The 83,563-nt window shown below is 67.6% G+C and carries 71 protein-coding genes, 1 tRNA gene and 1 other RNA gene; 46 read left to right on the forward strand and 27 right to left on the reverse strand.

The features are described 5' to 3' along the window. The first annotated feature begins 322 nt into the window (after positions 1-322). The 4 genes from ACODRV_RS14805 (at position 323) to aguB (ending at position 5,500) form a co-directional block, all read left to right on the forward strand. On the forward strand, positions 323-2,866 hold the full coding sequence (locus tag ACODRV_RS14805) for a TonB-dependent receptor (protein WP_141627888.1): 2,544 nt from the start codon (positions 323-325) through the stop codon (positions 2,864-2,866). A 308-nt stretch (positions 2,867-3,174) separates the two neighbouring features. Beyond that, complete coding sequence (locus ACODRV_RS14810) at positions 3,175-4,176, forward strand: agmatine deiminase family protein (protein WP_488908820.1); 1,002 nt, start codon at positions 3,175-3,177, stop codon at positions 4,174-4,176. Between the two features lie 30 nt (positions 4,177-4,206). Next, positions 4,207-4,581, forward strand: coding sequence for a four helix bundle protein (locus ACODRV_RS14815; RefSeq protein ID WP_488908821.1), 375 nt, complete (start codon positions 4,207-4,209; stop codon positions 4,579-4,581). A gap of 46 nt (positions 4,582-4,627) precedes the next feature. Beyond that, on the forward strand, positions 4,628-5,500 hold the full coding sequence (gene aguB, locus ACODRV_RS14820) for an N-carbamoylputrescine amidase (RefSeq protein ID WP_488908822.1): 873 nt from the start codon (positions 4,628-4,630) through the stop codon (positions 5,498-5,500). Between the two features lie 7 nt (positions 5,501-5,507). Here aguB and ACODRV_RS14825 read toward each other — a convergent pair whose 3' ends face one another. The 5 genes from ACODRV_RS14825 to ACODRV_RS14845 all read right to left on the reverse strand — a co-directional run bounded on the left by ACODRV_RS14825 (position 5,508) and on the right by ACODRV_RS14845 (position 9,793). Continuing rightward, entirely contained in the window at positions 5,508-6,308 is an 801-nt protein-coding gene (locus tag ACODRV_RS14825) for a phosphatase PAP2 family protein (RefSeq protein ID WP_488908823.1), read from the reverse strand. Further along, positions 6,293-6,784, reverse strand: coding sequence for a hypothetical protein (locus tag ACODRV_RS14830; RefSeq protein WP_488908824.1), 492 nt, complete (start codon positions 6,782-6,784; stop codon positions 6,293-6,295). Before ACODRV_RS14830 ends, ACODRV_RS14825 begins: the two co-directional genes overlap by 16 nt. Before the next feature lie 107 nt (positions 6,785-6,891). Then, positions 6,892-7,137: a ribonuclease gene (locus ACODRV_RS14835; protein ID WP_488908825.1), complete on the reverse strand. Its 246-nt coding sequence runs from the start codon at positions 7,135-7,137 to the stop codon at positions 6,892-6,894. Positions 7,138-7,351: 214 nt separating this feature from the next. Beyond that, on the reverse strand, positions 7,352-8,404 hold the full coding sequence (locus ACODRV_RS14840; RefSeq protein ID WP_141627881.1) for a 1,9-bis(guanidino)-5-aza-nonane synthase: 1,053 nt from the start codon (positions 8,402-8,404) through the stop codon (positions 7,352-7,354). A 123-nt stretch (positions 8,405-8,527) separates the two neighbouring features. Next, on the reverse strand, positions 8,528-9,793 hold the full coding sequence (locus tag ACODRV_RS14845) for a type III PLP-dependent enzyme (RefSeq protein WP_488908826.1): 1,266 nt from the start codon (positions 9,791-9,793) through the stop codon (positions 8,528-8,530). A gap of 270 nt (positions 9,794-10,063) precedes the next feature. On the opposite strand from ACODRV_RS14845, the gene ACODRV_RS14850 reads away from it, so the two are divergent. From ACODRV_RS14850 to phnE, 4 genes are all read left to right on the forward strand, one after another. Further along, positions 10,064-12,847 carry a M16 family metallopeptidase gene (locus tag ACODRV_RS14850; RefSeq protein ID WP_488908827.1) on the forward strand — a complete coding sequence of 928 codons (2,784 nt, stop codon included), beginning with the start codon at positions 10,064-10,066 and terminating at the stop codon, positions 12,845-12,847. A gap of 138 nt (positions 12,848-12,985) precedes the next feature. Next, positions 12,986-13,780, forward strand: a complete 795-nt coding sequence (gene phnC / locus ACODRV_RS14855) for a phosphonate ABC transporter ATP-binding protein (RefSeq protein ID WP_141627878.1) — start codon at positions 12,986-12,988, stop codon at positions 13,778-13,780. Further along, positions 13,777-14,796 (forward strand): phosphate/phosphite/phosphonate ABC transporter substrate-binding protein, encoded by a 1,020-nt coding sequence (gene phnD / locus ACODRV_RS14860; protein WP_488908828.1) that lies wholly within the window; start codon positions 13,777-13,779, stop codon positions 14,794-14,796. The genes phnC and phnD overlap by 4 nt, the downstream gene beginning before the upstream one ends. Before the next feature lie 56 nt (positions 14,797-14,852). Next, positions 14,853-16,691 (forward strand): phosphonate ABC transporter, permease protein PhnE, encoded by a 1,839-nt coding sequence (phnE, locus tag ACODRV_RS14865; protein WP_370450975.1) that lies wholly within the window; start codon positions 14,853-14,855, stop codon positions 16,689-16,691. Between the two features lie 143 nt (positions 16,692-16,834). Here the strand turns inward: phnE and thrS are convergent, their stop codons facing one another. Genes thrS through ACODRV_RS14890 form a run of 5 tightly spaced genes read right to left on the reverse strand, consistent with a single transcriptional unit; the run spans position 16,835 to position 21,164 of the window. Next, on the reverse strand, positions 16,835-18,763 hold the full coding sequence (gene thrS, locus ACODRV_RS14870) for a threonine--tRNA ligase (RefSeq protein WP_488908829.1): 1,929 nt from the start codon (positions 18,761-18,763) through the stop codon (positions 16,835-16,837). Further along, positions 18,763-19,020, reverse strand: coding sequence for a membrane protein insertion efficiency factor YidD (yidD, locus tag ACODRV_RS14875; RefSeq protein ID WP_141627875.1), 258 nt, complete (start codon positions 19,018-19,020; stop codon positions 18,763-18,765). Before yidD ends, thrS begins: the two co-directional genes overlap by 1 nt. 46 nt (positions 19,021-19,066) lie before the next feature. Further along, positions 19,067-19,537: an iron-sulfur cluster assembly scaffold protein gene (locus ACODRV_RS14880; RefSeq protein WP_141627874.1), complete on the reverse strand. Its 471-nt coding sequence runs from the start codon at positions 19,535-19,537 to the stop codon at positions 19,067-19,069. A gap of 43 nt (positions 19,538-19,580) precedes the next feature. Next, a complete protein-coding gene (locus ACODRV_RS14885) occupies positions 19,581-20,243 on the reverse strand; it encodes an HAD-IA family hydrolase (protein ID WP_488908830.1) in 663 nt (220 codons plus the stop codon). Between the two features lie 51 nt (positions 20,244-20,294). Next, positions 20,295-21,164, reverse strand: a complete 870-nt coding sequence (locus tag ACODRV_RS14890) for a tetratricopeptide repeat protein (RefSeq protein ID WP_488908831.1) — start codon at positions 21,162-21,164, stop codon at positions 20,295-20,297. 75 nt (positions 21,165-21,239) lie between these two features. Between ACODRV_RS14890 and ACODRV_RS14895 the strand changes: the two genes are divergently transcribed. Beyond that, positions 21,240-22,616, forward strand: a complete 1,377-nt coding sequence (locus tag ACODRV_RS14895) for a leucyl aminopeptidase family protein (protein ID WP_488908832.1) — start codon at positions 21,240-21,242, stop codon at positions 22,614-22,616. Between the two features lie 174 nt (positions 22,617-22,790). Then, positions 22,791-23,564: a C40 family peptidase gene (locus ACODRV_RS14900; protein ID WP_240811667.1), complete on the forward strand. Its 774-nt coding sequence runs from the start codon at positions 22,791-22,793 to the stop codon at positions 23,562-23,564. Between the two features lie 82 nt (positions 23,565-23,646). Here ACODRV_RS14900 and ACODRV_RS14905 read toward each other — a convergent pair whose 3' ends face one another. Continuing rightward, entirely contained in the window at positions 23,647-24,363 is a 717-nt protein-coding gene (locus ACODRV_RS14905; protein ID WP_141627871.1) for a c-type cytochrome, read from the reverse strand. A gap of 150 nt (positions 24,364-24,513) precedes the next feature. Here ACODRV_RS14905 and ACODRV_RS14910 point away from each other — a divergent pair, with 150 nt between their 5' ends. After that, positions 24,514-25,245, forward strand: coding sequence for a 3-deoxy-manno-octulosonate cytidylyltransferase (locus tag ACODRV_RS14910; RefSeq protein WP_141627870.1), 732 nt, complete (start codon positions 24,514-24,516; stop codon positions 25,243-25,245). A 3-nt stretch (positions 25,246-25,248) separates the two neighbouring features. On the opposite strand, the gene ACODRV_RS14915 is transcribed toward ACODRV_RS14910, so the two are convergent. Further along, positions 25,249-25,611: a four helix bundle protein gene (locus tag ACODRV_RS14915; RefSeq protein WP_141627869.1), complete on the reverse strand. Its 363-nt coding sequence runs from the start codon at positions 25,609-25,611 to the stop codon at positions 25,249-25,251. A gap of 101 nt (positions 25,612-25,712) precedes the next feature. After that, positions 25,713-26,645 (reverse strand): NAD(+) diphosphatase, encoded by a 933-nt coding sequence (gene nudC / locus ACODRV_RS14920; RefSeq protein WP_141627868.1) that lies wholly within the window; start codon positions 26,643-26,645, stop codon positions 25,713-25,715. 58 nt (positions 26,646-26,703) lie between these two features. Between nudC and ffs the strand changes: the two genes are divergently transcribed. Together ffs and ACODRV_RS14930 are read left to right on the forward strand one after the other, a co-directional pair. Beyond that, an RNA gene (ffs, locus tag ACODRV_RS14925) (signal recognition particle sRNA small type) lies at positions 26,704-26,797 on the forward strand. Between the two features lie 179 nt (positions 26,798-26,976). After that, positions 26,977-28,845: a DNA polymerase III subunit gamma/tau gene (locus ACODRV_RS14930; RefSeq protein ID WP_141627867.1), complete on the forward strand. Its 1,869-nt coding sequence runs from the start codon at positions 26,977-26,979 to the stop codon at positions 28,843-28,845. A 76-nt stretch (positions 28,846-28,921) separates the two neighbouring features. Here the strand turns inward: ACODRV_RS14930 and ACODRV_RS14935 are convergent, their stop codons facing one another. Next, on the reverse strand, positions 28,922-29,536 hold the full coding sequence (locus ACODRV_RS14935) for a malonic semialdehyde reductase (protein ID WP_488908833.1): 615 nt from the start codon (positions 29,534-29,536) through the stop codon (positions 28,922-28,924). A 163-nt stretch (positions 29,537-29,699) separates the two neighbouring features. On the opposite strand from ACODRV_RS14935, the gene ACODRV_RS14940 reads away from it, so the two are divergent. The 20 genes from ACODRV_RS14940 to ACODRV_RS15035 all read left to right on the forward strand — a co-directional run bounded on the left by ACODRV_RS14940 (position 29,700) and on the right by ACODRV_RS15035 (position 54,710). After that, a complete protein-coding gene (locus ACODRV_RS14940) occupies positions 29,700-30,029 on the forward strand; it encodes a YbaB/EbfC family nucleoid-associated protein (protein WP_141627865.1) in 330 nt (109 codons plus the stop codon). Beyond that, the gene (locus tag ACODRV_RS14945; RefSeq protein WP_141627864.1) at positions 30,029-30,403 is read left to right on the forward strand and encodes a CPCC family cysteine-rich protein; all 375 of its coding nucleotides are present in this window, start codon (positions 30,029-30,031) and stop codon (positions 30,401-30,403) included. The genes ACODRV_RS14940 and ACODRV_RS14945 overlap by 1 nt, the downstream gene beginning before the upstream one ends. Next, complete coding sequence (gene recR, locus ACODRV_RS14950; RefSeq protein ID WP_488908834.1) at positions 30,403-31,005, forward strand: recombination mediator RecR; 603 nt, start codon at positions 30,403-30,405, stop codon at positions 31,003-31,005. The genes ACODRV_RS14945 and recR overlap by 1 nt, the downstream gene beginning before the upstream one ends. A 97-nt stretch (positions 31,006-31,102) precedes the next feature. Beyond that, positions 31,103-31,327 (forward strand): hypothetical protein, encoded by a 225-nt coding sequence (locus ACODRV_RS14955; RefSeq protein WP_141627862.1) that lies wholly within the window; start codon positions 31,103-31,105, stop codon positions 31,325-31,327. Next, positions 31,324-32,367: an SPFH domain-containing protein gene (locus tag ACODRV_RS14960; protein ID WP_488908835.1), complete on the forward strand. Its 1,044-nt coding sequence runs from the start codon at positions 31,324-31,326 to the stop codon at positions 32,365-32,367. The genes ACODRV_RS14955 and ACODRV_RS14960 overlap by 4 nt, the downstream gene beginning before the upstream one ends. 268 nt (positions 32,368-32,635) lie before the next feature. Continuing rightward, positions 32,636-33,904, forward strand: a complete 1,269-nt coding sequence (locus ACODRV_RS14965; protein WP_488908836.1) for a DNA recombination protein RmuC — start codon at positions 32,636-32,638, stop codon at positions 33,902-33,904. An 89-nt stretch (positions 33,905-33,993) separates the two neighbouring features. Continuing rightward, positions 33,994-34,437, forward strand: a complete 444-nt coding sequence (locus ACODRV_RS14970) for a hypothetical protein (RefSeq protein WP_488908837.1) — start codon at positions 33,994-33,996, stop codon at positions 34,435-34,437. Positions 34,438-34,447: 10 nt separating this feature from the next. Then, positions 34,448-34,636, forward strand: a complete 189-nt coding sequence (locus ACODRV_RS14975) for a helix-turn-helix transcriptional regulator (RefSeq protein WP_141627858.1) — start codon at positions 34,448-34,450, stop codon at positions 34,634-34,636. Between the two features lie 9 nt (positions 34,637-34,645). Further along, positions 34,646-35,299, forward strand: coding sequence for a hypothetical protein (locus tag ACODRV_RS14980; RefSeq protein WP_488908838.1), 654 nt, complete (start codon positions 34,646-34,648; stop codon positions 35,297-35,299). Between the two features lie 55 nt (positions 35,300-35,354). After that, positions 35,355-36,332 carry a TraB/GumN family protein gene (locus tag ACODRV_RS14985; RefSeq protein WP_141627856.1) on the forward strand — a complete coding sequence of 326 codons (978 nt, stop codon included), beginning with the start codon at positions 35,355-35,357 and terminating at the stop codon, positions 36,330-36,332. Positions 36,333-36,468: 136 nt separating this feature from the next. Beyond that, positions 36,469-39,405, forward strand: coding sequence for a LodA/GoxA family CTQ-dependent oxidase (locus ACODRV_RS14990; RefSeq protein ID WP_488908839.1), 2,937 nt, complete (start codon positions 36,469-36,471; stop codon positions 39,403-39,405). Positions 39,406-39,424: 19 nt separating this feature from the next. After that, positions 39,425-40,495, forward strand: a complete 1,071-nt coding sequence (locus ACODRV_RS14995) for a tryptophan 7-halogenase (RefSeq protein WP_205750778.1) — start codon at positions 39,425-39,427, stop codon at positions 40,493-40,495. Positions 40,496-41,984: 1,489 nt separating this feature from the next. Then, positions 41,985-44,861 (forward strand): TonB-dependent receptor, encoded by a 2,877-nt coding sequence (locus ACODRV_RS15000; protein WP_488908840.1) that lies wholly within the window; start codon positions 41,985-41,987, stop codon positions 44,859-44,861. Between the two features lie 58 nt (positions 44,862-44,919). Next, positions 44,920-45,657 carry a FadR/GntR family transcriptional regulator gene (locus ACODRV_RS15005; RefSeq protein WP_141627852.1) on the forward strand — a complete coding sequence of 246 codons (738 nt, stop codon included), beginning with the start codon at positions 44,920-44,922 and terminating at the stop codon, positions 45,655-45,657. A gap of 149 nt (positions 45,658-45,806) precedes the next feature. Beyond that, the gene (locus ACODRV_RS15010; protein WP_488908841.1) at positions 45,807-48,014 is read left to right on the forward strand and encodes a polysaccharide lyase 6 family protein; all 2,208 of its coding nucleotides are present in this window, start codon (positions 45,807-45,809) and stop codon (positions 48,012-48,014) included. Continuing rightward, on the forward strand, positions 48,014-50,230 hold the full coding sequence (locus ACODRV_RS15015) for an alginate lyase family protein (RefSeq protein ID WP_488908842.1): 2,217 nt from the start codon (positions 48,014-48,016) through the stop codon (positions 50,228-50,230). The genes ACODRV_RS15010 and ACODRV_RS15015 overlap by 1 nt, the downstream gene beginning before the upstream one ends. A 47-nt stretch (positions 50,231-50,277) precedes the next feature. Next, a complete protein-coding gene (locus tag ACODRV_RS15020; protein ID WP_141627849.1) occupies positions 50,278-51,588 on the forward strand; it encodes an MFS transporter in 1,311 nt (436 codons plus the stop codon). Between the two features lie 41 nt (positions 51,589-51,629). Continuing rightward, the gene (locus tag ACODRV_RS15025) at positions 51,630-52,382 is read left to right on the forward strand and encodes an SDR family NAD(P)-dependent oxidoreductase (protein ID WP_141627848.1); all 753 of its coding nucleotides are present in this window, start codon (positions 51,630-51,632) and stop codon (positions 52,380-52,382) included. Between the two features lie 46 nt (positions 52,383-52,428). Beyond that, the gene (locus ACODRV_RS15030) at positions 52,429-53,601 is read left to right on the forward strand and encodes an SGNH/GDSL hydrolase family protein (protein ID WP_488908843.1); all 1,173 of its coding nucleotides are present in this window, start codon (positions 52,429-52,431) and stop codon (positions 53,599-53,601) included. Next, entirely contained in the window at positions 53,598-54,710 is a 1,113-nt protein-coding gene (locus ACODRV_RS15035; protein WP_488908844.1) for a sugar kinase, read from the forward strand. The genes ACODRV_RS15030 and ACODRV_RS15035 overlap by 4 nt, the downstream gene beginning before the upstream one ends. A gap of 408 nt (positions 54,711-55,118) precedes the next feature. Here the strand turns inward: ACODRV_RS15035 and ACODRV_RS15040 are convergent, their stop codons facing one another. Together ACODRV_RS15040 and ACODRV_RS15045 are read right to left on the reverse strand one after the other, a co-directional pair. After that, positions 55,119-56,276, reverse strand: coding sequence for a serine hydrolase domain-containing protein (locus tag ACODRV_RS15040; protein WP_488908845.1), 1,158 nt, complete (start codon positions 56,274-56,276; stop codon positions 55,119-55,121). A 67-nt stretch (positions 56,277-56,343) separates the two neighbouring features. After that, on the reverse strand, positions 56,344-57,447 hold the full coding sequence (locus tag ACODRV_RS15045; RefSeq protein ID WP_488908846.1) for a serine hydrolase domain-containing protein: 1,104 nt from the start codon (positions 57,445-57,447) through the stop codon (positions 56,344-56,346). A 130-nt stretch (positions 57,448-57,577) separates the two neighbouring features. On the opposite strand from ACODRV_RS15045, the gene ACODRV_RS15050 reads away from it, so the two are divergent. Next, complete coding sequence (locus ACODRV_RS15050; RefSeq protein ID WP_488908847.1) at positions 57,578-59,014, forward strand: LytR/AlgR family response regulator transcription factor; 1,437 nt, start codon at positions 57,578-57,580, stop codon at positions 59,012-59,014. 340 nt (positions 59,015-59,354) lie between these two features. On the opposite strand, the gene ACODRV_RS15055 is transcribed toward ACODRV_RS15050, so the two are convergent. Continuing rightward, positions 59,355-59,972, reverse strand: a complete 618-nt coding sequence (locus ACODRV_RS15055) for a carboxymuconolactone decarboxylase family protein (RefSeq protein WP_488908848.1) — start codon at positions 59,970-59,972, stop codon at positions 59,355-59,357. A gap of 107 nt (positions 59,973-60,079) precedes the next feature. On the opposite strand from ACODRV_RS15055, the gene ACODRV_RS15060 reads away from it, so the two are divergent. Next, positions 60,080-60,382 carry a winged helix-turn-helix transcriptional regulator gene (locus ACODRV_RS15060; RefSeq protein ID WP_141627841.1) on the forward strand — a complete coding sequence of 101 codons (303 nt, stop codon included), beginning with the start codon at positions 60,080-60,082 and terminating at the stop codon, positions 60,380-60,382. 262 nt (positions 60,383-60,644) lie between these two features. Here ACODRV_RS15060 and ACODRV_RS15065 read toward each other — a convergent pair whose 3' ends face one another. Together ACODRV_RS15065 and ACODRV_RS15070 are read right to left on the reverse strand one after the other, a co-directional pair. Next, a complete protein-coding gene (locus tag ACODRV_RS15065; protein WP_488908849.1) occupies positions 60,645-60,959 on the reverse strand; it encodes a hypothetical protein in 315 nt (104 codons plus the stop codon). Positions 60,960-61,206: 247 nt separating this feature from the next. Then, positions 61,207-63,867 (reverse strand): protein kinase domain-containing protein, encoded by a 2,661-nt coding sequence (locus ACODRV_RS15070; protein WP_488908850.1) that lies wholly within the window; start codon positions 63,865-63,867, stop codon positions 61,207-61,209. Positions 63,868-64,119: 252 nt separating this feature from the next. Between ACODRV_RS15070 and ACODRV_RS15075 the strand changes: the two genes are divergently transcribed. The 5 genes from ACODRV_RS15075 to ACODRV_RS15095 all read left to right on the forward strand — a co-directional run bounded on the left by ACODRV_RS15075 (position 64,120) and on the right by ACODRV_RS15095 (position 67,709). Further along, complete coding sequence (locus ACODRV_RS15075; RefSeq protein WP_141627838.1) at positions 64,120-64,431, forward strand: YccF domain-containing protein; 312 nt, start codon at positions 64,120-64,122, stop codon at positions 64,429-64,431. Between the two features lie 24 nt (positions 64,432-64,455). Beyond that, positions 64,456-65,376 (forward strand): hypothetical protein, encoded by a 921-nt coding sequence (locus ACODRV_RS15080; RefSeq protein ID WP_141627837.1) that lies wholly within the window; start codon positions 64,456-64,458, stop codon positions 65,374-65,376. Continuing rightward, the gene (locus ACODRV_RS15085) at positions 65,376-66,392 is read left to right on the forward strand and encodes an FG-GAP repeat protein (RefSeq protein WP_488908851.1); all 1,017 of its coding nucleotides are present in this window, start codon (positions 65,376-65,378) and stop codon (positions 66,390-66,392) included. Before ACODRV_RS15080 ends, ACODRV_RS15085 begins: the two co-directional genes overlap by 1 nt. Next, positions 66,389-67,390, forward strand: a complete 1,002-nt coding sequence (locus tag ACODRV_RS15090; protein WP_488908852.1) for a hypothetical protein — start codon at positions 66,389-66,391, stop codon at positions 67,388-67,390. Before ACODRV_RS15085 ends, ACODRV_RS15090 begins: the two co-directional genes overlap by 4 nt. A gap of 88 nt (positions 67,391-67,478) precedes the next feature. Then, the gene (locus ACODRV_RS15095) at positions 67,479-67,709 is read left to right on the forward strand and encodes a hypothetical protein (RefSeq protein ID WP_488908853.1); all 231 of its coding nucleotides are present in this window, start codon (positions 67,479-67,481) and stop codon (positions 67,707-67,709) included. Positions 67,710-67,997: 288 nt separating this feature from the next. On the opposite strand, the gene ACODRV_RS15100 is transcribed toward ACODRV_RS15095, so the two are convergent. The 4 genes from ACODRV_RS15100 to ACODRV_RS15115 all read right to left on the reverse strand — a co-directional run bounded on the left by ACODRV_RS15100 (position 67,998) and on the right by ACODRV_RS15115 (position 72,409). Then, positions 67,998-68,071 (reverse strand) — tRNA-Gly (locus tag ACODRV_RS15100). 137 nt (positions 68,072-68,208) lie between these two features. Then, positions 68,209-70,386, reverse strand: coding sequence for a 3-hydroxyacyl-CoA dehydrogenase NAD-binding domain-containing protein (locus tag ACODRV_RS15105; RefSeq protein WP_488908854.1), 2,178 nt, complete (start codon positions 70,384-70,386; stop codon positions 68,209-68,211). A gap of 17 nt (positions 70,387-70,403) precedes the next feature. Next, positions 70,404-71,609, reverse strand: coding sequence for an acetyl-CoA C-acetyltransferase (locus ACODRV_RS15110; RefSeq protein ID WP_141627833.1), 1,206 nt, complete (start codon positions 71,607-71,609; stop codon positions 70,404-70,406). Between the two features lie 422 nt (positions 71,610-72,031). Further along, on the reverse strand, positions 72,032-72,409 hold the full coding sequence (locus ACODRV_RS15115) for a VOC family protein (RefSeq protein WP_488908855.1): 378 nt from the start codon (positions 72,407-72,409) through the stop codon (positions 72,032-72,034). Between the two features lie 172 nt (positions 72,410-72,581). Here ACODRV_RS15115 and ACODRV_RS15120 point away from each other — a divergent pair, with 172 nt between their 5' ends. After that, positions 72,582-73,145 carry a hemerythrin domain-containing protein gene (locus tag ACODRV_RS15120; protein ID WP_141627831.1) on the forward strand — a complete coding sequence of 188 codons (564 nt, stop codon included), beginning with the start codon at positions 72,582-72,584 and terminating at the stop codon, positions 73,143-73,145. 57 nt (positions 73,146-73,202) lie between these two features. Continuing rightward, on the forward strand, positions 73,203-73,784 hold the full coding sequence (locus ACODRV_RS15125; protein ID WP_488908856.1) for a CAP domain-containing protein: 582 nt from the start codon (positions 73,203-73,205) through the stop codon (positions 73,782-73,784). Positions 73,785-73,895: 111 nt separating this feature from the next. Here the strand turns inward: ACODRV_RS15125 and ACODRV_RS15130 are convergent, their stop codons facing one another. Further along, positions 73,896-74,921 (reverse strand): KpsF/GutQ family sugar-phosphate isomerase, encoded by a 1,026-nt coding sequence (locus ACODRV_RS15130; protein ID WP_488908857.1) that lies wholly within the window; start codon positions 74,919-74,921, stop codon positions 73,896-73,898. Positions 74,922-75,039: 118 nt separating this feature from the next. On the opposite strand from ACODRV_RS15130, the gene otsB reads away from it, so the two are divergent. The 3 genes from otsB to otsA are packed head-to-tail and all read left to right on the forward strand — an operon-like array spanning position 75,040 to position 79,086. After that, positions 75,040-75,828, forward strand: coding sequence for a trehalose-phosphatase (gene otsB / locus ACODRV_RS15135; protein ID WP_488908858.1), 789 nt, complete (start codon positions 75,040-75,042; stop codon positions 75,826-75,828). Beyond that, the gene (locus ACODRV_RS15140) at positions 75,825-77,612 is read left to right on the forward strand and encodes a glycoside hydrolase family 15 protein (protein ID WP_488908859.1); all 1,788 of its coding nucleotides are present in this window, start codon (positions 75,825-75,827) and stop codon (positions 77,610-77,612) included. The genes otsB and ACODRV_RS15140 overlap by 4 nt, the downstream gene beginning before the upstream one ends. 55 nt (positions 77,613-77,667) lie before the next feature. After that, positions 77,668-79,086 carry an alpha,alpha-trehalose-phosphate synthase (UDP-forming) gene (otsA, locus tag ACODRV_RS15145; RefSeq protein WP_488908860.1) on the forward strand — a complete coding sequence of 473 codons (1,419 nt, stop codon included), beginning with the start codon at positions 77,668-77,670 and terminating at the stop codon, positions 79,084-79,086. 12 nt (positions 79,087-79,098) lie between these two features. Here the strand turns inward: otsA and ACODRV_RS15150 are convergent, their stop codons facing one another. Beyond that, positions 79,099-79,701, reverse strand: a complete 603-nt coding sequence (locus ACODRV_RS15150; protein ID WP_488908861.1) for a glutathione S-transferase family protein — start codon at positions 79,699-79,701, stop codon at positions 79,099-79,101. A gap of 249 nt (positions 79,702-79,950) precedes the next feature. Between ACODRV_RS15150 and ACODRV_RS15155 the strand changes: the two genes are divergently transcribed. Then, entirely contained in the window at positions 79,951-80,682 is a 732-nt protein-coding gene (locus ACODRV_RS15155) for a helix-turn-helix transcriptional regulator (protein WP_488908862.1), read from the forward strand. Between the two features lie 174 nt (positions 80,683-80,856). On the opposite strand, the gene ACODRV_RS15160 is transcribed toward ACODRV_RS15155, so the two are convergent. Next, the gene (locus ACODRV_RS15160) at positions 80,857-82,062 is read right to left on the reverse strand and encodes an acetyl-CoA C-acyltransferase (RefSeq protein WP_488908863.1); all 1,206 of its coding nucleotides are present in this window, start codon (positions 82,060-82,062) and stop codon (positions 80,857-80,859) included. Positions 82,063-82,348: 286 nt separating this feature from the next. Then, positions 82,349-83,254, reverse strand: coding sequence for an SDR family NAD(P)-dependent oxidoreductase (locus tag ACODRV_RS15165; RefSeq protein WP_488908864.1), 906 nt, complete (start codon positions 83,252-83,254; stop codon positions 82,349-82,351). Positions 83,255-83,563 lie beyond the last annotated feature (309 nt).

Below are 83,563 nucleotides of genomic sequence, written 5' to 3' on the forward strand. Positions count from 1 at the left end.
CAAGGCAGCACTACAGAGCCGCCGGTCCTCGAAAGAGGGCCGGCGGTTTTGCATTTCCGCGCTGAAATCTTCCGGGCCTCAATCCTGCCCCGGTGGGGGGCGCACAGTCTCTTCGTGGACACAGTCCGGGTACGGATCGGATTTCATCCACAATTGTGCGCCGCAACAAAGGTGTGTCTCCCCGGCCACCCCCGCGCCTTGTCATATCACTGTCACATCAGTGTCGTCCCACTTTCCGACGTCGCGCCTAAGGGGGGCGTGATTTCGTCCGGCCCTCGCCGGCCGGCGGGCATTTCGCCCAACTCATCGGGGATAGATGACTATGACGAACCGCAAACGCGCGTTCTGGGCGACCACCGCCCTCTTCAGCGGCCTGCTTCTCGCCGGCGCCGCCTCGGCTCAATCGACCGGTACGGAAGCGACCGAAGCGACCACCCTCGGCGAAGTCGTCGTCACGGGCGCGCGCGGCCAGCGCAACATCGACGGTCTGGCCGTCGCTGAAACCGTCGCCAAGACGCGCAACACGGTCACCCAAGAGTTCATCTCGACCCAGACCCCGGGTCAAACCATCCTGCAGACCCTGAACGTCACTCCGGGCCTCAGCTTCACCAACACCGATCCGTATGGCTCGTCGGGCGGCAACATCCGCCTGCGCGGCTTCGACGGCGCCCGCGTGTCGCTGACCTTCGACGGCATTCCGCTGAACGACACCGGCAACTACTCGTCGTACACCAACCAGCAGCTGGACCCGGAACTGATCGAGCGCGCCTCGGTCAACACCGGTTCGACCGACGTCGACAGCCCGACCGCCGCGGCCACCGGCGGCACCATCAACTACCAGACCCTGCGCCCGACCGCCGACATGGGCGGCTGGCTCCAGACCTCGTTCGGCGACTTCGACTACCGTCGCTTCATGGGCCTGTTCAACACCGGCGAGTTCGGCCCGTGGGGCACCTCGGCCTGGTTCGCCGTCTCGCGTCAGGACTACGACAAGTTCAAGGGCCGCGGCAGCCTGCAAAAGACCCAGTTCAACGCGCGCATCTATCAGCCGCTGGGCGACAACGGCGACTTCCTGTCGCTGGCCGGTCACTGGAACGAGAACCGCAACAACAACTACCTCGGGCCGAACCTCGGCACCGCTGACGGTTCCATCCTGCCGCAAGTCGAAACCGACCCGCGCGGTTGGGATGTCGACTTCAACGACACCTACCTGCCGTACCCGGTCGTCGGCGCCAACGCCGCCAGCTACACCGGCCGCAACGGCGTCGCCGACGTCGATCCGTCGGGCAACAGCAACTTCTACGGCCTGCGCATCAACCCGTCGAACACGGGCAACATCCGCGGTCAGTCGCGCTTCACCCTGATGGACGGCCTTGTCCTGACGGTTGACCCGTCGTTCCAGTACACCCTGGCCAACGGCGGCACCGGCCAGACGGTTCTGTCGGAAACCGACCGCCTGCTGCGTGGCGTCAACGCCGCCGCCGCCGGCTTCGACCTGAACGGCGACGGCGACACCCTGGACAGCGTCCGCGTCCACGCCACCAACAACACCAACACGCACCGCTACGGCCTGAACAGCTCGCTGATCTGGGACCTGAACGACGATCACCGCCTGCGCTTCGCCTATGCGCTGGACTTCGGTCGTCACCGTCAGACCGGCCAGTACGGCCGCATCAACCGTTCGAACCCGCAGAACCCGCGCTTCGTCGACTGGTTCGCCGGCCGTAACGACGAGAACAACCGCATCATCAACCGTGACGGCTACGAACTGCGTACCCGTGACCGTCTGTCGATCGCGGAACTGAACCAGTTCTCGCTGGAATACCGCGGCCAGTTCCTGGACGACGCCCTGACCATCAACGTCGGCGTCCGCGCCCCGTTCTTCCGTCGTGAGCTGAACCAGTACTGCTACTCGCAGAACGCCTCGTCGAACGTCCTGTGCACCACCGAAGTGCCGAACGCCCCGCTGGCCAACGGTAACGTGACCTTCGCCGGTCGCGGCACCACCCAGTACGTCGCTCCGTACCAACGTGAAGTGAAGTTCGACGACATCCTGCCGAACCTGGGCGCCAGCTTCCGCTTCGGCGAAGGCCACTCGGTGTACGTTTCGTACGCTGAAACCCTGTCGGCTCCGCGTACGGACAGCCTGTACATCGTCGCCCGTCAGGCCGACGGTTCGCTGGCCGCCCCGGGCGTTCAACCCGAGAAGGGCCAGAACTTCGACGTCGGCTACCGCTACAGCTCGTCGACCCTGGTCGGCACGGCGTCGGTCTTCGCCAACAACGAAGACAACCGCATCGTCAACACCTTCGACGAAGACCTCGGCACCTTCGTGGACCGCAACGTCGGTTCGGTTGAGCGTTGGGGCGTTGAAGGTTCGCTGGGCTGGTCGCCGATCGAGGCCCTGAGCCTCTACGCTTCGGCCACCTACATGCAGACCGAGCTGCAGGACGACTACATCTACAGCTACACCGGCACGACCCCGAACATCCTGCCCACCAAGGGCAAGGAACTGGTGGAAACGCCGGAATGGATGTTCGCGGCTCGCGTGAACTACGAGTTCACCAACTGGCTCGAAGCCGGCCTGCAGGCCAAGTACACCGGCGAGCGTTGGGTCACCGACGTCAACGACATGAAGGTTGACGCCTTCACCACCGTCGACGCCAACGTCCGCATCGATCTGGCGCCCTTCGGCTACGAAGGCACCTTCGTCCAGATCAACGCCGACAACGTCTTCGACGAGAACTACTACGCCAACCTCGGCACCCGCGCTTCGGCGACCCCGGGCACCCTGGGTTACAGCCAGCCCTTCGCTTCGGTCGGCGCTCCGCGCACGATCTCGGCGACCCTGCGGGTGGCCTTCTAAGTCCGGACTTCGGTCTGAACTGAAAAAGATCGGGGGCGGTCCGGAAACGGGCCGCCCTCTTTCTTTGTTGGAAGGGCGCTATCGCTCGGCTCGCGGAGCCTCGCTGCCTGAGCGCGGCTTTCCCGCTTGGGTAGGCGAGAATTCGACGACGGTTTTTCGGTGATTTCGACGACGTCGAAGAACGATTCCGACGATTGCGACGACGAAGTTCGGCGCGTCATTCGACCTCCCGCGTTGAAGTCGGGGTCCGGGGTGTCTATCTGGCGCGGCTGGCCCGCCTTCGCCGCTGACAAGGATTGCTTTCAACCATGACCACGCCTGTTCCCGCCGAATGGTCGCCGCACCGCGCGATGTGGGTCGGCTGGCCCAGCCATGGCGAGCTGTGGGAGGACAATCTCGAACCGGCGCAGGCCGAGGTCGAGGCGCTGGTCCGCGCCCTGGCCGGTCCGGGCCGCGAGCAGGTCAAGCTGATGGTCGGCAAGGCCGAGGCGCTGGACGCGGCTCGCGACCGCTTCGCCGATGTGGGTGCTGTCGAGGTCATCGACGGCCGCTTCGGCGACATCTGGCTGCGGGACACCGGCCCGATCTTCGGCGCCGGCTCGACCCGCGCCGCCGCCTTCCGTTTTAACGGCTGGGGCGGCAAGTACGATCTCGAACATGACGACACGGTCGCCACCCAGATCGGCGAAGCCTCGGGCGTGCCGCTGGATCGCAACGACTTCATCCTGGAAGGCGGCGCGCTGGACCACGACGGGGAGGGGACCATCCTGACCACCCGCCAGTGCCTGCTGAACGCCAACCGCAACACCGGCTGGACCGAGGCGACGGCCGAAGCCGAACTGGCCGGGGCGCTGGGCGCCCGCAAGGTGCTGTGGCTGGGGGACGGTCTGTTCAACGATCACACCGACGGTCACGTCGACAACCTGGCCCGCTTCGTCGCGCCCGGCGTGGTGGCCTATCCCGTCGCCTGGGGCCGGGGCGATCCCAATGACGATGTTTACGCCGCCGTCGCCCGCGCCCTGTCGGAGATGACCGACGCCGAGGGTCGCAAGATCCGCCTCCTGCCCCTTCCGTCGCCGGGCTTCGTCGGCGACGAGGATGAAAGGCCCATCCCCGCCAGCCACATGAATTTCCTCATCGCCAACGGCGCGGTCATCGTCCCGACCTACGGTGATGATCGTGCGGCCAAGCTCGCCTGTGAGGGATTGGCCACCATCTATCCGGACCGCGAAATCATTCCTCTGTCGTCGATCGCCATCCTCACCGGCGGCGGCTCGTTCCATTGTATCTCGCAGCAAGAGCCAGCGTGAGGCGGGGTGAAAAGTGCTAGTGAGCAAGGAGTGAGCAACGAACCTCCCCGCAGCCACCGTGACCTAAAAGTCTGGCAGATATCGCTGGACCTGACGGAAACGCTTTACCGACTGACTACGGACTGGCCGAAACATGAGCAGTACGGACTTGTCAGCCAGGTCAGGCGGGCAGCGGTTTCCGTTCCAGCGAACATTGCTGAGGGAGCCGGGCGTCGAACGCAGGGAGAGTTCAGGCATTTTGTCGGGATTGCCCGCGGCTCTCTGGCTGAACTTGAAACCTTGCTGATCGTGGCCCGTAGGCTCGATTATGTGGACGAGCCCACGTACCGGGCCATTTTCAACGACCTGCTTGAACTGGGCAGGATGGCGACCGGACTTCTCCGATCTCTTGAGGAGCGGCGATGATCGCTCACTTCTCGCTCACTAGCACTCTTCACCAAAGGGCCGTCCAATGACCCGAACAGTCACCGTCGCCGCCATTCAGACCTCCTACGGTTCCGAGGATCTGCAAGCCAACATCGACAAGACCGTCGGTTTCATCCGCGAGGCAGCCGCCGAGGGCGCGCAGGTGATCCTGCCGTCCGAGCTGTTCCAGGGGCCGTACTTCTGCGTCTCGCAGGAGGAAAAGTGGTTCGGCGCGGCCTATCCGTGGCGTGAGCACCCTGCTGTGGTCCAGCTTCAGCCGCTGGCCAAGGAACTGGGCGTGGTCATTCCCGTCTCGATCTACGAGCGCGAGGGGCCGCACTACTTCAACTCGCTGGTGATGATCGACGCCGACGGGACGCTGATGGGCGTCTATCGCAAGAGCCACATCCCGGACGGCCCCGGCTATCAGGAGAAGTATTACTTCCGGCCCGGCGATACCGGTTTCAAGGTCTGGGACACGAAGTTCGGCCGCATCGGCGTCGGCATCTGCTGGGACCAGTGGTACCCGGAGACCGCCCGCGCGATGATGCTGCAGGGCGCCGAAATCCTGATGTACCCGACCGCCATCGGCACCGAGCCGCATGACGACACGCTCGATACGGCGGCGCCGTGGCAGCGCGCCATGCAGGGCCACGCCGTCTCCAACGTCGTGCCGGTCGTCGGCGCCAACCGGATCGGCCATGAGCAGGTGACCGAGGCGGGCCAGACCTTCTACGGCCACTCCTTCATCGCCAACCATCGCGGTGATCTGGTCGAGAGCTTCGGCGCCACGGACGAGGGCGTGCTGGTGCACACCTTCGATCTGGACTTCCTGGATCGGCACCGCGCCGCCTGGGGCTTCTTCCGCGACCGTCGCACCGATCTGTACGGCGCACTGGCGACCGGGCGTCCGGCCTGAACCGGGGCTAGTTGAGCGGCGGGGGCAGGCGTTCGCGCAGCGCCCACTGCTCGGCGGCGCAGGAGGGGTTGGTCAACCCCTCCGCACGGGCCGCAGCGACCTCCGCACGGGCGGCCTCCAGATCCTCGGCGAAGCCGGGCTCTGTCGATGCGCGGGCATAGAGGGCGCGGCCGATCCGTTCGCCGTCCGCGACGTCGCTTTGCCAGTTCATCCGGCAGACCTTGCGGCTCAGGCCGATGACCCGGCCCATGCCGCGCAGCCGGATTTCCTGATCGGGCGCGAGGTCCGCGAACATCTCGCTGTAGGCCGCTCCCGCGACCGCCGCTGCGGCGGGCCAGGACGGGCTGTCGCGCATCTCATCCGTGATCCGCTGGCAGGGCTGAAGGGACGGGTCCACGCCGATGGGGCGAGGGCGCGGATAGGCGGTGGCCAACCGCCGGGTGACGCTGTCCGTATCCACCAGCAGCCGGTTCATCAGCCGGGTCAGGGCAGGGCGCGGGTGCTGGTTCAGGCGCGTGCCGAGGATACAGTCGAAATGCTGGGCGGCCTCGGGCGCGCGCATCTCCGCCTGTGAGATGGCCAGCCACCAGCGATCCGAGCCGGGACCGCGTCCGGGCGGTCCCTCGACCCATTCCAGGGTCTGGGGCGAGGGCGTGAACTCGCCCGCAAAAGCTTGCAAGTCCGCATCGTCCAGATAGCCCGCCGACGGCAGGCCCACGGGGGCGGCCCGCGTCATGGTGTTTGTGCAGGCGCCGGTCAGCAGGATCAGCGCTGAAAGGGCGCTGACCCGGATCAGCCGCCGGTCCACGACAGCAGAACGTCGGTCGGGCCGCCGTCGACCGGGGTGGCGACGACGTTCAGCAGCTTGTCGCCGCCGTCGCCGGCGGAGTAGCCGCGCGCGCCGTCGCTGTTCAGGCTGTTGATCGGCTTCAGACCCGCGGCGTCGGCGCGCTGACGATAGAATTCGACGACCTGATCGGGGGTGGCGTCGGTCGAGAACGACAGGATGCCGCCGGGACCCGCGGGGCTCATGCCCGGGGTGGCGTCGCCCTTGGGCTCGCCGCCCGGATAGATCACGGCGTACTCGGGAGCGCCCGCTGCGGCCGGGGCAGGCGTTCCGGCGGGCGGCGGGGTCGTCGAAGGACCGGCGGCCGCGTCGGCCTCGCTCATGCCTCCGGCAGGGGTGGCGTCCACCGGGGTGGCAGCCTTGTCCTCAACCTTCTCACCGCAACCGGCCATGACGATGGCCGCCGAAAACGCGGCGGCCCAAAGCATGCGCTTCATCCCGTACCTGTCCTTGAGACTGAATTTTCTGGCTCTACCGTGGCCCAGACCTGCGGCGGCGGCAAGGCGGTACGGGGCCGTTTCGACGACCGATAGTGGCGAAGATGTCAGCCTTTGTCGCCATCCGCGCTGCCCTGCCGGGCCAATCCGGCGTTGACTTCGTCCTGATCGGGGTCGTTGTCGGAGCCCGTCGCCGCGCCGCCCTGCAGCGAGCCGGCGCGGGTGTCCGAGCCCATGTCCGAACCGCTCAGCGCCTCGATCAGGGCGTCCGGCGTCCGGCCCAGATCGGGCTTCTCGCCCATGCCATCGGCTTCAAGGGCATCCTGGGTCTGCGGCAGTGGCTGTTTGGGCATGACGGGCTCCTTCGCTGGACATAGCGGGCGAGGAGGAGGGCGGTTCCCGCAAATGGAAAGAGGGGGCCGGATCGCTCCGGCCCCCTCCTCATTTTGGTGCGCCAACGCTCGCGACGCGGTCGCTTGCTGCTTGAGCGCGCGAAGCGCCAGGCCGCGTCGGGTCGCGAAGGCGGAGCCTTTTAACCGCGGCCCACAAGACAGCGGCGAAGCCGTCTTACTTGCCGAACAGCTTGGCCCAGCGGCGCTTGTCGCGGTTCTTCCAAGTCCCGCGGTGATAGGCGTCCGAGCCGATCAGCGGCACGACCGTGGTGGCCTCGGCGAAGACCATCTGCTCGTGCGTGGTCTGGACCTTGCCCCACGAGGCGGCTTCCTTGAGCGTCGAGGACGAGCAGGCGCCGTCACGCACGTCGGCGACGGTGATCTGCACGGCATAGCGGTGCATCTCGGCCTCGATGCCGAGGATTTCGGCGCAGACGACGGTGTCCTGGGCGAAGTTCTTCGGCACGCCGCCGCCGACCATGAACAGGCCGGTGACGCCTGCGGCGATCTTGATGTCGGTCAGTTCGCGGAAGTCGGCGACCGCATCGATCATCAGGTAGGGCTTGCCCTCGGCCATCCGCTCCTTCTGGTGCTTCACCAGACCGAAGCCGGCCGAGGAGTCGACGAAAGCCGGGCAGAAGATCGGCACGCCTTCTTCATAGGCGGTCTGGATCAGCGAGCCGGGCTTCTTGGCGTTGCCTTCCGACAGCCACTTGCCCATTTCCCAGATGAACTCACGCGACGAGTAGCCGCGCGGCTCCAGACGATTGCAGATCTCCAGGATGGTGTGGTCGCAGGCCTGGAGTTCTTCCTCGTCGATGTAGGTGTCGTAGATCCGGTCGATGTAGTTGTCGCGCAGGACGTTGTCGTCCACCTCGCCGGCGGCCTGGTAGTGCTTGAAGCCGAGGGCTTCGAAGAAGTCCATGTCGACGATCGAGGCGCCGGTGGCGACCACGGCGTCGATCATGCCGAACTTCACCATGTCGCGGTACACGTGCATGCAGCCGCCGGCGGAGGTCGAACCGGCCAGGATCAGCCAGGGCGAGCAGTCCTTGTCTTCCAGCGCCATGTTGAAGATGTCGGCGGCGCGGGCGGTGTCGCGCGACGAGAACGACATCTTGCGCATGCTGTCGATGATCGGGCGGGCGTCGAACGAGGTGATGTCGACGTGCTCCACCGTGTTCTGGAGCAGCTGGGCCTTCTGGTTCGATTGAACGGGAGCGTTCATTGCAAGGGTTTCCCTTTGGTCTTGAGCGCCCGTCGTTTGAATAGAGAACAGCGGCCCGGACGGAGCGACGGGCCGCTGTTTATATGGAACGCCTGAGCGACGCTTTCGCGTCAGCGTGACTGTTTACCGGCGCGACTTCTTGCGCTGGCCGGCCTTGCCCTTGGGACGCGACAGGCGAACGACCTTGCGGGCCTGCTCTTCCGCCGTGGTGCGCACGGTCGGGATGGAGCGCGGCGCCAGGCCGTACAGCGAGGCCATCGGGGCGTCCTCGACCGCGGCGATGTCATGCTCGCCATAGCCGTTGAAGCCGGTCGTCATGGCGACGCCGTAGGCGCCGAGCATGCCGATCTCGATGAAGTCGCCTTCCTGCACATCGGCCGGCAGCCAGAACGGTCCCGGCATGTGGTCGATCGAGTCGCAGGTCGGGCCGTAGAAGCGGAAGGGCTTCAGATCGCTGGAGTTGTCACCGTCCCGGACCAGCTTGGTCGGGAAGGGCCAGCGCGAGTGGGTCGCGTCGAACAGCGAGCCGTAGGAGCCGTCGTTCAGATACAGGGCGTCGCCCTTGCGCAGGTCGACGCGGCACAGGACCGACGAGGACTCGGCGACCAGCGAACGGCCGGGCTCGCACCACAGCTCGGTCGTTTCCGACACGGGCATCTCGCGGAAGCCCCGGTGGATGGCGTCGGCGTATTCGCTCATGTCCGGCGGGACCATGCCCGGATAGACCGAGGGGAAGCCGCCGCCGACATCGACGATGTCCACGAACACGCCGGCGCGGCTGATGGCGCGACCGACCTGGGCCATGGCGGCCTCATAGGCGGAGGGCCTCATGCACTGCGAACCGACGTGGAAGCAGACGCCCATCAGCCCGTCCTTCACCGCCTGGCGGGTGGCCAGCAGCAGGGACGGGGCCTGGTCCGGCGAGACGCCGAACTTGCCCGACAGGGAATAGGCCGCGCCGTCCGCCGACACCGCCATGCGAACCAGCAGGTTCAGGTCGGTCGCGCCGCCGGTCGACTCGATGATCTTTTGCAGCTCGTCATGGCTGTCGAGCGAGAAGGTGCGGACGCCATGGTCGAAATAGGCCCTGGTGATCGCGCCGCGGCTCTTGACCGGGTGCATGAAGGCCAGACGCGCGTCAGCGCTGACCGAACGAACCAGCTCGATCTCGCCGATGGAGGCGACGTCAAAGGCGGTGACGCCCGCTTCGATCAGGGTCTCGATGACCCAGGGCGACGGGTTCGCCTTCACCGCATAGAAGACGTCAGCTTTCAGATTGTCCTGGAACCAGCGCGCCGCTACGGAAACCGAACGCGGTCGCACGAGGGCGACGGGGCGTTCAGGGGACCGCTCGCGGACCAGGTCCAGGGGAAATGGATACGTGCGCAATTCACGTAAACCCCTGTAATTGTTAAACCCAGACCGGCGTTAGCAGCGCAACGTTAGACCTACGGGGTCCGCCGGAAGGCGCGATATGAGGTCATACGACTGTCATGTAAAGCGGTTTTTTCTAGGCGGCCGTTGAGTTTGCGGGGAATTTATCCGCATGCGGATCGAGCGTCATGAGGCGGCCAGGCCGGCGCGTGTGACAGAGCCGTAACTTGGCGCCGGTCGAGGCGCTGATAGGGTTCGCCGGGACAACATCCGGGGGATCTATCCATGCGTCGCGCCGCCCTTCTCGCCGCCGTCTTCCTAGCCGTCACACCGTGGCAGGCCCATGCGCAGGTTCCGGCCTCCGAACTGGCCCGCAGCGTCGATATTCCGTTCGAGGAGTTCACCCTCGACAACGGCCTGCGCGTCGTCGTGCACACGGACCGCAAGGCGCCGGTCGTGGCCATCCACGCCTGGTACAATGTCGGCTCCAAGGATGAGCCGCAGGGCCAGACCGGCTTTGCCCACCTGTTCGAACACATCGGCCTGTTCAATCCGACGGAGAACGTGCCGGGCGGCCTGATGGAGCCCCTGCGGGCCATGGGCGCGACCGACTGGAACGGCACCACATGGTTCGACCGGACCAACTTCTTCCAGACCGTCCCGACCTCGGCGGTCGAGCAGGCGCTCTATATGGAGAGCGACCGGATGGGCCACCTGCTGGGCGCGCTCAGCCAGGAGCGGCTCGATAACCAGCGCGGCGTCGTCCAGAACGAAAAGCGCCAGGGCGACAACCAGCCCTACGGTCTCGTCTACTACACGGTGCTCGAGACCCTGTTCCCGGAGGGGCATCCCTACCGCCACTCGACCATCGGCTCGATGGCCGATCTGGACGCCGCCAGTCTGGAAGACCTGCGCCAGTGGCACCGCGACAACTACGGCCCGAACAACGCCGTGCTGGTGCTGGCGGGCGATATTGATGTCGCCACGGCCCGGACGCTGGTGAACCGCTACTTCGGCCACATCCCGCGTGGAGCGCAGAATGAGCCGGCGCAGGCCGACATTCCGACCCTGCCCGCGCGTGTCGACAAGCTGCTGCACGATCGTGTGCCGAACACCCAGCTGTCGCGGACATGGGTGGTTCCGGGTCTGCTGTCGGAAGAAGCGGCCTCGCTCGACATCGCGGCCAGCGTCTTCGGCGGTCTGGCCAGCTCGCGCCTCGACAATGCGCTGGTGCGCGGCGAGGAGACCGCCACCTCGGTCAGTTCCAGCTACCAGGCCTTCCAGCGGCTGGGGATGTTCGATCTGGATGTGAATGTGAAGCCGGGCGGCGACGCTGACGCGGTCTCCGCGCGGCTGGACCAGTTGCTGGCCGACTATATCGCCAACGGCCCGACGCAGGCCGAGGTCGAGCGGGCCGTCACCCGCCGCATCTCGGGCACGCTACAGGCGCTGGAGCCGACCGGCGGCTTCGGCGGCAAGGCCGTGACGCTCGCCGAGGGCGAGCTTTACGCCGACGATCCCGGCTTCTATCGCCGCCAGCTGGCCGCCTATGGCGCGGTGACGCCCGCTTCGGTGAAGGCCGCCATGCAGCGCTGGCTGACCCGCCCGACGCTGGCGATCCGGGTCGAGCCGGGTGAACGCGAAGCCTATGTCGAGGCGGCGGACAACCGTCCGGCCCCGGCCCCCGCCGCACCCCTGCCGATCACCCCGCGCGCGCCCATGCCCGCCGTCGGTGAGATGCGTCCGCTGGCCTTCCCGACGACCGAGCGCGCCCGCCTGTCGAACGGGATCGAGGTCGTCTATCTGCGCTCGACCACGGTGCCGATCACCCGCGTGGCGGTGGAGTTCGACGCCGGTCTCGCCGCCGATCCGGCGGATGAACTGGGCACGCAGACCCTGATGCTGGGCCTGCTGAAGGAAGCCGCCGGCGACCGCGACGCCGCCCAGATCGCCGAGCGCGAGGAACAGCTGGGCGCCTCTGTCAGCACCGGCGCGTCCATGGACCGCACGGTCGTCAGCCTGACTTCGCCGACCGCCAACCTCGATCCGTCGCTGGCCCTGCTGGGCGACGTCATCCGCCGCCCGGCCTTCCGTCCCGCCGACATCGAACGTCGCCGGGCGCAACAGCTGGCCACCATCGCGCAGGAACGCAGCTCGCCCAACGGTCTGGCCGCGCGCGCATGGCCCGCGCTGGTCTTCGGGACGGAGCATCCCTACGGCCGTCCGATGAGCGGACTGGGCTCGCCCGAAACTGTCGGCGCGATCAGCCGCGAGGACCTGCAAGCCTTCCACGCCAACTGGATTCGCCCGGACACCGCCCAGATCTTCGTCGTGTCCGACAAGCCGCTGTCGGAGATCACCGCCCTGCTCGACGCCCATCTGGGCCAGTGGGTCCCGCCCGCCTCGCAGCCCGGCGTGAAGAATTTCGACGCCGCCATCCCGGCGGCCCAGCCGCGCATCGTTCTGGTCGACCGGCCCCAGTCGCCGCAGTCGATCATCGTCGGCGCCATGGTCCTGCCGACGACGGGGCATCAGGACCGGGTGGTGTTCAACGCCGCCAACGAGGCCATCGGCTCGGGCTTCCTGTCGCGTATCAATCAGGACATCCGCGAGACCCGCGGTTGGTCCTACGGCCTCGGCGGCAACGCCGCCGGGCTTGAACATCAGGTGCCCTACATCATCTCCGCGCCGGTCCAGTCGAACCGAACAGGCGAGTCGGTACAGGTGCTGATCGACCAGTACCGCGCCTTTCTTTCCGACCGGGGCGTCTCCGCCGCCGAGCGCGAGCGGATCGTCAACGCCAACGTCCGCCAGTTGCCGGGCCAGTTCGAGACCTCGGCGGCCCTGATGGGAGCCCTGCGCTCCATGGCGCTGTATGGCCGTCCGGACGATTACTGGACCACGCTGGCGCCCCGCTATGAGGCGCTGGATCAGGCCGCGCTGGACGCCGAGGCCCGTCGCCTGTTCGGCGAAGCGCCCTTCGTCTGGGTCGTGGTCGGCGACGCCGCGACGGTTCGTCCGCAACTGGAGGCCCTGGGCCTGCCGGTCGAGGTGCGGGCCGCGCAGTAGGGGCAGGGCGGGTGCGGGGGCGTGTCCCCCGCGCCGTTCCGCTGGACGAAAACGACGCAGGCATGCCATTAAGACTTGCCTCGCACGCCTTCACGGGCGATGCGGCGCGCCCTTTTGCAACCGCATCCCCGCGTGCTCATGACCTCAGCCACCGTAGCCGTCGCGTCCGTCAAGGACGTGTCCAAGACCTTCGGCGCCCGCAAGGCCCTGAACGGCGTCTCCGTCGAGGTCGGCGCAGGCGAGATGGTCGCCCTGATCGGCCCCTCGGGTTCCGGCAAGTCGACGCTTCTGCGTTCGATCACCGGGCTGCAGTCGATTGACCCGGGCGGCACCATCTCCGTCTTCGGTGAGGTGGTTCAGAAGGACGGCCGCGTGACCGGCAGGGTCCGCGCCGCGCGCCAGAAGCTGGGCATGATCTTCCAGCAGTTCAATCTGGTCGGTCGCCTGTCGCTGTTCTCCAACGTCATGCTCGGCGCGCTCGGCCGTCTGCCGGGCTGGCGGGGTCTGTTCGGCGCCTGGCCGACGGCCGACAAGGACCGCGCCATGGCCGCCCTGCACCGCGTGGGCGTGTCGGACTACGCGGCCCAGCGCGCCAACACCCTGTCGGGCGGTCAGCAGCAGCGCGGCGCCATCGCCCGCGCCATCGTGCAGGGCGCCCAGGCCATTCTGGCCGATGAGCCCGTCGCCTCGCTGGACCCGGTTTCGGCCCGCAAGGTGATGGAGCTGCTGGTTGAGCTGAACAAGCGCGACGGCCTCGGCGTCATCGTCACCCTGCACCAGGTCGACTACGCCATCCGCTACTGCGAGCGCGTGATCGCCCTTCAGAAGGGCAAGGTGGTCTACGACGGTCCGTCGACCGGTCTGGACACCGCGCGTCTGATCGAAATCTACGGGCCGGAGTTCGAGGACGCCTTCTGGGAAGCCAAGGCATGATCCTGTCCGGCTGGACGCGCCATAACGGCAACGGCGCTGCCGCCGTGGTCGCCCTGGCCCTGTCCGGCCTGGCCCTCGCCGCCTGCGGCGAGCGCGACGGGGTGTCCGGAAAGTCCGCCGAGACGATCAGCTTCTCCATCCTGTCAGCCCAGGGGCAGGCCTCGGCCGGGCCCCTGTGGCAGCCGTTGCTGGACGATATGTCCAAGGCCATCGGCGCGCCGGTGGAGCCGCATTTCGCCTCGACCTACGCCGCCCTCGTCGAGGATATGAAGCGGGGGCAGGTTCAGGCCGGCTGGTTCTCGGCACAGCCCGCCATTGACGCCATCCGCGACGCCGACGCCGAACTGATCGCCCGCACCGTCAGCCCTGACGGTCTGGAGAGCTATCGCGCCACCCTGATCGTCAAGGCGGGCTCGGGCATCACGCTGGAAAGCGTCATGGCCTGCGGTCGCCGCTACAGTTTCGGCATCGGCGACGCCCAGTCGACCTCGGGCACGCTGGCCCCGGTGACCTGGCTGTTCAATCCGCGCGGCATCGACCCGGAGCGCTGCTTCTCCACCGTCCGGTCGAACAACCACGAGCGCAACGCCTTCGAGGTCGCCTCCGGCGTGCTGGACGTCGCCACCTCCAACACCGTCAGCGCCGCCGCCCTGCGCGCCCAGAACCCGACGCTGGCCGAGCAGATTCAGGTCATCTGGCAGTCGCCCCCGATCCCGGAGGGCGGCATCGTCGTCCGTGAGGATCTGGACCCGGCGATCAAGGAGAAGATCCGCAGCTTCTTCCTGACCTACGGGCAGGGGAACGGGGTCGAGGCCGAGCGCCAGCGTCAGGTGCTGGCCGCCCTGCGTTATTCGCGGTTCAACGCCGCCGACGACGACTATCTGGATCCGGTTCGCGAGATGATGGCGGACCAGAGACTGACCGCCGCCCGCACCGCCCGTGACGCCGAAGGCGTCGCCGCGGCCGAGCAGGAACTGCAAAGCCTTCGGGCGAAACGACGTGAGGTTCAGCCGTGAACCCCCTCCAGACCACCCCAGCCGCCCGTTCGGGCGCGTTCCGGAAAGCCATGGGCATGAGCCGCCTTCGTACTGTCTTCGCCGCCGTTCTGGCGCTCGCCGTGGTCGTCCTCGGCCTGACCACGGTCCCTGCCGCCGCGCAGGCGCAGGAGCGCCCGCAAAAGCTGGTCTTCACCATCCTTTCGGCGGAAGGCCAGGCCTCGTCGGGCCCGCTGTGGCAGCCGCTGCTGGATGATCTGGAGCGCGCCGTCGGCATTCCGGTCGAGCCCATCTTCGGCTCGAACTACAGCGTGCTGGTCGAGGCCATGAGCGCCGATCAGGCCCAGATCGGCTGGTTCTCGGCCCTGCCCGCCGTGCAGGCCATCGATCGCGCCGGCGCCGAAGTCGTCGCCCGCACCGTCGATATCGAGGGCAAGGATTCCTACACCTCGACCCTGATCGTGAAGAAGGGCTCGGGCGTCACGCTCGACGACGTCGTGCGTTGCGACCGTAAACTTGATTTCGGCATCGGCGACGCCCAGTCGACCTCGGGCACCCTGGCCCCGATGACCTACTTCTTCAGCCCGCGGAACATCGACCCGCGGACCTGCTTCGCCACCGTCCGTTCGGCCAGCCACCAGGCCAACTCCTTCTCCATCGCCAACGGGCAGGTGGATGTCGCCACCTCGAACTCGGTCAACACCGTCTTCCTGCGTCGCCAGAACCCGCGCATCGCCGACCAGATCGAGGTGATCTGGGAATCGCCCCCCATTCCGGAGTCGGGCATCCTGATCCGCGGCGATCTGCCCGCCGACGTAAAGGCGAAGATCCGCCAGTTCTTCGTCACCTACGGTCAGGGCTACGGCGCTGATGTCGCCCGTCAGCGCGAGATCATGACCAGGCTGAACTACTCCCAGTTCCGCGCCGCCGATAACAGCTATCTGGACCCCATCCGCGAGATGAAGGCCGACCAGGCCAAGCGTGAAGGCCGTCCGCCCGAAGTCGCCCCGCCGTCCAAGACCCAGCAGTTCACCAAATGGGCGCCCTTCGCCCTGATCGGCCTTCTGGCGATCGTCGCCATCATCATGAACCTGCTGCCCAAGCCGGCCCCGGTTCAGCTCGACGCCGCGACCATTCCGCAGCCGCCGAAAAAGTCGCTGGCCGCCTGGTCGCTGGACGTCCTGCTATGGGGCGGTTTCGCCATCATCCTGATCGCGGCCTTCAACCGCGTGGGTCTGCCGAACATCGGCAACCTCTTCTCCAATCCGGAAAAGATGCAGGAGTACGGTCGCGACTTCCTGAGCCCTGATCTGAGCCAGTGGCAACTGCTGGTTGGCCAGATGTGGCTGACGGTGCAGATCGCCCTGTGGGGCACCTTCCTGGCCGTCTTTTTGGCCGTGCCGCTCAGCCTGATGGCGTCGCGCAACCTGTCGCCCGCCTGGCTGGTGTGGCCGGTGCGCCGCCTGATGGACCTGCTGCGCTCGGTGCCTGATCTGGTGGTCGCCACCCTGTTCATCGTCGCCGTGGGGCTCGGCCCGCTGGCCGGCGTGCTCGCCATCGGCTTCAACACCGCCGGTGTTCTGGCCAAGCTGTTCTCGGAAGCCGTCGAGTCGATCGACAAGGGGCCCATCGAGGGGGTGAAGGCGACCGGCGGCGGCCGTCTGCACGAGATCGCCTGGGGCGTCATTCCGCAGGTGGCGCCGCTGTGGACCTCCTTCGCCCTGTACCGCTTCGAATCGAACAGCCGCGCGGCCACCGTGCTGGGCCTGATCGGCGCCGGCGGCATCGGCCAGACGCTGTTCGAGGCCCTGCAGGGCTTCGAATATTCCAAGGTCTCGACCATCGCGATCATCATCGTCGTGGCCGTCACCCTGATCGACATGCTGTCGCAGGCGATGCGCAAGCGGCTCCTCTGAGCCGCCTGCCATCGGCGCACGAAAAAGCCCGCCTCGTGATCCACGGGGCGGGCTTTCTGTTTCAGCCTTGCGGTGGTGAAGAGTGAAAAGTGAGCGAGGAGTGAGCGCTCAAGTCCCGCTCACTGACACCCCGTGCCCACGCTTCACCCGGCCCGCTTCAGATCCGGCGGGGTCGCTTCGTCGGTCAGGATGCGGATGGCTTCCTCGACGGTGACCAGTTCCTGGGCCTGCGAGCCGAGGCGGCGGATGGCGACCTTGCCTTCCTCGGCCTCCTTCTTCCCGACCACGGCGATGACCGGGACCTTGGCGACCGAGTGCTCGCGCACCTTGTAGCCGACCTTCTCGTTGCGCAGGTCGATCTCGGTGCGCAGACCGGCGGCCCTGAACTTGGCCACCACCTCGTGGGCGTAGTCGTCGGCGTCCGACACGATGGTCGCCACCACGGCCTGAACCGGCGCCAGCCACAGCGGGAAGGCCCCGGCGTAGTTCTCGATCATGATGCCGATGAAGCGCTCGAACGAGCCCAGGATCGCGCGGTGCAGCATGACCGGGCGGTGCTTCTGGCCATCCTCGGCGATGTAGGTCGCATCCAGACGTTCCGGCAGGACATAGTCCAGCTGGATCGTGCCGCAGGTCCATTCGCGGCCGATGGCGTCCTTGACGATGAAGTCCAGCTTGGGCGCGTAGAAGGCGCCGTCGCCCTCGGTCACGACCGGCTCGGTCCCGGCGGCGCGGGCGGCATCGGCCATCAGGGCCTCGGCCTTGTCCCAGAACTCGTCCGTGCCGGCGCGGTTCTCGGGGCGGGTGCCCAGGCTGATGTAGGCCGTTTCCATGCCCAGGTCGGCGTGGACCGAACGGGCCAGCTTGATGAACTCGGCCGTCTCCTCGACGATCTGGTCCTCGCGGCAGAAAATGTGGGCGTCGTCCTGGGTGAAGCCGCGCACCCGCATCAGGCCGTGCAGCGAACCCGACGGTTCATAGCGGTGGCAGGCGCCGAACTCGGCCATGCGCAGCGGCAGTTCACGGTATGAGCGCTGACCCTGATCGAAGATCTGCACGTGGCCCGGGCAGTTCATCGGCTTCAGGCTCAGTTCCTCGCCCTCGACCGTCTCGCAGACGAACATGTTGGGACGGTACTTGTCCCAGTGGCCGCTCTGTTCCCAGAACTTGCGGTCCAGCACCTGCGGGGTCTTCACCTCGACGTAGCCGGCCTTGTCCAGACGGCGGCGCATATAGGCTTCCAGCACGCGCCACAGAACCCAGCCCTTGGGGTGCCAGAAGACCATGCCCCGGCCCTCTTCCTGCATGTGGAAGAGCTCCATGGCCTTGCCGACCTTGCGGTGGTCGCGCTTCTCGGCCTCCTCCAGACGCTTCAGATAGGCGTCCAGGTCGGCCTGGTTGGCCCAGGCCGTCGCATAGATGCGCTGCAGCTGCTCGCGCTTGCTGTCGCCGCGCCAGTAGGCCCCGGCGACCTTGGTCAGCTTGAAGGCCTTGCCGACGAATTTCGTCGTCGGGAAGTGGGGGCCGCGGCACAGGTCGGCCCAGCCGCCGGTGCGATAGACCGTGATCGTCTCGCTGGCGGGCAGGTCGCGGATCAGCTCGGCCTTGAACTTCTCGCCCTTGGCCTCGAACATCGCCACGGCCTCGTCGCGGTCCCAGACCTCGCGCACCAGCTTCTCGTCGCGATCGACGATCTCGGCCATCCGCTTCTCGATCGCGGCGAAGTCGTCCGTCGAGAAGGGCTCCTCGCGGAAGAAGTCGTAATAGAACCCGTCCTCGATGGCCGGGCCGATGGTCACCTGGGTGCCGGGGAACAGCTCCTGCACCGCCTGCGCCAGAATGTGAGCGGCGTCGTGCCGAATGGTCTCCAGCGCGTCCGGATCGTCGCGCATGATCAGCTTGAAGTCGCCGCTGCCTTCGAGCGGACGATCAAGGTCCCATTGCTGGCCGTTGATCTCGACCAGCGCGGCCCGCTTGGCCAGCGAGGGCGAGATGGAGGCGGCGACGTCACGGCCCGTGGCGCCGTCATCATACTGTCGGCTGGCGCCGTCGGGGAATTTGAGTTCGATCATCAGTCTGTCTTTTCGGGCGGCGGCGGCACCGGATCATAGGTCCAGTCCATGCCGCTGAAGGGATGGCATTTACAGAGGCGTCGGATGGTGAGCCATCCCCCCCGGATCGGGCCGTGCTGGATCAGCGCGTCCCGGCCGTAGTCGGAGCAGGTCGGTCGAAACCGGCAGTGCTGTCCGATCAGGGGCGACAGCGTCACCTTGTACCCGCGATGGGCAAGGCGGACGCCGTGTTCATAAAGGGTATCGCCGAGGGCCATGTCGGTTGCGCTTATCAACCGCGAGCGCGGCTACGACAAGCGACGATCAGGCCGCACCGGCGAGCCTAGTTCGTGTGTCGGGGGTCTTGCGGCCCAAGGCCTGGGTGACGGCCTCCAGCGTCGCCTCGATGGCGACCATGGTGGACGCGTGGCGCGCCGGATAGTCGGCGACCTGTTTCAGGGCGCGCAGGCCCTCGAAACGACCCTCGGGGCCTTCGCCGCCGGACTTGAGCATGGCCAGCATGGCGTCACGCGCGGCGGCCAGTTCCGGCTCCGTCGCGCCGATCACGGCCTCGCCCAGCACGCCCGCGGCGGCCTGACCGAGGGCGCAGGCCTTCACATCCTGCGCGAAGCTTTCGATCCGGCCGTCGGCGTCCAGCGTCACATCGACCACGGCCTTGGAGCCGCACAGCTTGGCGACCCGTTCGCCGGTCCCTTCGGGCGCGGGCAGTCGGCCGCTATGCGGCAGGTTCGCCGCCAGCGTCAGGATGCGCGCGCTGTAAAGCTCGTCGATCATGGCCGTGAAGATAAGGGCTGCGGGCGGGGGAGGGAAGGCGCTGTCACAGCGTCAGTCGCATCCCGTCCGTCCCGACCTCCAGCGCTGAATCCCCATAGTCGGCCAGCTTCGGGTGATCCGTCGTCAGCGGATGCGTCCACGCCGCCGTGATGACCACCACGCCCGCGCCTGCGGCCTCACCGGCCCTGATGCCCGCCTCGGCGTCCTCGAACACCAGACAGTCGGCGATGTCGAAGCCCAGCCGTTCCGCCGCCAGCAGATAGCCCGCCGGGTCCGGCTTGCCGCGCTCGACCTGTTCGGCCGTGATCATCACGGCGGGGGGCGTCACGCCCGCCGCCCTCAGCCGCGCCTCGGCCAGCGGCACGGTGGCCGATGTCACGACGGCCCAGCGGTCCGGCGGCAGGCGTTTCACGAAGTCGATGGCCCCGGCGATGGGCACGACGCCGTCCAGATCCTCGATCTCGCCGCGCTCGACCCAGGCCACCTCGGCCTCAAGGTCGATGCCAGGCAGGTTCTGCTTGCGGATGGTGTCAGCGGCGCGGACGCCGTGAATGGTGGGGATGAAGTGCTCCACATCCAGTCCGTGCCGTTCGGCCCAACGACCCCAGACACGTTCCGCGGCGGCGGTGGAGGTGATCAGGGTTCCGTCCATGTCGAACAGGAACGCCTGCCAGAGGCGGGGCGAAACCGGGGGAGGGGAGGCCATGCCCCTGTTCACCACAGGGGACGTCGGCGAACAACCGGCCCCGGCGCCTGATCAGCCGCCTTGCAGCGAGGTCCAGGTGCGTCCCGGCGCGGCGGCGGCCTGTTGCGAGCCACCGGCGAGGCGGGCCTGAAGCCAGGCCAGATTGCTGTCGGCTTGCTCGGGCGGAAGGTTGCGGCGCAGGATCTGTTCGGCCTCGCCCATCTTGCCGGTCAGGCCCAGCACCATGGCGAGGTTCAGCCGCACCTTCAGCGAGGCGCCCGGCTGGGCGGCCGCGCGGCGCAGCAGGGGCTCGGCGGCGGCGTTGTCGCCCTTGGCCATGGCTGAGACCGCCATATTGGTCAGCACGTCCGGGTTCTCGGGCGAGATGGCCAGCGCCTGCGCCCAGGCGTCCCGGGCGTCTTCCGTGCGGCGCACCTGCTCATAGGCGGCGCCCAGCAGGGACCATGGCCGCCAGTCGCCCGGCCGGGCGTCGCGCGCCTGCTCCAGCGCCTGAATTCCGTAAAAGGCCTGACCGCGCGCGATGTGACCCCGACCGACCTCCAGCATGGCGTCATAGTTGGTCGGCTGCACCATCAGCACGCGCTGGGCCTGATCGGCGGCCTGATCGTAGCGACCCAGTTCACGCAGGGCCTGCGCCGCCTTCACGCCCGCGACCGGGTCGTTCGGCGCGATCTCGGCTTCCTGCGTCCAGAAGACGGAGCGGGTCAGGGCGTCGGCGCGATCGGCGGCGGTTCGGGCCTCGGCGCTGGCGGGCGTCGGCGCGGGGCGCGGCGCGGCGGCCTCCGGCGCTGCGGCGGGCTGGGGCGGGAGCAACGATTGCGGTTGCTGCGCCGGCGCGGGCGTGGCGAGCGCGGCGAACAGGGCCCCGGCCAAGACACCAGGTAGGGCAATGGTTGCGATACGGGCGGTCGTGCGCGACATGGATAAGGCGCTCCGGGAAGGTCGGCCACAGAATCGGTCTTCCGCGTCAACTGCTGGTTAACAAAGGCCGTCGCCATGTCCGTTCTTCATCCCGACCTCCTGACCGCCGACGCCACGGGCGCGCTTCCGGTCCGCGTGGTGGGCAGGGATGCGGCCTTGTCGGGAGCCGAAGCCGCATGGGCCTCCGCCAATGACTTCACCGGCAAGGCGGGCCAGTTACTTCTGTTGCCCGGCGCGGACGGCGCCCTGACCGGCGCCCTGTTCGGCGCGGGCGAGCGCTTCGATCCGCTCAGCGCCCGCGCCCTGTCGGCCAAGCTGCCCCCGGGCCTGTGGCGTCTGGAGGGCGTCGAGGGCGAGGAGGCGTCGCAGGCGGCTCTGGCCTTCGCGCTCGGGGCCTATCGTTTCGACCGCTACAAGACGAAGCCCGCGACCGGCGCGCGACTGGCCGTCCCGGGCGTCGAGGTCCAGCCCCTGCTCGATATCGCCGCCGCCTGCGCCCTGACGCGCGAGATGGTCGACACCCCCGCCGCCGACATGGGGCCGCTGCAGATCGAGACCATCGCCCGCGAGATCGCCGAAAGCGCGGGCGCGACGATCTCGGTCATCACCGGCGACGCCCTGCTGGACGAGAACTACCCCTCGGTGCACGCGGTCGGTCGCGCCGCCGCCCCGCATCGCGCCCCGCGCGTCATCGAGATCGGCTGGAACCTCGAAAAGACCGACCTGCCGCTGGTCGCCCTCGTCGGCAAGGGCGTGGTCTTCGACACCGGCGGTCTGGACCTCAAGCCCGCGGCGGGCATGCGCAATATGAAGAAGGACATGGGCGGCTCGGCCCATGTGCTGGGCCTCGGTCGTCTGGTCATGCAGGCGAAGCTGCCGGTGCGTCTGGTCGTCCTGGTCGCGGCGGTCGAGAACGCGGTCTCCGGCGACGCCTTCCGCCCCGGCGACATCCTGAACACCCGCAAGGGCCTGACCATCGAGGTCGGCAACACCGACGCCGAGGGCCGTCTGATCCTCGCCGATGTCCTGACCCGCGCGACCGAGCACAATCCGGACCTGACGCTGGACTTCGCCACCCTGACCGGCGCCGCCCGCATGGCGCTGGGACCGGAGCTGCCGCCGCTTTATACGGATGACGAGGTGCTGGCCGCGGACATGCTCAGCGCCGCGAAGGATGTCGGCGACCCCCTGTGGCGTATGCCGCTGTGGCCCGGCTACAAGCCCGCGCTGGAAGCCGAGATCGCCGACCTGCGCAACGACCCCGCCGCCTGGGCGCAGGCCGGCTCGGTCACCGCCGCCCTCTTCCTGCAGAAGTTCGCGCCCGAAACCGGCGCCTGGGCCCACATGGACATCTTCGCCTGGAACCCCCGCGCCCGCCCCGGCTGGCCCGAAGGCGGTGAGGCTCAGGGCCTGCGGGCGTCGTTCGAGATGCTGCGCCGTCGCTTCGGGTGAGGGATTAGGGATTAGGGATCAGAGATTAGGGGGGGAGGGTCGCTCGGGCGGCTTGGGACGGGCTCCGTCAGCCTAATCCCTGATCCCTAGTCCCTAATCCCTCCCTCCGGGGCCGCGTTAACCGCCCCTCCACCACCGCGCGTTATAACACCGGCTCAACCGGACGAGCCTTGTTTGACCGCAGCCGCCGACATTCTGGACCCCCGCACGACGCTGGCCCGGCCCGATCTGGCCGAGCAGGCGCTTGAGGGCGTTGTCCCCGCCGCGACCTATCGCGCGACCCGGCCCATGCGCTGCGCCGCGCCGGTGGCCGACGTCAGCGGCGAAACCGGCGCGCGCGTCGATCAGCTGATCTTCGGTGAGATTTTCGACGTTCTGGACGCCGACGGCGACCGCCTGTGGGGCCGGGCGCGCCGCGACGGCGTGGTCGGCTGGGTCGCCCGCGCGGACCTTACCGAGGGCGCGGTCCTGCCGACCGCCCGTGTCGCCGCCGTCGACGCCGCCCTGCCGCTGAACGCCCTTGTGATCGAGGGCGAGGACCCCGGCTTCCAGCCCGTCGGCGACTTCGAAAACGATCCTGTCGCCGTGGCCGAGCGCTTGCTGGGCGTGCCCCATGTCCCCGGCGCCCGCACTTCGCGCGGGACCGATTGCGCCGGTCTGGTTCAGCAGGCCCTCTACGCCTGCGGTCGCGCCGCGCCCCGCTATCCGGACCAGCAGGCCGAACTGGGCGTTGAAGTCGCCCGCGCCGAGGCCCGCCGGGGCGATCTGGTCGTCTGGCTGCACGACGATCTGGGACCGTGGAACGGCCACTCCGCCATCCTGCTCGACGCCGACCGCGTCCTGCACGCCACCGGCCACCACGGCGCGGTGGTCGTCGAGGGATTGGCCGAAGCCGAGGCCCGCTATGCGGCGGACGGATTCGGGACGGCGGTGTTCAGAAGGCTGTAGTCCCTGAAGCTATCGGCGGGACGACCCCAACGAAAAAGGCCCCGCCGTCGCCGGCGGGGCCTTTCCGTATCTGCGACCGACCTCAGCCTCCGGTCGGAGCGCTGGTCGCGGCGGGCGGGGCCGCCGGGGTCGCCTGCGTGGTCGCCGGAGCGGCGCCTTCAGCGGCCGGAGCCGTCGCTTCCGTGGCGGCGGCGCCTTCGGCCGGAGCCGCGCCTTCCGCCGGAGCGGCGGCGCCCGGCTGGCGCGCGGGATCCGGCGCCGGGATGGCGAAGCCGCCCGAGCCTTGCGAGCGCAGCCAGGCGATCAGGTCGATACGGGTCTGCTGGTCGCGAATACCGGCGAACGACATCTTGGTGCCCGGCACGTAACGGGCCGGAGCGGTGATGAACTGGTCGAGCTGGTCGTAGCCCCAGGTCGGCGCCTCGGCCTTGTGAGCGCTCATGGCGTCCGAATAGGCGAAGCCCGCGCGGTGCATGACCGGGCCGCCGACGACGCCGTAGAGGTTCGGACCAATCCCGTCCGGGCCGCCGGAGGCGATGTTGTGACAGGCCTGGCAGCGCGCGAAGGCCGCTTCGCCCTTGGCCAGATCGGCGGCCGGCAGGACAGTGCCCCAATCCGGCGGCAGCACCACTTCCTCGGCGCCGCCGGCGGCTTCTTCCGGCGCGTCAACGAAGTAGCCCATCTTTTCAGGGGCCTCGGTGTGGTAGATCGCGCCGGTCACCTGCTGCACGCCGACGATGACCAGGCCCACCGCCAGAGCGGCGCCGAAAATCTTGTTCCACTTCAGATCGCCGCTCATCGCGTCGTCGCATCCCGTAAGTTAGGGCCCGGCCGAATGAACGGCGGGCGAATTCTTGCGTGGGCGTCTCTTACACGCTAGCGCGGCCTTCGCAACCGGCCCGGAGCGACCTTTCGGCGCGTCCGGCGTCGCAGGCAACGAGGCAGACCGATGAATCCGCTGATAATGATTCCCGCTCGCATGGCGGCGACCCGTCTGCCCAACAAGCCGCTGGCCGATATCGGGGGCAAGCCGATGATCGTGCGGGCCTATGAACAGGCCGCCCTGTCGGGACTTCAGGTCGCCGTGGCGGCGGGCGATCAGGAGATCGTGGACGCCATCGAGGCCATCGGCGGCGTCGCCGTCCTGACCGATCCGGACCTGCCGTCGGGCTCGGACCGTATCCGCGCCGCGCTGGAGGCCATCGACCCGGACGGCGACTTCGATGCGGTGATCAATCTGCAAGGCGACATGCCGTTCGCCGACCCCGGCCTCGCCACCGCCTGCGCCGCCCTGCTGCACGGTCAGCCGGAGTGCGACATCGCGACCCTGGTGGCGCCGGAGGCCGATCTGTCCGACCGCTCCAACCCCGATGTGGTCAAGGCCGTGCTGGCCCTGTCCGAGGGCGAGCGCCATGGCCGCGCCCTCTATTTCACCCGCTCGACCCTGTACGGCGACGCCCCCGTTTGGCGGCATATCGGCCTGTACGGCTACCGCCGTGAGGCCCTGCTGAAATTCTGCGCCGCCCCGCCGTCGCCGCTGGAGAAGCGCGAAAAGCTGGAACAGCTCCGCGCGCTCGAAATGGGCCTGCAAATCTGGGCCGCCGTCATCGACGAGGCGCCCCTGTCGGTCGACAATCCGGCGGATCTGGAGGCGGCGCGGGAACAGGCGGTAAGGGATTAGGGATTAGGGATTAGGTGCGAGCTTGGTTCTGAGACCGGTCAGCATTCGCCCAACTTCCTCGGTCCGCGAAAGAAGATCATCGACAGTGCCGGCGGGTGCGAGGCCGAGGCGCTTGATGATCAGCAGGAACGTCTCGAGTTCGGCTGCTGACCCTCGCGCGATGCTGACGAAATGCGCGTAATCGCGTCGTGTGCTCCGGGCGTTGCCCTCTGCCAGATTGGCAGGGATGGACGCTGAGCATCGGACGATTTGTCCGGACATCCGATACATCTCTTCTTTCGGCATCTGGCGGGTCAGTTCGTAAACCAGACATGCGAGGTCGAGCCCCTTTTGCCAGACCGCAAGCTCTCGATGCGATTGCGCCATCTTTGTTCGCTCCCAAACCAAGGCGAACAATCATGGCGCGAAATCAGCTTTCTTGAAGTTGATCGAGCCTAATCCCTAATCCCAAATCCCTAATCCCTCACTCAGACATCAAACCCATCCACCCACGCCTGAATCAGCGTGCGGGCGATGGCGACTCGCGGCGGCGCCTTGATGGTCGGGTGCGTCCCCGCCAGCACCTCGGCGGCTTCCGCCCGCGTCAGCCACGCCACCGCCTCCAGCTCCGTCTGGTCCGGGCGGGCGTCGTCGCTGTCCACCTCGGCGAACAGGCCGATCATCAGCTGGGACGGGAAGGGCCAGGGCTGGCTGGAGTGGTAGCGAACCTTCGTCGCCGTCAGGCCCGCCTCTTCCGCGATCTCGCGGGCGCAGCCTTCCTCGATGCTCTCGCCCGGTTCAAGGAAGCCCGCCAGCGCGGACATCCGGCCCTCAGGCCAGGCCGCCTGACGGCCCAGCAGGCAGCGGTCTTCGGTCCCGCCTTTATGAATGACCAGCATGATGGTGACCGGGTCCACGCGCGGGAAATGCTCGGTCTTGCAGGCCGGGCAGATGCGCTTCCAGCCGCCCGAAGCCGTGTCGCTGGCGTGGCCGCAGGCGGCGCAGAAGCCATGTCGCGCGCGCCAGTCGAACAGGCTCTTGGCCAGTCCCGCCATGGCGGCGTCCGCGGCGGACAGCACGCCCGCCGCCTCGCGCATGTCCATGAAGGCGCCCAGCCCCTGCAGCGGTCCCGCCGCCGGATCGACCGGTCCTTCGACTTCAATGGCGAAGACCGGAGCCTCCTTCCACAGGCCCAGAAAGACTTCCCGGTCCGGCACGACGTCGCGGGCGTGGCCCAGCGACAGCCATTGCAGGCGCGGCCCGTCCGCATGGTCCTCGACCAGCGGCCTGCCCTGCCACATCACCAGCGCCAGTGCTTCCGGATTGGCCTCCTGCTCGGCCAGCCAGGCCGGGTCGTTTCGTCTGTCCCCCGCCCGGTCGAGCGGATTGCCTGCGAACGTGTTCTGGATCGAAAGGGGCATGCCGTCCTGTCTAGCAAGCCCACGCTTGCATCGGCGAGCCCAAACCGCCATATCTCGTCTCGGAGATCGCGGGCGAAGGCTTCGCCAATCTGGTCAGGGCCGGAAGGCAGCAGCCACAACGAATTCCCCTTCGGGTCGCGGTCTCCACCTTTCCTGACATTTGAAGTGCTCTAACGCTCGCGACGCGGTCGCTCGCTGCTTGAGCGCGGGATCATTGCTCCCCCTTTGGGGAGGGGGACCGCGCATCGCGTGGTGGAAGGGCGCCAGACCGCCCACAACTCCCTCGTCGCGCCCCCTTCGCCCCGGCGCTCCGTCGGGTTAAGACGGGCGTATGAGCGATACCGACCCCGACCTCGACGGCCCTCCGTGGGACGAAGACGCCCCCGAGGCGGTGGAAGAGCGCGACCCCAACACCGACGACATGTTCGGCGCCCCGGCTCCGGCGCCCGAGGCGGCTCCCGCGCCTGAGCCGGTGAAGGCCGCCGCGCCGCCCGCCGCGCCCAAGCCCGCGCCCGCCGGCGAACCGGCCGAGGATGACGGCGCCGCCTATCAGGTGCTGGCCCGCAAATATCGTCCGCGCACCTTCGAGGACCTGATCGGGCAGGAGGCGATGGTGCGCACCCTGACCAACGCCTTCGCCACGGGGCGGATCGCCCACGCCTTCATGCTGACCGGCGTGCGGGGGGTCGGCAAGACGACCACGGCCCGCCTGCTGGCCCGCGCCCTGAACAACGAGACCGACGTCATCGACCGGCCCTCGCTGGAGCTGACGGCCCACGGCCGGCACGACGCCGCCATCATGGCCGGTCAGCACATGGACGTCATGGAGATGGACGCCGCCTCCCACACGGGCGTCAACGACATCCGCGACATCCTCGAAAGCGTCCGCTACGCCCCGGTCGAGGCGCGCTACAAGGTCTACGTCCTCGACGAGGTCCACATGCTGTCGACGCAGGCGTTCAACGCCCTGCTGAAGACGCTGGAGGAGCCGCCGCCCCACGCCAAATTCATCTTCGCCACCACCGAAATCCGCAAGGTGCCGGTGACCATCCTGTCCCGCTGCCAGCGTTTCGACCTGCGCCGCGTCGAGCCGGAAATCCTTGTCGAGCACCTCGGCCGCGTCGCGGATCGCGAGGGCATGAAGATCGAGCAGGAGGCCCTGGCCCTGATCGCCCGCGCCGCCGAAGGCTCGGTCCGGGACGGCCTGTCCCTGCTGGATCAGGCGCTGGTGCAGGGTGAACGCGGCGAGACGGTGCAGGCCACGGTCGTGCGCGACATGCTGGGTCTGGCCGACCGCACCCAGACCATCGCCCTGTTCGAGGCGATCATGGCGGGCCGCACGCCCGAGGCGCTGGAGCTGTTCCGCACCCTCTACGGCTTCGGCGCCGATCCGGTGCAGGTGACCAACGACCTGCTCGAGCACTGCCACGCCGCCTCGGTGGCCAAGATGCTGGGGCCGAACGCCACCCGCCTGCCCAATGATCAGGCCCAGAAGCTGACGGCGCTGGGCGCGGTCATCTCGGCCGGGACCCTGTCGCGCACCTGGCAGATGCTGCTCAAGGCGCTGGACGAGGTGCGCCGCGCGCCCAATCCCGCCGACGCCGTGGAAATGGCCATCGTGCGTCTGGCCTACGCCGCCGACCTGCCGGGGCCGGAGGAGGCGCTGAAAGCCCTGCGCGACGGCGAGCCTGTCGGCGGCGGCCCCGGCTCCGGCCAGCGTGTCGGCGGCGGGGGAGGGGGCGGCGCCTCGGCCCAACTGGCTGTCCGCCCCATGGCCGCGCCCGCCCTGCCGGACCCCCAGTCCTTCGAACAGGTCGTCGCCCTGATCGGCGAGAAGCGCGAGGTCGGCCTGCAGATGGACGTGCAGCGCTTCGTCCGCCCCGTGGCCTTCAAGCCCGGCGCCATCACCTATGAAAGCGTGCAGGGCGCGCCGGTCGATCTGGCCCGGCGCCTGTCCGGTCGCCTGAAGGAGTGGACCGGCCGCACCTGGCTGATCGCCGCCAACGGTCAGGGCGGCGGCGAAACCATCATCGAGATCGACAAGCGCAAGCGCGCCGAGGAGCGCGCCGAGGTCGAGGCCGATCCCTTCGTGAAGGCGATCATGGACGCCTTCCCGGGCGCCCGCATCGGTGAAATCCGCAAGCTCGCCGACCCCATCGAACTGCCGGTGATCCCGGACGAGGCGGACGAGGAAGACTAGCCGGCAGTGAGCAGGCGGCAGTGAGCAGGAAGGGTTTGCCCGCTACCGCCTGATCCCAATCCTGCTGCCTGCCGCCTCATAGAATCCGCGACGCCTCCTCGAACGCCAGACGCGGCGACCTCGGGAACAGGTTGTCGTCGTTGCCGTAGCCGATGTTCATGATGAAGTTCGGCTCGACGTTGTTGTCCGGGAAGAACTCGGCCTTCACGCCCGCGGGGTCGAAGCCCGACATCGGGCCGACGTCCAGACCCAGCGCCCGCGCGGCGAGGATCAGATAGCCGCCCTGCAGCGAGGCGTTGCGGAAGGCGCTTTCGCGGCGCATCGCCTCGTCGGCGAACCAGTCCTTGGCGCCGGGCGCGTGCGGGAACAGGGTCGGCAGGGTCTCGGGGAAGTCGAGGTCCTGACCGATGATCACGGTGACGGGCGCCTGGGCGGTCTTGGCCCGGTTGCCCTCGGCCATCAGCGGCACGAGGCGCGCCTTGGCCTCCGGCGAGGTCACGAAGATGAAGCGGGCCGGGGTGTTGTTCACCGCCGTCGGACCGAATTTGGTCAGGTCGTACAGCTTGCGAAGCAGGGCTTCCGGCACGGGACGGTCTGTCCAGCCGTTTCGGGTGCGCGCTTCGGTGAAGAGTTGGGCGAGAGCGGCCTCGGAAAGCGGGGCGTCGCGGTCGGTCAGGGCGTCAAAGGCCATCGAATGGTCCCTCCAGAATTTCAAACTGCAACAGCAGTAGGTGCGAAATAGGAGGGCGCGGCATGGCCGCCAAGGGGCTCTGTCACATTTTCTGTTACGGATAGCTGTCCGGCGGTGATCGACCCCCCTGTCGCCCGCGCCCTGAACCGCCTATCTAGGGGGCATGAAAGACCTCAACGCCCTCATGCAGCAGGCCCAGCAGATGCAGCAGCGTCTGCAGGACGCCCAAGCCAAAATGGCTGAAACCTCCGCGTCCGGTTCGTCCGGCGGCGGGCTTGTCACCGTCGCGCTCAAGGGCGCGGGCGAGATCACCGGCGTCACCATCGACGACAGCCTGCTGGTCCCCGGCGAAGGCGAGATCCTCGCCGACCTGATCGTGGCCGCCCACGCCGACGCCAAGCGCAAGCTGGACGAGGTCAACGCCGCCCTGATGCGCGAGGCCGCCGGTCCGATGGCGGGCATGAACATCCCCGGGATGCCCAAGCTCTTCTGATGAACGGGCTCGGGGGGGTGACCTGCGCGTGCTGCGGCTACCGCACCCTCTCCGAAGGGCCCGGGGGCTATGAAATCTGTCGCGTCTGCTGGTGGGAGGACGATCCCGTTCAGCTCGCCTCGCCCCTGCTCAGGGGTGGGGCCAACACAGTCAGCCTCGCCGAGGCCCAGCTCTATTTCATCAGCGCCGGGGTGAGCGACCCCTCCTTCACCGTCCACGTTCGCCCCCCGGCGGATGATGAGGTCGCCGACCCCGCCTGGCGGCCCTGGAATGCCAGGATGGACGCCGAAGGGGACCGGACGATCCGGACCGGGCTCGACTATTTCCACGCCGTCGGCCTCGGGCCGGACTCACCCTACTGGTTGAAAGCCTGATGGCCGCCTCCGCCGGACCTGAAATCGAACGCCTGATCAGCCTGCTGTCCAAACTGCCGGGCATGGGACCGCGTTCGGCCCGCCGCGCGGCGCTGGCCCTGCTGAAGAAGCGCGAGCAGCTTCTGGTCCCGCTGGCCGCCTCGCTGGCCGAGACGGCGGAGAAGGTCGTCTCGTGCAGCGTCTGCGGCGCGCCCGACACCCGCGATCCCTGCTCCATCTGTTCCGACGGCGCCCGCGACAACGGCCTGATCTGCGTGGTCGAGGAGGCCGGCGCGCTTTGGGCCATGGAACGATCCGGCGCCTTCCGCGGCAAGTATCACGTGCTTGGCGGCCTCCTCTCGGCCCTGGACGGCGTCGGCCCCGACGCCCTGCGCATCGCCGAACTGGTCGGGCGCGTGCGCGGCGGTGAGGCGAGGGAGGTCGTCATGGCCCTGCCCGCCACCGTCGACGGCCAGACCACGGCCCACTACATCGCCGAACGCCTCGCCGGGTCCGGCGTGGAGATCACCAGTCTCGCGCGCGGCGTCCCCGTCGGCGGCGAACTGGACTGGCTGGACGACGGCACCATCGTTCAGGCCCTGCGGGCCCGCCGCCCGGCCTGACGCTCGCCACATCGTCGCACGGCGCGATGATCGCCTATGACCGCTTGAAGCGCCCGCCCAAACAGGCTCCATTGTCGCGGCTTGGGGGAGTGAGCGGATGAAGGTGGTTCTGGTTCTGGTGGCGGGCATCTGCGCCCTGGTCATCGGCTTCATCTTCCTGATCCGCTATGCGGTCCCCCTGATCCTCGAAGCCCATTTCGCCGGCAGCCTCATCACCGCCTCGGTGGTCGGGATCGGCGGCATCCTCATTCTCGTCTGGGCCGGGTGGCGGCTCTGGCGCTGGGCGGCCGACCGCCTCAAGGACAACGGAGACGCCCTGTGACCAATGCGTTCGGCAACATCCCCCGTCTGCCCACCGGCGGCGGATCGAAGGTGGGACGGACCATCGGCATGGTCGTCCTGATCCTCGTGCTGATCGTGGTCGGCGTCGGCGCCGTCTCGTCGTGCAGCGTCACGGTCGAGAGCGGTTATATGGGCATCAAGACCACCAAATTCGGGCCCAACCCCGGCGTTCAGCGCGCCGAACTCGGGCCGGGCTTCCACTGGGAAGGCATCGGCGAGAAGATCCGCACCTACCAGACGCTCCAGCGCACCTACAGCTATACGCGCGAGCCCAACTCCGACGGTCGTGAAAACGAGGAGATCACCTTCTCCGACGTGCTGGGCCTGCCCATGACCGCCGACGTCGCCCTGACCTTCCGCGTGCGTGAGGACAAGGCCGCCGACCTGTATGCGACCTGGCGTCAGGAGTACGACGCCTTCATCGACGGCCCGCTGCGCACCTCGGTGCGGGCCGCCATCGCCCGTGAGACGGAAAAGCTGCCGGTCGCCTGCAACGCACAGCAGTCGGCGCAGGCCGAGATCCAGCCTGTCGTCGTTCCGGGCGGCCAGCCGGTCGCCGCGGGCACGCCCGACAGCGACGACTGCCCCGGCCAGTTGATCGGCCCCGGTCGCCAGATCGTGCTGCAGAAGGCCATGCAGGCCCTGCAACGTGAATGGACGCCGCAGGGGCTGGAGATCATCCGCATGGAGTGGGTCGGCTCGATCCGTTACCCGGAAAGCGTTCTGGCCGCGATCCAGTCGCGCACCACCGCCGAGCAGAACACCCGCGCCGCGCTCGAGCGCGTGAACCTCGAACGCGCCAACGCCGAGGCCCGCATCGCCCAGGCGCGCGGTCAGGCCGAGGCCAACCGTCTGCTGGCCGAATCCATTCGCTCCAACCCCGAGGTCGTGCGCCTGCGCGAGATCGAGCGCACCCTCGGCATCTGCCCGCTCAGCGCGGGCACCTGCGTGGTCGGCTCCGACATCAACGTCTCGGCCCTGATCGCCTCTCGCGACGGGGTGGCGGCCAACAACCGCTGACCGGACCGCGCGCCTGTTCCTGAACGGCGGCTCCGCGCGGGGCCGCCGTCTTCAGTTTCGATACGTCCAGAAATGACGTACCGGCGGTGCAGACTGTCGACATGACGCCCGCAGCCCGCCCCGCCCCGCGCCTCAAGTCTGTCCGCCCCGATAGACGGGATAGACGGGATAGACGGCATAGACGGTGTATTTCACGCGTCTCCACCGTCTCCGCCGTCTCGTTCCGCGGCCCTGTCCGTCGTCCCCGACTCCCGGTAAGGAACGGAGCATGAACGCTTCGCTCGTGTCCCTCGTCGCCGCCGCCATTGTGGCCCTGATCGCGCTCGCATGGGCCCTGATGGAGCGCCGCCGGGCCGCCGCCGCCGACGCCCGGGCGTGGGATCTGTCCCAGCGCTTCGCCGCCACCGAGGCACGGTTGCATCTGGCCGAGGACCAGGCCGCGACCCAGGCCGAGCTCCTGCGCGCCCAGGCCGCCCAATCGGCCCGGACCGTCGCCGAGGAGATGCTGAGGCGCACCGATGAGACCTTCCGCAACCGCGAGCTTCTGGCCCAGCAGCGGATGGATGCCCAGCTGAAGCCCGTCGCCGACACCCTGAAGCTGTTTCAGGAGCAGGTGGCGGCTCTGGAGAAGACCCGCGCCGAGGAAACCGGCGGGCTCAAGGAGCAGCTGGCCCAGTTGATGACCGCCTCCACCGCCACGCGCGACGAGGCGCGCAAGCTGACCGAGGCGCTGCGGGGCAACACCGGCCGTCGCGGTCGCTGGGGCGAGCAGACCTGCCGCAATGTTCTGGAAGCCGCCGGCATGGCCGGGCGGTTCGACTTCGAGGAGCAGAACTCGTCGGCCAATGACGAGGGCCGTCAGCAGCGCCCCGACTTCATCGTTCGCCTGCCCGGCGGCGGCATGTTCGTCATCGACGCCAAGGTGCCGCTGGCGTTCGACGACAGCGCAGATCAGGGGGACGAGGACACCCGCGCCCACGCACGCTCGGTCCGCATCGCCGCCAGCCTGAAAACCCACATGCGTCAGCTGGCCTCCAAGGCCTATCAGGATCAGTTCAAGCCCAGTCCGGACTTCGTGGCCCTGTTCGTCCCCGGCGACGCCTTCCTCGCCGCCGCGCTGGATCACGAGCCGAACCTGCTGACCGACGCCATGGCCTCGCGCGTGGTCATCGTCACCCCGACGACCCTGTTTGCCCTGTGCAAGGCGGTCGCCTACGGCTGGCGCGCCGAGGAGCAGGCGAAGAACGCCGAGGACGTCGCGAAGCTGGGCAAGGAACTCTACAAGCGCCTGTCGGTCATGGGCGGCCACGCCGCGGCCGTCGGGCGGGCGCTCGACACGGCCGTCGGCAAATACAATCAGTTCGTCGGCTCGCTGGAGAGCCAGGTCATGGTCTCGGCGCGTCGTTTCGAGGACCTGCAAGTGGACCACGAAGGCAAGGACATCGCGGAACTGCCGCCCGTCGAGCAATCGCCCCGGACGCTCAGTCGACCGGAGCTGACGGAAAGCGACCGTCTCAGCCTGACCCGGGGCGACTAGAACAAAGTCTCCGTCGATCTGACAAGGGCGCTTGACACGCGCGGCGCTGACTGTAAAACACCCTTGTCAAACAGACGAGGGAGCTTGTCATGGCGTCGTCCGCCAAACCCAAACGACCGATCGCGGGACCAAAGGCCTTTCTGCTGATCATGGGGCTGTCCGGTCTGGCCGGCGCGTTCGCGGGCGTCGCCGGCGTCCTGACGGACGGCCTGAGCGGGATGACCGGTTTCATCGTCAACCTGCTGGTGAACGGCGCCGCCATGGCTATCGCCATGGGGCTGTGCGTCTGGTGGTGGCGCCGCATCGACGAGGCCGCGCGCGAGGCCCACAAATGGGCCTGGTGGTGGGGCGGCTGCTCCGGCATGGCCGTCGGCGGCGCGGTGCTCCTGACCCTGTTGTCGCGCGAGGACGCGCCTCTTCTGCCCGGGCTGACGACGAATGAGGTCTTCGCCTTCGGCATGACCCTCACCCTCACCTTCCTGCTGGTCGGCTATTCGATCGGCTGGCTGGTGTGGTGGGCGCAGCGTCGGTGAGGGCCCGGAAATGAACAATCGTCTCAAGGTCCTGCGCGCCGAGCGCAACTGGAGTCAGGCCGATCTGGCCGAGGCTCTCGGTGTCTCGCGCCAAACCGTCAACGCGCTCGAAACCGGGCGTTACGACCCGTCCCTGCCGCTCGCCTTCAAGATCGCCAGGGTCTTCGAACAACCCATCGAATCCATCTTCTCGGAATAGGAGACAGCCATGGCCCGCTTCTTCCCCGCGGACACGCCCGAGTGGACCCGCCACGCCGTCCGACTGTTCGGCATCGGCTTCGTCGCCGGCGTTGTCGGCTACGGCGTCGGTCAGTTCGGCTACCGGCTCTTCCCGGGGCTTCAGTTCGACACCTCCGCCCTGCGCTGGGCCGATGTGGCGGCCGGCTTCCTCGGCGCCATCATGCTCATTTCCAGTCTGGCCGCGGTGTTCAGCACCTTCAACCGCGCGTCTCTGGGCAAGCTGCTCCGGCTGGAAGGGCCCGCCGGGGATGACGAGGTGCGCGCCGCCCGCACCCAGGCCGCCGTCATGGGCCTGTCGGCCGTCATCCTGCCGCTGCCTATGGTCCTGTCCGGTCTGGAGGTCGCGCCGCCGCTTGCCCTCGCGGTCATTGTCGCCCTGCTCCTGTTGCACACGGCCCTGAACCTTCGCCTCTATCGCTCGGTGGATGAGCTGTTCCGCCGCGTGGTGGTCGAGGCCGGCGCCCTGACCTTCTGGCTGGGGCAGGGGCTGCTGTTCGTCTGGGCCGCCGCCGAACGCCTCGCCGCCGCCCCGCCCATCACCGCCTGGGACATCTACGTCGTCCTGATGGGCGTCTATCTGGTGGTGTCCATGGTCGTGACCGTGCGTCGCGGCCTCGCCTGACCGGCCCTCATTCCTTCGCCTTTCGATCCACACCGCCTTCAAGGAAATCGTTCCGATGACCCTCGTGTCCCGCCTTACCTCCGCCGTCGCCACGACCAGCCGCAACGCCCTCGGGGTCGCCATGGGCCTCGGTCTCGCCGCCGCCGTCGCCTTCCAGCCCGCCCAGGTCTTCGCCCAGACCGCTGCCCCGACCGCCGCCCCGGTCGCCGCCGCCCCCCGCGCTGAGGGCGCCGGTCCGGCTCTCTGGGTCATCCGTGACGCGGACTCGACCATCTATCTGTTCGGCACCGTCCACGTTCTGCGCCCGACCACCGGCTGGGCCACGGACCGCGTCGACGCCGCTTTCGACAGCGCCGACCAGATCTGGTTCGAGATCTCCAATCCCGACGATCAGGCCGCGATGGTGCCGATCATCCAGCGCCTCGGCCTGGCGCCCCAGACGCCCCTGTCCAGCCTGCTGACGGCCGAGGAGAACGCCGACCTCGAAGCCGCCGCCGCCTCGGTCGGCCTGCCGATGGCCCAGCTGAACATGTTCCGTCCCTGGCTGGCGGGCCTGACCCTGTCGGTCACCCCGCTGATCAAGGCGGGTTATGACCCGCAATCGGGCGTCGAACTCGTCCTCAAGGGCCGCGCCATGGCCGCCGGCAAGCCGATCCACGGCTTCGAGACGCTGGAGGAACAGGTCGGCATCATCGCGGGCCTGCCGGACGACGCCCAGCTCGACTTCCTGCGCAGCACGCTCAAGAGCTACGACAACGCCACGGTCGAGCTGGACCGACTGGTCAACGCCTGGGCCGCCGGCGACGTCGCCGGGATCGAGCAACTCGCCGTCGCCGAGATGAAGGCGGAAAGCCAGACCGTCTATGACGCCATGCTGACCAACCGGAACACCAACTGGGCCGGCCAGATTCAGACCCTTCTTGACGGCTCGGGCACGGTCTTCATCGCCGTCGGCGCGGCCCACCTCGCGGGCGACGACAGCGTCCAGTCCATCCTCGAACGCCGCGGCGTTCACGCCACCCGCGTCGAATAGGCGGCTCGGGGGCAGGTTCTGGGGAGCGTTCCGGATGATCCGCCCGGATGCTCTCCGTCCTACTTTAGCGTGTATAATGGTTGACGGGACGTACTAATGCGTGCCTCCATGTCCTGCCTTGAGGGGGGACATGACCATGAGCGACAAGCCTATTCCGCCGTGCTTCAACTGCGCCGAGGACCCGATCAACCGCCTGATCGAGATGTTCGTCGAGATGGGGCAGAAGAAGCGCATCCGTCTGGGGCAGACCCCGGCCGAACGACCCGTCTTCCGCAAGCTGCATGGCGTCGCCCACGGCCGTCTGGAGATGCTCAGGGACATTCCCGATGACCTGAAGGTCGGGGTGTTCGTGCACGACAGGCTGACCGCGTGGATGCGGTTCTCCAGCGATACCTCCCCCACCTCGCCCGACCTTCAGTCGACCATCGGGATCGGACTGAAGGTCTTCGGCGTCCCCGGCGAGAAGGCCTGGGGCGGCGAGGGCGAGACCGCCGACTTCATCATGCAGAACTACCCGGTCTTCTTTGTCGATGACGCGAAGACGATGTGCGAGTTCACCTACGCGGGCGTGGTGCAGGGCGACTATCCCGGCTGGTTGAAGCATCACCCCCGGACCAACCACATCCTGAACGAGATGGCCAAGGTCGAGGGCAGTGTCCTGACCACGACCTACTGGGGCATCCTGCCCTTCGGCGCCGGTCAGGCGCAGGCGGTCAAATATCGTCTCGACCCGGAAACTCCGCCGGAGAACGTGTCCAACGACGCGGCCGATTATCTGGCCGCCGACATGGCCGCGCGTCTGTCGCACGACGAGTACCGCTTCCGGTTCATGGTCCAGCGCCGGACCAATCCGGAGACCATGCCGCTGGATGAAGCCACGGTTGAATGGCCCGAGGACGAAAGCCCCTTCATCCAGGTGGCGACGCTGGTCATCCCGCGGCAGGACGTCTGCGCGCGCGGTCAGGCCGAGTACGGGCAGTCACTGGCGTTCAATATCTTCCGGGTCCCACCCGAGCAGGCGCCGGTTCCGGAGTCGTCCATCGCGGCTGTCCGCCGCGCCGTCTATGCGGCCAGCGCCGACACCCGGCACGAGGCGAACGGCCAGCCGCTGAGGGACGCCGATCAGCCGCGCGCGCCGCTCAAGCCGCAGACCCCGCCGGACGATTGCATCGTCAAGGCGGTGATTCATCCGGCGATCGGCGTCGCCCGTGTCGGCAACAGCCCGGACGAGTGGTTTCTGGGGCCCGAGACCTCGCATCCCGCACCCCTCCCCGAAGGCGCCTATCGCGACAGGCACGGCCGGTTGAAGCGTCAGGCCGCCCGGTTCCGTGTCTACGGGGTCAACGCCGAGGGGCGGATCATCCGTGAACTGACCGGCGCCGACGACGCCGAGATCGAGTGGTCGGTCGAACTGGCGAACACCAAGTCCGCCTGGTACGGCTTCCAGCTGGCGATGGACATCCCCGAGGCCGCTTCGGCCCCGCCGACGACCCTCCGCAACGCGGCGATTTCGGACCGCTCCAGCCTGGCCATCACGCCCGGATCGCGGTCCGTCTCCGGGCGGAGCGCGGGGCCCGAGGCGTTTGACACTGGCGAGTTCATGGGCAAGCCGGTCTATCTCGGGGAAGTCTCCACCGATGAGGCCGGCCGCCTGATCGTCCTCGGCGGTCACGGCGTTTCGGCGTCCTGCGACGGGACCTGGGCGATCACCTTCGCCAACAATGAAGGCTGGCACGACGACGTGTCTGACGGCCCGGTCAACGCCCGGGTTCGTCTGGGCGGTACGGACCTGGAGGTCATTCCGGCCTGGGTGGTGGTGGCGCCGCCGAACTATGGTCCGCAACGTCAGTCCGTGCGGACCATGTGGGATCTCATGCGCGATGTGGCGATCAAGGCCGGAACGCTTCCGGCGCCGCGTCAGCCCTCCTTCACCCATGACATCCTTCCGATCTTCCAGCGTCTGGCGGGCCTGCAATGGGTCAACGCCGGTTTCGCGGCGGGCTTCGGCTGGGGCGGCGCGTTCGACTTCAGCACGCCCGAAGCGATCGCCCGTCTCAACGACCGGGGACCGGCCATGCAGGAAGTCCGGCGGGTACTCGCCAACGCCTTCCGCCGCTTCGACGTCGATTCATGGTCGCCCAAGCCTTGGCCCTGGCTGTATGGCGACGCCATGACGATCCCCCCGGCGCCGACCCCGCGCCAGCACTGCACGCTCAGCGACTGCCAGCTGGCCATGCTGGACCAGTGGGCGGCCGGCGACTTCCGGGACGACTATGATCCGGAACACATCCCGCCGTCCGGGATCGATCAGGTCCCGCTGGAGGCCCAGGGCGACGTCCTGACCAAGGCCGCGCTCGACTTCTGTCTGGCGGACGCCTTCCATCCCGGCTGCGAGATGACCTGGCCGGTGCGCAACAAGCTGATGTACATGCAGCCGTTCCGCTTCGCCCACGCCATGACGGACTGGATTCCGCCCCAGATGGGCGAGGTGCTGACCAGCGACGCCCTGGGCATGCCGAATGGCCCGCTGGCCGCCCAGACGCCCGGCGGCATCACCCGCTGGATGGCTGTGCCGTGGCAGACCGACACCGCCAGCTGCCGGTCCGGCTACGACCCGACCTATGATCCCTACGTGCCTGCCTTCTGGCCGGCGCGAGTGCCGGATGAGGTTCTCAGCCGCGAGAACTACGACATCGTCATGGATGAAACGCGCCCGATGTCGGAGCGCCGCGCGGCCTTCGCCAACCGCGCCGCCTGGGTCGATCCTCTGGGGACCAGCAGCTACACCGACCAGATCAACAACATGATCCTGCACTTCGACCATCTGGGCGTGGTCGAGGTCCGGGACGGTCCGAAGGATACCGACGCCTTCCCTGACACGATCGAGGTCGAGGACCGGCGCAGGACCATCAAGGACGTCATCCCGAAGAACGGTGGCCAGCGCAGCCTGAAGACCACGGCGCATGAGGGCGCGGTCCACGCCGGCGCGCCGGGCACGTCCCGGCCGATCGACATCTCCGGGATCGACAAGTTCCGCCGCTTCCCGCAGGGCTTGCCGGTCCAGTTCGAGTAGTCGGCTGGAACGGTTTGATGTGGTCGTCGTCGGAGCGGGGCCGGCCGGGGCGACGGCGGCCCTGAACCTCGCGCCGACCCGCCGCACCCTGCTGGTCGACCGCTGGGCCGCGCCCCGTCCCCGGGTGGGTGAGTCTCTCCCGGGAGCCGCCCATCGCCTGATGATCGACATGGGGCTGTGGGACGGCTTCGTCGCCGACGGCCATGCGCCCCGTCATGTCCATCGCGGGGCGTGGGGCGGACCTGAGCCGGTCGAGCGTCACAGTCTGGGCGATCCCGACGGCCATGGCTGGCATCTGGACCGGGTTCGCTTCGAACAGCGTTTGCGAGCGACGGCGATTGTGCGGGGGGCGGCGCAGGCCGCACCGGCCCGGCTGATCACGCTGGATCGTGACGGTTCGGGTTGGCGCATGGGTCTCGCCCATGCAGGGGGTGTGACCGAGGTATGGGCGCGGCTGGTGATCGACGCCTCGGGCCGCTCGTCCCGCCTGCTCTCGGGCCACGGCGCGCGCCGCCGCATGGAAGACCGGTTGGTCTGCGCCTGGGTTCGAACGGCGGGCGGGGCGCTTCCGGCGGGCGTCACCCAGATCGAGGCCGAGGCCGATGGCTGGTGGTACGCGGCGCCCCTGCCGGGCGGCGAGGCCCTGCTGGCGTTCCACACGGACGCCGACCTTCCGGCCGCGCGGGCCGTGCGAACCTCGGGGGGGCTGCTGGCGCGCGCCCGGAGCCTGCCGATGTTGGGACAGCTGTTCGGATCAACGCCGGACATCACCTCTGACGGTTACTGCACGGCGCGCGGCGCGCGTCTGGAACAGGCGGCGGGGGAGGGGTGGCTCGCCTGCGGTGACGCGGCCCTCGCCTTCGATCCCCTGTCGGCGCAGGGCCTGTTCAACGCCCTCTACACCGGCCTTGCGGCGGCGGAGACGGCGGACCGTATGCTGGAGGGCGATGCCGGAGCGGGCGCGGAGTATACGGCGGATGTGAACCGGGTCTGGGCGGCCTACAAGGCGCATCACGCGGCCTGGTACGGCATGGAGCAGCGCTGGACGGATCGACCGTTCTGGGACCGGCGCCGGGCGGCGACCGCCTGACCGGGGAGGTTTCAGCGGGTCGGCCCGACCTGCCTGTTCGCGTCCCCTTTGCGTCTGTATCGCCCAATAGCCCCGGACGAGGTTCCTGATGTCCAACACCAAACGACCCGCGCTGGCCGTTCTGGGTCTCATCCTCGTCGGAGGCGCCACGGCGGCAAGCCCCGCTCGCCAAGGCGCTCTCGAAATCGAGGCCTCAAGGGCTCCCGGCGTCGAAGGCCTCTTCGACGTTCGCGCCCGGAACCTGTCGGACGAAGAACAGTGCATCCCGATAGACGTTGTCCGGGTTCCTTCATCGACGGAAACGCGCCGGGATTTCCGGCTTGGCGGCCGTCAGTTCGGCTGGCGGACGGGCGGCTACATCGAACCCCCTCTCGAGGGACACCACCGGCTGCCTCCGGGACATTCGGTGACGTTTCAGGTCGATGCGCGAAAGGACTATCCGACTGAAGGTCCCGCGCGAGGGGAGGCTCTCACCGTCAGTCTCGGCATCCCGCACTGGCGTTGCGCCGTGACCAGAACCCACCCGGACGATGTCTCCTGGAGCAGGACGCTGGCGGTTCGGTACGAGCCGCCGGCTGCGGGAAGCCCGCCCGGGCGTCCGGAAGACTGATCCGGTCCCCGAGCCTCCGGCGCCGAAACGCCCCGAGGCTGGAGCGGGCAGCGGGAATCGAACCCGCACGAAAAGCTTGGGAAGCTTTCAACTTCTCTCGCTTTTCGGTTCCTTGCCGGCAAACGGATCTGAGGGGTTTTCGAGGACGTTGGTCCGGTCGAGCCAGGCGTTCTGGCCCAGGATCATGGACGGATCTGGCCGGCAACTAGAGACAGTTTCTGACTCAAAGCGGTGGTTCGGAATGTCTGCTTCTGTCCGATCGGGACGAAGCGGAGGCCGACGATCAGCGGAGCCGCTAACCACCCCGCACGACCGATAGCCGGCGTCCCCGGTTGGTCGGTTGCGCCAAGGTCCGCCATGACGGGTTCAGGTAGGGTCAGCCTTGGCCGGTCCAGACAACCCTTATCCCTTGATACAAAGGGGCTCGTGCTTGACACCCGCCTCGGGTTTGTCCCGGAACGCCAGCCGACTATCGACCTGGGGGACCGGTCTGCTCCGGCCCGTCCCGGTATGACCGGACCCCCGTCCTCAAGCATCGCCGTCAAGCCGTCGGACAGGGGCGAAGTGCCGACGCCGTATGCCGTGCGATCAATCCCCGTGATCGCGGATGAACGCGCCCCGCCTGAACGAGTGATGACCCGCGTTCATGGCCAGGAGCCGCCGGTGTCCCCCGTGATCGACCTTGCGCCCCTCGCGCTCCTGTCCTGCGACGCTCCGCTTGTGGTGGTCCCCGCGAGAGCGCCTTGCAGCAGACAGACATCTTAAAAAAATACCAATTGGTATAACGAAATTGCGAAAGAACTGATCCAACTGGCTTGACTTAGTGGTCTGCTCAAGGAAGCTTCGGCCAACAAAACAAAAGGCTCAAGGGAGGGCCGCATGCAGGTTTGGTTTGGCGGGCGTGAGCCGCGCGTAGTCGCGCGTGGTCGGTCGATCTTGCTGGCGGGTGCGTCGGTGATCTGTTGGGCGGTCGCCGCACCGGCTTTCGCCCAGGACGCTCAAGACGCCCCCGTCGTCACCGAGGATGCCACTCTCGACGAGGTCGTCGTCACCGGCACCCGGCGCACGATGCAGAGTTCCATAGAGACCAAGCGCCAGGAAGCCACCATCGTGGACGCACTGACGGCTGATGAAATCGGTGATTTGCCGGCCTTGTCGGTGGGGGAAGCGATCGAGACCATCACCGGCGCGGCGTCACACCGCGAGAAGGGCGGCGCCTCCGAAATCGCCATTCGTGGCATGGGGCCGTTCCTGGGAGCCTCCACCTTCAACGGTCGCGAGGCCTCCAACGGCAGCGGCGACCGTTCGGTCAACTTCAACCAGTTCCCCTCCGAGCTGATCAACCAGATCAAGGTCTACAAGACCCAACAGGCGAATCTTATCGAGGGTGGCGTGTCCGGACTGGTGGAACTCGGCACCCTGCGGCCGCTGGATTTCAACCGTCGTCGCATCCAGATCGAGGGAAAGGTCAACTACAACCCCTATGAGGATCGACTGCTGAACCAGCCTTCCCCGGGCTATCGGGGGACCCTCAGCTTCGTGGATCAGTTCGATCTGGGTGGTCTTGGCAAGCTCGGCCTGTCGCTGGGCTTCCAGCGCAACGACGTCACCAATCCGGAAGAAGTCTACAACGCCAGCTCGACCTGGGTGGCCTGTAACGCCACCACCACCCAGACCGGCAACTGCGCCGAGGTGTCACGCGCCCAGGCCGCGTCGGGCACGCCCTTCTATCTGGTTCCGAACAGCTACATCTTCCGCCAGATCGAAGAAGACGACACCCGCGACGCTTGGTTCGGCGCGGTCCAGTGGCGGCCCAATGATCGCCTGAACGTCAACCTCGACTATCAGTACTCGGATCGCTCCTACAACGAGCGGCGCAACGAACTGGGCATTTCGGAAGGCCGCTACGGCCTGACCAATCGGGTCGTTGACGAGAACCACGTGCTGCAGGCCGTGACCGGCAACAGCTCTATCGAGACCAACTCGACCTTCAAGAACCGTTCCGAGACCTACGAGGGCGCGGGTCTGAACATCGAGTATTTCGTGAATGAGTCCCTGACCCTGAAGGGCGATGTGTCCTGGTCGCACACCTTGCGCAACGAGACCGACCGCAATGTTCGTCTGCGCTCGGACCCGCTGGACATCTACGGCGTCCGCACCCCGATGAACAACCAACGGGTGCCCTACACCATGGATCTGCGCAACGGTCCGGTGCCGACCTTCACCATCGATCCGCGCTTCGACATCACCAACCACGACCTGTTCAGCGACGACGCCCGCATCCGTCGCGACCAGAGCCAACGCGATCACGAGATCTTCGCAGGCCGGTTCGACGCCACCTATGAGCCGGCGGACGGGCTCTTCACCGCCTTTGACGCCGGCGTTCGCTACTCGACGATGACATTCACGGACTTCGACAACCGTGTCGAGTTCACCCAGGATGATCGCGCGGTGGACCGCGCCGCCAACCTGTTGTGCCGTACGGCCTTCCCGCAGAATGACTTCCTGGACAGTTCTTCGTCGAACTCCATCAAACGGTGGGCGACCTTCGACGCCGTCTGTCTGTTCGAGGCCTATTCGGGTGTGCCGGACACCGGCCTGCCGATCGACATCCGCGCCGTTGAGAACCGCGACGTCTCGGAAGACGTCTGGGCCGGCTACGGCATGGCCAGCTTCGCCGGCATGGCCGGCGACCTGCCGTTCCGCGGCAACGTCGGCCTTCGTGTCGTGGACACGCAAGTCACCTCCAAGGGCCTGCGCGCAGATCTGAACGTTGTGGACAACGGCGACGGCACGATCAGCCTGGTCCCGACCGGCGAGTTCGATGAAGTGGTCATCGAGCACGGCACCACGCGCTGGCTACCCAGCCTGAACCTGACCTTCGAGTTGAAGGACGACCTGCTGCTGCGTGGCGGTCTGTTCCGCGCCATGTCGCGTCCGGCGCCGAGCGCCCTGGGCGCGGGGCGGATCATCACCGTCGACAGCGGCGCGGACTATTCGAACGTGGCCGATGCCTTGCGCAATATTACCGCCAACGGCAGCCCGCGCCTTGAGCCGCTGATGTCGTGGAATGCGGACCTGTCGCTGGAATATTACGCCAACCGCGACTCGATGTTTGCCTTGGCGGTGTACGCCAAGCAGTTCACCGGGGGCTTCCGGCCGGTCGCCTATGACGAGACCTTCGTCATCGACGGCCAGTCGGTCACCGTGCCGGTCGTCCAGACCGAGAACAGCGACGACGAAAGCACCCTGCTGGGCTTCGAGGTCACGGGAGCCTACCGCTTCTCCAGCCTGCCGGCGCCGTTCGACGGCCTGGGGATCAAGGTCAGCTACAGCTACGCCGACCTGGACTTCGAGAATGAGGATGTCCGCCTGGGCAATGTCATTGACGCCGCCACGGGGGCGGTCACCGAGGGCATGATCCCGCCCGCCGGCCTTTCGGGCCTGTCCAAGGACGTTCTGTCGGCCCAGCTCTACTACCAGATCGGCGATCTGGATCTCCAGGCGATCTACAAGTACCGCTCCGACTATTATCAGGACTTCGTCGGCGGCAATTCGCAGCTGCGCTACGTCCACGGGGCGGGAACCCTGGACCTGCGGGCCAGCTACCAGTTCGGCCGCGACACCCGCCTGCAGTTCGAGGCGATCAACATCACCGATGAGCCGCGCATCGAGGACATGCCGGTGTGGGGATCGACCCGCGGCTACTACGCCTACGGGAGCAAATACTACGTCTCCATGCGGCGCCGGTTCTGATCGGACGAGGGGTGTCGGACCGATTGGCCCGACGCCCCGGTTCGGCTACGCTGCGACAATGAGCCAGAAGCGCCTTTTCCACACCGTATCCGAACAGATCCTGCAGTTGATCGCCGATGAGGGCTACGGCCCCGGCGCGAAGCTGCCTGGCGAGCGCGAACTGGCGGAACAGTTCGGTGTCAGCCGCGTCACGGTGCGTGAAGCCGAGGTCGCGCTGCAGGCCCAGGGCAAGCTGGCCATCAAGACCGGATCCGGCGTCTTCGTCTGCGGGAACGCGGCCGCCCACGCCTTGCCGACTGTGAGCCCCTTCGAGGTGACGGAGGCGCGCTCCCTGTTCGAATCCGAAGCGGCCGCTTTGGCCGCCTCGGTGATCACGCCCGAGGCGCTCGAGCGCCTCGAATATCTTGTCAAGGCTATGGATGGGAGCAATCCAGACCTGGACCCCGACGCCGCTGATCGGGAGTTTCATCGGGTCATCGCGGCGTCCGCGAACAATGTCGCGGTTCTGCACACCATTGAAACCCTTTGGCGTATGCGGACCGAGCAGCCGCAGGTGCGGGCCGCTCACAAGGCGGTCTGCGAGATCGACGACTCGTCCCGTGTCGAGGAGCACATGGCCATCCTCCACGCCCTGCAGGCGCGCGATCCGTCCGGCGCCCGGCGCGCCATGCGCGCCCATTTCAACCGCCTTCTGTCAGCCATGCTCGACGCCAGCGCGGCCCAGGCGCAGCAGGAACTGGAACGCCAGACGGCGGCCAGCCGCGAACGGTTCCTGATAAGCACCCGGGCGGTCTAATCGCCAAAATCAGACCAATTGGTCTGTATGGAGGGGCTATTTTTCTGAACCAAGTGGTTGGCGCAGCCGGTTCTTGCTGTTAGCCTCCTCGTGTCGGCCGCAGAGCCGTCAGCGAGTCCGCGTCAAGCCGGACCGAATGGGAGGCGAGAATGTTTGCCAGATGGGCGGCCGCCGCGGTCGTATTGCTTTGGGCGGGAGCCGCCGCAGCCCAGACCACGACCGTGGTCAACGATCCGCAGGCGTATCAGCGGGCCGTCCGCGCCGCGAAACCGGGCGACACCATCGTCCTGGCGGACGGCGTGTGGACCGACTTCCAGATCCTGTTCGACGCCGAGGGGCAGCCGGGCCGCCCCATCACCCTGACGGCCCAGACCCCGGGGCGGGTCATTCTGTCGGGGCAATCCAATCTGCGCATGGCCGGTCGGCAGCTGGTGGTGTCGAACCTCGTCTTTCGCGACGGCCATTCGCCGACCGGCGAGGTCATCTCGTTCCGCCGTTCGCGGGACCGTCGCGCGGTGGAAAGCCGCGTCACCGGCGTGGTCATCGACGGCTTCAACAAGCCGGATCGCGGGACGTCGGACAACTGGGTGGCCCTGTACGGCTCGCACAATCGTTTCGACCACAACCACCTAACGGGCAAAACCAATCTGGGCGCCACCCTGGTCGTCGTCCGCGACGAGCAGCAGGGGCTCGATAACCGGCACCGCATCGACCACAACTATTTCGGCCCGCGCCCGAACCTGGGCTCGAATGGCGGGGAGACCATCCGCGTCGGTTCCAGCGCCGATTCCCTGTCGGCCTCGAACACCGTGGTCGAGAACAACTGGTTCGAGGGCTGCGACGGCGAGGTGGAGATCGTCTCCAACAAGTCGGGCGGCAACACCTACCGCGGCAATGTCTTCTTCCAGTCGCGCGGGGCCCTGGTGCTGCGTCACGGCGCCGGAAATCTTGTCGAGTCCAACGTCTTCATCGGCGGAAACAAGCCGCACACCGGCGGCATACGGATCATCAACGGCAACCAGACTGTCCGGAACAACTACATGGAAGGCTTGGCGGGCGACGGTTTCGGCTCGGCCTTCAGCATCATGTACGGCGTGCCGGACTCGCCGATCAACCGCTACCATCAGGTGGACAATGCGGTGATCGAGAACAACACCATCATCGGCGCGCGCAGCGTTTTCCTGGGCGCCGGCATGGATGAGGAGCGGTCGGCCGCGCCGATCAACAGCCGCTTCGCCAACAACCTGATCGTCGCAGCGGACGGTCGCCGCGATCCGGTGCGCATCCTGGGCGATATGTCCGGCATCGCCTTTGCGGGAAACATCCAGAGCCCGGCGGTGTCCGCCGGCCTGGCCCGCGGTTTCGAGGGCCGCGCGGTCACCCTGACCCGCGGGCCCGGCGGCCTTATGGTCCCTGAGGGGGTGGATGGGGTCGGCGCCTCGCGGAATCTGCGCATCGTGGCCCGGGCCGCCACCGGCGTGCCCTGGTATCCAAAGCACGGCCAGCAACCCCGTCTGGACACCGGCGGGGAGGTGGCGGTGCCGCCCGGCGAGGGCGCCTTGGCCGATGCGGCCGAAGCCGCCGCGCCTGGCGCCGTCCTGACCCTGGCTGCGGGGCGCTATTCGGTTGATCGCACCATCCTGGTCGACGCCCCGCTGACGGTGCGAGGTCCCGCCGAGGGCGAGGCCGAGATCGCTTTCTCCCGCCCGGCGCTGTTCCAGCTCCAACGGGGCGGCTCGCTGAAGCTATCGCGCCTGGCCGTCACCGGGCGCGATGCGCCCGACGAGGTCGGCAATGCGGTGATCAGGGTCGCGGCCGGTTCGAACGCCGCAAATTTCGAGATCATCGTCGAGGACAGCCGGATCTCGGACCTGACCGTCAACCGGGGGTTCGATGTCATCGCCCTGGGCAAGGGCAGTATGGCGGATCGGGTGCTGCTCAAGGGCGTCACGGTCGAGAACATCAGCGGCGCCGTCGTTTCAGCCGCCGCCGAAACCGACGACCGTGGGACCTACAACGCCGAGACCGTCCGGATAGAAGGCGGGACCTTCCGCCGGGTCGGCGGGCCGGTTGTCGATCTGTATCGCGGCGGCACGGACGAGAGCACCTTTGGGCCTCGTATGTCCGTGACAGGCGTCGTCTTCGACAAGGCGGGGTCCGCCACGACACCCGCCTTGTTGATGCGCGGGGTCCAGTTCGCTGAGGTCACGGGCAACCGGCTGACCGACAGCGGCGCCGTCCGCTTCAGCCATCGCGTCGGTGAGCCGGTTCTGGTGGTTCGCGACAACCAGCTGGTGCGCACGCCGCCGCTTGAATCCGATGTCGCCCCGATCGCGGTCCTGCCGGAGACCTTGTGATGATCCTCAGGCTTTCCCTGGCGGCCCTGCTGCTGGCCGGAGTGGCGACAGGCGCGATGCCTGCCGCGGCCACCCCGGTCCCGTCCGGCGTCGTCCAGGCCCGGACGGCGACGACGCCGGTGTTGACCAGTCCTGACGACTGGCGGCGCATGGCCGAGACTGGCGGCCAATATCCCATGTTCGCCTCGGAGCAGGCGCGGGTCGAACGGATGGTCCGCGCCGCCATGAGGCGGGAGATCGACGTGCCGATCCCGCGCGATCCGGGCGGCGGCTATACCCATGAACAGCACAAGCGGAACTATCAGGCGATCTACAACGCCGGCGCCTTGTACCGCCTGACCGGCGATCGCGCCTACGCCGACTTCGCGCGCGACCTGCTGCTGAAGTACGCTGATCTGTATCCGACACTGGGCGCCCACCCGGCCGGACGCGGCCAGGTTCCGGGCCGCATCTTCTGGCAGACGCTGAACGACTCCGTCTGGCTTGTCTATTCGATCCAGGGCTATGACGCGATCCGCGAGACGCTGAGCGCCGAGGACCGTCAGAAGATCGACGGCCAGGTCTTCCGCCGCATGGCGCGTTTCCTGTCGGACGAGACGCCGGACAATTTCGAGCGCATTCATAACCACGCCACCTGGGCCGTCGCCGCCGTCGGCATGACCGGCTACGTCCTGCGCGACGCCGAGATGTCCGGGAAGGCCTTGATGGGTCTCAAAAGGGACGGCTCGGCCGGCTTCATCGCCCAGATCGACCAACTGTTCTCGCCGGACGGCTACTACGAGGAGGGGCCGTACTATCAGCGCTATGCGTTGGCGCCCTTCATCATTTTCGCGCGGGCGATCGAACAGAACGACCCGGAACGCGGCATCTTCCGCCACCGTGACGGCGTGCTGTTGAAGGCCGTCGACGCCGTAATCCAGTCCAGCTACGGCGGCTACTTCATCCCTATCAACGACGCGATCCTGGACAAGGGACTGGACACCGAGGAACTGGTCACCGGTGTGGCCGTCGCCTATGCGCGATCACAAGACCCGGGCCTGCTGTCCATCGCCGAGCGGCAAGGTCGCACCCTGCTGTCGCCGGAAGGCCTGCGCGTGGCCCAGGGCGTGGCGGAGGGCCGGGCGCGTCCGTTCGACTTCCGCTCGATTCTGTTGCGCGACGGCGCCGACGGCGCGCACGGCGGCCTGGGCATTCTGCGCGAGAACGGCGAAGACGGTCAGGCCCTCGTGTTCAAGGCCACGGCCATGGGCATGGGCCACGGCCATTTCGACAAGCTGAACTGGCTCTTCTACGACAACGGCCAGCGGGTGGTGACCGACTACGGCGCCGCGCGGTTCCTGAACATCGAGGCCAAGGCGGGCGGCATCTATCTGCCGGAGAACAACAGCTGGGCCAAGACGACCGTCGCGCACAACACCCTGGTGGTGAACGAGCGCAACCAGTTCGGCGGCGACTGGCGCATCGGCGAGGATCGGGCGCCTGAAGTGCTCTTCTTCGAAGCGGGGGAGGGGACGCAGATCGTTTCCGCCCGCCAGACAGGGGCCTATGACGGCGTGGTCTTCACCCGCACCCAAGCCCTGGTCGAGCATCCGGATCTGGGCCTGCCGATCGTCATCGACCTGTTGCGGGTCACCAGCTCGACGGCGGCGCGGTTCGACCTGCCGCTGCACTACAACGGCCACATCATGAACGTCGGCTTCGAGGCTCAACGGGCAGTGGCCGAGCGACCGGTGCTGGGCCGCGCCGACGGCTATCAGCATCTGTGGGTCGACGCCTCCACGGCGGCGGCGGAGCAGACCCGAAGCCTGACCTGGTTGCTGGACGGCCGCTTCTACACGTGGCGCTTCGGGGCCAGCGCGCCGTCGCGCGCCATCCTCGCCGAAAGCGGCGCCAACGACCCCAGTTTCAACCTGCGTCGCGAGCCCCTGTTGATCCAGCGCGTCGACGGCCAGTCCGAGGTGTCCTTCTTCGGAGTGCTTGAGCCGCACGGTCGCTACGACGGCACGGCCGAGACGGTGACCGGCGCCGACAGTCGCGTTCAGGACGTCAAACGGGTGCGCGGCGACGGGGGCGAGGTGATCGTGCTGACCCTGGCCTCGGGCAAGACCCTGGCCTTGGGCGTGGCCGACGATGTGACGACGGGCGTGGCCCATTCGGTCTCGGCCGACGGGCAGACCTGGCGCTGGAGCGGCCCCTGGGCCCGACTGGATCGATAGAGAGACCGGCGCCCAGGCGACCGACCCGCGACGGGAGTGCGAGAGTGATGCAGAAACGATCCGCAGTGCGGTGGCTGATCATCGGCCTCATCGCCGTGGCCACGGTAATCAACTACATCGACCGCAACGCCCTGGCAGTGATGTGGCCGGAGATCGCCGACGACATCGGCGCGACCAAGGAGGATTACGCCCTTCTGGTCACCGTCTTCATGCTGTTCTACGCGGCGGGCCAGTTCGTCTTCGGCCGGTTGTTCGACAAGATCGGCACCCGGATGGGCTTCGCCCTGTCGATCGGGGTTTGGTCGATCTCGATCGCCCTGCACGCCGTCGCCAACTCGATCACCTCTTTCGGCGTCGTCCGCGCCGTGCTGGGCATCAGCGAGGCCGGCGCCTGGCCCGGCGCGGTCAAGGCGAACGCGGAGTGGTTCCCGCCCAGGGAACGCGCCTTCGCCCAAGGCATCTTCAACGCCGGCGCCTCTATCGGGGCCATCATCTCGGCGCCGCTGATCGCCCTGCTGTTCCTTTGGCTGGGCTGGAAGGGGACCTTCATCCTCGTCGGCGCCCTGGGCTTCATCTGGTTGCTGCCCTGGCTGGTTATCTACCGCGCGGGTCCCGACAAGCATCCTTGGGTCAGCGAGGCCGAGCGGGTCCTGATCCTGGGCGCCCCGGCCGATGCCGGCGGCCCGGTCGGTCCGATCTACACCCCGACGCTGAAGCAGATGATGTCCCATCGCCAGAGCTGGGGCCTGGTCCTCTCGCGCTTCTTTCTGGACCCCATCTGGTGGCTTTTCGTGTCGTGGCTGCCGATCTATCTGGCCGAGACCTTCAACTTCGACATCAAGCAGATCGGCATCTTCGCCTGGGTGCCCTTCGTCGGCGCCATGATCGGCAGCCTGTCCGGCGGCTGGCTGTCGGGCAAGCTGATCGCGTCGGGCTGGAGCGCCGACCGCGCCCGCAAATGGGTCATCACCCTGGGCTGCGTCATCATGGCGCCGGCGCTGCTGGGGGCCGTCCTGGCGACCGACCCGACCCTGGCGGTGCTGACCATCGCGGTGGTTCTGTTCGGTTTCCAGGTCGCCATCGGCAACATCCAGACCATTCCGGGCGACCTGTTCCACGGCAAGTCCGTGGGATCGCTGGCCGGCGTCGGCGGCATGGCGGCCGTGGCCGGGACCCTCATCACCACCTGGCTGGTGCCGACGATGACCAAGGTCTCCTATGCCCCGATTTTCATCCTGGTGGCCTCGCTCATCCCGCTGAGCCTGATCGCAATCTGGTGGATCACCGGACCGGTCCGGAAGCTGGACGCTCCGGGTAGCGAGACTTCCGGCGTCCGGGCTCCGGGCGACCAGGCCTGACAGCGCTTCCAATCCCTTTCTCCCTCAGGACCACGACAGACATGACGTTCAAGAACAAGGTGGCCATCGTCACCGGCGGCGGCCGCGACATCGGCCGGGCCGTTTCGCTTCAGCTGGCGGCTGAGGGGGCGAAGGTCTGCATCAACTTCGCCAATGACGAAGCCAGCGCGGAGGAGACCCTGCGCCTGATCCGGGAGGCCGGCGGCGAAGCGATCCTGCACCGCGCCGACGTCACGGACGCCGCGGCGGTGGACGGACTGGTCGCCGCGACCCAGGCGGCTTTCGGTCGGAAGATCGACGTTCTGGTCAACACGGCCGGCGGCATGGTGGCGCGCAAGCCGCTGGCCGAGATCGACGAAGGCTTCTTCCAAAGGGTCATGGACCTGAACCTGAAGTCGGTCTTCCTGACCACCAAGGCCGTAGTTCCGCACATGGAGGCGGGCGCCGCCATCGTGAACTTCGCCTCGCTGGCCGGCCGTGACGGCGGCGGTCCCGGCGCGGCGATCTACGCGACGTCGAAGGCCGCGGTGATGACCTTCACCCGCTCGATGGCCAAGGAACTCGGGCCAAGGGGCATTCGCGTGAACGCCCTGTGCTGCGGCATGATCTCGACCCGTTTCCACGACGACTTCACCAGGCCGGAAGTGCGTCAGGCCGTGGCGAACGGCACGCCGCTGCGTCGTGAAGGGCGTCCCGAGGAAGCCGCCGCGACGGCGGTGTTCCTGGCGTCCGACGCGGCCGGCTTCATGACCGGCGCCAACGTAGACGTGAACGGCGGAACCTTCTTCTCCTGATCCTGAACGCTGAAGGGTATTGACGATGCGTGGTGTGATGACGGCCATGGCGTGCGTCGCCGCCCTGGTCCTTGCGGCCGGCCCGGTCCGGGCCCAGACCGTTTCGGGCGGGCCGGTCTGGGTCGCGGCCTGGACCGCTTCTGCGGCCCCGGACCGCAAAGACGGGACGCCCGAGGCGCCGGTGCTGTTCAATGCACAGACGGTGCGTCAGGACATGCGGCTGGGGACGTCGGCGACCGCCCTGCGGTTCCGCGTCACCAACGAGTTGGGCGTCGCCCCCCTGCACCTCGATGGCCTGACCGCGCGCCTGACGCACGGGCAGGGCGATGCCGTTCCCGTCACCTTCGACGGCCGAAGCGAGGTTGTCATCCCGGTCGGGGCGGCCTGGATAAGCGATCCCGTCGCGCTGACGGTCCCGGCGTTCGGTGACGTATCGCTGAGCATCCACTTCCCCGAGGCGACCCAGCCGGCCGTGCGTCGCACCCCGGTGCGGATCGTCGAGGGGCGCGGCGAGGCGCCGGACAGCGCCCGCGTCGTCCGTCGTCAGAATGTTGTCTCGGCTGTCTACGCCCAGCGGGACAGCGCCCCGACCGTGGTGGTCGCCCTAGGGGATTCTATCACCGAGGGGGCGACGGCCACGCTGGACGCGCACCGGGAGTGGACCAGCCTTCTGGCGCGGCGCTTCGAGGCGACCTGCCCGGGTCAAATCGTCGTGCTGAACCAGGGCATCAGCGGCAACCGGCTGATGGACAACGGCCGCAGCCATTCCGCCCTCGCGCGGTTGGACCGTGACGTCTTGGCTCTGCCTCAGGTCGACTATGTGATCTTGCTCGAGGGTATCAACGATATCCGTCACAACGGCGATCCAACCCGTCCGGGACGAAACGCGGCGGACATGATCCTCGGCTACCGTCAGGTGGTCAGCCGGTTGCACGACCGCAATATCCGCGTCATGGGCGGCACCTTGACGCCGTTCGAGGGCTCCGAGCGCTATGAGCCCGTGTCAGAGGGCACGCGGCAGGCGTTGAACCGCTTCATCCGCGAGGACGGGGTGTTCGACGGGGTGATCGACTTCGACGCAGCGGTCCGCGATCCGGACAAACCGGAGGGCTTTCGCGAAGGGGCCAGCCGCGACGACCGCCTGCATCCGAATGACGAGGGCTACCGCCTGATGGCCGAGAGTATCGATCTGGCCCGATTCGGCTGTCGCCCGGCATGAGGGATCCGACAACCGGCTGGGCGGTCCCGGCCGCAAAAGGCCGGGCCTGGGACTGCGTCGCCCTGGGCGAGGTGATGCTCCGGCTCGATCCCGGCGAGGACCGCGTACGCAGCGCCCGCGCCTTCAAGGTCTGGGAGGGCGGCGGCGAGTACAACGTCGCCCGCGGCCTCAGCCGGACCTTCCGCCGCCCGACCGCTGTCCTCACCGCCCTGCCGCGCAACGAGCTGGGGGTGTTGACCGAGTCCCTCATCGCCTCCGCCGGAGTGGATGTCCGCCATGTCCTGTGGCGGGACTGGGACGGCATCGGGCGCAACACCCGACTGGGGCTGAACTTCACCGAGCGCGGCTTCGGCGTCCGGGCGCCCCTCGGCGTCTCCGACCGTGCCAACTCCGCCGCCTCGGCCCTGACGCCCGAGGATTTCGACTGGGACGCCCTGTTCGGCTCCGGCGGCGCGCGTTGGCTGCACACCGGCGGCATCTTCGCGGCCCTGTCGGAGAGCACGGCGCGCACCGCCGTCACGGCCGCGAAGGCGGCGCGTCGGTATGGCGTGCCGGTCTCCTACGATCTGAACCACCGCGCCAGCCTGTGGAACAGCCACCCCGACCCGTCCGCCGCGCGAGAGGTGAACCGCCGCATCATAGCCGAAGCCGACCTGCTGTTCGGCGACGAGCACGGACTGCGCGCCTGTCTGGGGCTGGCCGAGGATTGGGCCGGTCGCCGCGGCTGGTCGACGGATCCGGCTCCCCCGACCCGGGCCGCGACCCTGGCGTTCGAGATGTTTCCGAACCTCAAGGGCGTCGCCTATACGCTGCGGGATCCGCGCAGCGCCTCGGCGAACAGCTGGCAAGGCGTCTTCCATGATCGGACCGACCGGTACGCCTCCGCGCTGCGATCCGATCTGGAAATCCTTGATCGGGTTGGCGGCGGCGACGCCTTCGCTTCGGGCGTCATCCACGCCCTGTTGAACGGCGAGGGCGGCCAGCGGGCGATCGAACTCGGCGCGGCCCACGGCGCCTTGGCCATGACCACGCCCGGCGACAACGCCAATGTCTGTGAGGACGAGGTCGAGGCCCTGGCCCGTGGCGCCGGGGCCGCCGCCCGGCGTTGAGCGCGGTCGGAGAGGGGTGGCGCGAGGCTCGCAAAGCCATCCGGCGCCGCCGTCGGCCGAACCAGCGCGCGCGTCGGATCCGAAGGCTGAATGAGCTCCCGACCCACAGGCCGCGGGCGGGTGCGATGAGACGTGAGATCGGAGGCCGTCGAACATCAGAACGACGAGCGATTTTTACCGGCTCGCCGTTAGCCTCGAGCCCCCGGAAGGGCCGGCGAAACACCTACGATCACGCCCCTTGGCGATCAGCGATCATGTGATCCGGGCGCGTCTCTGCGCGTCTGAAATTCCCTGGCGATTGATGAACACAGGCCATCGTTGGCCGAGCTAAATGTCCGGAATCGGGCTGTTCGCCAATGACCGCTCTTGGCGGGGAGCGGACCTTGGTTAGTCGCCCGAAAGCAGACTCTAGGGCAGCATCCGCATCGCACCGTATTCCCAATTCCAGGGAACGCCTGTCTCGCCCAGAACAGCCCGGACGATCCGTGGGAAGCCAGGCTCGGCGCGAACGTCATCGGCAAGGATGACGACACAACGACGGCCGCGCTCAACGCAGATCCAGGTGTTGCCGACGAAATCGTCGTGACCGCCCTTGTAGACGCCGGGTCCCTGCGGCCCGTCGAAGCGAATCACGCCAAGGCCCGAGGACAGGCCGGGCCGCTGCTCGTCGGCGGGCAGTTCGGGCTGGAGCGTGGGGAATTGCGACCGGGTGGTGATCGGCGCCTGGGCCCTGACACGTTCGGCCCGCGCCTCTGGCGACAGGCCGTCGCCGCGCGCGATTCCCGCCGCCAGCCGGGCCATGTCGGCGATAGTGGTGTCCATCGAACCCGCCGCGCGTACCCTTGAGCGTTCGTCGTGCGGAATGACCTCGCCCTCAAGCGTCCAGCCGTCGGCCAGGTTTTGGGCGAATTCCGGCCGCCAAATCATCGACGTGCGGGCCATGCCGAAACGGTCGAAGACGCGGCGCTGCATCTCGGCGCCCACATCCAGGCCGAGTCCCTGCTCCAGCACGAACTGCAGCAGGATGATCCCCTCCCCGGAATAGCCATACCGGGCGCCGGGATCGAAATGGAACTTCAACTTTCCGTCCGGCTCCAGGAAAGCGAAGTTGGCGAAGCCCGAGCGATGGCTCAGCAGGATGCGCGGCGTCAGCATCCGCCAGCGCTCGTCGCCGGCCAGATCGCTGTAGCGGGCGTAACGATCCTCGATCGCGTCGCTGCCGTAATCGGTCAGCGGTCGTGGCAGATAGTCCGCGATGGATCGGTCCAGGTCGATCACGCCCTCGTCGACCAGTTGCATGACCATATAGCCGAATGCCGCCTTGGTCAGGCTGGCGGCGTACATGACGGTGTCGGGCGTCAGAGGGTCCCCGGCGGCATTGCGGTCGCCGTGAGCCTGAACGTCTACGACCCGACCGTCCTCGACGACGGCGACGGCGATGCCGCGCGCGCCGGTTTCGCGCATGACGCTTTGGACGGTCTCGCGCAGGTGATTACCCTGCGCCGACGCCGGCGCCCCGTGGAACAGAACAGCCGCGAGGATGGCCGCGAATACTCCAGTACGCATCATTTTCCCCTTGATAGAAGGCTCGCAACGATAGCTTCGCCGTTGACCGCGGCCAGTGGAATATTGGTCACGTCACACCGGCGTCCGCCCTCAACAGGGCCTCGGCGAACTCGTCCATCGTTCGCTGCGAGATGGCGTTGTTGTTCAGGATGACCACCGCGCCGCGCCCGTCCAGTCGATGGCCCAGCACCGAGCGGTAGCCGTTGGTGTTGCCCGTCTCCCAAGCGGCCGGGACCTCCACCCCGCCAATGGCCACGGTCCGCATTCGCCCGCCCAGCGCATAGCTGTCCGAGGCGACTTCGACGGTCGTCAGCGCGGTCCGCGAAGTCGGAGCCAAGAAGTCGCTGTCGTAGATCCGGTGAGCAAACCGCAGCAGGTCGGCGGCTGTGCTGTAATAGCCCCCGGCCGCCGCCAGGAAGGGCGGGCGTGGATTGGTCCACTCCACCGGCGGCGACACGGTCCGGTATGACATCACCTCCGAAGGCGCGGCGGGCGTCGTAAGCCTCATCCGCAGCGGATCGAGCACCAGCGCCCGCATCGCCTCCGGATAGAGCTGTCCGGTCACGGCTTCGATGATCGCCAGCACGAGGATCCAGTTCGACAGCACATAGTCGAACTGCGCCCCCGGCTCGAACACCAGTTCGCCGGTGGCGAAGCGGCGGACCGCCTCCGCCGTATCGATCCAGGGCGGCTGCAGCAGGGCCGGTTCGGCCGCCACCACAGCGCGGAAAGGATTGGGCGCCCCGCTGCTGTTCGATAGCAACCGACGCAGGGTCAGTCGTGCCCCGACATCGGCCCTGTAGTCGGGCAGCCAAGTCGTGATCGGGGCGTCAAGCGACAGGGCGCCCTGCTCCACCAGCCGCATCACCGCCACCGCCGTCAGCCGTTTGGAGATGGAGGCGATGCCCAGGGGCGTGTCCGTGCGTATGGGAATCCGCTTTGCGATATTCGCCATTCCGACGGCGCGCGCTGTCCTGATCCGTCCCCCTAGCCCCACGGCCGCGACGCCCTGGAAGCCGTGGTCCCGGACCATGCCGTCCAATACGGCGCCGACGGCCTCCGCACGCCCATCTGCTCGGGCCCCGCCCGGCAGCAGCCCCGCCGCAGTCACGGCGCCGGCGCCCCACAGAAGCATCCGGCGGTTCAGCGCGGGAAGCGATGCATCGATCATGGACTATTCCTCACTTGCCTAAGCCGGTCCGCAGCGGCACGAACCGGCCATGTGGTCGCCCCTTCGCTCCCGACAGCCATCGATCTCGGGCGGACCGGCAATCGCGCCAACCGGGTTTCGGTGAACGACCATGGGCGTCGGTGAACGCAGCCGCCCGATCGTCCTGGCCCTGGCCGTCGCGGGCCTGATCGCTCTGTGCGGTCCTCAGATCGCCGCCATGCTGTCGCCCGCGCCCGCCCGGACGCCGACCCAGGCGTGGAGCCTGTGCCCGGCGCCGAACCTCTGCCGCCCCGTCGACGTTTCAAGCCTGGCGCTGGACGCCCCGATCACCACCCTGACCACGAGCTTCGTCGCCGGCCCGGACGACAGAACCGCCCACCTGGCCCTGCATATCGCCGCCACCGCCAGCGCCGAGGTCCGCTGGAACGGCGCCCTGATCGGGACCAATGGACAGGTCGGCCCCGACCGGGAGCACGAGACGCCCGGACGCTTCAGCTCCCTCATCACCATTCCGCAGGATCGGGTTCGCCCCGGCCCCAACCGCGTCGAGGTCCGGCTGTCGGCCCACCATCTCTGGGCGCCCGTGCGGCGACCAATCCATGACCTGTCGATCGGTCCCTACAGCGATCCGCTGCACGGCACGCTCCGCCACTATTTGCCCACCCTGCTGCTTAGCGGCTTGCTGGCCCTGGCCTTCCTCGGCGCCGCGGGCCTCTGGCTCGCCCGCCGTCCGCCCGGCTCGGCGACCCTCGCCCTGCTGACCGGAGCCGTCCTCGCCCAGACCGCGGTCGAAGCCTCCAAGCTGGCGCTAACCTACAGCTATCCTTGGCAGTTGGTCCGACTCACCGCCGTCGCCGGTCTCGCCGCAATTGCGGCACTGGCCCTCGGATGTTTGGCCCAGGTCTTCGTTCCAGATCGTCGGCTCCGCTGGGGCCTGACCGCGGCCCTCGTCCTCGCCCTGCTGATCGCTCTGTTCGGCCCGCCCTGGTGGGACGCCAAGGTCCTGTGGGCCTTCCGCGCCGGGGCCTTCGCCACCCTGACCGCCGCCACCGTCGGGGCCCTGTCCGGCGTCAGAAACGCGCGGACGGCGCAGGCCGCCAGCGTCGTCGCCCTGACCCTGTCCTGGGCCCCCGACTTCCTCGACACCGGCTACTACCTGCTGTTCCTGACACTGTTCGGTGCGCTGGCGGCGCAGGCGATCCGCCTCGCCCGCCCCGCGCCCGTTCCCTCCACGCTCGCGACGGACGAAACCCTGTCGATCCCGGACGGTTCGTCCCGCCGTCTCATCCGCGCGAGCGACCTGCTCCACGTCCGCGCCTCCGATGACTACAGCCTGATCACCCTGACCGACGGGAAGGAGCTGCTGTCCACGGCCAATCTCTCAGCCCTCGTGCGACTGGCGCCGGGGCATCTGCTGCGCATCCACCGAAGCCACGCCGTCAACCCGGCCTGGATTGCGGCCGTCCACCGATCGGGAAGGTCGGGACCGGTTGTCGAACTGAAGGGCGGCATTCGCCTGCCCATAGGTCGCGTCTATCGGGCGGCGCTTGACGAGCGGATAGCCTAGCTCCGGTCGACCTTGCCCATCGGATTGCACCCGCGCCCTCTCATCAGCACTGGTCGTCTAAAGTTTGCTTCCAGGCTCGGGCCACGGTGAGTCTTGGTAGCGCCAGAATCGGAAATTCGGTCCGGTTCGGAAACCAGGCTACAGGCTAGCGCGTGATCCTTCCACGGCACGTCGCCGACACAATCGACACTCGCCGCCACACTGCTGTTGTGCAAAATCGTCAGATTCCCGATAGTCGCCGACGACCTGACCGCGCCTATTGCAGGCGGGTCGCAAACCCGCGTTGCATTTCAACAGCTTAGCCCAGCTGGAGAGCGGACCTCGAAAGTCGTCGCTCGGATCAACTCGCCAGCTCGTCTTCGACGGCGGCGTCCTGAGAGTGCGGGCTCCTAGGGCCCTCTTGCCAATATTCTTCAAAGCGTGCGCCGGCGGGCTCGAGCGGCAATCCCAGACCGTTCGCGATGAATGCGACCTGGTGATAGAAGCCGCAGAGCTGGAAGATTTCGAAAACCTGCGCGGGCTCGAAGTACGTTTTGAGCCGGTCGAACTGGTCATCGCTGAGCGTGCTGCGGTCGTGAAGAGCATCGACGGTCTCCAGCAACGCTTGCTCCGCATCGGACCACCGCGAAGGATCAATTGGCCGCTCCAGCGTGCCCGCAATGTCCCCGCGCGACAGGCCGGCAGCTGAAGCGAACATCCAGACGTGGACGCCCCATTCGTACTCGCACCGTGTGAGGGCGCAGGTCCGGTTAATCACCAGCTCACGCTCGCGTAGAGACAGCGGCGAGTCCTCGTCCAACAGCGAGCCCGCGCTGAACTTGGCCCAAGCGCGCGCACTTTGACCAAGAGTGAGAAACAGACTCAAAGGAGGCACACCCGTTTTACCTATGCGGGCAAGGAATGTCTGAAGCGTAGCCGGAAGCGCTCCGTGCTCGGCCGGCAAAATCCTTGTGGCCATGACTTGCTCCCGCTATCAAAACAATAGCGAACTGTTGCTACGGAAATAATAGCGTGTCAATACCTGCGCCCTCGGACAGCGGAAGTGATCGGCCGCAGCGACCGATCATGGCGCTGCTTGATTTGCTCGGTCGTCGTTGGACCATGCGACTGCTCTGGGAGCTAAGGACTGGTCCACTGTCGTCACGAAAGCTTCGTCATGCGGTGGATGGCCTTTCGCCCAGTGTCCTGCAGGATCGGATGGACGAATTGCGTGGCTCCGCCTTGGTGGAACTGCGCGTTGGAGGCTACGCCTTGACTGAGCTCGGCAAGGATCTGCTTGAGCGCATTCTGCCTCTCCATGCCTTTGCCGAAACTTGGTCAGCAGCACAAAAGGCGGAGAAGCCCTTGCGTGACGATCCCGCGCCGTGAGGCAGGCGGCAGCGACATGTGTACAATTCGCGGTCAGCCGTGGCGGTCAGCGGGGCATGTGTGGATCCAGCGCCCAGACTTGTCGGAACTGCGCCGCTTAGCCACGAAGGCGCCCCGCCCTATTCTTTGGAGCAAGCCGGGAAGCGCCAGAAGTGGACATCACGAGCGGTGCTGATACGCGATGCTCGGACTAAGCTGGATGAAGCCCGAGTGCACCGCGGAACGCCCGGCCAGCCCGATTAACCTCGCCTTCCGGGATCGTTCACGCCGTACCTGCAAGGACAATTCGCTCGCCGGCAAGTTCGTAGGCGACGCCCGTGCGATCGAACAGGTTCCGGATGAAACCCGCCGGATCGGCCGCGCCATCGTCGAGGAAGGTGTGGATGTCGGCTTGTAGGGTCGTGTCGGTCGAGAGCGACGACAGGTGGCTCAGCCACCCGGAATAGTGCTGGTCCGTTGCCCGTTTGCTCCACTCTCGACGGAGCTCCGCCTTCCCGGGAGCATCGGGCGTGAGGACGTAGGTCGCTCCGGCAAAGGCGATGGCGAACGCTCCTGTTCCGGCCAGCCACATCGGCATCGGCTTGGGTTTGCGTTTTGACCGTTTCGACCATCTGCGTGGATACCGTGTCATTCAGCCCGGATAGAGCACTGAGGTCTCCAGACCGTCGATCAGCAGGATGAACGGCGACTCCGCGCCAGAAGCGGACATTGGCTTGGCTCCAGAAAGCAGACTTTCCGTTGACCTCGGCCTGAGGTCCGTCTGCCCCAGTGCGGTCAACAGCCGAGGCCGCTTGCGGACCCCTCCGTTCTGCGAATGCCGGGCGTTATCCTGACCTGACCAGCCGTTCATGACGGCGCCGCTCGAAGACGGGCGTGTTCGGTCTTGTCAGATCGCTCAGACGAGGCAGCAACTGTCGCAGGGCGACCTGGTCATGTTCGGCCGCGGCGATTTCGGCCAGGGCCAGATCCAGCATCACACCCCAGGCCGCGTCGCCGACCAGACCGCCGACCCGCTCGCGATCGACCTGTGTAAGCAACTGTTTGGCCTCACTGTATCGCCGGTTGAGGACGAGGCACTCGCCGAGATAGAAGCGGATCACATGGGTCAGGGGATAGTCGTCGCCGAACCCCTCGCGGGAGGCGCGATAGGCCTGGTCGAGATGACGCAGGCCCCGACGTCGTTCGTCGGTCCGGCACAGGACGGCGCCCAGGTCGTTCAGCCCGACGAGCGTCTGGTGCGCCCTCCGCCCTTGGCTGATCTCAGCGCCCTTCCAAACCGCCTCGGCCGCCTCGGCCGCTTCGGCGTATCGGCCGAGAGCGGCCAGAACCTCGTAACGGGTCGACTGGAGACCGAGGGTGTAGCGACTGTTGCGGCCGAACCGTTCGGTCATCACCGGCAGTAGGGCATCGCCCTCGACCAGTGCGGTTTCCAGATCGCCGGTCATCAGCCGGGCCTGGGCCAAGTGCTGACGGGCGATCAGCGTATTGGCGTGATCGAATCCCAGGCTCCTGGCCCAGTCGGCCGCCACCCGCCGGGCAAGAGGCAGTGCTTCTGCCGGACGTCCCAGGCGCATCAGCACCACCGCCTGCTGCTGGCGGACCAACAGGATGTCGCGATCGGAGAGGCCCGCGGGTCGGGTTTCGGCGATGGCGAGGGCGCGGGCGAAGGCCGCGCTGGAGGCGTCGAGATCCTCGAAGAAGCCGATCACCGCTTCCGCCTGGGCGAGATGGAAGCCCAGCATCCCCCTGTCCGCGGCCGAACCCAGGCGACGGCGCTCGGCTTCGGTCAGGGCCTTGGCCTTGGCCAACCCGCCGGGCTGGGCGGACAGAGCCTCTGCCCGGGCGTGCAGCAGCCGGGCGCGCGCCGCAGCGGGGGAATCCTTCAGCCCCGCCCGCTCATAAGCGGCGGCGGCCAAACCGAACGAACGCCGCGCTTCGTCGTACTGTCCGCGCTGGACGAAGGCGGTGGCCAACGACAGGTGCAGGCCGGCGGCCACCTCGGGCTGTCGGGCGAAGCGGGCGTCGACGGTCGAACGGGCGCGCAGGGCGGCCGCCGCCAGCGTCTCGTCCGCGGCCGCCCCGGAGAGAGGATTGGTCTGCCCCAGCAGATCGTCGACCAGGAAGGCGTAGCTGGCCTCGGCCGCCGCCGTCTGGGCCCGGGCCTCGTTTCTCTGGTTGACCGCGACCAGGGCCGCCGTCGAGGTCGCGACAAGGCCGACGGCGCCGAGCCCGATCGCCAGTCGGATCCAGGGGCGCCGGGCGGCGCGCGCTTCCTCGCGGCGACCTTCCGCCTCGCGCCGCTCCGCTTCGGCCTCGGCTGCGGCACGCGCCTTGCGCCGTTCTTCCAGCGTCTCGAGCCGCTCGGCCAGCAGCGCGGCCGATTCCAGACGATGGGCCGGATCGCCGGCGGCCGCCAGGGCGATGTCCTCGCGCACGAGGGGATCGGCGACGTCCCTTTCCCAACCGGCGGCGAGCGGCCGGTCCAGATCGCCCACGGTCATCTGATAGAGGATCAGTCCCAGGGCATAGATGTCTGCGGCCATCCCGGGCGCGGCGCCCGACGCCACCTCGGGCGCGCGATAGGCAGCCGTGTCCGAGCGGGTCGAGGCTTCGTCCTCGCCCGCGGGAAGCCCGCCCGAGATACCGTGCAGGTCCAGAGTGTCCTGGTCGATCAACCAGCCGCTGCCGAAGTCGGCCAGGCGGACAACCGGAGGCGCATCCGGGCGCGTCTCGATCAGCACATTGGCCGGCTTCAGGTCCTTGTGCAGCACGCCGGCCCCGTGCGCGCCGGCCACCGCTCGCGCCAGCTCGGCGACGAGGGCGATGCGGCGTTCCAGCGGCAACCCCTCCAGTCCGCTGTCCAGAGCGCCGGCCCAGGCGCGCATGTCCTGCCCCGCGTCCGCCGCCTCGATGAAGTAGGGCGCCGCGTCGAAATTCCACTCGAGAAGGTCCACGCACGGGCGCCGTTCGCCTAGAACGTTGCGCATCAGCCGAAACAGGGCGACCTCGCGGCGCAGGCTTCGCAGGCGGTCCGGCGCGTCGGCGAACTTGAAGACGCGGGTTTCATCGACCTTCCCGTGACGCGCCCGCCAGACGTCGCCGGCCCCGCTGTTCCCCAACGCCTCCTCGAGCACCCATTGTGGACGTCCCGGGACCAGGTCGCCCGGCGCGAAGGCGAACCGGGGCGCCAGGGGGGTGGACAGCTGCTCGATCTCGACCGGGACGGAGAGGCGATAGCCGATGCGGGGTACGGTCTGGACAATGTCGGCCCCGCCCTCGCCAAGCACGCCGCGCAGCTTGGAGACGGCCGTCGTCAGCGAGGCTTCCACCACATGCACGCTCGGCCAAACGGCATCGAACAGCTCCGCCTTGGTCACCACCTCGCCGGCGCTGAGCAGGAGTTCGTGCAGGACCTGAAGCGGCTTGCCTTCCAGCTCCACGGGCCGACCGGCGACCGACAGGTTCCACGCCGCCTCGTCGAACACGGCGTCCGCGAACCGCCACCTGCGCCGTCTGCGGCGCGGTCCAGAACCGCCGTTTGTCATCTTGCTCCGCCCGAAAACGCCACTGCACGGCGCCAAACTAGGCGGCGGAAGCGCCGCATGGCAACGCTCGACGAGCGCAGGGATGCGACTTCAGAACTTCTTTGGATCAACTTCAGGACCCCCGCCCGCCGCCTTGCCATCCTCGATCACATCAGCGCGGCTGGCGCGCCGGAATGAAGAGGCCGACGAGCGATGGAACACCCGCTTTTCCCGAACAGGATCGAACGCGCCGCTGCGGTGGGCGAGTTCAAGCGCGTCGGATCGACCGACCCCGATGTCTTGGCCGCAGCCAAGGCGTCGCTTCTCAAATCCTCGAAGTCGGCCGTCAGAAACGGCTGGGGCCTGGCTGCCTGCGGCGTGCTGGTCTGCCTGACGATCATCGGAATCCCGGCGGGATTGGCCCTCATGGCGATGGGCTGGTGGGTCGCGGCGCGCGCGAAGAAGAACGTCCGTCTGGTGGAGGAGGTCTTCGCCGAATTCACCGCGTCGCCCGCGACGGCGTGACGCCTGCAGGGAGGGAGGAGAAACATGAAGGGCAAGATTTTGGGCGTGGCCACGGAGCAACTTGCGGGCGCCATCACTGGCGACGACGGCAAACGGTACCGCTACGACGCAGCCGAATGGCGCGGAGAGCGCGCCGCGTCGGTCGGGGCCAGTGTAGACTTCGACGTCGAGGGCGGGGTCGCTCGTGACGTCTATCCGGCGGTGGGGGGCTTCGCGGGCGTCGGGGCGAGCGCGACATCCGTGGAGGCCCTGGCGCGGTCGCCGGGCGGTGAACGCGTCATCAGCCTGTTCAGGAACACGCTGGCGCTGCCGGTGGCCCTGGTGGTGCTGGTCGCCTTCTTCCTGCCGGCGCTGTCGTCGCCGGTGAAGACCGTGTCACAGTTCGGACTGGACAAGGTGGTGGCCTCGACCGGCCTCAATCTGGACGAGGCGGAAGTCGGCCGACGACGCCTGGCGGATCTGGAGCGTGACATCGCGCGCTTCAGAACCGAGGCCGCCCATCGCGGCGCCGAAGCGCCCGACGGCGTGTACGGCTACGGCAACGTCGGGAACCGGCTGGAGTCACTGGAGGAGCAGCGAAGCGAAATCCGTAAGGGACTGGGCGCCGTCGATTTCCTGAAGACTGTGAACACCGCCCTGATCCTGCGCTTCACCGCCCTGATCGCGGCGGCGTGGCTGATCTGGCAGACTTGGACGGGGGCCGCATTGCGTCCCTGGGAACTGGCGGCCGGAGCCGCGGCCATCCTCGCGGGCGGCCTGACCTTCCTGCTGAAGTCGGCAATCCTGGGCCTCCTCTCGGCCATGAACCCGATGGGGGAGGCGGCGGCCGCGCAGATGGACAGCCTGGTCTCCATCGGCATCGGACCCTGGCTGCTGCTGGCCGCGGGAGTGATCCTGATCGCTTCCGGTCTCGGCCTGGTCCGCAATCCCCTGGGACGCGCGTGATGAAGAACCTCCTGACCCATCTCACCCTGGTCCTCGCCGTTTCCGTCACGGCCTGTGGATCGGAATCCAGCGCCGCCTCCGGCGAGGCGCGGGGTAACCCGGCCACGGATGCCGCGGCGGCGCCGAACGCCCTGCCGCCCGCCGCCCTTGCCGCATGGGAATCGTTCGCGCGTGGCCAGTGCCGCGACCAGGGAGAGCGCTTCGCCGCCGTCCGCCTCGCGCCGCTGGCCGGGCGCGGACACGCCGTCGATCTCGTGGAGCAACACTTCGCAGGGGGCAAGGGCGGCTTCGTCTCCGCCGATTTCAATGCGGACGGCCGTCCCGATTTCGTGGTCACCACGCCGGGACATGGTTGCGTCGGTGACGGTCCCGCCTACGGCGATCAGGGTCCGCCGGTCGATTTTATCGTCTCCGTGGCCGGCGGCTACCAGGCGTTTGACGGCTTCATGGACTGGATTTCCCCCACCATGATCGCGCGTCGAGGAGACCGGGACGTGCTCGACCTGCCGATCGGCGTCAACGGCCGCTGTGGGCCAGTGACCACGGTTGCATGGGGCTGGACGGGCGACGGCGTCGACGCCGTGGAGCGGCGCAACGACAGCGGCCAACTCGTCGACCGGGAGGGATGCGCCGTCAGTGCGCAAAGCCACGTTAACGAAGGCGGCGGCGGAAGCTTCCCGCCGATCGAGCCAGGTTATTGGGCGGAGGACGCCAGTTGTTTGGACGCAATCAGGGATGCGCTCGAGATCCCGCTCGACCAGTCAGGCCTGGCCTATTTCGACGCGCAACGAGGTTGGTCGGGTCGTTTTGAGGTGGTGCGATACACGGCCTTGGGCGGCAACCGCTACCGGATGCATGGACGTCATCACACCGAGGTCGGGACGGAACCGGCCCAGATGGACATTCTCGTCGACAGCCGCACCAGCTTCACCGAACAAGGCGAGTTCGCGCGTCGCTACACACATTGTCCGACATCGCAAATCCCCGCCTCCATCCGCCGGGAATTCGAACAATGACCGCCACCGGAAAAGCCAGAACAGCTTCGCCGGGTGACGGACGGAAGCAAAGCCGCGCCAGCCGTCATCTCGCCCTGGTTCTCGCTGTGGCGTCCCTGTCGGCCTGCGGCTCGGAATCCGCCGCGGACTCCAACGGCGTGACCGCCGGGCAACCGGGCCCTGCTCGCACGCAGAGCGCGCCCCTGTCTCGCGGGGACAGCGTCGCAATCCTGCGCGCGGCGGGATTCGCCAATCCGCATGGCGACAACCGGTGGGCCTACGCCAGGGGCGGCTGCGACAGCATATGGGCGGACGTCGAGGAGGTACGGGACATCAATGGCGACGGCCGGCCTGAGGCCGTGGTCAAGGCGGACGATGACCAGTGCCTCGGCATGAACCAGCGGCTGGTCATCCTGCTGACCCGGACGGCGAACGGCTGGACTGTCGTCACGGAATTTCAGGAGCGGTTCGCGGTCCACGCCTTCCACCCCCGCGCGGGCATCGCCTGGCCGGACATAGAGATCTTTGACGGCATGACGGGCGAGCAGAAACCCGACGGGGCCATGGAGGCGAGCGGCTGCGAGCGTTTCCTGCGCTGGAACGGGCGTGAGTATATCGACGGCGGCACATCGCAGAACGGGCATGTCTGCGAGCTCACCGCGGAAGGACGCGCCGCCGCGAGCGCAGGCTTGCCAACCCGGGCCGCCGTCTTTCCACCGATCGAGAAGGGCTACTATGCGATAGGCGTGTCCTGCGCCCAAGCCCTCGCGGACGGCGGCGATCTTCTGGTCTACCTCGACGACCGGCGCTTCATCTCCTTCGACGGCGGACAACAGGTCGAAGGATTCGAGGCCTTGGGCGGCGAGCGCTACAGGATACGTGGGGTGGACCTGACCATCGCCCTGGACGGACGCGGCGGCTTCACCAGCGTTGAGTACGGCGATCGCTACGTCCACTGTCCGACCGCCCGCGTCCCGCGCGCGATCCGCGAGGAATGGGGCGACCTTTCACGCCGCTGAGCGGCGCATGAGCGCTCGATAAATGCTCTCGGGCTGGACGAAACCTTGGCGGCAGGGCCATCGTCCCGCAGCGACTGGACGTCGAACCATGCCTGTGAAAGCCGCACCGCCCGCTCCCGAGCTCGATCCCGCACGGCGCGATGGAGACACGGTCGGCGCGCTCGCCGCCGCCGCGCTTCAGATCGCCGCCTATCTCTTGGGTCATGTGGCGGGCCTGATGGCGCCGAACGCCCGGCTCGGCCCGCGCCTGACCGAACTCATGCCCCGTTGCGAGCGCTGGAGAAGCCCGTCGAAGGAGAGACACCCTTTCCGCCGTTGATCGACGGGGTCACCGCCGATCCGGTCGTTGCAGCCGCTGCCGAAGACGCCGTTCGGCGCCATGCAGGAACAGGACAACTGGGCCTGTGCGACAGATTGTGAATGGCCGCCGATTGACGACGGTTTTTGCGATCAGCTCGGCGCCGACCCTTCAACCGTGATCACCAGCCGACGCAGCACGGCTTCCGCCTGGCGTCTCTGCTCAGCGTCGAGCCCGGCGAGCAAAAAGGGAGCAAAAAGCAAAAAAGTGATCCGAACGGATCCACTTCTCCCGTAAGTCATTGATTTTTGGAGCGGGCAGCGGGAATCGAACCCGCACGAAAAGCTTGGGAAGCTTTCAGGCTACCACTACATCATGCCCGCGGAGCCGCCCCTGACTTAGGGCCAACGGCTGCGGACCTCAAGACGGGACTGTCCGAAAGGGCGGTCCCGTTTTTGTTGCGGCCACGAAAAAGGGGACGCCGTCGCCGGCGTCCCCCCATCTCGCTCGAAGCGGAGGCTTACGCCGCCGCCTTCTCCTTGCCGGCGAAGTTACCGTAGAAGGTCTCGCCCTTGTCGGCCATGTCGCGCAGGAACTGCGGGACCTTGAAGCGGTCGCCGTAACGTTCGGCGAACGCGTCCGCCTTGGCCACGAAGGCCTTCAGGCCGGTCTGGTCGATGAAGGTGATCGGGCCGCCGGTCCAGGGCGCGAAGCCCCAGGCCAGGATGGCGCCGACGTCGGCTTCGCGCGGGTCGCTGATCACGCCTTCGTCCCAGCACTTGGCCACCTCGACGGCCTGACGGTACAGCAGGCGTTCCTTCTGGTCGGCGACCAGTTCGGGCGTCGAGTCGTTGATCGTCACCGGAGCCAGCTCCGACAGACCCGACCAAAGCTTCTTGGGCTTGGTGTCGTAGTCGTAGAAGCCCTTGCCGTTCTTGCGACCGTAGCGGCCCAGATCCTCGACCATCTTGCGGACGATTTCGGCGCCCTGCAGCGGCACATAGGCATCACCGAGGTCCAGAGCCGTCTGCTTGGCGACCTTGACCGACAGGTCCAGCGCGACGTCGTCGTGCATTTCCAGCGGGCCGCGCGGCATGCCGGTCATGCGACCGATGTTGTCGATCAGGGCCGGGGCGTAGCCTTCCTCCAGCATCGCCAGACCTTCGGCGACGTAGGTGGCGAAGCAGCGCGAGGTGTAGAAGCCGCGGCCGTCGTTGACGACGATCGGGGTCTTCTTGATCTTCAGGATGTAGTCCAGCGACTTGGCGATGGCCGCCTCGCCGGTCTTCTCACCCAGGATCACCTCGACCAGCATCATCTTGTCGACGGGCGAGAAGAAGTGGATGCCGATGAAGTCCTCGGGACGGACCGAAGCCTCGGCCAGACCGGTGATCGGCAGGGTCGAGGTGTTGGAGCCGAAGATCGCCCCCGGCTCCAGTTGCGCCTCGGCGCGCTTGGTGACCTCGGCCTTGATCTCGCGGTTCTCGAACACGGCCTCGATGACCAGATCGGAGCCCTTGATCAGGTCATAGTCGGTGGTCGCGGTGACCGAACCCAGCAGGGCGTCGAACTTCTCCTGCGTGATCGCGCCGCGCGACAGGCGCTTCTTCAGCAGTTCCTCGACGTGGGCCTTGCCCTTGTCGGCGGCTTCCTGCGTCTGGTCGATCAGAATGGTCTCGATGCCGGCCAGCGCCTGCACATAGGCGATGCCCGCGCCCATCATGCCGGCGCCCAGGACGGTGACCTTCTTCGGGTCCGACTTGGGCACTCCCGCCGGACGCACGGCGCCCTTGTCGAGCTCCTGCTTGGACAGGAACAGCGAGCGGATCATGGCCTGGGCCTGCGGCGTCATCAGGGTCTTGATGAAGTAGCGGGTCTCGATGCGCAGGGCGGCGTCCATCGGAACCTGAACGCCCTCATAGACGGCCTTCATCAGGTTCAGCACGGCCGGATAGTTGCCGTAGGACTGCTTGCGCAGCATGGCGTTGCCGACGATGAAGGTCTGCACGCCCGCCGGGTGGTAGGGGCCGCCGCCGGGCAGTTTGAACGACTTGTCGTCCCACGGCTGGGCCGCCTTGCCGCCGCCCTTGATCCACGCCTTGGCGGCGTCGACTTCCGTGCCCTTGGCCACAACCTCGTGCACCACGCCGGCGCCCTTGGCGTCGTTCGGGCGCCACGGCTTGCCTTCGCTCATCGCCATCAGGGCGTTCTGCACGCCGATCAGGCGGGTCAGGCGCTGGGTGCCGCCGCCGCCGGGGAAGAGGCCGACCTTGATCTCGGGCAGACCCAGCTGGATCTTCGAGTCATCGGCCACCACGCGGTAGTGGCAGGCCAGCGTCAGCTCGAGGCCGCCGCCGAGGGCCAGGCCGTTGATGGCCGCGGCCACCGGCTTGCCGCAGGTTTCCAGCGCGCGCAGGGCGCCGTTCATCTTCCAGCCCGCGTCGAAGGCGTCCTGCAGGCTGGTCCCGCCGATCATGCCGCCGGCGATGTCGCCCAGGTCGGCGCCGGCGCAGAAGCCGCTCGCCTTGCCCGAGGTCAGGACCGCGCCCTTGATGGCGTCATCGGTCTTGATGCGTTCGACCCACTCGGGGATTTCGTTCATCACCGAGCCGGTCAGGGTGTTCATCGAGCGTCCCGGGACGTCGAAGGTGATCAGGGCGATGCCGTCGGCATCCACGTCGATCTTGAAGTTTTCCACGGTTCTATTCCCTCGGATCAGACGCGTTCGATGACGGTGGCGGTGCCCATGCCGCCGCCGATGCACAGGGTGATCAGTGCGGTCTCCTTGTTCGAGCGCTCCAGCTCGTCCAGGGCGATGCCGGTGATCATGGCTCCGGTGGCGCCGAGCGGGTGGCCCATCGAGATGCCGCCGCCGTTCACATTGATCTTGTCGTGCGGGATGTTCAGCGCCTGCATGTAACGCAGGACCACGGCGGCGAAGGCTTCGTTCAGCTCCCACACGTCGATGTCGGCGGTGGTCATGCCCAGCTTGCCGAGCAGCTTCTGGGTCACGAACTCCGGACCCGTCAGCATGATGGACGGCTCCGAGCCGATCGAGGCGGCGCCCTTGATGCGGGCGCGGGGCTTCAGGCCCAGCGCCTTGCCGGCTTCCAGCGAGCCGATCAGCACGCCGGCCGAACCGTCCACGATGCCCGACGAGTTGCCGGGGGTGTGCACGTGGTTCACGCGCTCGACCTCGGGGTAGCGCTGGTTGATCACGGCGTCGAAGGCGAACTCGCCCATCTGGGCGAAGGACGGGTTCAGCGACCCCATGGTCTGCATGTCGGCGTTCGGACGGATGGTCTCGTCACGGTCCAGACGGATCAGGCCCAGCTGGTCCTTCACCGGGATCACCGACTTGGCGAAGCGGCCCTCGGCCCAGCTCTTGGCGGCGCGCTTGTGGCTTTCGACCGAATAGGCGTCCACGTCGTCGCGGCTGAAGCCGTATTTCGACGCGATCATGTCGGCCGAGACGCCCTGCGGCACGAAGTAGGTCGGGAAGGCCGAGGTCGGGTCGATCGGCCAGGCGCCGCCGTCCGAACCCATGGGCACGCGGCTCATGGCCTCGATTCCGCCGCCGACGGCGAAGTCGGCCTCACCGGCCTTCACCTTGGCTGCGGCCATGTTCACAGCTTCCAGACCCGAGGCGCAGAAGCGGTTGATCTGCACGCCCGCGGTCGTCTGGGCCCAACCGGCGCTCAGCACGGCGGTGCGGGCGATGTCCGAGCCTTGCTCGCCCACCGGCGAGACGCAGCCCAGGATCACGTCGTCCACCCTGGAGGTGTCCAGGTCGTTGCGGTCCCGCAGGGCTTCCAGCACCTGGGTCGCCAGCGACAGGGCGGTGATCTCGTGCAGCGAGCCGTCCTTCTTGCCCTTGCCGCGCGGGGTGCGCACGGCGTCGTAGATGTAGGCGTCGGCCATGGAGGATCTCTCTCTTTGGTCCCCTAACACTCGCGACGCGGTCGCTCGCTACTTGAGGGGAGGAGGGTGCGGAATTGAAACTCGGGCGTCAGAAAGCGTACGTTTACGTCAACGTCAAGTATGGACGTGGTCACGTCTCCGAAAGGGGTGGATGACCCTGTCGGGAAAAAATCGCGAAAGCCTGTCTTCCCGACACTCCCGATACATTTCGGGAAATGTGCACTCGGAAAAAAATGGAGTGCACAAAGGTGCACTTTTTCCCGTCAGGCGGGGGATGCGGCGCGTGGTTCTATCGGTGGCGATGTCAAAGACCTGAACCGGGACAGACTAGCAGGCCGATGCGTCAGATTTGGACGTGTGGTCGGCCAGACAGGCTTCGGCGCCCCGAGTTGGCAGAGTTGGAAGGTGTCGGGAGTATCGGCTCACTCCGCCGCGTGGCAGACCGCCTCGACGTTGAATCCGTCCGGATCGAAGACGAAGGCGGCGTAGTAGGTGTCGCCATAGTGGGGGCGCAGGCCCGGAGGGCCGTGATCCCGGCCTCCGGCGGCGACAGCGGCGGCATGGAAGGCGTCGACCTGATCGCGGGTCGTCGCGCGGAAGGCGATATGGTTCGCCTCGCCGGGCCGGTCCTTGTCGGCGATGACGAAGTCGATCTCGCCGTCCACGCCGAACATGGCGACGGTGGTTCCGCCCTCGTCGATCGCTTGCACGACCGCATAGCCGAGCGGGGCCAGCGCCTGTTCATAGAAGGCTCGCGACCGGGCGATGTCGGTGACGTCCAGTCCGATGTGGTCGAGCATGATGGAGAACTCCCTGTGTTCGATCTCCAACGCGCGAAAGGGCCGTTATGTCGGCTCCCCAACCCCCGGAAGGCCGAATTCGAGCGAACGACTCTCAGCTAGCTGTGCTGTGGGAACACCTGTCGGTCCCGACGTTTGGGCCGGGGAAGCCATTGCTCAGGAGGAATACCCTATGGCCCAGACCTACGAAGAGATGGACGCCGTCGCCATGCTGAAGGCCGATCACCGCAAGGTGGAGGAGATCTTCGAGGCGTTTGAAAAGGCGACCGGCCGCGACCGCAAGCAGAAGCTGGCCGAACAGGCCTGTCTCGAATTGAAGGTCCACACCGCCATTGAGGAGGAAATCTTCTATCCGGCCTGTCGCGGACGGATCGAGGATGATCTGCTGGACGAAAGCTATGTCGAGCACGACGCCGCCAAACAACTGATCAACGAGATCGAGGCGGGCAGTCCGGACGAGGACTTCTACGACGCCAAGGTCAAGGTGCTGTCCGAGATGATCGAGCACCACGTCAAGGAAGAGGAGCAGCGGGTCGAGGGCATGTTCAGCCAGGCCCGCGCCGCCGGTCTGGATATGGATGACCTCGCCGACCGGATGCGCGCCCGCAAGATGACGGCGATGGAGGAGTTCCAGGGCGGCAAGTCCGCGCAGACGCGCACCATGGAAGGGGATGACGTGCAAAGCGCCCTGACCGACGAGCCGATGGACGGACAGGGCGTACCGCTGGATCGCTAGCGGGAACGCAAGGCGAGGCTTTACGCTTTGATCCCGCCCCCTTCTTGCGGAGTTTCGATGTATCGCCTCGCCTGTCTCGTCATTGTGGGAAGTCTCGCCGCGACGCCGGGCCATGCGGACCCGGATGGGATCAACGTCCGTCAGGTCGACCCTGATCCTCGTCTGGTGCGTCCGGTCGCGCCACCGCGCGACAGCCTGCCGTCCGATGCCGTCGAGGTGCGGCTGCTGCGCGCCCACAACGCCGAGCGCGCCACGGTCGGCGCGCCGCCGCTGATCTGGGACGACGGGCTGGAGCGCGAGGCGCGGGTCTGGGCCCGGCATCTCATCAATTCCCGAACCTTTGAGCACGATCCGACGCCCCATGGTCACGGTGAAAACCTGTGGGGCGGATGGGGCAGTCGTCGCTGGACCCCCGAACAGATGGTCGGGGAGTGGATCGCCGAGAAGGCGCAGTATCGGCACGCCACCTTCCCGGCGGTCAGCCGTACCGGCGACTGGAGCGCCGTGGGCCACTACACCCAGATCGTCTGGAGCCGCACAACCCACGTCGGCTGCGCCCTCGAGCGCCGCCGGGATCGGGCGGTGCTGGCCTGCCGCTACTCACCGCCGGGCAATATCGACGGGTTGCGAGCCTATTGAGACCGGTTCAGGCCGCTTGGTGAAGAGTGCTGGTGAGTAATGAGTGGAGACCGCGCGCGATGCCGGCGCCAGCGCCCTGCTCACTACTCACCAGCACTTTTCACCCAGGCGTCAGCTCACGTAACCCGCCTGCATCAGTTCGGCGATGTGGGCGATGGCGATGGGGCGGGCGTCCTCGACCACCAGCAGGGTGGCGATCTTGTTCTGGGTCATCAGGTCGATGGCGTCGCTCATACGGGCGGCGGGGTCGATGACCTTGGGTCTGGGGCTCATCACATCGGCGGCCGTAAGGCTCGACAGGTCGCCGCGCGCGAACGCCCGACGCACGTCGCCGTCGGTGACGATCCCGGCCAGGGTTCCGTCCGTATTGACGACCGCGGCGGCGCCCTTGCGGCCCTCGGTAATGGCCGAGACGACCTCGGCGAACGTCGCGCCCAGCGGCACGGTGGCCGGCGCCGGCGGACGGTCGCCCATCCAGTCGCGCACGCTCTGCAGGCTCATGCCCAGCTTGCCGCCGGGATGGTGAAGGCCGAAGTCTTCCGCCGTAAAGCCGCGACGCTCGGTCAGGACCATGGCCAGCGCGTCGCCCATGGCCAGCGTCATCAGGGTCGAGGTGGTCGGCGCCAGACCGTCAGGATGGGCCTCCGGCGCGTTCGGCAGGGTCAGGCAGACCGCCGACGACCGGCCCAGGAAGCTGCCCGGGCGCTGGGTGATGCCGATGACCGGAATGCCCTCGCGCTGGCAGTAGATCAGCGGATCGCGCAGCTCGCGGCTTTCGCCCGAGTTGGAGATGGCCAGAAGGGTCACGTCCTTGCGCAGCATGCCCAGATCGCCGTGGCTCATCTCGGCCGGGTGAACGAAGAAGGCGTTGGTGCCGGTGGACGCCAGGGTCGCGGCGATCTTGCCGCCGATATGGCCCGACTTGCCCATGCCGGTCACGACCAGATAGCCGGGCCGCGACAGGATGATCTCGACCGCCTTGGCCAGACTGTCGTCGATGGCGGCTTCCAGCTGTTGCAGGGCCGCGATGTTCATGCCGATCACCTCGCGAGCGCGGGCGACCATTTTCGCCACGTCGGGGGCTTCGGTGTCGGCGGGCAGGGGGGCGTGTTCGGTCATGGCGGGGAATTGACCCATCCGCGCGCTTTTCACAATCGCCTGAGGCACGGGCGCCGGCGTCACTGGGCTTTGCTGCAACTGCGAAATAAAGCCGACCGGGAGGGAAACCCTTCGGCCCTGAAGCGTTACCGACCACATGGGGCCGTCTGATCTGACTGTCGACGCTGTGGATGCAGCGGTCGAAACCTTCACGCGTTTGCCGACGCCGCCGTCGCGGCCGGAGCGCATCTCCCTCTTTCTCGATCTGGACGGGGTCCTGGCGGAATTCGCCTCCACCCCTGATGGGGTCGTGCCTGTGAGCCGGCGCACCGAAGCGCTGCGGGCGATACAGACGCGCCTGAACGGTCGTGTCGCGATCGTCAGTGGCCGGACGGTCGCCGAGATCGACCGGATCACCGACAATGTCATCGCCTCGGCCTCGGGCGTGCACGGGCTGGAGCGCCGACGCGCCGACGGAACCTTCCTGCGCGCCGAAGCCTCAAAGAGCCTCCGCGCGGTGATCGCCGCCTTCGAGGCTTTCGCCCGCGCTCATCCCGGCGTGGTGGTCGAGGACAAGGGTGTTTCCGCCGGCCTGCATTTCCGGGGCGCGCCTGATGCGGCCCAGGACGCGGAGAGCCTGGCCCGCCGTCTGGCCGATGAACATGGGCTGATGCTTCAGCCCGGTCACATGGTCCTCGAGCTGAAAACCCCGGGCGCCAGCAAGGGTACGGCCCTGACGGCCTTCATGCAGGAAGCGCCGTTCGCGGGTGGCGTGCCGGTCATGCTGGGCGATGACCAGACCGACGAGGACGGCTTCCGGGCCGCGACGGACCTGGGCGGTTTCGGCGTGCTGGTCGGTCCGCCACGCGCGACCGCCGCCCGCTACAGCCTGACCGGCGTGACCGCCGTGCTCGACTGGCTGGAACAGTTGGAGAGCGACGTATGACCCGCCCCGATCTTGACCTCGCCCCCATCGGCAACTGCTCGATCAGCGCCCTGATCGACCGGCGTGGCCGCTATGTCTGGGCCTGCGCCCCGCGCGTGGACGGCGACCCCGTCTTCTCGGCCCTGATGGACGGCGACGACCCCGATCACGGCTACTGGGATATCGAGCTGGAGGGGCTGAAGCACATCAGCCAGGCCTATGTCCGCAACACACCCGTCTTGCGCACCGTGCTGACCGCCGCGGACGGCGCGGCGGTGGAGATCATCGACTTCTGCCCCCGCCACCCGAAGCACAGCCGCACCTATCGCCCGCTGGCCTACGGCCGGATCGTGCGTCCGCTGGAGGGGTCGCCCCGCATCCGCGTGCGCCTGCGTCCCTCCGCCGACTGGGGCGCGCGCCGGGCCGAGCGGACCAGCGGCTCTAACCACATCCGCTATCTGTGCACGGACGTTACGCTGCGCCTGACCACGGACTGCCCCGTCTCGCACATTCTCAACGAGCGAACCTTCCGGCTGGAGAAGGCCCATGCCTTCTTCCTGGGGCCGGACGAGGGCTACGATCAGGACGTCGGTCCCGGTGTCTCGGCGGCTCTGGATCGCACCGTGGCCTACTGGCAGGACTGGGTGCGCAAGCTTTATCTCCCGCTGGACTATCAGGAGGCCGTGATCCGCGCGGCGATCACGCTGAAGCTCTGCGCCTATGAGGAGACCGGAGCCATCGTCGCGGCCCTGACCACCTCGGTGCCCGAGTTCCCCGAGAGCGGGCGTAACTGGGACTATCGCTACTGCTGGATTCGTGACGCCTATTATGTCGTGCGGGCGCTGAACCGTCTGGGCGCGGTCGACATCCTCGAGAACTACCTCGGCTATCTGCGCAATCTGGTCGACTCGTCGGCGGGCGGCCACGTCCAGCCGGTCTATGGCGTCGGTCTGGAAGAGGACATTGACGAGCGGATCACCGAAACGGTCGCCGGCTACCGCGGCATGAAGCCGGTCCGCGTCGGCAATCAGGCGCGCGAGCATCTTCAGCACGACGTGTACGGCCAGATCGTCCTGCCGCTGGTGCAGGCCTTCTATGATCAGCGCCTGCTGCGCCCCGGCACGATCGACGACTTCCACGCGCTGGAGAAGGTCGGCGAGCGCGCTTACGCCATGCACGATCAGGTCGACGCCGGCCTGTGGGAGTTCCGCACCATCGCCCGGGTGCACACCTATTCGTCCGTCATGTGCTGGGCCGCCTGCGACCGTCTGGCCAAGGCGGCGGAGCATCTGCATCTGTATGACCGTGGCGAGGTCTGGCGCGCGCGGGCCGACGAAATCCGCACCCGGATCGAGAAGGAAGCCTATCTGCCGGACGAGGGCCGCTTCGCCGCCAGCTTCGGTAATCGCGAACTGGACGCCAGCCTGCTGCAGCTGACCGATCTGGGCTTCCTGGACGCCATTGACCCGCGCCAGGTCGCCACCTTCGACGCCATCGAACGGGACCTGAAGAAGGGACCCTACCTGTTCCGCTATGTGGAGCCTGACGATTTCGGCGAGCCGGAGACGGCGTTCAACTTCTGCACCTTCTGGTTCATCGAGGCCCTGCATCAGAACGGCCGCGATGAGGAAGCGCGCGAAATCTTCGAACAGATGCTGAGCCGGCGCACGCACGCCGGGCTGCTCAGCGAGGACATCTCGCTGGGCGACGACGAGCTGTGGGGCAACTACCCGCAGACCTACTCGCTGGTCGGCATCATCAACTGCGCCGTGCTGCTCAGCCGGTCGTGGACGGATGTGCGTTAGAGGGGATCACGACAATGCGTTGCCACCAAACCGCGAGCCACGCGGTTAAGCGGCCATGAGCCGCCTTATCGTCGTTTCCAACCGGGTCTCGGCCCCGAAGGACCCCGCCTCGGGCTCGGCGGGCGGTCTGGCCATGGCCCTGTCCGCCGCCCTGCGCAAATACGACGGCCTGTGGTTCGGCTGGTCGGGCGAGACGGTCGAAAAATTCACCGGCGAGCTGAAGATCGAGGACCGCGCGGGCGTCACCGTCGGGCTGGTGGATCTCGAGGCCCAGGACGTCGACGAGTACTATAACGGCTACGCCAACAAGACCCTCTGGCCCCTGTTCCACCATCGCACCGATCTGGCTGCCTATGAGCGGTCCTACGGCGAGGGGTATGAGCGGACGAACGCCCGCTTCGCCGATGTGCTGGCGCCCCTGATCCAGCCGGACGACGTCATCTGGATTCACGACTACCACATGATCCCGATGGCCCGGGACCTGCGGCGGCGCGGGATCACCAACCGCATCGGCTTCTTCCTGCACACGCCTTGGCCCGCCCGGCAGCTTCTGGTCACCCTGCCTCACCATCGGCGACTGGTGGAGTCGATGTTCGACTACGACCTGATCGGCTTCCACACCCGCGAGTGGATGGAGCTGTTCCAGCGCTACGTCGAGGTAGAGGAAAAGGGCTCGGTCACGCCGGACGGCCGGGTCGAAGGCTTCGGCCGCAGCGTCCAGACCGGCGTCTTCCCTATCGGTATCGACGTGGACGAGTTCATGTCCGCGCGAAACTCCGTGCTCGGACGACGCACCTATGACCGCATGTCGGCCTCGGCCGCCTTCCGCTCGATGATGGTCGGCGTGGACCGGCTGGACTACTCCAAGGGGCTGGAGGAACGGCTGTCGGGTTACGACCAGTTCCTGAAGGACAACCCCGACAAGCGCGGCGAGGTCTTCCTGCTGCAGGTGACCCCGATCAGCCGGGACGACGTGGACACCTATCAGGACATGCGCGCCCGGCTGGACGCGCTGGCGGGCCGGATCAACGGCGAGTTCGCCGACATGGACTGGCAGCCGATCCGCTATCTGAACCGCACCTATCGCCGGGATCAGCTGGCGGGCATCTATCGCGCCGCGCGGGTGGGGCTGGTCACCCCCTTGCGCGACGGGATGAACCTTGTGGCCAAGGAATATGTGGCGGCCCAGAACCCGGACGATCCGGGCGTGCTGGTCCTGTCCCGCTTCGCCGGCGCCGCCGAGCAGATGCGGGAAGCCCTTCTGGTCAATCCGTTCAGCCGCGAGGAGCTGTCCGACGCCATCAAGAAGGCGCTGGATATGCCGCTGGTCGAACGTCGCCGTCGCTGGGAGGCCCTGATGACGGTGGTGCGGGACACCGACGTCAGCATCTGGCGCGACGACTTCGTGACCGCGCTCAAGGCGGTGAACCGGCCCGCGAACGGCGACGACAATGCCGCCGCCCACGCGGCCTGACCGGACCTCCCGTCAGGCCGCGATCGCCGGTCGCGCATCCCGCTGCATCGCCCTCAGACTGGCCGGACGGTTCTGGAGTCGCTCCAGATAGGCGTCCAGAACGGGGCTCTCCGGCAGGTGCGCGCGCGCCCAGCCGAGGGTGCTGCCGATCATCACGTCCGCGGCGGTGAACCGGTCTCCCATCAGATAGGGCCCGACCCACAGCGCCTCCAGCACGCGGGTGATCGCGGCGTCATACCGCGCACGGGCGTGCGGGTTGGTCTCGACCTCGCCGGACATCTTCGCCCACAGCGAGGGCTCCAGCTCTCCGGCATTCCAGCAGATCCAGCTCAGCAGCGGCCCGCGTTCCGGCGACTCCAGCGGGAAGCCCAGCCCCGCTTGCGGGTGCAGCCCGGTCAGATACAGGGCGACGGCGGCGGATTCCGTGATCAGGGCGTCGCCATGCTTCAGGGCCGGAACCTTGCTGTCCGGGTGCGGATTGGCGGCGTCTCGGCCGCCCGAACCATCGGCCCGCTGAATATCGACGTACCGGATATCGACCTCGGCCCCCAGTTCCTCGATCAGCCAGACAATGCGGGACGAACGCGACTGTGGGGCGTGGAACAGCGTCAGCATCATTCTCTCCTGTCGGGCGATCGCTCGGCTCGCGGAGCCTCGCTGCTTGAGCCCGGATTGGGTCCGACAGCCCCTCGCCGCCGGTGAAGATTGATCTACTGCCACCCTGCTGCCAGCATGCTGTCAGCAGTCGAGGTTCAGAAGGACTGGAACGCGCTCAGGCAGCGAGCGACCGCGTCGCGAGCGTTAGCGCACAAAGGAATGACCTCAAGCAGCGAGCGCCCGCGGCGTGAGCGTTAGGGCCCAAAGATGCGAAGAGCCGACCGACTGTTCCAGATCATCCAGGTGCTGCGTCGGTCGTCCAGGCCGGTGACGGCGGACGCCATCGCGGCCGAACTGGAGACGTCGAAGCGGTCGATCTACCGCGACATCGCCACCCTGATGAGCCAGCGGGTGCCGATCCGGGGCGAGGCGGGGCTGGGCTATGTGCTGGAGGGTGGCTTCGACATGCCGCCCCTGATGCTGACCTCGGACGAGATCGAGGCGGCGGTGCTGGGCGCGCAGTGGGTGGCGTCGCGGGGCGACCCGGCCCTGTCCCGCGCCGCCCGCGACCTGATCGCCAAGATCGCGGCCACCGTGCCCGAGCGCCTGCGTCCCGTCCTGATGGAGCCCGCCGTGTCCGGGCCGCCGGTCTGGGACGACGCGCGCAAGGCCGACGCGCTGGACATGGCCCAGGTGCGCGGCTGGATCCACGCGGGTCGCAAGCTGCGGCTCCACTATGCGGACGAGCAGGGGCGCGAGACCGTGCGGATCATCTGGCCCTGCCTGATCGGATATCGCGACACCACGCGGCTGCTGGTGGGCTGGTGCGAGACCCGCGACGACTTCCGCACCTTTCGCACCGACCGGGTTGTCTCCGCCGAGTTTCTCGAGGACCGCTACCCCGGCCGGCCCGCCGTCCTGCGCGCCCGCTGGCAGGCGAAGATGGACGCGGAAAAGGCGGCCTGGATCGCGGCGGGGAAGGCTGCGCCGGGGGCATAGTTCCTCCCCCGACGGGGGAGGGGGACCGTCCGGAGCCGTAGGCGAAGGAGGGTGGAGGGGCGCCGGATCGGCCCTCGGTCAGAAAACGGAAGGGGCCGCCGGCGTGTGCCGAGCGACCCCTCCGTCACGGCGCTTGCGCGCCGCGCCACCTCCCCCGAGGGGGAGGAACTGTTCTCAGTAGATCTCGAACAGACCGGCGGCTCCCATGCCGCCGCCGATGCACATGGTCACCACACCGTATTTGGCGCCGCGACGCTTGCCTTCGATCAGGACGTGGCCGGTCATCCGGGCGCCCGACATGCCGTAGGGGTGGCCGATGGAGATGGCGCCGCCGTTCACGTTCAGGCGGTCCATCGGGATGCCCAGGGTGTCGGCGCAGTACAGCACCTGCACGGCGAAGGCCTCGTTCAGCTCCCAGATGCCGATGTCGTCGATGGTCAGGCCGTGACGCTTCAGCAGCTTGGGCACGGCATAGACCGGGCCGATGCCCATCTCGTCCGGCTCGCAACCGGCCACGGCCATACCGCGATAGGCGCCCAGCGGTTGCAGGCCACGCTTCACGGCCTCACCGGCTTCCATGATGACCGAGGCCGAGGCGCCGTCCGACAGCTGGCTGGCGTTGCCTGCGGTGATGAACTCGCCCTGCTGGATTTCCTCGCCCGAGCCGAACACCGGCTTCAGGGCCTTCAGGCCTTCCAGCGTCGTATCGGCGCGGTTGCCCTCGTCCTTCGACAGGGTGACTTCCTTCTTCGAGGTCTCGCCGGTCGCCTTGTCCGTCACCAGCATGGTGGTGGTCATCGGCACGATCTCGGCGTCGAACTTGCCGGCGGCCTGGGCGGCGGCGGTGCGCTGCTGCGACTGCAGGGCGTATTCGTCCTGACGGTCACGGCTGATGTTGTAACGACGGGCCACGACCTCGGCGGTCTCCAGCATCGACATATACATGTGAGGCGCGATCTTCAGCAGTTCCTCGTCCTTGCCCCGGTACAGGTTCATGTACTGGTTCTGGACCAGGGAGATGCTCTCCAGACCGCCGCCGACGGCCATCTTCTGCTGATCGAAGATCACCTGTTTGGCCGCCGTGGCGATACCCATCAGGCCCGAGGCGCACTGGCGGTCCAGCGACATGCCCGGAACCGTGGACGGCAGGCCCGCGGCCAGCGCCACCTGACGGGCGACGTTGGTGCCGGTCGAGCCCTGTTGCAGGGCGGCGCCCATGACCACGTCCTCGACCTCGGCCAGTTCGATCCCGGCGCGGGCGACGGCGTGCTTCACCGCGTGGGCGCCCAACTGTTGCGCTTGGGTGTCGTTGAAGGCCCCGCGATAGGCGCGGCCGATGGGCGTGCGGGCGGTGGAGACGATGACGGCTTCGCGGGACATCTGCGATGTTCTCTCTTTAAGGGCGCTATCGCTCGCGACGCGGTCACGAGCGGCTTGAGCGCGGGTTTCCTTCTCTTTCCCTGCGGCTTCTGCGTCCGTCGGGGCGTTGGTTCAGTCATAGGCTCCTGCCGCCGCGTCAACGCAACCCTGTCCGGCCCGGAACCCTCCCTGCGCCTCAGGCAGTGAGGCCCCGCGGGCCGAACGATAGGCGTCTTCTTCAAGCATGAGCCTCAGGCAGTGAGGGGCCGCGACCCGAACGTAGGCGTCGCGCCGCGGGCGCGCCCTGCTAGGAGTGCGCCTTCTGGGCCTTGGTCAGTTCGATCATGCCCTGGGCGGCGCCCATGTCGGGGACGATCTCGCCGGTGCGGTCCGAGATTTCGGCGAAGCGGGCCTCGATCTGTTCCGGAGCGTCCTCGCCGACGGCGTGGATGCCCTGGGTGATCGTCACATAGGCGCGCTCGAAGCCGCCGGCGCCGGCCGCAAGGATGCAGCGGCTGGGGGCGTTCTCGCTGACCAGATACAGAAGGCCCGGCGACACCAGCTCCGGTCCCAGCGCTTCCAGCGGCAGGGCGGCGCCCAGATCCTCGGTCATGCGGGTGTGGGCGGTCGGGGCCAGACAGTTCACGCGGATATCGTTCTTGGCGCCCTCGATCGACAGGGTCTGCATCAGGCCGACCAGCGCCATCTTGGCGGCGCCGTAGTTCGACTGGCCGAAATTCCCGTACAGGCCCGACGACGAGGTGGTCATGACGATGCGGCCGTAGTTCTGGGTCCGCATGATCTCCCACACCGCCTTGGTGCAGTTCACCGCGCCCATCAGGTGCACATCCATGACGAACCGGAAGTCCTCCAGCTCCATCTTGGCGAAGGTCTTGTCGCGCAGGACGCCCGCGTTGTTCACCAGAATGTCGATACGGCCCCACTTGTCCATGGCGGCCTTCACCATCGCCTCGACGGCGGCGTAGTCGGTGACCGAGGCGGCGTTGGCGAGGGCTTCACCCCCCAGGGCCTCGATTTCGGCGACGACGGCTTCGGCGGCGGTGGCCGAGGAACCGGACCCGTCGCGGGCGCCGCCCAGGTCGTTCACCACCACCTTGGCGCCACGCTTGGCCAGGGCGAGGGCGTGTTCACGGCCCAGACCGCCCCCGGCGCCCGTCACGATGGCCACCTTGCCGTCAAAACTCATCGTCATCTGAACGTTCTCCCTTTGCTTGGCATTCTCCTAGCAGGCGTTTCAGCGCTGGAAACCCGCCCAATGTGTTGAAACGGCGCCACAGTCGCCGCATTCAGAGCCAGATTCCGGAACTTCCGGTCGACATTGTGGTTAGGCGTCGGGACCACCCCGTGTAAGCGTGGGGTTCTCGGGCAACCTGAATGAGGGATATGATGAAGGTGAAGCTTCTCGCCGGCGTCGCGATGGCGGGGCTGTTCGCAGCCGGCGCCGCGGCGGCCGAGCCGAACGGCTGGTACGGTGCGATTGACGCCGGTTACCACACCGTTG

This window comes from Brevundimonas sp. FG8 (assembly GCF_057808845.1).

Excerpts from the sequence above, each read along its gene's own strand:
- ACODRV_RS14840 (WP_141627881.1), bottom strand. The coding sequence starts at position 8,404 with ATGAACGCTCCCGTTCAATCGAACCAGAAGGCCCAGCTGCTCCAGAAC.
- ACODRV_RS15115 (WP_488908855.1), bottom strand. The coding sequence starts at position 72,409 with ATGCTCGACCACATCGGACTGGACGTCACCGACATCGCCCGGTCGCGA.
- ACODRV_RS15085 (WP_488908851.1), top strand. The coding sequence starts at position 65,376 with ATGAAGAACCTCCTGACCCATCTCACCCTGGTCCTCGCCGTTTCCGTC.
- ACODRV_RS15000 (WP_488908840.1), top strand. The coding sequence starts at position 41,985 with ATGCAGGTTTGGTTTGGCGGGCGTGAGCCGCGCGTAGTCGCGCGTGGT.
- phnE (WP_370450975.1), top strand. The coding sequence starts at position 14,853 with ATGAGCCGCCTTCGTACTGTCTTCGCCGCCGTTCTGGCGCTCGCCGTG.
- ACODRV_RS15095 (WP_488908853.1), top strand. The coding sequence starts at position 67,479 with ATGCCTGTGAAAGCCGCACCGCCCGCTCCCGAGCTCGATCCCGCACGG.
- ACODRV_RS14895 (WP_488908832.1), top strand. The coding sequence starts at position 21,240 with ATGTCCGTTCTTCATCCCGACCTCCTGACCGCCGACGCCACGGGCGCG.
- nudC (WP_141627868.1), bottom strand. The coding sequence starts at position 26,645 with ATGCCCCTTTCGATCCAGAACACGTTCGCAGGCAATCCGCTCGACCGG.
- ACODRV_RS15120 (WP_141627831.1), top strand. The coding sequence starts at position 72,582 with ATGGCCCAGACCTACGAAGAGATGGACGCCGTCGCCATGCTGAAGGCC.
- ACODRV_RS15130 (WP_488908857.1), bottom strand. The coding sequence starts at position 74,921 with ATGGGTCAATTCCCCGCCATGACCGAACACGCCCCCCTGCCCGCCGAC.
- ACODRV_RS15045 (WP_488908846.1), bottom strand. The coding sequence starts at position 57,447 with ATGATCGATGCATCGCTTCCCGCGCTGAACCGCCGGATGCTTCTGTGG.
- ACODRV_RS14935 (WP_488908833.1), bottom strand. The coding sequence starts at position 29,536 with ATGGCCTTTGACGCCCTGACCGACCGCGACGCCCCGCTTTCCGAGGCC.
- ACODRV_RS14930 (WP_141627867.1), top strand. The coding sequence starts at position 26,977 with ATGAGCGATACCGACCCCGACCTCGACGGCCCTCCGTGGGACGAAGAC.
- aguB (WP_488908822.1), top strand. The coding sequence starts at position 4,628 with ATGACCCGAACAGTCACCGTCGCCGCCATTCAGACCTCCTACGGTTCC.
- ACODRV_RS14835 (WP_488908825.1), bottom strand. The coding sequence starts at position 7,137 with ATGCCCAAACAGCCACTGCCGCAGACCCAGGATGCCCTTGAAGCCGAT.
- ACODRV_RS15080 (WP_141627837.1), top strand. The coding sequence starts at position 64,456 with ATGAAGGGCAAGATTTTGGGCGTGGCCACGGAGCAACTTGCGGGCGCC.
- ACODRV_RS14805 (WP_141627888.1), top strand. The coding sequence starts at position 323 with ATGACGAACCGCAAACGCGCGTTCTGGGCGACCACCGCCCTCTTCAGC.
- ACODRV_RS14975 (WP_141627858.1), top strand. The coding sequence starts at position 34,448 with ATGAACAATCGTCTCAAGGTCCTGCGCGCCGAGCGCAACTGGAGTCAG.
- ACODRV_RS14965 (WP_488908836.1), top strand. The coding sequence starts at position 32,636 with ATGAACGCTTCGCTCGTGTCCCTCGTCGCCGCCGCCATTGTGGCCCTG.
- ACODRV_RS15020 (WP_141627849.1), top strand. The coding sequence starts at position 50,278 with ATGCAGAAACGATCCGCAGTGCGGTGGCTGATCATCGGCCTCATCGCC.
- otsA (WP_488908860.1), top strand. The coding sequence starts at position 77,668 with ATGAGCCGCCTTATCGTCGTTTCCAACCGGGTCTCGGCCCCGAAGGAC.
- ACODRV_RS14945 (WP_141627864.1), top strand. The coding sequence starts at position 30,029 with ATGAACGGGCTCGGGGGGGTGACCTGCGCGTGCTGCGGCTACCGCACC.
- ACODRV_RS15030 (WP_488908843.1), top strand. The coding sequence starts at position 52,429 with ATGGCGTGCGTCGCCGCCCTGGTCCTTGCGGCCGGCCCGGTCCGGGCC.
- ACODRV_RS14890 (WP_488908831.1), bottom strand. The coding sequence starts at position 21,164 with ATGTCGCGCACGACCGCCCGTATCGCAACCATTGCCCTACCTGGTGTC.
- recR (WP_488908834.1), top strand. The coding sequence starts at position 30,403 with ATGGCCGCCTCCGCCGGACCTGAAATCGAACGCCTGATCAGCCTGCTG.
- ACODRV_RS14955 (WP_141627862.1), top strand. The coding sequence starts at position 31,103 with ATGAAGGTGGTTCTGGTTCTGGTGGCGGGCATCTGCGCCCTGGTCATC.
- ACODRV_RS15165 (WP_488908864.1), bottom strand. The coding sequence starts at position 83,254 with ATGACGATGAGTTTTGACGGCAAGGTGGCCATCGTGACGGGCGCCGGG.
- yidD (WP_141627875.1), bottom strand. The coding sequence starts at position 19,020 with ATGGCCCTCGGCGATACCCTTTATGAACACGGCGTCCGCCTTGCCCAT.
- ACODRV_RS14880 (WP_141627874.1), bottom strand. The coding sequence starts at position 19,537 with ATGATCGACGAGCTTTACAGCGCGCGCATCCTGACGCTGGCGGCGAAC.
- ACODRV_RS14980 (WP_488908838.1), top strand. The coding sequence starts at position 34,646 with ATGGCCCGCTTCTTCCCCGCGGACACGCCCGAGTGGACCCGCCACGCC.
- phnD (WP_488908828.1), top strand. The coding sequence starts at position 13,777 with ATGATCCTGTCCGGCTGGACGCGCCATAACGGCAACGGCGCTGCCGCC.
- otsB (WP_488908858.1), top strand. The coding sequence starts at position 75,040 with ATGGGGCCGTCTGATCTGACTGTCGACGCTGTGGATGCAGCGGTCGAA.
- ACODRV_RS14915 (WP_141627869.1), bottom strand. The coding sequence starts at position 25,611 with ATGGCGCAATCGCATCGAGAGCTTGCGGTCTGGCAAAAGGGGCTCGAC.
- ACODRV_RS14810 (WP_488908820.1), top strand. The coding sequence starts at position 3,175 with ATGACCACGCCTGTTCCCGCCGAATGGTCGCCGCACCGCGCGATGTGG.
- ACODRV_RS15055 (WP_488908848.1), bottom strand. The coding sequence starts at position 59,972 with ATGGCCACAAGGATTTTGCCGGCCGAGCACGGAGCGCTTCCGGCTACG.
- ACODRV_RS15125 (WP_488908856.1), top strand. The coding sequence starts at position 73,203 with ATGTATCGCCTCGCCTGTCTCGTCATTGTGGGAAGTCTCGCCGCGACG.
- ACODRV_RS15160 (WP_488908863.1), bottom strand. The coding sequence starts at position 82,062 with ATGTCCCGCGAAGCCGTCATCGTCTCCACCGCCCGCACGCCCATCGGC.
- ACODRV_RS15110 (WP_141627833.1), bottom strand. The coding sequence starts at position 71,609 with ATGGCCGACGCCTACATCTACGACGCCGTGCGCACCCCGCGCGGCAAG.
- ACODRV_RS14985 (WP_141627856.1), top strand. The coding sequence starts at position 35,355 with ATGACCCTCGTGTCCCGCCTTACCTCCGCCGTCGCCACGACCAGCCGC.
- ACODRV_RS15060 (WP_141627841.1), top strand. The coding sequence starts at position 60,080 with ATGGCGCTGCTTGATTTGCTCGGTCGTCGTTGGACCATGCGACTGCTC.
- thrS (WP_488908829.1), bottom strand. The coding sequence starts at position 18,763 with ATGATCGAACTCAAATTCCCCGACGGCGCCAGCCGACAGTATGATGAC.
- ACODRV_RS15140 (WP_488908859.1), top strand. The coding sequence starts at position 75,825 with ATGACCCGCCCCGATCTTGACCTCGCCCCCATCGGCAACTGCTCGATC.
- phnC (WP_141627878.1), top strand. The coding sequence starts at position 12,986 with ATGACCTCAGCCACCGTAGCCGTCGCGTCCGTCAAGGACGTGTCCAAG.
- ACODRV_RS15035 (WP_488908844.1), top strand. The coding sequence starts at position 53,598 with ATGAGGGATCCGACAACCGGCTGGGCGGTCCCGGCCGCAAAAGGCCGG.
- ACODRV_RS14970 (WP_488908837.1), top strand. The coding sequence starts at position 33,994 with ATGGCGTCGTCCGCCAAACCCAAACGACCGATCGCGGGACCAAAGGCC.
- ACODRV_RS15150 (WP_488908861.1), bottom strand. The coding sequence starts at position 79,701 with ATGCTGACGCTGTTCCACGCCCCACAGTCGCGTTCGTCCCGCATTGTC.
- ACODRV_RS15005 (WP_141627852.1), top strand. The coding sequence starts at position 44,920 with ATGAGCCAGAAGCGCCTTTTCCACACCGTATCCGAACAGATCCTGCAG.
- ACODRV_RS14905 (WP_141627871.1), bottom strand. The coding sequence starts at position 24,363 with ATGAGCGGCGATCTGAAGTGGAACAAGATTTTCGGCGCCGCTCTGGCG.
- ACODRV_RS15090 (WP_488908852.1), top strand. The coding sequence starts at position 66,389 with ATGACCGCCACCGGAAAAGCCAGAACAGCTTCGCCGGGTGACGGACGG.
- ACODRV_RS15010 (WP_488908841.1), top strand. The coding sequence starts at position 45,807 with ATGTTTGCCAGATGGGCGGCCGCCGCGGTCGTATTGCTTTGGGCGGGA.
- ACODRV_RS14830 (WP_488908824.1), bottom strand. The coding sequence starts at position 6,784 with ATGAAGCGCATGCTTTGGGCCGCCGCGTTTTCGGCGGCCATCGTCATG.
- ACODRV_RS15040 (WP_488908845.1), bottom strand. The coding sequence starts at position 56,276 with ATGCGTACTGGAGTATTCGCGGCCATCCTCGCGGCTGTTCTGTTCCAC.
- ACODRV_RS15015 (WP_488908842.1), top strand. The coding sequence starts at position 48,014 with ATGATCCTCAGGCTTTCCCTGGCGGCCCTGCTGCTGGCCGGAGTGGCG.
- ACODRV_RS15025 (WP_141627848.1), top strand. The coding sequence starts at position 51,630 with ATGACGTTCAAGAACAAGGTGGCCATCGTCACCGGCGGCGGCCGCGAC.
- ACODRV_RS14885 (WP_488908830.1), bottom strand. The coding sequence starts at position 20,243 with ATGGCCTCCCCTCCCCCGGTTTCGCCCCGCCTCTGGCAGGCGTTCCTG.
- ACODRV_RS14850 (WP_488908827.1), top strand. The coding sequence starts at position 10,064 with ATGCGTCGCGCCGCCCTTCTCGCCGCCGTCTTCCTAGCCGTCACACCG.
- ACODRV_RS15050 (WP_488908847.1), top strand. The coding sequence starts at position 57,578 with ATGGGCGTCGGTGAACGCAGCCGCCCGATCGTCCTGGCCCTGGCCGTC.
- ACODRV_RS14990 (WP_488908839.1), top strand. The coding sequence starts at position 36,469 with ATGAGCGACAAGCCTATTCCGCCGTGCTTCAACTGCGCCGAGGACCCG.
- ACODRV_RS14940 (WP_141627865.1), top strand. The coding sequence starts at position 29,700 with ATGAAAGACCTCAACGCCCTCATGCAGCAGGCCCAGCAGATGCAGCAG.
- ACODRV_RS15075 (WP_141627838.1), top strand. The coding sequence starts at position 64,120 with ATGGAACACCCGCTTTTCCCGAACAGGATCGAACGCGCCGCTGCGGTG.
- ACODRV_RS15065 (WP_488908849.1), bottom strand. The coding sequence starts at position 60,959 with ATGCCGATGTGGCTGGCCGGAACAGGAGCGTTCGCCATCGCCTTTGCC.
- ACODRV_RS14910 (WP_141627870.1), top strand. The coding sequence starts at position 24,514 with ATGAATCCGCTGATAATGATTCCCGCTCGCATGGCGGCGACCCGTCTG.
- ACODRV_RS15155 (WP_488908862.1), top strand. The coding sequence starts at position 79,951 with ATGCGAAGAGCCGACCGACTGTTCCAGATCATCCAGGTGCTGCGTCGG.